Annotated in this window: 87 protein-coding genes and 19 pseudogenes (1 of these 106 cut by a window edge); 67 read left to right on the plus strand and 39 right to left on the minus strand. The window is 64.5% G+C overall.

All coding sequences use genetic code 11. The annotated features are described in order from the left end of the window. Both cmr1 and HQ394_RS06755 read left to right on the plus strand, forming a co-directional pair. On the plus strand, window positions 1-734 hold the 3' portion of the coding sequence (cmr1, locus tag HQ394_RS06750; protein ID WP_190262630.1) for a type III-B CRISPR module RAMP protein Cmr1. The gene continues 472 nt to the left of window position 1, outside the view; only the last 734 of its 1,206 coding nucleotides appear in the window; the start codon falls outside the window, past its left edge; it ends in the stop codon at window positions 732-734. Beyond that, complete coding sequence (locus HQ394_RS06755) at window positions 731-1,447, plus strand: type III-B CRISPR-associated protein Cas10/Cmr2 (protein WP_190262631.1); 717 nt, start codon at window positions 731-733, stop codon at window positions 1,445-1,447. Before cmr1 ends, HQ394_RS06755 begins: the two co-directional genes overlap by 4 nt. A gap of 85 nt (window positions 1,448-1,532) precedes the next feature. On the opposite strand, the gene istB (HQ394_RS06760) is transcribed toward HQ394_RS06755, so the two are convergent. The 7 genes and pseudogenes from istB (HQ394_RS06760) to HQ394_RS06790 all read right to left on the minus strand — a co-directional run bounded on the left by istB (HQ394_RS06760) (window position 1,533) and on the right by HQ394_RS06790 (window position 6,967). Further along, window positions 1,533-2,411, minus strand: coding sequence for an IS21-like element helper ATPase IstB (gene istB, locus HQ394_RS06760; protein ID WP_317628934.1), 879 nt, complete (start codon window positions 2,409-2,411; stop codon window positions 1,533-1,535). Then, window positions 2,408-3,903: pseudogene (gene istA / locus HQ394_RS06765) on the minus strand (IS21 family transposase). The gene istB (HQ394_RS06760) and the pseudogene istA (HQ394_RS06765) overlap by 4 nt, the downstream one beginning before the upstream one ends. Window positions 3,904-4,068: 165 nt before the next feature. Then, window positions 4,069-4,452 (minus strand): IS66-like element accessory protein TnpA, encoded by a 384-nt coding sequence (gene tnpA, locus HQ394_RS06770; RefSeq protein ID WP_190260387.1) that lies wholly within the window; start codon window positions 4,450-4,452, stop codon window positions 4,069-4,071. A gap of 126 nt (window positions 4,453-4,578) precedes the next feature. Beyond that, on the minus strand, window positions 4,579-5,007 hold the full coding sequence (locus HQ394_RS06775; RefSeq protein ID WP_190262632.1) for a hypothetical protein: 429 nt from the start codon (window positions 5,005-5,007) through the stop codon (window positions 4,579-4,581). Further along, window positions 5,004-6,323, minus strand: a complete 1,320-nt coding sequence (locus HQ394_RS06780; protein ID WP_223291914.1) for a recombinase family protein — start codon at window positions 6,321-6,323, stop codon at window positions 5,004-5,006. Before HQ394_RS06780 ends, HQ394_RS06775 begins: the two co-directional genes overlap by 4 nt. Then, the gene (locus HQ394_RS06785) at window positions 6,320-6,766 is read right to left on the minus strand and encodes a DUF2924 domain-containing protein (protein ID WP_190262633.1); all 447 of its coding nucleotides are present in this window, start codon (window positions 6,764-6,766) and stop codon (window positions 6,320-6,322) included. Before HQ394_RS06785 ends, HQ394_RS06780 begins: the two co-directional genes overlap by 4 nt. 24 nt (window positions 6,767-6,790) lie before the next feature. Continuing rightward, a complete protein-coding gene (locus HQ394_RS06790; protein ID WP_223291915.1) occupies window positions 6,791-6,967 on the minus strand; it encodes a hypothetical protein in 177 nt (58 codons plus the stop codon). 327 nt (window positions 6,968-7,294) lie between these two features. Here HQ394_RS06790 and HQ394_RS06795 point away from each other — a divergent pair, with 327 nt between their 5' ends. The 12 genes from HQ394_RS06795 (at window position 7,295) to HQ394_RS06855 (ending at window position 16,949) form a co-directional block, all read left to right on the plus strand. Then, complete coding sequence (locus HQ394_RS06795) at window positions 7,295-7,780, plus strand: hypothetical protein (protein ID WP_190262634.1); 486 nt, start codon at window positions 7,295-7,297, stop codon at window positions 7,778-7,780. A 1,419-nt stretch (window positions 7,781-9,199) separates the two neighbouring features. Beyond that, complete coding sequence (locus HQ394_RS06805) at window positions 9,200-10,126, plus strand: hypothetical protein (RefSeq protein WP_190262636.1); 927 nt, start codon at window positions 9,200-9,202, stop codon at window positions 10,124-10,126. Between the two features lie 115 nt (window positions 10,127-10,241). Continuing rightward, window positions 10,242-10,451 carry a hypothetical protein gene (locus HQ394_RS06810; protein WP_190262637.1) on the plus strand — a complete coding sequence of 70 codons (210 nt, stop codon included), beginning with the start codon at window positions 10,242-10,244 and terminating at the stop codon, window positions 10,449-10,451. Window positions 10,452-10,583: 132 nt separating this feature from the next. Continuing rightward, window positions 10,584-11,321 carry a sigma-70 family RNA polymerase sigma factor gene (locus HQ394_RS06815; RefSeq protein ID WP_190262638.1) on the plus strand — a complete coding sequence of 246 codons (738 nt, stop codon included), beginning with the start codon at window positions 10,584-10,586 and terminating at the stop codon, window positions 11,319-11,321. Between the two features lie 92 nt (window positions 11,322-11,413). Next, window positions 11,414-11,614: a hypothetical protein gene (locus tag HQ394_RS06820; RefSeq protein WP_190263166.1), complete on the plus strand. Its 201-nt coding sequence runs from the start codon at window positions 11,414-11,416 to the stop codon at window positions 11,612-11,614. Window positions 11,615-11,616: 2 nt separating this feature from the next. After that, a complete protein-coding gene (locus tag HQ394_RS06825) occupies window positions 11,617-11,760 on the plus strand; it encodes a hypothetical protein (RefSeq protein ID WP_190262639.1) in 144 nt (47 codons plus the stop codon). A gap of 1 nt (window position 11,761) precedes the next feature. Then, window positions 11,762-12,733, plus strand: coding sequence for a DUF7146 domain-containing protein (locus HQ394_RS06830; protein ID WP_223291916.1), 972 nt, complete (start codon window positions 11,762-11,764; stop codon window positions 12,731-12,733). Further along, the gene (locus HQ394_RS06835) at window positions 12,726-13,889 is read left to right on the plus strand and encodes an AAA family ATPase (protein WP_190262640.1); all 1,164 of its coding nucleotides are present in this window, start codon (window positions 12,726-12,728) and stop codon (window positions 13,887-13,889) included. The genes HQ394_RS06830 and HQ394_RS06835 overlap by 8 nt, the downstream gene beginning before the upstream one ends. Before the next feature lie 181 nt (window positions 13,890-14,070). Then, the gene (locus HQ394_RS06840; protein WP_190262641.1) at window positions 14,071-14,328 is read left to right on the plus strand and encodes a hypothetical protein; all 258 of its coding nucleotides are present in this window, start codon (window positions 14,071-14,073) and stop codon (window positions 14,326-14,328) included. A gap of 3 nt (window positions 14,329-14,331) precedes the next feature. Next, window positions 14,332-14,823, plus strand: a complete 492-nt coding sequence (locus HQ394_RS06845; protein ID WP_223291917.1) for a DUF6362 family protein — start codon at window positions 14,332-14,334, stop codon at window positions 14,821-14,823. A 448-nt stretch (window positions 14,824-15,271) separates the two neighbouring features. Further along, window positions 15,272-16,663 (plus strand): site-specific DNA-methyltransferase, encoded by a 1,392-nt coding sequence (locus HQ394_RS06850; RefSeq protein WP_223291918.1) that lies wholly within the window; start codon window positions 15,272-15,274, stop codon window positions 16,661-16,663. Continuing rightward, window positions 16,653-16,949 (plus strand): DUF7220 family protein, encoded by a 297-nt coding sequence (locus HQ394_RS06855; RefSeq protein WP_456151497.1) that lies wholly within the window; start codon window positions 16,653-16,655, stop codon window positions 16,947-16,949. Before HQ394_RS06850 ends, HQ394_RS06855 begins: the two co-directional genes overlap by 11 nt. Window positions 16,950-16,954: 5 nt before the next feature. Here HQ394_RS06855 and HQ394_RS06860 read toward each other — a convergent pair whose 3' ends face one another. From HQ394_RS06860 to HQ394_RS06870, 3 genes are all read right to left on the minus strand, one after another. Further along, the gene (locus HQ394_RS06860; RefSeq protein ID WP_190262643.1) at window positions 16,955-17,182 is read right to left on the minus strand and encodes a hypothetical protein; all 228 of its coding nucleotides are present in this window, start codon (window positions 17,180-17,182) and stop codon (window positions 16,955-16,957) included. A gap of 11 nt (window positions 17,183-17,193) precedes the next feature. Then, complete coding sequence (locus HQ394_RS06865; protein ID WP_223291919.1) at window positions 17,194-18,018, minus strand: DUF3489 domain-containing protein; 825 nt, start codon at window positions 18,016-18,018, stop codon at window positions 17,194-17,196. Window positions 18,019-18,119: 101 nt separating this feature from the next. Continuing rightward, window positions 18,120-18,485: a hypothetical protein gene (locus HQ394_RS06870; protein WP_190262644.1), complete on the minus strand. Its 366-nt coding sequence runs from the start codon at window positions 18,483-18,485 to the stop codon at window positions 18,120-18,122. Window positions 18,486-18,622: 137 nt separating this feature from the next. On the opposite strand from HQ394_RS06870, the gene HQ394_RS06875 reads away from it, so the two are divergent. Then, window positions 18,623-19,171: an elements of external origin gene (locus HQ394_RS06875; protein WP_223291920.1), complete on the plus strand. Its 549-nt coding sequence runs from the start codon at window positions 18,623-18,625 to the stop codon at window positions 19,169-19,171. 131 nt (window positions 19,172-19,302) lie between these two features. Here the strand turns inward: HQ394_RS06875 and HQ394_RS06880 are convergent, their stop codons facing one another. Then, entirely contained in the window at window positions 19,303-19,518 is a 216-nt protein-coding gene (locus HQ394_RS06880; protein ID WP_190262646.1) for a dodecin family protein, read from the minus strand. 229 nt (window positions 19,519-19,747) lie between these two features. Here HQ394_RS06880 and HQ394_RS06885 point away from each other — a divergent pair, with 229 nt between their 5' ends. From HQ394_RS06885 to HQ394_RS06945, 13 genes and pseudogenes are all read left to right on the plus strand, one after another. After that, on the plus strand, window positions 19,748-21,730 hold the full coding sequence (locus HQ394_RS06885; RefSeq protein ID WP_223291921.1) for a phage terminase large subunit family protein: 1,983 nt from the start codon (window positions 19,748-19,750) through the stop codon (window positions 21,728-21,730). A gap of 3 nt (window positions 21,731-21,733) precedes the next feature. Next, window positions 21,734-21,946 carry a phage head-tail joining protein gene (locus HQ394_RS06890; protein ID WP_190262647.1) on the plus strand — a complete coding sequence of 71 codons (213 nt, stop codon included), beginning with the start codon at window positions 21,734-21,736 and terminating at the stop codon, window positions 21,944-21,946. Further along, window positions 21,946-23,424: a phage portal protein gene (locus HQ394_RS06895; RefSeq protein WP_190262648.1), complete on the plus strand. Its 1,479-nt coding sequence runs from the start codon at window positions 21,946-21,948 to the stop codon at window positions 23,422-23,424. Before HQ394_RS06890 ends, HQ394_RS06895 begins: the two co-directional genes overlap by 1 nt. 328 nt (window positions 23,425-23,752) lie before the next feature. After that, the gene (locus HQ394_RS06900; protein WP_456151549.1) at window positions 23,753-24,775 is read left to right on the plus strand and encodes a S49 family peptidase; all 1,023 of its coding nucleotides are present in this window, start codon (window positions 23,753-23,755) and stop codon (window positions 24,773-24,775) included. Between the two features lie 13 nt (window positions 24,776-24,788). Then, window positions 24,789-25,178, plus strand: coding sequence for a head decoration protein (locus HQ394_RS06905; protein ID WP_190262650.1), 390 nt, complete (start codon window positions 24,789-24,791; stop codon window positions 25,176-25,178). A 26-nt stretch (window positions 25,179-25,204) separates the two neighbouring features. Then, the gene (locus HQ394_RS06910; RefSeq protein ID WP_190262651.1) at window positions 25,205-26,227 is read left to right on the plus strand and encodes a major capsid protein; all 1,023 of its coding nucleotides are present in this window, start codon (window positions 25,205-25,207) and stop codon (window positions 26,225-26,227) included. Between the two features lie 67 nt (window positions 26,228-26,294). Continuing rightward, window positions 26,295-26,618, plus strand: coding sequence for a head-tail joining protein (locus tag HQ394_RS06915; protein ID WP_190262652.1), 324 nt, complete (start codon window positions 26,295-26,297; stop codon window positions 26,616-26,618). Window positions 26,619-26,625: 7 nt separating this feature from the next. Further along, window positions 26,626-27,150, plus strand: coding sequence for a phage protein Gp37 (locus HQ394_RS06920; RefSeq protein WP_190262653.1), 525 nt, complete (start codon window positions 26,626-26,628; stop codon window positions 27,148-27,150). A gap of 88 nt (window positions 27,151-27,238) precedes the next feature. After that, complete coding sequence (locus tag HQ394_RS06925; protein ID WP_190262654.1) at window positions 27,239-27,406, plus strand: DUF2635 domain-containing protein; 168 nt, start codon at window positions 27,239-27,241, stop codon at window positions 27,404-27,406. Window positions 27,407-27,409: 3 nt separating this feature from the next. Further along, the gene (locus HQ394_RS06930) at window positions 27,410-27,775 is read left to right on the plus strand and encodes a hypothetical protein (protein WP_190262655.1); all 366 of its coding nucleotides are present in this window, start codon (window positions 27,410-27,412) and stop codon (window positions 27,773-27,775) included. 69 nt (window positions 27,776-27,844) lie between these two features. Further along, window positions 27,845-28,300: a phage tail sheath subtilisin-like domain-containing protein gene (locus HQ394_RS06935; RefSeq protein ID WP_190262656.1), complete on the plus strand. Its 456-nt coding sequence runs from the start codon at window positions 27,845-27,847 to the stop codon at window positions 28,298-28,300. Between the two features lie 75 nt (window positions 28,301-28,375). Then, window positions 28,376-29,170, plus strand: a pseudogene (gene istA, locus HQ394_RS06940) (IS21 family transposase); the annotation flags it as partial. Window positions 29,171-29,224: 54 nt separating this feature from the next. Further along, window positions 29,225-30,250: pseudogene (locus HQ394_RS06945) on the plus strand (IS256 family transposase); the annotation flags it as partial. A gap of 243 nt (window positions 30,251-30,493) precedes the next feature. Here the strand turns inward: HQ394_RS06945 and HQ394_RS06950 are convergent. Continuing rightward, window positions 30,494-30,709, minus strand: a complete 216-nt coding sequence (locus HQ394_RS06950; RefSeq protein WP_190262657.1) for a hypothetical protein — start codon at window positions 30,707-30,709, stop codon at window positions 30,494-30,496. A 712-nt stretch (window positions 30,710-31,421) separates the two neighbouring features. Here HQ394_RS06950 and HQ394_RS06955 point away from each other — a divergent pair. Beyond that, window positions 31,422-34,277: a S8 family serine peptidase gene (locus HQ394_RS06955; RefSeq protein ID WP_190262658.1), complete on the plus strand. Its 2,856-nt coding sequence runs from the start codon at window positions 31,422-31,424 to the stop codon at window positions 34,275-34,277. Window positions 34,278-34,463: 186 nt separating this feature from the next. Then, a complete protein-coding gene (locus HQ394_RS06960) occupies window positions 34,464-36,062 on the plus strand; it encodes a trypsin-like peptidase domain-containing protein (RefSeq protein ID WP_456151498.1) in 1,599 nt (532 codons plus the stop codon). Between the two features lie 81 nt (window positions 36,063-36,143). Here HQ394_RS06960 and HQ394_RS06965 read toward each other — a convergent pair whose 3' ends face one another. From HQ394_RS06965 to HQ394_RS06990, 6 genes are all read right to left on the minus strand, one after another. Then, on the minus strand, window positions 36,144-38,069 hold the full coding sequence (locus tag HQ394_RS06965) for a GMC family oxidoreductase (protein WP_190262660.1): 1,926 nt from the start codon (window positions 38,067-38,069) through the stop codon (window positions 36,144-36,146). Beyond that, window positions 38,047-40,836: a hypothetical protein gene (locus tag HQ394_RS06970; protein WP_190262661.1), complete on the minus strand. Its 2,790-nt coding sequence runs from the start codon at window positions 40,834-40,836 to the stop codon at window positions 38,047-38,049. Before HQ394_RS06970 ends, HQ394_RS06965 begins: the two co-directional genes overlap by 23 nt. 25 nt (window positions 40,837-40,861) lie before the next feature. Further along, complete coding sequence (locus HQ394_RS21085) at window positions 40,862-42,340, minus strand: c-type cytochrome (RefSeq protein WP_190262662.1); 1,479 nt, start codon at window positions 42,338-42,340, stop codon at window positions 40,862-40,864. After that, window positions 42,337-42,777, minus strand: a complete 441-nt coding sequence (locus HQ394_RS06980) for a hypothetical protein (RefSeq protein WP_190262663.1) — start codon at window positions 42,775-42,777, stop codon at window positions 42,337-42,339. Before HQ394_RS06980 ends, HQ394_RS21085 begins: the two co-directional genes overlap by 4 nt. Beyond that, the gene (locus tag HQ394_RS06985; RefSeq protein WP_190262664.1) at window positions 42,774-44,306 is read right to left on the minus strand and encodes a c-type cytochrome; all 1,533 of its coding nucleotides are present in this window, start codon (window positions 44,304-44,306) and stop codon (window positions 42,774-42,776) included. The genes HQ394_RS06980 and HQ394_RS06985 overlap by 4 nt, the downstream gene beginning before the upstream one ends. A gap of 33 nt (window positions 44,307-44,339) precedes the next feature. Beyond that, window positions 44,340-45,737 (minus strand): NADH:flavin oxidoreductase, encoded by a 1,398-nt coding sequence (locus tag HQ394_RS06990; protein WP_190262665.1) that lies wholly within the window; start codon window positions 45,735-45,737, stop codon window positions 44,340-44,342. 114 nt (window positions 45,738-45,851) lie between these two features. Here HQ394_RS06990 and HQ394_RS06995 point away from each other — a divergent pair, with 114 nt between their 5' ends. Then, a complete protein-coding gene (locus tag HQ394_RS06995; RefSeq protein ID WP_190262666.1) occupies window positions 45,852-46,028 on the plus strand; it encodes a hypothetical protein in 177 nt (58 codons plus the stop codon). Between the two features lie 392 nt (window positions 46,029-46,420). Here the strand turns inward: HQ394_RS06995 and HQ394_RS07000 are convergent. Further along, a pseudogene (locus HQ394_RS07000) lies at window positions 46,421-46,888 on the minus strand (transposase); the annotation flags it as partial. A gap of 62 nt (window positions 46,889-46,950) precedes the next feature. On the opposite strand from HQ394_RS07000, the pseudogene HQ394_RS07005 reads away from it, so the two are divergent. Beyond that, window positions 46,951-48,006: pseudogene (locus HQ394_RS07005) on the plus strand (transposase); the annotation flags it as partial. Between the two features lie 109 nt (window positions 48,007-48,115). Here HQ394_RS07005 and HQ394_RS07010 read toward each other — a convergent pair. Beyond that, a pseudogene (locus HQ394_RS07010) lies at window positions 48,116-48,901 on the minus strand (IS256 family transposase); the annotation flags it as partial. A 221-nt stretch (window positions 48,902-49,122) separates the two neighbouring features. Here HQ394_RS07010 and HQ394_RS07015 point away from each other — a divergent pair. Continuing rightward, complete coding sequence (locus HQ394_RS07015) at window positions 49,123-50,073, plus strand: IS630 family transposase (protein WP_190260194.1); 951 nt, start codon at window positions 49,123-49,125, stop codon at window positions 50,071-50,073. On the opposite strand, the gene HQ394_RS07020 is transcribed toward HQ394_RS07015, so the two are convergent. Further along, the gene (locus tag HQ394_RS07020; protein ID WP_317629006.1) at window positions 50,037-51,635 is read right to left on the minus strand and encodes a putative PEP-binding protein; all 1,599 of its coding nucleotides are present in this window, start codon (window positions 51,633-51,635) and stop codon (window positions 50,037-50,039) included. The two genes, HQ394_RS07015 and HQ394_RS07020, sit on opposite strands and share 37 nt — an antisense overlap. Between HQ394_RS07020 and HQ394_RS07025 the strand changes: the two are divergent. Continuing rightward, window positions 51,538-52,323, plus strand: a pseudogene (locus HQ394_RS07025) (IS256 family transposase); the annotation flags it as partial. The gene HQ394_RS07020 and the pseudogene HQ394_RS07025 overlap by 98 nt on opposite strands. A 114-nt stretch (window positions 52,324-52,437) precedes the next feature. On the opposite strand, the pseudogene HQ394_RS07030 reads toward HQ394_RS07025, so the two are convergent. From HQ394_RS07030 to HQ394_RS07050, 4 genes and pseudogenes are all read right to left on the minus strand, one after another. Beyond that, window positions 52,438-53,487: pseudogene (locus tag HQ394_RS07030) on the minus strand (transposase); the annotation flags it as partial. A 95-nt stretch (window positions 53,488-53,582) separates the two neighbouring features. Continuing rightward, complete coding sequence (locus tag HQ394_RS19685; protein ID WP_223291923.1) at window positions 53,583-55,490, minus strand: tyrosine-type recombinase/integrase; 1,908 nt, start codon at window positions 55,488-55,490, stop codon at window positions 53,583-53,585. Beyond that, the gene (locus tag HQ394_RS07045; protein ID WP_223291924.1) at window positions 55,487-56,536 is read right to left on the minus strand and encodes a tyrosine-type recombinase/integrase; all 1,050 of its coding nucleotides are present in this window, start codon (window positions 56,534-56,536) and stop codon (window positions 55,487-55,489) included. Before HQ394_RS07045 ends, HQ394_RS19685 begins: the two co-directional genes overlap by 4 nt. Window positions 56,537-56,624: 88 nt before the next feature. Then, a protein-coding gene (locus HQ394_RS07050) for an IS5 family transposase (protein ID WP_190260594.1) occupies window positions 56,625-57,376 on the minus strand; the annotation gives its coding sequence in 2 pieces (ribosomal slippage) (window positions 56,625-57,046 and window positions 57,046-57,376; 753 coding nt in all). Between the two features lie 150 nt (window positions 57,377-57,526). Here HQ394_RS07050 and istA (HQ394_RS07055) point away from each other — a divergent pair. The 3 genes and pseudogenes from istA (HQ394_RS07055) to HQ394_RS07065 all read left to right on the plus strand — a co-directional run. Further along, window positions 57,527-59,029: an IS21 family transposase gene (istA, locus tag HQ394_RS07055; RefSeq protein ID WP_190262668.1), complete on the plus strand. Its 1,503-nt coding sequence runs from the start codon at window positions 57,527-57,529 to the stop codon at window positions 59,027-59,029. A 23-nt stretch (window positions 59,030-59,052) separates the two neighbouring features. Next, window positions 59,053-59,904: an IS21-like element helper ATPase IstB gene (istB, locus tag HQ394_RS07060; RefSeq protein ID WP_190263175.1), complete on the plus strand. Its 852-nt coding sequence runs from the start codon at window positions 59,053-59,055 to the stop codon at window positions 59,902-59,904. Window positions 59,905-60,367: 463 nt separating this feature from the next. Further along, a pseudogene (locus HQ394_RS07065) lies at window positions 60,368-60,838 on the plus strand (transposase); the annotation flags it as partial. Window positions 60,839-60,855: 17 nt separating this feature from the next. Here the strand turns inward: HQ394_RS07065 and HQ394_RS20695 are convergent. Next, the gene (locus HQ394_RS20695; RefSeq protein WP_317629008.1) at window positions 60,856-61,398 is read right to left on the minus strand and encodes a phosphoenolpyruvate-utilizing N-terminal domain-containing protein; all 543 of its coding nucleotides are present in this window, start codon (window positions 61,396-61,398) and stop codon (window positions 60,856-60,858) included. A 131-nt stretch (window positions 61,399-61,529) separates the two neighbouring features. Here HQ394_RS20695 and HQ394_RS07075 point away from each other — a divergent pair, with 131 nt between their 5' ends. After that, window positions 61,530-62,651: an IS4 family transposase gene (locus tag HQ394_RS07075; RefSeq protein ID WP_190262670.1), complete on the plus strand. Its 1,122-nt coding sequence runs from the start codon at window positions 61,530-61,532 to the stop codon at window positions 62,649-62,651. A gap of 783 nt (window positions 62,652-63,434) precedes the next feature. Then, window positions 63,435-64,862, plus strand: a complete 1,428-nt coding sequence (locus HQ394_RS07080; RefSeq protein WP_407644716.1) for a 1-deoxy-D-xylulose-5-phosphate synthase N-terminal domain-containing protein — start codon at window positions 63,435-63,437, stop codon at window positions 64,860-64,862. A gap of 82 nt (window positions 64,863-64,944) precedes the next feature. Here HQ394_RS07080 and HQ394_RS07085 read toward each other — a convergent pair whose 3' ends face one another. Beyond that, entirely contained in the window at window positions 64,945-66,306 is a 1,362-nt protein-coding gene (locus tag HQ394_RS07085) for an IS1182 family transposase (protein ID WP_190260069.1), read from the minus strand. Window positions 66,307-66,445: 139 nt separating this feature from the next. On the opposite strand from HQ394_RS07085, the gene HQ394_RS07090 reads away from it, so the two are divergent. Next, window positions 66,446-67,450, plus strand: a complete 1,005-nt coding sequence (locus HQ394_RS07090) for a transketolase family protein (protein WP_407644717.1) — start codon at window positions 66,446-66,448, stop codon at window positions 67,448-67,450. Between the two features lie 169 nt (window positions 67,451-67,619). Here the strand turns inward: HQ394_RS07090 and istB (HQ394_RS07095) are convergent, their stop codons facing one another. Together istB (HQ394_RS07095) and istA (HQ394_RS07100) are read right to left on the minus strand one after the other, a co-directional pair. Next, window positions 67,620-68,498, minus strand: coding sequence for an IS21-like element helper ATPase IstB (istB, locus tag HQ394_RS07095; RefSeq protein ID WP_317628948.1), 879 nt, complete (start codon window positions 68,496-68,498; stop codon window positions 67,620-67,622). Beyond that, window positions 68,495-69,993: pseudogene (gene istA / locus HQ394_RS07100) on the minus strand (IS21 family transposase). The gene istB (HQ394_RS07095) and the pseudogene istA (HQ394_RS07100) overlap by 4 nt, the downstream one beginning before the upstream one ends. Before the next feature lie 109 nt (window positions 69,994-70,102). Here istA (HQ394_RS07100) and HQ394_RS07105 point away from each other — a divergent pair. Then, window positions 70,103-70,288: pseudogene (locus tag HQ394_RS07105) on the plus strand (IS21 family transposase); the annotation flags it as partial. Window positions 70,289-70,311: 23 nt separating this feature from the next. Next, window positions 70,312-72,387, plus strand: coding sequence for an IS21-like element helper ATPase IstB (gene istB, locus HQ394_RS20700; protein ID WP_456151550.1), 2,076 nt, complete (start codon window positions 70,312-70,314; stop codon window positions 72,385-72,387). 124 nt (window positions 72,388-72,511) lie between these two features. Here the strand turns inward: istB (HQ394_RS20700) and HQ394_RS07120 are convergent. Beyond that, window positions 72,512-73,460 (minus strand): annotated as a pseudogene (locus HQ394_RS07120) (IS630 family transposase). A gap of 493 nt (window positions 73,461-73,953) precedes the next feature. On the opposite strand from HQ394_RS07120, the gene HQ394_RS07125 reads away from it, so the two are divergent. The 5 genes from HQ394_RS07125 (at window position 73,954) to HQ394_RS21450 (ending at window position 84,037) form a co-directional block, all read left to right on the plus strand. After that, entirely contained in the window at window positions 73,954-74,346 is a 393-nt protein-coding gene (locus tag HQ394_RS07125; protein ID WP_190262671.1) for a PRC-barrel domain-containing protein, read from the plus strand. A gap of 35 nt (window positions 74,347-74,381) precedes the next feature. Beyond that, window positions 74,382-74,573, plus strand: coding sequence for a PLD nuclease N-terminal domain-containing protein (locus HQ394_RS07130; protein WP_263053775.1), 192 nt, complete (start codon window positions 74,382-74,384; stop codon window positions 74,571-74,573). 179 nt (window positions 74,574-74,752) lie between these two features. Further along, window positions 74,753-74,944: a Thivi_2564 family membrane protein gene (locus tag HQ394_RS20705; RefSeq protein ID WP_317629010.1), complete on the plus strand. Its 192-nt coding sequence runs from the start codon at window positions 74,753-74,755 to the stop codon at window positions 74,942-74,944. 26 nt (window positions 74,945-74,970) lie between these two features. Beyond that, window positions 74,971-75,162 carry a CsbD family protein gene (locus HQ394_RS07140; protein WP_317629011.1) on the plus strand — a complete coding sequence of 64 codons (192 nt, stop codon included), beginning with the start codon at window positions 74,971-74,973 and terminating at the stop codon, window positions 75,160-75,162. A 4,048-nt stretch (window positions 75,163-79,210) separates the two neighbouring features. Beyond that, the gene (locus tag HQ394_RS21450) at window positions 79,211-84,037 is read left to right on the plus strand and encodes a GH36-type glycosyl hydrolase domain-containing protein (RefSeq protein ID WP_456151552.1); all 4,827 of its coding nucleotides are present in this window, start codon (window positions 79,211-79,213) and stop codon (window positions 84,035-84,037) included. A gap of 70 nt (window positions 84,038-84,107) precedes the next feature. Here HQ394_RS21450 and HQ394_RS07150 read toward each other — a convergent pair. Further along, window positions 84,108-84,551, minus strand: a pseudogene (locus HQ394_RS07150) (transposase); the annotation flags it as partial. Window positions 84,552-85,097: 546 nt separating this feature from the next. Here HQ394_RS07150 and HQ394_RS07155 point away from each other — a divergent pair. The 7 genes and pseudogenes from HQ394_RS07155 to HQ394_RS07185 form a co-directional block, all read left to right on the plus strand. After that, window positions 85,098-85,778 (plus strand): annotated as a pseudogene (locus tag HQ394_RS07155) (WecB/TagA/CpsF family glycosyltransferase); the annotation flags it as partial. Between the two features lie 329 nt (window positions 85,779-86,107). Then, entirely contained in the window at window positions 86,108-88,318 is a 2,211-nt protein-coding gene (locus tag HQ394_RS07160; RefSeq protein WP_190262675.1) for a GumC family protein, read from the plus strand. A gap of 350 nt (window positions 88,319-88,668) precedes the next feature. After that, a complete protein-coding gene (locus HQ394_RS07165; RefSeq protein WP_456151553.1) occupies window positions 88,669-89,583 on the plus strand; it encodes a glycosyltransferase in 915 nt (304 codons plus the stop codon). A gap of 32 nt (window positions 89,584-89,615) precedes the next feature. Further along, window positions 89,616-90,935 carry an oligosaccharide flippase family protein gene (locus HQ394_RS07170; RefSeq protein WP_456151554.1) on the plus strand — a complete coding sequence of 440 codons (1,320 nt, stop codon included), beginning with the start codon at window positions 89,616-89,618 and terminating at the stop codon, window positions 90,933-90,935. Between the two features lie 50 nt (window positions 90,936-90,985). After that, window positions 90,986-92,032, plus strand: a complete 1,047-nt coding sequence (locus HQ394_RS07175) for a polysaccharide pyruvyl transferase family protein (RefSeq protein WP_190262678.1) — start codon at window positions 90,986-90,988, stop codon at window positions 92,030-92,032. A 548-nt stretch (window positions 92,033-92,580) separates the two neighbouring features. Continuing rightward, complete coding sequence (locus tag HQ394_RS21455) at window positions 92,581-93,198, plus strand: nitroreductase family protein (protein ID WP_190263182.1); 618 nt, start codon at window positions 92,581-92,583, stop codon at window positions 93,196-93,198. Between the two features lie 48 nt (window positions 93,199-93,246). After that, complete coding sequence (locus tag HQ394_RS07185) at window positions 93,247-94,335, plus strand: acyltransferase family protein (RefSeq protein ID WP_223291927.1); 1,089 nt, start codon at window positions 93,247-93,249, stop codon at window positions 94,333-94,335. A gap of 204 nt (window positions 94,336-94,539) precedes the next feature. Here the strand turns inward: HQ394_RS07185 and HQ394_RS07190 are convergent. Beyond that, window positions 94,540-94,836: pseudogene (locus HQ394_RS07190) on the minus strand (transposase domain-containing protein); the annotation flags it as partial. Between the two features lie 221 nt (window positions 94,837-95,057). Here HQ394_RS07190 and HQ394_RS07195 point away from each other — a divergent pair. The 3 genes and pseudogenes from HQ394_RS07195 (at window position 95,058) to tnpC (HQ394_RS07205) (ending at window position 97,359) form a co-directional block, all read left to right on the plus strand. Next, complete coding sequence (locus HQ394_RS07195; protein WP_190262680.1) at window positions 95,058-95,321, plus strand: transposase; 264 nt, start codon at window positions 95,058-95,060, stop codon at window positions 95,319-95,321. Continuing rightward, a pseudogene (gene tnpB, locus HQ394_RS07200) lies at window positions 95,318-95,623 on the plus strand (IS66 family insertion sequence element accessory protein TnpB); the annotation flags it as partial. The gene HQ394_RS07195 and the pseudogene tnpB (HQ394_RS07200), both read left to right, overlap by 4 nt. Before the next feature lie 123 nt (window positions 95,624-95,746). Next, window positions 95,747-97,359, plus strand: a pseudogene (tnpC, locus tag HQ394_RS07205) (IS66 family transposase). 76 nt (window positions 97,360-97,435) lie between these two features. Here the strand turns inward: tnpC (HQ394_RS07205) and tnpC (HQ394_RS07210) are convergent. The 3 genes and pseudogenes from tnpC (HQ394_RS07210) to tnpA (HQ394_RS07220) all read right to left on the minus strand — a co-directional run. Continuing rightward, window positions 97,436-98,761: pseudogene (tnpC, locus tag HQ394_RS07210) on the minus strand (IS66 family transposase); the annotation flags it as partial. A gap of 69 nt (window positions 98,762-98,830) precedes the next feature. After that, window positions 98,831-99,178 carry an IS66 family insertion sequence element accessory protein TnpB gene (gene tnpB, locus HQ394_RS07215; protein ID WP_190261212.1) on the minus strand — a complete coding sequence of 116 codons (348 nt, stop codon included), beginning with the start codon at window positions 99,176-99,178 and terminating at the stop codon, window positions 98,831-98,833. Then, window positions 99,175-99,669 carry an IS66-like element accessory protein TnpA gene (gene tnpA / locus HQ394_RS07220; RefSeq protein ID WP_223291677.1) on the minus strand — a complete coding sequence of 165 codons (495 nt, stop codon included), beginning with the start codon at window positions 99,667-99,669 and terminating at the stop codon, window positions 99,175-99,177. Before tnpA (HQ394_RS07220) ends, tnpB (HQ394_RS07215) begins: the two co-directional genes overlap by 4 nt. A 103-nt stretch (window positions 99,670-99,772) precedes the next feature. Between tnpA (HQ394_RS07220) and tnpB (HQ394_RS07225) the strand changes: the two genes are divergently transcribed. Next, window positions 99,773-100,126, plus strand: coding sequence for an IS66 family insertion sequence element accessory protein TnpB (tnpB, locus tag HQ394_RS07225; protein WP_190260124.1), 354 nt, complete (start codon window positions 99,773-99,775; stop codon window positions 100,124-100,126). A 71-nt stretch (window positions 100,127-100,197) separates the two neighbouring features. Beyond that, on the plus strand, window positions 100,198-101,808 hold the full coding sequence (tnpC, locus tag HQ394_RS07230) for an IS66 family transposase (protein WP_190262681.1): 1,611 nt from the start codon (window positions 100,198-100,200) through the stop codon (window positions 101,806-101,808). 78 nt (window positions 101,809-101,886) lie between these two features. On the opposite strand, the gene HQ394_RS07235 is transcribed toward tnpC (HQ394_RS07230), so the two are convergent. Continuing rightward, window positions 101,887-103,089 (minus strand): hypothetical protein, encoded by a 1,203-nt coding sequence (locus HQ394_RS07235; RefSeq protein WP_190262682.1) that lies wholly within the window; start codon window positions 103,087-103,089, stop codon window positions 101,887-101,889. 12 nt (window positions 103,090-103,101) lie between these two features. Next, entirely contained in the window at window positions 103,102-104,271 is a 1,170-nt protein-coding gene (locus tag HQ394_RS07240) for a glycosyltransferase family 4 protein (RefSeq protein ID WP_190262683.1), read from the minus strand. Window positions 104,272-104,799: 528 nt separating this feature from the next. On the opposite strand from HQ394_RS07240, the gene HQ394_RS07245 reads away from it, so the two are divergent. From HQ394_RS07245 to HQ394_RS07270, 7 genes and pseudogenes are all read left to right on the plus strand, one after another. Continuing rightward, window positions 104,800-105,915, plus strand: coding sequence for a glycoside hydrolase family 5 protein (locus HQ394_RS07245; protein WP_223291928.1), 1,116 nt, complete (start codon window positions 104,800-104,802; stop codon window positions 105,913-105,915). A 778-nt stretch (window positions 105,916-106,693) separates the two neighbouring features. Then, window positions 106,694-106,825: pseudogene (locus HQ394_RS21095) on the plus strand (calcium-binding protein); the annotation flags it as partial. Beyond that, a complete protein-coding gene (locus tag HQ394_RS07250; protein ID WP_223292054.1) occupies window positions 106,826-108,214 on the plus strand; it encodes a calcium-binding protein in 1,389 nt (462 codons plus the stop codon). It abuts the pseudogene before it with no gap. Window positions 108,215-108,413: 199 nt separating this feature from the next. Next, entirely contained in the window at window positions 108,414-110,321 is a 1,908-nt protein-coding gene (locus HQ394_RS07255) for a beta strand repeat-containing protein (protein ID WP_190262686.1), read from the plus strand. A gap of 248 nt (window positions 110,322-110,569) precedes the next feature. Beyond that, window positions 110,570-111,211 carry a tyrosine-type recombinase/integrase gene (locus HQ394_RS07260; RefSeq protein WP_190262687.1) on the plus strand — a complete coding sequence of 214 codons (642 nt, stop codon included), beginning with the start codon at window positions 110,570-110,572 and terminating at the stop codon, window positions 111,209-111,211. Between the two features lie 60 nt (window positions 111,212-111,271). After that, entirely contained in the window at window positions 111,272-111,523 is a 252-nt protein-coding gene (locus tag HQ394_RS07265; RefSeq protein WP_190262688.1) for a type II toxin-antitoxin system Phd/YefM family antitoxin, read from the plus strand. Then, entirely contained in the window at window positions 111,520-111,942 is a 423-nt protein-coding gene (locus HQ394_RS07270; RefSeq protein ID WP_190262689.1) for a type II toxin-antitoxin system VapC family toxin, read from the plus strand. Before HQ394_RS07265 ends, HQ394_RS07270 begins: the two co-directional genes overlap by 4 nt. 83 nt (window positions 111,943-112,025) lie before the next feature. On the opposite strand, the gene HQ394_RS07275 is transcribed toward HQ394_RS07270, so the two are convergent. Continuing rightward, window positions 112,026-112,376, minus strand: coding sequence for a hypothetical protein (locus HQ394_RS07275; RefSeq protein WP_190262690.1), 351 nt, complete (start codon window positions 112,374-112,376; stop codon window positions 112,026-112,028). 258 nt (window positions 112,377-112,634) lie between these two features. On the opposite strand from HQ394_RS07275, the gene ltrA reads away from it, so the two are divergent. Then, window positions 112,635-113,894, plus strand: a complete 1,260-nt coding sequence (gene ltrA, locus HQ394_RS07280) for a group II intron reverse transcriptase/maturase (protein ID WP_456151555.1) — start codon at window positions 112,635-112,637, stop codon at window positions 113,892-113,894. Between the two features lie 167 nt (window positions 113,895-114,061). On the opposite strand, the gene HQ394_RS07285 is transcribed toward ltrA, so the two are convergent. After that, window positions 114,062-114,772 carry an SOS response-associated peptidase gene (locus tag HQ394_RS07285; protein ID WP_190262692.1) on the minus strand — a complete coding sequence of 237 codons (711 nt, stop codon included), beginning with the start codon at window positions 114,770-114,772 and terminating at the stop codon, window positions 114,062-114,064. Window positions 114,773-115,343: the final 571 nt, after the last annotated feature.

The following is a 115,343-nucleotide window of genomic DNA, read 5'->3' on the forward strand; positions in this document are numbered from 1 at the left end:
ATGCGCTGAAGCTGATGGGCCTCTTGGGCGGGCTCGGCAGCCGGACGCGGCGCGGCTGGGGCAGCCTGACGCTGACGTCGCTGAAGCAAGACAAGCAGGAGATCTGGCAGCAGCCGGGAACCCCGATGACNTACCGGAACAAGATCCGCGCGATCCTCTCTGTCGAGACGTTGCGCGACGACGAACCACCCTATTCGGCGTTCTGCAAACACACCCGCATCGACATCGTCGGTAAGGACAGCGACCCGCTTCGCCTGCTCAACCGCGTCGGCGAAGAGATGCTGCGTTATCGAAGCTGGGGCAGACCCGACAAATATGGCATCAACAGAGTTGGCAATATCGAGGTCGAACGGAATTTCGAGGACGATCACGACTGGTTCAAGGCCAGCGAGCGAGCCTCCGGCCTAGCCGATGGTCGGCCCAGACGCGCAATTTTCGGCCTGCCGCACAACTACTCTCAGCAGTTCCAGGTGACCGCGAAGGGCTTCGACCGTCGCGCCAGTCCTTTACTGGTGCACGTGCATCGGTTGACCGAGCAGAGCTACATCGCCGTCCTGATCGTTATGCGGAGCGCGTTTTTGCCGAAGGACGTGACATTGAAAGTGACGAACCGACGCACAGAAAGCTATCCCGACGCTGCTCCCGACTGGACCGTGCTCGACACCTTCATCGACGGCCGGAGCACGTCGAAGAACGCGCCATACTTCCCAGATCGACTCAAGGTGCTGCCGTGACGGCAGACGGCAAGCGCATCCTGCACTTCACCCTCGGGCCGGTGCAGGGGTTCGTGGCACAGGCACGGCGGACGCGAGACTTGTGGGCGGGTTCGTTCCTGCTGTCGTGGCTGGCCGGCCAGGCGATGGCCGCAGTCACTGAGGCGGGTGGCAGCATCGTCCTGCCGGACGTCACCGATGATCCGCTGCTTGCCGCAATCCACACTCTTCGCGGTGGCTTCGGCCCGGCGGTCGGCTCACTGCCCAACCGGTTCAAGGCGCAAGTGCCGGTGGGCTTCGACCCGCAGGACTGCCGAGCCGCCATCGATGCCGCCTGGCGCAAGCTCGCCAACCGGGTCTGGGACCGCTTCGTCGCCCGGGTGGCGGATCAGGGCCTCGACACCCAGACGATCTGGGACCGGCAGGTCGGCGGGTTCTGGGATCCGGCGTGGGTGATCGGTGACGACGCCGGCGACCGCACCGACCTGGCCTGGCTCGACCGGCGGAAGAACTGGCGAACGTGGCGGCCACCGGTGGAAGGCGGCGACCACTGCACGCTGATGGGCGATTGGCAGGAGTTGTCCGGCCACGTGCGTTCGGAGAGCACGGCGCAACGGCAGAGCCAGGACGCGTTCTGGACGAAATTGCGAGAGAAACTGCCTAACCCTCTCGACCTCGACGAACAGGGGCGCGTGTCAACGGCGGAGCAATTCTGGGCCACTGTAGCGGAGTAAAAGCAGGCCATTTGGGCGAGAGCGGTGCAATCACGGCAAGGGGCCCGATCGGGCCCCTTGCCGTGCGTCGGCTTTGCCTCGGGGATCAGGGCTTGCTGGTTTCGCCGGTCTCGGGATCGACGGTCTCGGCGGTGGTCTGGTTTTGCTCCGCCCGATCGGCTGCGGTGGGGGGACGACGACGTCCGGCGGATTGCTTCAACCGGTAGCTGTCGCCGTTCATGGTGAGGATATGGACGTGGTGGGTCAGGCGGTCGAGCAGCGCGCCGGTGAGCCGTTCCGATCCCAGCACCGAGGTCCAGTCCTCGAACGGCAGATTGGAGGTGACGAGGGTCGAGCCGCGCTCGTAGCGCTGGGAGAACACCTCGAACAGAAGTTCCGCCCCGGTCGGCGACAGCGGCAGGTAACCGAGTTCGTCGACGATGAGCAACATCACCGACTGGAGATCGCGTTGCAGCTTCAGCAAGCGGCGCTCGTCACGCGCCTCCATCAACTGGTGCACGAGGGCGGCTGCGGTGGTGAAGGCGACGGTGAACCCCTTCTGGCAGGCGGCAAGAGCGAGGGCGAGCCCGACATGGGTCTTGCCGGTGCCACTGTTGCCGAGCGCGATGACGTTCTCCCGGCGCAGGATGAACTCGCAGCGGGCCAGCTCGAGCACCAGCATCTTGTTGAGGCTGGGAATCGCGGTGAAGTCGAAGGTGTCGAGGCTTTTGACCGCCGGGAAGCGTGCTGCCTTGATCCGCCGCTCGACCATTCGGCGTTCTCGGTCGATCAGTTCGAGTTCCACCAGGCGCAGCAGATAGCGGGGATGATCGACGCCGTCGCGTGCGCATTCGCGGGCGATCTTGTCGTATTCCCGCAGAACGGTCGGCAGCTTCAACTGCTTGAGGTGATGCGCCAGCAGAACCTGCGGTGTGCCGCTTGTCGTTCCCGCCGGCATCGCATCAGCGCCCGCCTTGCCGGTCATGCCGTTGTCCCGGGAACGAGAACGGCGTAGTCAGCCGCCGCCGTCATCCTGACGTCCATTTTCGGCAGATGTGGATAGGCCGTCAGGTCGAGCCGGGCCGGCCGCTCGACGCGCGCCAGAGCAATCTGCTTGACCGCATCAAAGCCGATGACGCCGAGCCGGATCGCTTCGCTGACCGCGCTCGCCACCATCTCCATCGGGATCGCCTCCATCAGCCGCAGCACCTGGATGAACTCCCGCCTGCCGCGGTTGCCCATGCGCGCCTCGAGGAGATGGCGCAGGTGCTGGAACGCCTCCGGCAGATCCCAGTCTTTCAGCGCCGCCGCCTGGTCGAGGGCATTCGGCTTCGTCTCGATCAGCGCCAGATAGTGCAGCGGCTCGAATACGAAGGTGCCCGTGCCATAGCAGCGACGATGCCGGGCGATCGCCTCGCCGGCACAAAGGATCACCACCTCGTCGACGAAGCCCTTCACCACAACATCCCGGAAGCCGTATGCCGTCGGTACCGAGTAGTCGTTGCCGCGGTAGCGGACCAGGGCGGTCGATGAGACACGGGCCGCCCGCTTCTCGCTCGGCTCCAATGGCACCGCCGGCAAATCCCCGAAGGCTTCGAGGTCGGCGACGAGACGCTCGCCGATGGTTTCGCCGTGGCGACCGGCGCGTTCGCCTCGTCGCTGCCGGCAGCGCTCTTCCAGCATGGCATTGAGATCGTCGAAGCTTGCCGCCTGGGGGATCGGCGTCAGGAAGTTCGATCGAGCATACTTCACCAGCCCCTCGACCTTGCCCTTGTCGTTGCCCTTGCCGGGACGGCCGAAGCGATCCTGGAACAGGTAATGGCTCTGCAGTTCCGTAAAGGCCCGGGTGCGCTCCCGCCTGCCGTCGCCGCAGATCTTCGCCACCGCGAGCGTCGTGTTGTCGTAAAGCACCGACAACGGCACGCCGCCAAAGAAGGCGAATGCCGACACATGCCCGTCGAGGAAGGCTTCCGTCGTCTCCGCCGGATAGGCCTTCACGAAAGGAGTATCCGATTGCGGCAGGTCCATGCAGAAGAAGTGGATCTTCTGCCGGACGCCGCCGATCACGCCGATCGCCTCGCCAAAGTCGACCTGCGCATGACCGGACGGATGAGCCAGCGGCACGAAGGTCTCCCGCAATCTCCCCGAGCAACCCGGACGTAGTCCCTCACCACCGTCAGACCGCCGGCATAACCGTGCTCGTCGCGCAGTCGCTCGAAGATCCGCTTGGCCGAATGCCGCTGCTTCGAAGGCGCCGTCCTGTCGGCCTCGAGGATGGCGTCGATCACCGGCAGCAGCACCCCGAGCTTCGGCTTCTTCACCGGCTTCGTTCGCGTGTAGCCGGGCGGCAACGAGAACCGGCACATCTTCGAAACCGTCTCACGGCTCAGCCCGAACACCCGGGCCGCCTCACGCCGGCTGTTGCCCTCGATGAAAACGAAATGCCGAACGGCGGCGTAGACTTCCACGGCAAACATCCCCGGCCGCCCCCACAAAAAAGAGACAGCCTAACCACTGGCCGGATTTTACTCCGGCGCGGCAGCACCAATCGCCGCCGCTACCTGGCCTAATTTGTCACCGCCATACACAGAAGTCGACCGGCCGCGTCGCCACCAGCACCCGGACGCCTGAAGGCGGGACGATCATCCGAGCGCCTTCAGCGTCCGGAGCACGTCCGCCAGGAGCACCGGATCGGCGCCCGGCGACACCCGCACCCGAGCACCGGCAAGCTCGATCTCGATCGCCGGACTGCCGGCTGGACAACGCCCCTCGCTCACCACTACCGGCACGAAGTCGAGCGGTACCGCGTCCGCCGTCGCCGCGTCCGCCGCTTGGCGCAACTCCTTCCGCCAGGCATACAGCTGGTTGCGGTGCAGCCCGTGCCGGCGGGCGACCGCGCTCGCCACGGCGTCGGGGGCGAAACTTTCGGCGACGATCCGCGCCTTCTCCTCCCAGCTCCACCGCCGCCGCCGCTCACCCCACGGCAGTACCTCGCCCTGACGGGCGCTTTGCCAATTAATTGGCACCTTACTTGGCAAACGATCCACGCGGCGCCTCCGTCCTGGGAGCCGCCATCATCCGCGAGCAATCACCGGCCGCAACGTGGGGTCAGAGCTCCGCTTACGAAACGTCGGTCATGACCCGATGCTCCTTCAGCCGGTGGTCGCCAGGAGCCTTCTCTGCGCCTCCCACCCAATCGGCATCGCTCGCGTCAACTCTTCCAACTGCATGCCCTTCGGTTGATGGCCGTCGAGGATTGCCTCCTGGATATCCGGTGCCAGCAGCGTCAACCGCAGCAACCGGTTCACGAAGCTGCGGGTGACGCGCTCGGCTTCGGCGATCTCTTGTGCCGAGCGATACGGGCCGTCCTCCAGCATCCGCTTCCACCGATGGGCCCGCGCCAGCGCGCGTATCAGCGTCTCATCGTGCCGCGGTTTCGCCAGCGCCCACGCGTCGCCGCCGTCGGGCGCGATGATCACCTTGCGGCCGCCGCGGCGCTTCCAGGTCATCGGGATAGTGACGATGATGGTCGTGCCGTCGAGCTCCCAGTTGGCGCGGGCGATTTTGCGGTTTGCTTTCATGCCGCTACCCTCAGCCTGAGTTCCTCGACAAGCGTCTGCAGCCCCTCGGCGCGCAGCCGCACCTGCAAACCGTCTGGCGACAAGTCGACCCGCTCCACCAGTAGCCGAACGATGCGCGCCTGCTCAGCCGGAAACAGCTCGTCCCACAGCGGCGCGAAGTCGGTGAGCGTCTGGATCACCTCGCGCTCAGGAGTCTCGCTCTTCGCCTCGGCCCACGTGCGCGCGATGACCTCGGGCGTCTGCAGAAGGTGCCGCACCTGCGCGACAACCGCCTCTTCGATCTCGGCCGCTGGCGCGCTGCGCACCGGGCATTCCGCGTAGCCCTGGCGGATCGCGTCGGTGGCGACGTAGTAGCGGTACAGCTTGCCTGCTTTCCGCGTGTGCGACGGCGTCATCGCGTGCCCGCCCGGTGCGAAAATCAGGCCGCGCAACAGGGCCGGCGTCTGGGCGCGGGTGCCATTGGCGCGAGCAACGGTGTTCTCGGCGAGGATGGCGTGGACCTTGTCCCAGGTCGCGCGGTCGATGATCGCCTGGTGCTCGCCGGGATGGCTCTTGCCTTTGTGTACAGCCTCGCCGAGGTAGACGCGGTTGTTGATGATTTTATAGAGAGCACACTTGTCGATCGGCTTTCCCTGCCGGTGATTGCCGTCCTGTGTTGTCCACGATTTCGTCGTATGCCCGGCGCGGCGCAGCTCCTGCGCCAACTTCGTCGCCGAGCCGACGCGCAGGAACCGCTTGAAGATCAGCCGGACGAGCTCAGCCTCGGTCTCGTTCACCACCAACTTGCGATCGACCACGTCATAGCCGAGCGGCGGCGTGCCGCCCATCCACATGCCGCGCGCCCGAGACGCCGCGAACTTGTCGCGGATGCGCTCGCCGATCACCTCTCGCTCAAACTGGGCGAACGACAAGAGGATGTTCAGCGTGAGGCGGCCCATCGAGGTGGTGGTGTTGAACGCCTGCGTCACCGACACGAACGACACGCTGTGCCGCTCGAAGACCTCGACGATGCGGGCGAAATCGGTGAGCGAGCGCGACAGCCGGTCGACCTTGTAGACGACGATGACATCGATCGTGCCGTTCTCGACGTCGCGCAGCAGCCGTTGCAGCGCCGGGCGTTCCAGGGTGCCACCGGAGAAGCCGCCGTCGTCATAACGATCACCAACGAGGATCCAGCCCTCGTGCTTCTGGCTGGCGATGTACGACAGCCCCGCCTCGCGCTGGGCGTCGAGGGAGTTGAACTCCATGTCGAGTCGTTCGTCGGTCGAGACGCGCGTATAGATGGCGCTTCGGACTTTGCGGACGGGTGCCTTCACTTGCCGCTCCGATGATTGCGAAGTCCAAACCAGAGCGGCCCATTCCAGCGTGTGCCAGTGATGGTGCGGGCGATGGCGGACAGCGACTTGAACCGCCGGCCCTGATACTCGAAACCGTCGTCGAGCACGGTCGCAGTGTGCTCCACGCCCTGCCACTCGCGTATCAGCCGGGTGCCGACGATCGGGCGATCGCCCTTGCGCACCGGCTGCTTGCCCTTGACCCGCCGGTCCTCTTCTTCGATCAGTTCCTTCAGCTTCGCTTCGGCGCGCGCCGAAAGACCGCCGTAGGCCAGTTCCTGGATGCGATAGGCGAGGCGCTTAACCAGGAACGGCTTGTTGTAGGGCGGCGGTTCGCGATCGTAGAGGTCGCGCCACAGCTGCTTCAAATCCGCCATTGATTTCTCCGGCAGGGCCGCGACCTGCGCTAACACGCTGTCACACATGGAGTTTTCGTCTCCGTCCAAGGTTTAGCCATGGACGCTCTGGTCGGCGGGGAAGTCCAGGGAACTTTCTCCGGATCGCCGGGCTTCGGCCTCACGCTGCCGCGCGCGCAGTCGGATCAGGCCGGCAGCGAGAATCTCGCCGATCTCGGTCAGGCGCTCGGCGGCGGACATGCGGTCGGGGGACAAGGCATTCGAGGACATTCCGTTCAGCTCCGCGCTGGGGATGGATTGCTGTCACCCTCTCGGCAACGGCTCGTTTCCCTAATGAAACGCGGGCTTGCTGAGCAGATTGGGACAGGATGCGTGTGCCACGGATCGATTCGGGCCGACGATCTAGCGTGAGCCGGGTGGGGTTCTGCACAAACCTCCTGCAGGGCCGGTTTATCTCAGCGGCTTCCTCCCCCTCCGAGCATGGCTCGGTTGCCCAGACAAATCTGTTATGTTAGATGCGCGAGAAATGACTCAAGCGCTTTCCTCACAGAAGCAACTCTGATACAACTACCGTCATCTGCAGGAGGATGGGCAATCATGAAGGATAACGTTAGCGATGCGGCGGTGCGGCGCGCCATACAGCGACGCCAGGAGCTCGAGGAGGAAATCCGGCAGATCGACCTGTTCCTGTCCCTGTATGAAAGGTTTGCTGGCCAGCCTGTGGCGGTTCGGAATCTCCCTGGCACTGAGCTTCAAGAATCTGGTGAGAATGAGCCGGGCTCGCCGGATGACATCGCGGTCGGCGGCGGGATGACGCAGAAGGACTTCATCGAGCTCGCACGCGAACTCCTCTTGGAGATCGGGCGGCCGGTGAATGGTCCTGGCCTGCTTCGGAAGTTCCACGAGAAGGGCCGCCGTATTGGCGGAGCCGATGAGATGAAAAACCTCACGACCAAGGTTTGGCGCGCAAGAGACGTGATCATCAAGATTCCTGGGGCGGGCTATTGGCCGGCGGATGTGCCGTGCCCGGCGGTGAGCTATGTGCCGCCGAAGAACGCCAAGAAGGAAGGCGCCGAAGAGTGATTGCCTAACGTGCTGAACCAAAGTCGGAAATGACGCATTTTCCCGATCTGGATTAACAACTGTCAACGAGGAGACCCTAGGTGTCGCAGCTTCGCTTCCGGAACTTCGGCAACCTGTCCTTCCTACAGTCGGTGGACAAGCCCCAATTCCTGAGCCGGCTGTTGGCGGAGCATTCAGCATACTTCGAGCGACACGGCATCGACGTCGGTGCCCTCACCAACGGCGACGCCTGCGCGCGCCGGCTGCTCGAAGTCTTCACGCAGCCGGACGATGCGATGCCGGGCACCTTGCTGCAGGCCATCCACCTGCTCGATGCGCTGGCCGATGAGGCCGGGCATGAACGGATTCTCGAAGAGGCGAGGAGGTGCAGCGTCGATCTCGGCGCTATGCCCGACGATCTGTGTCCCGGTGATTTCGCGTTGGCCGTCTGGTTGGAACACCCGTGGCTGGTCCGCGTCTGCCGAGAGAAGACGGTGTGCCAGAGTTTCAAACGTTACTACGAATTCCGCTCGCCCGACGGACGGCGCCTGGACCTCTCGACCGTGAAGGCGAAGATCGGGGAGTTACAGGAGATCCTCGGACCCTGGTTCGATTCCCGGCAGCGCACCCCCACCTGCGAGGTCTTCGTCTACGAAGAGGGGACCGAGATTCGGTGCCTCGTAACCCATGGCGCTCTGTATCGGACTGACGGAACTATCACTGCGAAGCTGCAACGGGAGCGNATCGGCTACAGGCCGCAGCGGCACGACTCGATCATCTACGATACCGATAGTGGCATTCTGAAAATCCATGCCCAGTTCGCGACGGAGCGGATGGCCTACCGCGAGGCGTTCGGACGGGTTCTGTTCGAAGATCCGGCCTATTTCCCTGAGGGGCCAACCTACACATTGGAATGCCTGCGGACCAACGGCGGCAGCTTGGCCGTGGTCGCGGGCATGCGAAGCGTCCGGCTGACCGAGGTGTGGATCGAGTCGCACACCGACAAATGCCGCCAGCAGATCCTGAAAGGAGTTGACCTGACGGAAATGGTGGCGGGCCGCGGCCCCATCGACCTCGCCGGAGGCGAAATCGTCCGAGCCGGCTTCAGCATAGGATACTCGAGTGGCGGGCGTGCCCGGAGGCTCGAAGTCTGCCTGCCCAATGTGGCCGATCACGATCGCGATCGGGACGGTACTGTGGTCGAGGCCTTTTTGCGCGCCAACCACTTCATCGCAACGGAACCAGATGGGGACGGGTCTGGAAGGCTTGTGGCAGCGGCTTGAGACCAGTTTTCCGCTCGCTGGTCCCCGGCGCCATCTTCAGTGTGAACTCGGCACTGATATCGTCGCGGTCCTTGAACGGATGGGCGTTCTCAAGCAGCGACGGTTGGCGGACACCTATCCCTGCTCCGGACCGCGGGGCGAGGGCTGCCCGCGGCAAGTGATCGAGATCGACGGCGAGTACCACGCCGTATGCGGCAACAGCCCGGCTGACTGCACCGACATCATCCTCGCCCCGGCGGACATCGCGTTCCTCGCGGTCGATCCGGTGAGCTTATGCCGTGGCATCGCATCGGCGCTTCAGATCTATGCGATCGCCGAGGCGGTCGCCATGATCGTTGATGCCTATCGGGTCGGCACGTTCATTCCCGAACCTGGCATCAAACATCCCGTCTTCTTCTTGGTGCGGACCAGCGCGCGGCGTTATGCCGAAGCGCTCGACGCGCTCCGTTCGCGCCAGGATGGTGATCCGTTCGCCGTGCTGGTGCCGACCGATCGCTTTCTCAGCGACGATGTCGGCCGATCGATGCGCCGCGCCGGAGTGACGGTACTCGCATTGGCCGAGGTGATCGGGCTGAGTAACGGCCACCTCTCGGCACTGGCCGATCCCCTTCGGCTGTTCGGCGGACTTGGGCAGAAGCCTGCTCCATTCGGACGCTCGCCGGAGATCGTCGCGCAGGCACTGGTGCGGGATGCCGGACAGCCGCCCCACTGGGCGGATCTCGATCAGCAGCGATATGAAGACCTACTGGCGAACGCCCATCAGTATGATGTCTTTGCCGACGAGCGCGACAGGAGCGTCCGCAAGAAATCCGGCAAACTCCGTCGAGACGTTCAGGTTTCCCACTTCCGCTCCATCCGTGCGGCGGTGACCAAGACGGGCTACTTCGACCCTAACATCGAGGGGCCGGACATGACATCCGGCAAACAGACCTTCCAGCGTGCCCGCCCCATCTTCGACATTAAATCGGGCAGATCCTCCTGGCAAATTTTCACCAGCATCAGGACCGAGGAGAAACACACGGTTTACAGCTTCTCTCCCGACGCCGACGTGTCCTTCGCCTTCATTTTTCTGCCGGAATCATGAAATCCGGCCGTGAACCGCGCCGATACAGCCTCCATACAGACCCCATACACTTCGCATACAGCCCCCTCGTCCATCCTGCCGTCTGTGACACGCACCCAATCATACGGAGGTGGAAATGGACGAGACGGAATGGCGCTGCCGCCACTGCGGCAAGCTCCTCGGAATGCTGCGTGATGGCCGGCTGCATCTCCGGTTCGCCCGCGGCCATGAATATCTGGTCGGCTTTCCGACCACCGGCGTCTGCCGCGGCTGCCGGACCCTGAACGAATTCTCCGACCCGACAGCAATCCCAGCGCCCGCGTCCGCACCGGTGGCGCGCCGCTGATCGCCGTGTTCGATCTTTACTCCTTCCCAGAGGCGCGTGACGCCCTGACCCGGCCAGAAGGAGGCGCTGGACGCCCGGCCGCAAGGCAGGCGTCCCGTGCGAGCCCTCTGGCGGTCGCTTCATGCGAATCTCGTGCAGTCTCTCGAACCCCTCACGGTCAAGATGCAGTTCGACGCCTTGCGCCAGGCGCGGCCCGAACTGCGCGGCTTCGTCGAGCCTAGCGCCCTTCTCGATCACCTCTACGACCTCTCGGTCGACCGCGACGAGAAGGATCGCGCCCTCGCCGGCCTGGTGACGGTTGCCCAGGGAGCCGACCCGGCTCGCGAACTGGCCGTGATCCTGCTGTGGCTGGCCCTCTGGCCGGGGCTGGATGCGCTGTACCGGCGCCTCTGGCGGCATTTCGCCGCCGCGCCGGACGAGCTCGTCTCGGAGATCTCCGAGCGGTTCATAGCCGGAATTCATCGCCTGGACCTCGGCCGGGTCCGCCGGATCGCGGCGACCCTGCTCATGAATGTGGAACGCGACATCCGGGCGGATCTTCGGAAGAGTTGGGCCGAGGCGGCCCGGCGAGACGAGTTGCCGGAAGACGGCACCGAGATCGACAGCGCGGCCGGCACGATGCCGCCGACCGTCCGGCCGGACTCCGTCTTCGGCCTGCCGCCCGGCGTCGACGCAGACATCGCCGCCGCCATGATCCGCGAGACCCTGGCCGCCATGATCGGGGATGACGCGGATCTGGTGGTCGCCGTTGTGATCGTCGGCGAGGGGCAACGCGAAGCCGGTGGCCGCCTCGGGATCAGTCATGACGCCGCACGCAAACGCTACCAACGCTCGATGGACCGCCTCCGTCTCATCATGGAGGGAAGGTGATGGCGGCCTGTCCCAATTCGATGCGGCAGGGCGCGTTTTCCAGATCGAGCGTGCCGATCAATCGGCGCGGCTCTGCTTCAGGAAACCGTCCGATGAACCAAGTCACTTCGTCACCGCCGTCCGATCTGCGCCGGCTGCCGGGCCTGTTCCGCCGTTGGGAGCTGGCCCAGATCATCGAGGCCGGCCGGGACTACCGCATCGAGGATGCCGGAGAAGCCGGTGATGGCACCGTGCTCTTTGCCATCTACCGAAGTGTGCCCACCACCGACGCGGTCGCCAATGTGGAAAGCTGACGTTGGGGGATCCGTCGATCTTCGACTTAGCAGCGGAGCTCAATCAGCGTATCGCCGATCTGGCGCGCGAGATCCTGAGCGAGCCCGCCGCCATTTTCCTCGGCGAAATCCAGAGCGCGGTGCCGAAGAGAGCGAGCATTGGCTGACATGAGCGCGGCGGAAATCGCTCGCGCACTCGCTGATCGGACAGAAGTGCTGCTGCGCGAACTGTTTCCTTCCGGGCGACGTCAAGGCCGCGAGTGGTGCATCGGCTCGATCGCCGGCGAACCGGGGCAATCTCTGCGCATAAGCTTGGCCGGCAAGCATCGAGGACGCTGGCATGAGTTCGCCGACGGAACCGGCGGTGACATGCTGGACCTGATCGCGGCAGTTAACTGCCGCGACGATCTGCGGCAAGCCATCGACTGGGCACGCTCCTGGCTCGGGCGGGAACGGGAAGATCCCTCGCCGAAGCCAGCGCACACCGACCTTTCAGCCGTTCGGCCGGGTCGGTACGAAACGCTGAGCCCATTCGGGCGCCAGATCTGGATGTCCTGCCGGCCCATCGATCCCAAAACCCCGGCCAGTCGCTATCTCAGCGCACGCGGCTGCGCACTGCCTCATCCGGACGGCGATCTCCGCTGGCATCCGGCACTGAAGCACCCGAGCGGTCATGTCGGACCGGCGTTGGTGGCGCTCGTCACCGATATCCGCGACCCCGAGCGATGGCTGACCCTGCATCGCACCTGGATAGGCACCGACGGCAGGAAGGCTGATGTCGAGACACCTCGCCTGCTGCTGGCAGGTCATCCCAAGGCCGGCGGCGTCATCCGCCTTTGCCCGGACGATTGGGTGACGGCGGGGCTGGGCATTGCCGAAGGCATCGAGACGGCGCTCACCCTTGCCCGCGGCTTCACCCCGGCATGGTCGGTCATCGACGCCGCCAACCTCGCGGCGTTTCCCGTTCTGGCGGGGATCGAAGCACTGACGGTCGCAGTCGACCACGACACCGCGGGATTGAAAGCGTTCAAGACGGTCGCCGAGCGCTGGCATGACGCCGGACGCGAGGTTCGCAAGGTGCTGGTGCCGAAGCCCGGCGACGACCTGAACGACTGGGCTCGGAGCGTCGATCATGCGTGACGATGCCGAGGTGCAGGCTTTCGTCGACGGTGCCGAAACGTATTCCCCGGACGAACCACAGAGCGACACCCAGTCAGCGCTGCGGTCCATCGATCTGCCGTGGTGGCAAGGCCGGCCCGTTCCGGAGCGGCGATGGATGGTCCGCGACTGGATGCCGTGGGGGTACGTCACGGCGCTTTACGGTGACGGCGGAACCGGCAAATCCCTCCTCGCCCAACAACTCATGACCGCTTGCGTGATCGAGAAGAACTGGCTGGGGCTCGAAACCACCCCTTGTCCGGCGATCGGGCTGTTCTGTGAGGACGATCAAGACGAGCTGCTCAGACGACAACACTGCATCAATCGGGCGCTTGGCGTCGATTTCGGCGACCTCGGACACCTGCACATCATCCCTCGGGTCGGCGACGACAACGTCTTGATGACGTTCAACCGCAACGGCAAAGGCGAGCTCACGCCTCTGTGGCAGGTGCTCGTTACGGAGGCGAAGCGNCCGGGGGCGCGGCTGGCGGTCATCGACACCGCCGCGGATACCTTTGGTGGCGACGAACTCCGGCGCGCGGAGGTTCGACAGTTCATCGCGTCGTGCCTCGGCCGGCTAGCTCGCGAGATTGACGGCGCGGTGCTGCTGCTGGCGCACCCGAGCCTGTCCGGCCTGAAATCCGGCGAGGGGACGGGGGCGTCGACGGCATGGAGCAACACCGTACGTTCGCGGCTGTATCTGAGTCGGCCCGAAGCCGAAGAAGGCGCGCAGATTGACGAGGATCTGCGAATCCTCACTCGCAAGAAAGCCAACTACGCGGCGATCGGCGACGAAATCCGCCTTCGTTGGCAGAACGGCGTGTTCGTCATCGAAGGCGCGCCTTCCGGTAATTTCGTCGAGGCGATCGATCGGCGGAACCACCACCAGGAAGCCGAAGAAGCGTTCCTGTCCTGTCTGGGGGCGGTGATTGAAACCGGGCGTTACGCATCGGCCACGCCCAACAGCACATGCTACGCGCCGAAGATTTTCCTGAAGCTGGACGCCCGGCGTGGCTTCAACAAACAACAACTAGAGCGCGCAATGGAAAGCCTTTTTGCAGCCGGTCGCATCCGCGTCGGACCGCTGAAGACCGGGCACCGGAACATCGTTCAGGCAATCGTGAAGGTAGTAGGATAATGAGACAATTCCCGCTATGCGGTTCGTGGCGTGCAGTCCGCGTGCGTTGCGTGCAGTCACCTCGTAAGCCATTGAAAATGCGTCATCAGCTCTGCGTGGCGTGCAGTCCCTATACTACGTATAGGCGGCGCCCTTCAGGGGGCGCGCTCGCCTATACAAGTGGCAGCGCAGCGAGGGTGGCATGAGCACCACGCCGTCGAGGCTGGAAGCCCTATCGCTGGTGACGACCACGTTCCGCGTCGGCAGACACTATCGCTGCACCATGACCATACCTCGTCCCGAACCGGGTTCGGCGCTGTCGATGGCGTGCGAGTGGGAGCCCTCGACACCGAAGCGGCTCAACGACCGGGAGATGCGCGACTACCGCCGCGGCCGCAATGCCGCGCTGTCAGAGGTCGCGCGTCTGATTGGGGGCGACGTTATGTGCATCGAGGTGTGACCAATGGCCAAGCCCTCATCTCGCGACAATCCGACCCTGGTAGGGAAGCCAAACATGCCTGAGCTGGCCTGGACGCCGAAAGCCGTTGCCGATGCGCTGGAGGAAGCGGCGCAAACCTTGCGTCGCCTTCCGTCTGTCCGCGTCCGCGGCTACATCAGCGCGTGGCCGCCGATCATTCGCGACTTCTGGGAAGCGTACGGCTGGCACGATGTGGAAGTGCGACTGGGTCCGCCGGCGCCCGATGCCATCGATCGGATGGATGAGGTGCTGCGGTGGCTGCACTCGCTTGAGCCGAACGAGGTTCGGCTGGTCTGGCTCCGCGCCGAGGGCGTGCGGTGGAAGAGCATTGCCCATCGGTTTGGGATGGACCGGTCGACCGCGTGGCGGCACTGGTCGTGCGCACTGATCAAGGTTGCCGCACACCTGAACGGGACTCGTGCAACAAAAACGTTGCAACAAAATAGACTGCGACAAGAGCACACGAATTTGGCATAATCAATTCTAGAATTGGCGGGTTGCCACTTCTGCTTTGCTTGTCAACCGTGCCGCGTGTAGAGACGATTTCCTGCCGGTTTAGCGTCTGCCGCTGAAAGTTGTGGCATGATGCCATTTGCGTGATGGAATCGGCAGGCGGAAGGAACAGCGGAAATTCTCCGCACCTCGTAAGCCATTGAGACTCTTGGTTCCTTCCGGGCACACAACCTATGCTGGTGGGCATGGCCCGTAAGATCGCCAGCGACAGCCAAGAATTTTGGGAAGCCACCCAAGCCAGAAGCCACCCTTCGGCGGTTTTTTCGGTTTGAATATCAGACGCTTACGCTGGACTCCGAGGTGGCTTCCGGGTGGATTTCGGAGTCCACGCGGAAGCCGTTGCGTAGTCGTTGATCCGGCAGATAACTTCGGAATCGCAACGAGTTAGCCTGGACTCCAGGTGGCTTCCTGAGTGGATGCGGGAGTCCACCCCGGTTTCCACTCCATAGGCGCGCTGAGGCTGCCGATCGCGCTCACCATCAGCCGTTGGAATCCCATGATGACGCTTCGTTTCCTGCCCGAGCAGATCGAGCAGTGGCCTGTCGCGCGGCTGAAGCCGTATACGAAGAACGCGCGCACCCACTCAGACGATCAGATCGCCAAGATTGCCGCGTCGTTGGTCGAGTACGGCTGGACGGCACCGGTGATGGTGGCGGACGATGGCGAGATCGTCGCCGGCCACGGCCGCCTGTTGGCGGCGCAGCATCTGGGCCTGAACGAGGTGCCGGTGATCCGCCTCGCGCACCTGACGCCGGAGCAGGTGCGCGCCTACCGCATCGCCGACAACCGGCTGTCCGAGCTTTCCGGCTGGGATGACGAGTTGCTTGCCGCCGAGCTGCACGAGCTGAACGCCGCCGGCTTCGATCTGGCACTGACCGGCTTCGAGGGCGAGGACCTGGACCGGTTGCTGGCACCGCTCGACGAGGGCGATGGCCTCGCCGGCGAAGACGTCATTCCCGAGCCACCGGTGAACCCGGTGTCACGCCCGGGTGATCTGTGGCTGTTTGGCGAGCATCGGCTTCTGTGCGGGGACTCGACCAAGGGCGCGGACGTGATCCGGGTGATGAACGGCGAGAAGGCAATCCTGTTCGCCACCGATCCGCCGTATCTCGTCGACTACGACGGCACCAACCATCCGTCGAAGCAGGGCGGGCCGGATAAGAACAAAGATTGGGGCGAGAGCTACGGCATCACCTGGGACGACTCCAGCCAGGGCCCCGAGCTGTACGAAGGCTTCATCAAGGCCGCCGTCGAGCATGCTATTCTGCCCAACGCCGCCTGGTACTGCTGGCACGCCAGCCGCCGCCAGGCCATGGTCGAAAGCGTGTGGGAGAAGTTCGGCGCCTTCGTCCACCAGCAGATTGTCTGGGCCAAGGACCGCGGCATCCTGACGCGCTCGTACTACCTCTGGCAGCACGAGCCGTGCTTCTTCGGCTGGCTGAAGGGCCACAAGCCGCCCCGGGTCTCCGACGACTACCCGAGCACCATCTGGAATATCCCGACCGTCAAGGTCGGCGAGAAGACCGATCACCCGACATCGAAGCCGGCCGAGGTGTTCGCGATCCCGATGCGCCAGCACGCCAAGCCTGGCGACGTCTGCTACGAGCCGTTCTCGGGGTCGGGCTCGCAGATCATCGCCGGTGAGACCACGGGCCGGCGCGTCTACGCGATCGAGATCAGCCCTCAGTATGTCGACGTCGCGGTGAAGCGCTGGCAGACGGCGACCGACAAGACAGCGAAGCTCGAGGGTGACGGCCGCAGCTTCGACGAGATCGCCGGCGAGCGGCTGCCGCGTGCGGCGTGAGCACTCAAGCGGACGCCGCAGGCGGCAATCGCGGCGGATGTCGCTGGTCGAGGCGATCGCCAATGTTGCGGTCGGTTATGCTATCGCGGTGCTGACGCAGATCATCGTCTTTCCGCTGTTCGGACTGCAGGTCAGCCTCGGCGACAATCTCGCAATCGGCGGACTGTTTACCATCGCATCGATCGCTCGTGCGTACACCCTGCGCCGGGCCTTCGAAGCGTTCCGGGCGCACGGCGCCGGAACAATCACCGCCGGGCAGGTCGCCCGGCGACGTCGATCGTTCTGAGCTTGCTATCGCTCGGTTTCTGCAAGCAACCGCCGCTTGAAGTCCTCCGGCGCGGCCACACTGTCGGTGACGGTCCTGCCGAACCTGAGCGCTCCGTTGCGGCCCACGTAGAAGAACGATCTGTCCGGCCGTTCCAGGGTGATGTACTTGCGGCTTCGGCTGGGGACGATCGTGCCGCGGCCGGTGGCGACGAGTGCATCGACGAGCCGCTGCTGCAGCGTGGTCTTCGGCATCGTCGCCTCCTTCACTCGGCCAGCCGGTAGGTGCGCTCGCCGCCCTGCGGCTTTTCCGAGGTGACGGCGAGCCCGTGCCGCTTCTTCAGCGCGGCGGCAAAGAACCCGCGGCAGGTGTGCCGCTGCCAGCCGGTGGCGGCCATGATCTGGGCGATGGTCGCCCCCTCCGGCCGGCGCAGCATCGCGATGACCCGCGCCTCCTTGGTGTTTTCGCGCCGGCCCTGACTGGATTGCCCCGGCTGGCGTGGCGCGCGTGGCTGCCGCTGGCCTTCGGCCCGCGCGATGGCGGCGCGCACGACGGGCAGGATGTCGTCGGGCTGGGTCCCGCCAGGGCTGTCGAGTTCGGCTTGCAGCCAGCGCTCGGCGGCGCGGCAGGCGGCGAGCAGCAGCTGCTTCACGCCGACCCGCGTTTCGGTGGTGTCCGGGTCGGCCGCCACGGCGGCCGTGGTGGCCACCGGCGCGCCTTCGGTCGCATCGGCGAAGTGTCCAGCCGCGGCGTCGTCGCCGGTGCCGCACGTGTCCACGTCCACGGTCTGGGTGCCTGCGTTCGGCATGGCATCCGCCTCGGCCGGCTCGGCCCGTACTTCGGCGACAAAATTCGCCGGCGCGCAGCCTTCGTCGCGCAAGGCGGCGCGGAAGGCGGCGGCGTTCAGCCGGCCGCTCAGCAGGCCGTCGGCGGCATCGAAGACGTCCTCGGCGGAAAGGCCGATCTGCGAGGCGTTGCGCTCGATCGCCTTGATCGCGGTGTGCTTGCTGTTGGGATTGCGGCGCTCGTTCTCCAGTGCGCTCAGGATCTGCGCCAGCTGGGCGAGGCTGAAGGGATACTCGATGCTCATCGGTGGCGTCCCATTATCGGCGCCACGGGATGCGGCGCTTTCTACCACCGCGAGCCCCGAGGCCTGCATAGGGCTCGGAGCGGAGAGAAGCGGCGGTCCGCTCAGCCGGTGATCTCGGCCTCGATGGCGGCATTCATCACCCAGCCCGTGAGGTAGGGCAGGTCGCGCGGGATGCCGTGCTCGCGCTCGGCGCGTTTACCGATGGTCCAGTTCATCCACCGCTCGACCGCGGCGTCGATCGCCGCCGCGATCGCGAGGCCGGCGAAGGCGCCGTTGGCAACGTCGTCGGCGAAGTGGCGGCCGTGCCGGCTATCCAAGAAGTCCCGGGCTGCTTCCGGCGTGCAGCCGGTCGCCTGGCCGACGGCTTTCATCGCCAGCGTCCAGGCTTCGCTCTGGTCAGCATGATTGCCGATGCTGCCCCAGAAGCCCCAGGCCTGATTGTTGGTCGGCAGGATTGTGATGGTCATCGTCTGTGGTCCCGGTGGCTTCGCTTTCGATGCGTCCATGAGGGCTTATGTGCGGCCCGGCATCAACTCTAATCGGTTGTTCTTTAGGTGCTCTTTCTGCCCCCTGTGATCATCCGATGACCTCGCAGCGGCACGGCATGAGTGAACGTGAGTACGCGCAGCACGCTGGCATCTCCCGGGGTGCAGTGCAGAAGGCGCGCGCGTCGGGCCGGCTGGTGCTGCACGCCGACGGCTCGATCGACGCCGCGGCGTCGGACGCCCGCCGGGCGCATGCGACCGATCCCGGCAAGCAGCCGGCCGGACGCGCGGCGGTTAAGCCGGTGCCGGCAGCCGCCGTCGGCGCCGTCGCCGAGACGCTGCGCGAGCAGGGCCTGCCGGCGCCACAGGCGGCCGGTGGCATGACGTACCTGCAGGCGCGCACCGCGAATGAGGTGTTGAAGGCGCAGGAGCGCAAGATGCGCCTGCAGACGCTGAAGGGTGAGCTGGTCGATCGGGCGCGAGCCGCCGCCCTGGTGTTCCGCCTGGCGCGTCAGGAGCGCGACGCCTGGGCGGGCTGGCCGGCACGGGTGGCGGCGATGATGGCGGCCGATCTCGGGATCGGCGCTCATGCCATGCAGTCGGCGCTGGAGAAGTATGCTCGGCAGCACCTGGCAGAGCTGGCCGACGTCCGGCCGGAGTTTCGCTAGCAGCGGAGAAGTTGAAGATTCTAATGGACGCAAGGTCGTTAGCAGGCATCGGATAAAAAGATGGCCCGCGGACGCCGCGCGGCCGCCAGGCCGGTAAGTGTTATGTCACCCATTCATGCCGACAGGACCGGTTAGTCGGCCTTGCCAGGATTGTAACGGAAGGATGCATGGACGCGGGCACGGTACTCGACCACTTTGTTCTCGTGCATACGGACGTCCAGCAGCTCGACCTCGGCAACCCGCAAGTCTTCCAGATGCTTGGCCGCTTCTTCGAGGGCGCTTTTTGTCGCTTCCTCCCAAGATGTCGGGCTGGAACCAATGAGACGAACGACGCGATACAAGCTCATAACGATCTCCTCCCATCTTCCCGATGACCGCCGACAGTGACGCGGGCGGGCTTGGATGAGGTCCGCGTGCTGCGGCAGAGAACCAAATAGTTTAATCGCTCTTGCCGAAATTTTCGATCTTGTTCGCTTCGATCGACCTCACGGCTTGAGGGTCGTCGAGGCGTAGATCGCCTGGATGACCCTGAATCGGTAACGCGGCATCGGCGAATGCCTCGACGCAGGTCCACACTTGCAGCTTGATTTCGACGGTGCGGATGATCTGCTGCGCGCCTGGACGGCAGGGCTCACCCCGGATCCTGATCTCACCGTCTCGGCGTGGGCCGATCGCCATCGCGTCCTGAGCCTGCGCGGCGCCAACGAAGCGGGACCTTGGCGCACGTCGCGGACGCCGTATTTGCAGGAGCTGATGGACGCGCTGAGCCCGCGCCATCCGGCGCAGCGCGTGGTGTTCATGAAGGGCAGCCAGCTCGGAGCTTCCGAGAGCGGCTGCAACTGGATCGGCTACGTCATCCACCACGCTCCCGGCCCGATGCTGGCGGTGCAGCCGTCCGTGGAACTGGCGAAGCGCTTTTCGCAGCAGCGCATCGATCCGCTGATCGAGGAGAGCCCCAGCTTGCGCGAGAAGGTCGCACCGGCCCGATCGCGCGACTCCGGCAACACCGTACTGTCGAAGGAGTTTCCCGGCGGCATCCTGGTGCTGACCGGCGCCAACTCGGCGGTCGGCCTGCGCTCGATGCCGGTGCGCTACCTGTTCCTCGACGAGGTCGACGCCTATCCGCCGTCGGCCGACGACGAGGGTGATCCGGTGGCGCTCGCCGAAGCGCGGACGCGGACGTTCTCGTGGCGGCGCAAGGTGTTCCTCGCCTCGACGCCGACGATCAAGGGCCTGTCGCGGATCGAGCGCGAATACGAGGCCTCCGATCAGCGGCGGTTCTTCGTGCCGTGCCCGCACTGCGGCGAGTCCCAGTCTATGACGTTCGAGCGGCTGCGCTGGCAGAAAGGCCAGCCGGAGACGGCCGCCTACGTCTGCGAGGCCTGCGAGCGGCCGATCGCCGAGCACCACAAGACGATGATGCTGGAGAAAGGCGAGTGGCGGCCGACGGCCGTTCCCGTCGATCCGCTCTCCATCGGCTTCCATCTGTCGAGTCTCTATTCTCCGGTCGGCTGGCTGTCGTGGGAGCGGATCGCCCGGGAGTGGGAGCTGTGCCAGTCTTCGGACGAAGCCAAGCGGAGCTTCATCAACACCGTGCTGGGCGAGACCTGGGCCGAGACCGGCGAAGCGCCCGACTGGCTGCGCCTCTACGAGCGGCGCGAGGACTGGCGCATCGGCACGGTGCCGCCGGGCGGCCTCTTTCTCACCGCCGGCGCCGACGTGCAGAAGGATCGGATCGAGGTCTCGGTCTGGGCCTGGGGCCGCGGCCTGGAGAGCTGGCTGATCGATCACTTGGTGATTGATGGCGGCCCGGGCGAGGCGGCGACCTGGACCCGGCTGTCGGTGCTGCTCGGCGAGACCTGGCCGCACGCCTTCGGTGTCCGGCTTGGCCTCGCCCGGCTCGGCATCGATAGCGGCTACGAGGCGCCGGCCGTCTACGCCTGGGCGCGGCGGCAGGGCTGGGGGCAGGTGCTGCCGATCAAAGGCGCCGAGGGCTTCAACCGGTCGGCGCCGGTGTCGGGGCCGACGCACGTCGATGCCACCGAGGGCGGGGTCAAGATCCGCCGCGGCGCCCGGCTGTGGACGGTCGCCGTCGCCACCTTCAAGAGCGAGACCTACCGCTTCCTGCGGTCGGCAGCGCCGACAGGCGACGACCCGATCGATCGGTATCCCGCCGGCTTCATCCATCTTCCCCGGCAGGTCGACGCGGAATGGGTCAAGCAGTTGGTCGCCGAGCAGCTGGTGACGGTGAAGACCAAACGCGGCTTCAGCCGCCTCGAATGGCAGAAGCTCCGCGAGCGCAACGAAGTGCTCGACTGCCGGGTCTACGCCCGCGCCGCCGCCTGGATCGCCGGCGCCGACCGCTGGCCCGAGCGCAAGTGGTGCGAGCTGGAGCTGCAGGTGAACGTTACCGACCCCGTCGCCGCTGGCGAGATCCAGGCTGGCCCGCATAGCCAGACAGAGTCCAGAGCACCGGCAGCGGCGATACCCTCCGCCGGGCGGATCTGTCCGGTGCCGCGCCGCGGCCGCCGCGTCTTCCGCTCCAGCTACATGAGCTGATCAATGACCCTCGAGGAGATGACCGCGCAGCGCGATGTGCTGCTGGCGGCGCGCTACCGCGGCGTCCGCACCGTCGAGGTCGACGGCCGGCGGGTCAGCTACGCGACAGACACCGAGATGGCGGCGGCGCTCGCCGACCTGGAGAGGCGCATCGCCGCCATGGAGACCGGCACATTGCGGCGGCGGATCCTGACCTCGGCGAGCAAGGGCCTCTGATGCCGGGGATGCTTTCGCACTGGCGACGGCGCATCGGCGCCTTCATCGGCGGTTTCGAGGCGGGACTCGGCAACCGCCGGCTGAAGGGCTTCCAGCCGAGCCGGGCGCATCTCAACACGTTGATCGCCGCCGCCGGCGCCGATATCACCGCGCGCGCCCGCTGGCTGATCCGCAACAACGGCTATGCGGCGAATGCGATCGACAGCTGGGCCGGCAATGTCGTCGGCACCGGCATCAAGCCGTCGTCGCTAATCGCCGATGCCGGCTTGAAGGCGGTGGTGCAGAAGCTGTGGCTGGAGTGGACCGACGACGCCGATGCCGACGGCTTCACCGACTTCTACGGCCTGCAGCGGCGTGCCGCGCGCGAGGTGTTCATCGCCGGCGAGGTGTTCTTCCGCTTCCGGCCGCGGCGGCCGGAGGATGGCCTGGTGGTGCCGCTGCAGCTGCAGATGCTGCCGGCGGAGATGCTGCCGCTGACCCGCAACGAGGTGCTGCCAAGCGGCAACGTCGTCCGCCAGGGGATCGAGTTCGACCGTATCGGCCGGCGGATTGCCTATCATTTTCTCCGCCGGCATCCCGGCGATGTCACCGATCCGGGAGCGGCCGGCGAGACGGTGCGCATCCCGGCCGCCGAGATTATCCACGTCATCGATCCGGTCGATGCCGGCCAGTTGCGCGGCGTCTCGAAGTTCGCGCCGGCCATCGTCAAGCTGTTCCTCCTCGATCAGTACGACGATGCCGAACTCGACCGGAAGAAGGTGGCGGCGATGCATGCGCTGTTCATCACCACGCCGGCACCGGCGGAGCCGTTCGATGTCGCCGAGAGCATCGGCGAGAATGGCGAGCGAACGATGGACCTGCAGCCAGGGCAGATCGTCATGCTGGAGCCGGGCGAGCAGGTGCAGACCTCCGATCCCGCCGACTCCGGCCAGACCTACGAGCCGTTCCAGTACCGGACGCTGCTGCAGGTCTCGGCGGCGCTCGGCATTCCCTACGCGTACCTGTCGAACGACATGATCAAGGCCAACTACTCGAACGCCCGCCTCGCGCTGTTGGAGTTCCGCCGGCGCACCGACGCCTACCAGCATGCGGTGATGGTCTGGCAGTTGTGCCGGCCGGTGTGGGCGCGCTGGATGGACACCGCGGTGCTGGCCGGCGCGCTCGGCATCTCCGGCTACGAGGCGAACCGGCGAGCCTACCTCGGGTGCTCGTGGCTGCCGCCGAAGTGGGACTGGGTCGACCCGCTGAAGGACGCCAAGGCGGAGATCGAGCAGATCGCGGCGGGACTGAAGAGCCGCACCCAGGCGCTGGCCGAGCGCGGCTACGACGCCGAACAGGTCGACGGCGAGATCGCCGCCGACCAGGCGCGCGAGCGGACGCTGGGCCTGAGCTTTAGCGCCCAGGCATCAGCACCGGATGCGGCAATGACCCCCGCAGACGAAGCGGCGGCGGCACAAGAGAACGCCACTACCAGCTGACACATCCATGAACCTGAAGTCTCTCGCCGCCAGCCTGCTCACCGGTCGGCCTTGGGCGATCGCGCCGTCGCGCCTGGAGGCGTTGCTTNNTGCCAGCGCCGCGGCGCTTTCGACCACAGCCGATCTGCCGCCTTGGCTGGACGCGGCGTCACGATCGCAGGCCTACACCGTCACCGAAAGTGGCATTGCCGTCGTGTCGGTGCTGGGGCCGTTGGTCGCCCGCGGCGACTGGCTGACCTCGCTGCTCGGCGCCAGCGACTACGGCGCCGTCGCCGAAGCACTGAGCAATGCCGCCGATGATCCAGCGGTGCGCGGCATTCTCCTTGAGATGGACTCGCCCGGCGGTGAGGTGGGTGGCCTGTTCGATCTGGCGGACAGTATCCGCGCCTTTCGCCAGCGCTCGGCGAAGCCATTGTGGGCGGTCGCGTCAGAAGCGGCGCTGTCCGCGGCCTACGCCATCGCGTCCGCTGCCGATCGCGTCTACGTCACCCGCACCGGCGAGGTGGGTTCGGTCGGCGTCGTCGCCGTGCACCTCGACGAGAGCGGCGCCGATGCGATCGCCGGGCTGAAGTGGACGCTGATCCATGCCGGTGCGCGGAAGACCGACGGCAATCCGCACCAGCCGCTGTCGCCGCAGGCCACCGCCGACATCCAGGCCGACGTCGATCACCTCTACGACCAGCTGGTCGCCCTCGTCGCCGGCAACCGCGGCCTCAGCATCGACGCCGTCCGCGCTACCGAAGCCGCAATCTACCGCGGCGAGAAGGCGGTCGAGGCCGGCCTTGCCGATCGGGTCGGCACCGTCGCGCAGGCGATCGCCGATCTGCAGGCGGCCCTTGATGCAAAGCGCATCCGCGCCGGTCCGCCTGCCAAGGCGACCGGCGCTCGCCAATCCCCACGACAGCCAAGGACCCTCGCCATGAACACTCCCGATCTCCTGACCGATGAACTCGGCGCTGAACCGCCGAACGACACCGCCGGCAAAACGGGCGTCACCTCCGTCATTCCCGACGATGTCACTGCAACGCCGTCTCGACCCGGAAACGCACCGGCTCAACCGCCGCCGGCGTCCGTTCCCGACGCGCATGCGATCGCCGACCGGCTGCGCGCCGAATACGCCGAGATCGCCACGGTCGCCGCCCAGGCGCTGCGGCTCGGCATCGACATCGACGCCGCCGACGCGATGCGCCGAGGGCTGAAGCCGGATGCGTTGCGCCGAACCATCCTCGACCAGCTGGCCGCCCGGTCGGAAGCGGCCGACGTCGTCGCTATCGCCCCGCAACCCGCCAGCACCGGCGACAGCGCGATCGTCAGGCGCGCCCGCGAGCGGGCTGCTGCCGCAAACCACTGAAGAGGCCTGATCCATGCCCGTTCTCACCATGAACCAGACGCTCGGCGACCTGCTGAAGTTCGAGCTGAATGGCAGCTACTGCCGCGAGACGGTGACGCTGAAGGCCGGGACCAGCTATCCGCTGGGCGCGGTGCTCGGCCGGATCACCGCGTCCGGCAAGTACCGGCTGTCGCCCAACGCCGCGGTCACCGGCGACGAAGGAGCGGAGACCGCCGTCGCCGTGCTGCTGGAGGCGGTCGATGCCAACGCCGCCGGCCAGACCGGCCTGATCGCCGCCCGGGGCCCCGCGATCGTCTCCAAGGCGGCGCTGGTCTTCGATGCCAGCGTCGACGACGCGACGAAAACGGCAACAAAGCACGGCCAGCTTGCCGCCGCCGGCCTCGTCGCCCGCGAGACCGCCTGATCCCTGACGCAAGGATTCCCCGCACCATGGTTACGATGATCAACCCGTTCGACGCCGGCGGCTACACGCTCGCCGAGATGACGGAAGCGATCAACATCCTGCCCAACGTCTACACCCGGCTGGGGCAGATGGGCCTGTTCCGTTTCGAGGGCGTGACGCAACGGAGCGTCGTCATCGAGCAGGCGGAGGGCGTGCTCAACCTGCTGCCCTCGGTGCCGCTCGGCGGTCCGGCCACCGTCGCCAACCGCGATCTGCGGTCGATGCGCTCGTTGACCATTCCCTGGATCCCGCACGACGACGCGATCACCCCGCAGGACATCCAGGGGGTGCGCGGCTTCGGGCTGAGCGATGCCGCCGATCCGCTGGCGACGGTGATGGAACGCAAGCTCACCCGCATGCGCGTCAAGCACGCACAGACCCGCGAGTACATGGAGGTCAACGCGCTGCGCGGCATCGTCAAGGACGGCGCCGGCGTGACGCTCTACGACTACTTCAGCGAGTTCGGCCTCACCCAGCAGTCGGTGGACTTCGTCCTCGGCACCGCGACCACCAGCGTGCAGGCGAAGGTGCGCGAGGTACTGAGGAAGATCGAGACCGAGCTGAAGGGCGAGACGATGACCGGCGTGCTCGCCCTGGTCAGCCCGGAGTTCTTCGACAAGCTGATCGGCCATGCCAAGGTCGAGGACGCGTACAAGTACTTCTCTTCGACCGGCGCCCAGCCGCTGCGCGAGGACACCCGCCGCCGGTTCCCGTTCGCCGGCATCATCTTCGAGGAGTACAACGCGACGGTAACGCTGTCGACCGGCTCGACCGAGACGCTGGTGCCGGCCGGCGAGGGCATCGCCTTCCCGCTCGGCACCCTCGATACCTTCGTTACCTACGGTGCCCCGGCCAACCTGATCGAGACGGTCAACACCATCGGCCTGCCGATGTACGCCCGCCAGCTGGCCCGCCCCGACGGCAGCGCCATCGAGGTCAAGACCGAGGCCTCGGTGCTGCCGGTCAACAAGCGGCCGCGGCTGGCGGTGAAGATCCACACCAGCAACTGAGTCTTCGTCGCGCTATCTGCCGAGAGCCAGACCCTGGTTCCTTCCATACCGAGAGGAGAGTCGCGCAATGGAGTCGGCCTTCGCCGCGGCGACGGACGCCTTGTTCGCCGATCCGAACCTCAGCCTGGCCGCGATCTACCGCGCTGGCGGCACCGGCGACGGCGTCGCCGTTCGGGCGATCCCGCTCGCCGAGCGGCCGGGGTTCGGTGGCGATGCGCTGGTGGCGATGACCAACGCGGGCCGCGCCTTCCTGGTCCACCGCGACGATCTCGCGGGTCAGACACTGAAGACCGGCGACACCCTGGCGATCGACGGCGCCACCTGGCGTGTGCGCAGCGCGCACGAGCGGCCACCCCTGGCGTGGGCGGTCGACTGCACCCGGATCGGATGACGGGCCGATGATTGCGCAGATCGAACGCGCGATCGCCGCGGTCGCGATCGCCGGCGGCGAGTTAAAGTATCCGGCGCTGTGGGTTGCCTACGACGGCGAGGAGGCGCCGGAGCGGCTCGACGCCGGGGTGTACAGGCGGCGGGCGACCTTCGTCGTCGCCGTCGCTGCCGAGCAATGGCTCAACATCGCCTTCACCCGCAGCAAGGCGGAGACCGGCCTGCCGGGGGCCTGGCAGCTCGCCGACGACGTGTGGGCTCTGCTGGTCGACCAGGACCTCGGCCTGCCGATCAGCCCGTTGCAGCCGGGGGCGATCCGACCGGAGATCGACGACGGCGGGCTGACCGCCTGCCACATCGAATTCACCACCTGGTTCATCGCCTCTACCGTGCCGACGGAAAGCCTCGGCGACTACCTGCACCATCACATCGACTGGGACGTCGAACCACACGGCAACGTGCAGCCGCCGCTGCCGGCGGACGAGGCCGACGTCCGCGACGACGTTTTGCTGCCCGGCCCATCTCAGCCGGCCTGACATCCACGTCGCGGCCACCACGCCGCCGCGTTGGCATCTCAACCGACACTTTACCCCGCACCGCACCTGAAAAGAAGGAACCCCGCACATGGCGGCGAGCATCTTCGTTCGGCCGATGTCCGGCCTGCGCGTCCTCGACCCGGACGGCAAGCCGCTGCCGGTCGATGTCGCATCGGTTCCCGACAACGCCTTTTGGCAGCGCCGACTGGCCAAGGGCGACGTGGTGCGCGCCGACGTCCCGCCGCTGGAGGAATAACCGATGGCCATCTCGTTCGACCAGGTGCCGAACTCGATCCTCGTCCCCGGCCAGTATATCGAGATCAGCAACACCGGCGCAGTGCGCGGCCTGTTCGGCATGCCGTCGCGCATCCTGGTGATCGGTCAGAAGTATTCCACGGCGTCGGCTGTGGCAGCGGTGCCGTGTATCGTCAGCGACGCGGCATCGGCCGAAGGGTATTTCGGCCGCGGCTCGATGCTGCACCGGATGTTTCTCGCCCTCAAAGCCGGCAACGCCTTTACCGAGACCTGGGCGATCCCGCTCGCCGATCTCGGCGGCGGTGCGGCGGCCACCGGCTCGTTGACCTTCTCCGGCACCGTTACCGGCGCTGGCACCCTCAACACCTAGATCGGCGGGCGGCGCGAACGCGTCGGCGTTACCACGACCAGCACGCCTTCGTCGGTTGCGTCGGCGCTGGTGGCGGCGATCAACGCCGATACCCTGCTGCCGGTTTCCGCCGTGGTCAACGGGGTGAACCCGGCGAAAGTCGACCTCACCGCCCGGCACAAGGGCGAGAGCGGCAACACCATCGACCTGCGGCTGAACTACTACGCCGGCGAGACGACGCCGCCCGGCCTCAGCTGCGTCATCGTCGCCATTTCCGGCGGCACCGGCAACCCCGACCTCAGCGCGGCGATCGCCGCCATGGGCGATACCTGGTGGACCGATGTTATTTGCCCTTACAGCGACGGCGCCAGCTTGACGGCGCTGGAGGCCGAGGCCACCAGCCGCAACGGACCGCTGGTGATGCAGGACATGGCCATCTATTGCGCCGTGCGTGGCACCTATGCCGGGCTGACCACCTGGGCTGGAACGCGCAATTCCGAGCATACTGTGAATCGGCGTGGAATAAGGACCCCGTATTCGGGGTGATCGGCGACCAATCGGGACCCCCGGGTCGGAGGGTTCACATTGGCTTCCATGAGGGACATGGGAGCCGGGATTGGGATGCTGGTTGTGGAGACGATTGCGAAGATCCGTCGGGCGTTTTTCGTCCAGGAGAAGCCGATCAAGGTGATCTGCCGCGAGCTTCGGGTGTTGCGGAAAGTGGTGCGCAAGGTGGTCCGCCCAGATGATGCGCGTTGGGGCNNGACGGAGTTTCGCTATGAGCGGGGGCTGCAGCCGTTGCCGAAGATCGGTCCCTGGCAGGATCGGCTCGACGCGCTGTTGCTGGCGAACGAGGTGAAGACGCCGCGGGAGCGTCTGACGCACATCCGGATGTTTGAGGAGTTGCGCCGGCTGGGTTANCGCGGGGGCTATGACGCGGTTCGGCGGTATGCCAGGAGCTGGCGCCGGGAGCGCGGTTCGGCGATGGCGGAAGCCTATGTGCCGCTGAGTTTTGCGCCGGGGGAAGCCTACCAGTTCGATTGGAGCCACGAGATCGTGGTGATGAACGGCACGACGGTGAAGGTGAAGGTGGCGCACCTCCGGCTCTGCCACAGCCGGATGTTGTTCGTGCGGGCGTATCCGCGGGAGACACAGGAGATGGTGTTCGACGCCCACGATCGGGCGTTCGCCTTTTTCAAAGGGACCTGCGTCCGCGGCATCTACGACAACATGAAGACGGCGGTGGAGACGGTGTTTGTCGGCAAGGACCGGCAGTTCAACCGCCGCTTCCTGCAGATGTGCAGCCATTATCTCATCGAGCCGACGGCATGCACGCCGGCATCGGGGTGGGAAAAGCGCCAGGTCGAGAACCAGGTCGGGCTGGTGCGCGAGCGGTTCTTCACGCCGCGGCTGAGGAGTATCGGGAATTTCGTGTTTGGGCCATGACGATGGAAACGAAGGAGGCATCGTATGGCACGACGCAAACAGCCTGTTATCCCGGACGCAGTGCTCGACCAACTGTTGGCCGGCGCCGACGCGAAGACCGCGTTCGACAAGGACGGCCTGCTGGACGAGCTGAAGAAGGCGCTGGCCGAGCGGGCATTGAACGCCGAGATGGATCATCATCTCGAGGCCGGCGAGGGCGAAGGCAACCGGCGCAACGGCTGCGGCAAGAAGACGGTGCTGACCGGAACGGGGAAGATCGCGCTCGAGGTGCCGCGGGATCGGTTGTCGACGTTCGATCCGCAGCTGATCGCCAAGTACCAGCGGCGTTTCCCCGGCTTCGACGAGAAGATCGTCTCGATGTACGCCCGCGGCATGAGCACGCGCGAGATCCAGGGACATCTGCGCGAGGTGTACGGGCTCGACGTCTCCCCCGACCTGATCAGCGCCGTCACCGATGCGGTTCTGGAGGAGGTCGCCGAATGGCAGAACCGCCCCCTGGAAGCCCTTTACCCTTTGATTTTCTTCGACGCGATCCGGATCAAGGAGTGCTGCGAGGGCACCGTCCGCAACAAGGCGGTCTACGTCGCCTTGGGCGTCCGGCCGGATGGGACGAAGGAGGTCCTCGGCCTGTGGATCGAGCAGAGCGAGGGCGCCAAGTTCTGGCTCAGGGTGATGAACGAGGTGAAGGGCCGCGGCGTCGACGACGTGTTGATCGCCATCGTCGACGGCCTGAAGGGCTTTCCGGAGGCGATCACCGCGGTCTTTCCGCAGGCCCAGGTGCAGACCTGCGTCGTTCATCTGATCCGCCATTCGCTGGCCTTCGTGTCGTACAAGGACCGCAGATCGGTGGCGGCGGCGTTGAAGCACATCTACAAGGCGAAGGACGCCGATGCCGGCAAGGCCGCTCTTGAAGACTTCGCTGAAGGCCCATGGGGAAAAAGACATCCGGCGATCGCTCAATCCTGGCGGCGGAACTGGCCGGAAGTCGTTCCGTTCTTCGCCTTTCCTGACGACGTCCGGCGGATCATCTACACCACGGATGAGATCGACAAGTCCTCATTCACTTGGCGTGATATTTCTTGTGGAGCACGGGCGACCGCGCGGCGAAGAGCAGGGTCGGAGGATGCAAGCCCTGCCGCGCAGCCTCGCCTCACCGGCGCTCCTCCTTTGCGGCGCCCGTGCTCCCGGATCGAGGTCGGCGCGGCTGCCAGTGGCTGACGAACCGTTCGTACGCGCTCTCCGCGGTTCGTGCGAGGTCGATTTCCCGGTCGCGCAGCTCCTTGATGGTGTCGATCATGTGATCGAGGTCGGCGGCTCGGCAACTCTGCCGCAGTCGTTGCGCGCCGTGCGCGCGGGGGGGGCACCCTTAGCCTGATCGGCGTCTTGTCCGGAGCCAAGATTGATGCCGGTCTCGGGCCGATCGCCACCCGACAGGTCCGCCTGCAAGGCATATCCTGCGGTATCCGGGACGGCTTCGAGGCGATGCTGCGGGCGATCGACCAGCACCAACTGAAATCGCCGATCGACCGCGTGTTTACCTTCGGAGAGCTGCCCCCGCTCTTTCCCACCTCGCCACGGGGACGCAGTTCGGCAAAGTGTGCCTGCGCTTCTGAGGAGTCGACATCCATTACCGAGAATGGCTTTGCGACCGTCGGTCTGAGCGGTCAATCACGTCGATCGGGCCGCGACTCCACTTTTCCGCACTCGACCCACGCCAAGTTGTCAAAGGCGTTGTCCTTAAGCAGTGCCCCCAGCTGCCGGCCTTCGTAGCCGGTAGCGGTCCGGCGGGCACCGTCGGTGCCGGCCCGGGCTTCGGCTTCGCCCGGCTGTACTTAATCGTCCACTGTGCCTCGGTGTGCTTCTGCCGCGCCTTCGCCTATGTCGGTGTACCACCGCCTTTGATGAGTGCCTTCTCGCCGACGGTGAGCCGCTGGATTTCTTCGAAGGTGCGGCGCTGGCAGCGGCGGTAGTCGACACTCTGCTCGCCCCCGTTTGTACGTCAAACAGAGCGCCCGGCGCGGAATAGCCCTGTCGCTTATGCGCGGCATCGGCTATAACCTTGCGGTGCTGTTAGCAATGGTGTGGGCATTCTGGCGGCGATTACTCCTCTACTTGGCAAACGGCGTCTCTCCCCGGGGCAGTAACGGCTTGTCGGTTGAAGCCGGGCAGACGTGCGGCCTGGCGTAAGAAGCATCGAACATCTTTTTGGGAGGGAAGACAGATGGCAGGCCTCGATACGCTCCGCGAACTCCTGGCGAGCGTGGATGCAGGTCCGGTAACGGAGACGAAGCGGTGCCTGCCGTCCTCCGAGCTGCGGTTCGCACTTGAGTACGGGGACAAGCCGGATATCGACACCGAACGGCGTGCGCTGGCTGTCTTGCTCGGCTCGGAGGCGTTCGCGCTTCAACCTTTGTTCGAAGGCGTCGACCCGGCACTCGATCGCATTCTCGTGCTTCGATTTCCGGGCATTGAGCGGACGCTGTCTCAGGATACGCTCTTTTCGATCGCTTACGCGCTCGCCGATGCGCGGAACCTAACGCGGGCGGAACCCGATCTCGGAGCACAGATTTACGCCGATCCGCTGCCGCCGAGCGCCGAGCCGCGTGTCGAGGCCGCCGATGCGCTCGGGTGGCTTTGCTGGTCCGATGCCGAGGCTCCGACAAACAAACGTTGGGCGCTTGACACCATGGGCGTGCTTCGTGCCTGGGGCCGCTTTCCGGCACGTGGCAAGGGTATTCTCGTTGGCCAGCCCGACACCGGCATCGCCGAGCATCGCGAGGTCGATGCCGATCTCGATCTCACCCGCGCCGCCAATATCCTCGATGGCGGCAATGATCCGACCGATCCGCTGACGCCAGGCACTGCCAACCCGGGGCACGGGACAGGAACGGCAAGCGTGGTGATCAGTCGCGGTGCGGGTGACATCATCGGCGCTGCTCCTGAGGCGACGCTCGTCCCGATCCGATGCACCACCGACGTGAAGATTTTCGATGGGACACCGCTCGCGGCCGCAATCGCGCACGCCGCCAACGTCGGCTGCGATGTCATCACCATGAGCCTGGGCGGAACACCCAGCATTGCCGTTCATGCGGCGGTGCGGGCGGCGATCGCGAAGGATGCGATCGTGCTGGCGGCAGCAGGCAACTGCGTGCGCGTCGTAGTTTATCCCGCGCGCTTCAACGACGTGATCGCGGTGGCCGGAATCAACATTGCCGACCAGCCATGGCGCGGCTCCAGCCGCGGCAGCAGCGTCGACATATCGGCGCCGGCCGAGTTCGTTTGGCGGGCGCAGCGGCGGCAGAACGAAGACCCGACCGATACCGTCGGCGCCGGACAGGGCACCTCCTTCGCCGTCGCGTTGACGGCGGGCGTGGCGGCACTCTGGCTGTCGCATCACGGTCGCGACCAGGTCCGGGCGGAGGCACATCAGCGCGGCATGACCGTGCAGGCACTCTTCAAGTCGGCCCTGCAAGCTACCGTTCGGCGGCCGGCGATCTGGGATGAGGACGATTTCGGCCCCGGCGTCATCGACGCCGAGCAGTTGTTGGGCTTGCCGTTGGACAAGATCCCGACGCTAGCGGTGGAAGCCGTTGAATCTGTCACCGCCGGCGCCGATCCAACGCTCCGCCGATTGCTCGACGAGATCGCCGGCGGCAAGACGGCAGACGCCAGCTTCGACTGGCAACGCTACGGCCTTGAAGTTTCAAGCATCCTGTTGAGTGATGCCCGGTTCGGGCGCGGCGCATCGGGTCTCGCGGCCGAAGCACGCGCGCCGGGCGTACGCCCCTCCGACACGCTCGCAGCGATCGCGCGGAACTCTCCCGACCCGCGATTGCAGGAAATCTCCAGCCGCCAAGCTGCCCGCGCCGCGCGAATCATGCAGCCGCGCTCATCATCCCATTCGGCGCCGCCGGGCCTCCTCCAGATTCTCGGACGGCCGGCGGGAACGGGGCGCGAAGCGGCGGGCCAGGTCAGCGTCGAGTCGGCGCGCCGCAACCTCCTGGAGGGAGGGATTCAGCGCACCCTCGACGAGGCAGAACAACGCCTCCAGGCCATCGCAGCGCGTGCCGGCGATGTCGATCCGGATGTAAGCCGAATGCGCCGCGAAATTCTCGGCCGGGGAGAGGAAGTCTTAACCCGGGCCGCGCACGCGGGCGCGCCGCAGGTCGCCGGGGCCGATCGCGTCACGCTCGAAGCTTTGGTCAGCCTGACGGATCGGCCGGCGATCCGCGTTCAGAATGGAACAATCGATGTAAATCATCCCGAATTGGGACGGTGGCAGGGCGCTTACCTGCTCGCTCAGCCGGAAATCGAGGCGGTGTTCCGCTCGGTCGGCCGGATCGACGTGAACGGCGAGCACATCGGCACCGGATTTGTCGTCGGTGACGGCATGATCATGACAAACCGGCATGTCATTGAAGCATTCGCCGCACCCGTCCCGAAAAGACGCGATCCGAAGCGCTGGGTGCTCGAAAGCGAGAGCGTGACCATCAATTTTTCCGATGGCGCGAACGCCGCCGCCGACACATTCCGCATCAAGTCGATTATCACGGCCGGAAAGGAGCCGATCACCGACCTGCCAATCGATTTCGCGAAACTCGACATGGCCCTGCTCGAGGTCGAGACGACCAACACGGCGCAGGGCAAGCTTCCGCGACCGATCATCTTGCTCGCAAGCCCCGACCGCGCCAGGCAAGAACGGCAGATTTTCACGGTTGGGTATCCGGCCAAGCCGCAGGTCCTGCCGACCGATCCCGGAGGAGCCGTTCGCATGGACGTGGTCGCCCGCCTTCGCGCCCTCTTCGGGCTCAGTTACGGCGTCAAATATTTCAGTCCAGGCATCGTCTCGACTGGGCTTGGCGCGGTCGGAGGCGATCCGCGGGGATGGGTCTTCAGTCACGACGCAACGACGCTTGCCGGCAATTCCGGCAGTGCGACGATTGATTTCACCGGGCCGATTGCGGTCGTTGGGCTGCATTTCGCCGGTGACTGGCTGCGCGCCAACCACGCGCATGCGGTCGCCGCGGTAAAAAGCTCCGGGGAATTGCCGCCGCTCGACGGCCTCGACTGGGTTTGAGAGCTTGGTCGTGGGCGCGCATGGCACGTTCGTTCGGCTGATTGAGCGTGGACTTTGCGACAGGGGCGGATCCCATGAAAGTTGCACTGAACGCGAGGACACGATTCGTCGGCATCCGTGTGTGAGCCGGCCAGTCGGCAGCATTCGGCCGTTGTTGCAGGTGGCGGGACGGAGAGGGGCGTCAGAATGACCAAGTATAAGCACATCCAGGAGGTGATCGACGGCCCGGCCAATGAACCCAATGCAGGGCTGATAGACGAGGCGATCAAAGAGCTTACGTCGCTGCGAGACGCGCGTGAGTTCGCTCTGGTCGACGCGTTGGCCGAGGCGCTGAAGAAAAAGTCCGACGATCCCAGCATATCGAGGTTGCAGGCGCAGAGCCTGATCGAGCTCAGCAAGGTCGGTGACGCGATCGACATTCTCGACGCGTTGATCGGCAAATTACCCGCTCCCCATCCGGAGATCCTCGAAGCGGTGGGCCTGAAAGGACGTGCGTATAAGCAGACTTTCTTTGACGCGCGCGACAAGACCTCTCCGCGTGCCTTGGAGGCGATCGAAAAATCACTGGCCGAATACAAACGGGCCTACGACCTGCCGCCCGGCCGAAATGCGTGGCCTGGCTTGAACGTTCTGGCGATTACCGCGTTCGCCGAGCGAAACGGGATCGCCGTGGCGGTGAGTATCGACAAGCGCGCCCTGGCAAGAGAAGTGCTCGACTCCCTCGATCAAACCCCTCCGGAAAAACGCGACAACTGGTACCACGCCTCGCGTGCCGAGGCTTACCTCGGTTTGGGCGATCTCGATGCGGTTGAAGCGCATATCGGACGCTATGTCCGCAGCGAAGCGACGAACGCCTTCGCCCTTGCCGGCACGTTGCGGCAGTTCCGCGATCTCTGGGGGCTGGACCAACAGATCCCGCAGGGGAGCGGGATCATGGACGCTCTGCGTGCGGCGCTGGCGAACAAGCCGGATGGCCGGATCGAGGTGGCGCCGGGCGATGGCCAAACAGCCGCAACTCGGACGCCACCGACCCCCGAGCAGTTGCAGAAAATTCTCGGCGTCGATGGCATGAAGGGCTACGAGTGGCTGGTCAGGGGCCTCATGGTTGCGCGTGCGGTCGGCGTCATCAGCATGCAGACGGGCACGCGCGTGGGGACCGGATTTCTCGTCCGCGGTGGCGACCTGATCCCCTCGCTCGGCGATGAACGAATCCTGATGACCAATGCGCATGTCATCAGCGAGCCGCCGATGGGTGAAGCGGTTGCGCCCGATGCCGCCAGGGTTGCCTTCGATGCCGTCGACCGGGCGCATTTCTACACGTTCCCGGAACTCATCTGGCAGTCGGGTCCTGACCACCTCGATTGCACGCTGCTTCGCCTGAACGAACAGCCGCAGGGTGTGGAGCCGCTGGTGCTGAACAAGTACCTGCCCATCCTGGTGCGTGACGAAAACAGGAAGAAGCCGCGGGTCTATGTGATCGGCTATCCACGCGGAGGCGATCTCGCCTTTTCACTTCAGGACAACACCCTGATCGATCATGAGGGGCCAACTGAGGGACGTCCACCGGACGCGGCGGTGCGGCGGCTGCACTACCGTGCGCCGACCGAGCCTGGAAGTTCGGGAAGCCCTGTGTTCGAAGAGTCCCTGTGGCGGGTCGTGGCGCTGCACCACGCCGGCGATAAGGCGATGCAGCGATTGAATGGCGTGGCAGGGACGTGGCCGGCAAACGAAGGCATCTGGATNCAATCGATCGTCGAGGCACTGCGCGGCCATAGCGGACCGTGAGCGTCTGCCCATCAAGTCGGACCAATCCAATCTCCCGCCTGCACCCGCGACCCTCCCAGCGCCACGCCAGCGCTCAGTGCGTCACCGTGCGTCGAGCGGGCGACCTGCGTCGGGGTGATGGAGGATCACGTCGGCGGCCTTCTCGGCGATCATGTAGACCGAGGTGACGATGAAATAGCCGGGGATGCGCGGGAAGATCGAGGCGTCGACGACGCGCAGGCGATCGATGCCGTGAACGCGGAACCGGCTGTCGACGACACCGCCCGCGGCTTCGGGCTTCATCGCGCAGGTTCCACAGGCGTGGTGGCCCCAGGCGGTGTCGCGGATGTACTGCCGGAGCTGTTCGTCGGTGAACAGGTGACGCCCGGGCGCCACTTCCTCCTCGACCAGTTCCCCCAGCGCATCGGCGACCTCGCGGACGAAGGTGATGCCGTTGACCAGTGCTGCGAGATCATGCTCGGTCGTCTCGCCGCCGTCCTCGAAATAGTTGAACTGGATCTCAGGGCGCTGCAGCGGGTCCGACGACCGCAGCCGCACCGTGCCGGAGTCGTTGTGGGTGTAGGCTTTGAGAATGAGCCAACTCAGGTAGTCGGTCTTCTTGATCTCCTCGGAGTAGCCCGGGTAGTAGCCCCGGAAATCGGCGAGCAGCGACGAACAAAAAACGTCCGCAAGCACCGGAATGCACTTGCCAGGAAACAAGACGGAAAACAGAAAACCGTTGCTGGTGTAGTTGCCGGACCGCCATCGCCGCCAGGAGCGATATTGGCCGTCGGCGGTCGTGTAGGTGGCGCCACGTAGCGCCGGCCACCGCGTCCTCATCCGGCTGACGACGCCGATCTCATAGCGATCCTGCAGGTTGCGGCCGACGCCTGCCAGCGCGTGGATTCGTTCGATCCTGTGTTCCTGCAGGTGCGTTGGTTCGCCAACTCCCGAAAGCATCAGCAGCTGCGGGGTGTTGAAGGCGCCGCCGGCGAGAATGACTTCGCAGCAGGCTTCGACGCGTCGTTCCGGCCCTGGCCTCCCGTGCGGCCTGGCGGACGCCTGGTAAAGCCGCACCCCCTCGCGATAGACGACGCCGGTCGCGGTCCTGGTCGACTGGTCGATGTCGATCCGGGTGACCAGGGCATTGCGGCGGATGGTGAGGTTGGCCGGAAAGCGGCGCTGCGCATCGAGCAGGAATTCGCGCGGTCCGGTGCGGCCGTGGCGGGCGGTCGACATCGGCGGAACCCGAAGACCCCAGGACTCGGGGTCGACCAGCCTCTCGTCGTTCGGATCGCCGCGCACCTTGTCGAACCAGCCCCAGCGCCCGACCGCGTCCGGCAACAGGCCGGCGGCGGCGAGGATGGAACTGCGCACCGCCCAACGCAGTCGCCAGTCGAAGACCGTGCGCAGGGGCAGCGACCGCTCGGTGGTGAGCCAGCCGCTCCAGCCGTGTCCGCTCGGATTCCAGCCGAACAACCGGTCGAGCCAGCGATAGAGGAAGAAGCGATAGCGGCAGCGCTCCAGTCGCCGGAAGTACTTCGCCATGTTCGAAGCCTTCCACGACGGATCGCCGGTCACCTGCCAGATGTGGTTCCAGTCGGCGTTGTTGGGCCGGACGATGATCATCGCGTTGTGCCCAGCGCATCCACCGAGGCCGCTGGCGCGCGGGTAGAGCACACCATCCACGTCCTCGCCCTCGTGCTCCCGACGATATTTCCAGTCGCGTTGCTGCTCTCCGTCGCTCGCGTAGTGACGAACCCAGAAATCCCACCGCAGCCCCGGATGCTCGGTGGCGAACGGATGAAACGCCGGCACCTGATAGTCGGCATCGAGCGAGCGCGGCGACGGGGGCGGGGCGTGTTGCGGGGCCAACGGGTCGTCGCCGGCCTCCAGCACCAGCACCCGCTTTCCCGCTTCTGCCAGCCGCGCGGCGATGACGGCGCCGCCGGCGCCGGCACCGACGACGATGTACTCGAAACTCTCCGCGTCGGACGCCGGCGGCTCAGAAGTATTTGAGGTAGGCAATCAGCGCTTCCTTGTCGGCGGCCGGCAGATCCGCGCCGAAGTAGTGGCCGCGATTGACCACGTAGTCAGGGCACTTGCTGAGGCTCACCAGGGTGTCGATCAGGCCGGTTTCCTTGACCACCTGCTCGGCGTGCACCTGGGTTTGCGGATCGGCCAGCTGCTGCGGTGTGCACGCCCCACCGAGCTGCGAGAACGCGTCGAGCAGGACGGGCGTGGCGGTCACCAGCTTCCACAGGTGGCCGAGCATGCCGGGCTCGTCGTTGTCGGGCAGCAGTTTGGTGTTGACGAGGGCGTTGATAGGGAAGTTCGCCGGCAGCGGGCCGAGCGCCATGTTGCCGTCCTGGTCGAACGCCCAGCCCGCCAGCCGGTGCAGTACACCCGTCAGACTCTGAATCGATTCCGGCAGGTAGGCGTGCGGGAAGACGAAACAGGCAGGAGCGGTGGTGCGATAGATCATCCCCGGCACCGGCACTTCGGTGAATCGGTCGGTGGGCCGGGTCTCAGGGTTCAACATCTGGCGGATCGACCGCTCGAAGAGCCGCATTCGGTTGGCGACGCACGGCAGATCGGGGTCGGCGTCGCTCGCCGCCGGGCATCGGTCGGCCTCGTAGCCCGCCGGCACTTCGGTTGCGGTCACGCCCTCCATCGCGGCATACGGGCGGCGTGTCCCGCTGAGGGCGTAGGCGTACTCGTCGAAGCCGACGGAGTTGTTGGAGAGGTAGGGCGCGGTCGACCAGACGCTGACTAGCGAGGCTGGACGCAGATAGCCGCGTCCGTTGCCCAGTGGCTGCAGCGGCATCGCCCCGCCAGAGACCGGATGGTAGACGGTCAGTTCCTTGACCGGCGGCAGCGACTTGTAGGACTGGGAGGTGAATTCATCCCAGATGTCGCCTTCCAGGCCGTTGGTGGCGAGCGGCGTGCAAGCGTTGGTCTGCAGCAGGTCAACCGGAACGCGCCGCTCGGTCGAGAGGTAGTTGTTGTCGAGAAAGGTTTCCCGGCCCGTCGCATTGTGGGAGAGAACCAGCCTGATCATCTCGTCTTTGAATGCGCGTGATTGCGTCCAATCCCAGTAGCGGTCCCAGCAGGCGCGATAGTTCGGCCCATTGCCACCGCCGGCACAGATGCCGTCGTCGATGCCGGAATTGGCCGGCGCCGGCGGGATCTTGCTGGAGTGGCAGGCGGCGCAGTTTTCCGCGAAGACCACCTTCCCGCGATTGACCACGGGAGAGTCGAACGGCGCTTGGTAGGACCTGCCGCCGGGCGCGTCGGCCAGATGGTCGGGCCGTGCGGCGACGAGAAAGAACACTGCCATGTCGGCGGTCTGGTCCTCGGTGGCCTGCCAGTAGACCGAGTTCTTCTCCGCATCGCTGATCTTGATCGGCGTGATCTTCCGGCCGCCGAGGAACGGGCGGAAATGCAGCAGCCACTCCTCGCTGAACAGGCCGATGTTGAGGAAGACACGATTGAGCGCCCCCAGCGTGCCGACCGAGTCCGCGCCATCCTTGAGCACCCGCATCGTGTGGACGGCTCCACTCTGCGGATTCCAGAACTGGGGCAACGCCGCCGTTTCGGCGTAATCCTGGAACTGCTTGTTATCCAGCTCGCCGCCGGCCAGCTGCTCTTCGCCCCAGCGCAGGCTCGGTCCCAGTCGGGCGAGCACACCGTAGACCGCGTTCATCGATCGCGGGTTGTTCATGTAGTCGGTCGAGACCAGCGAGGTATCGAGCGTTCCGGGCGGGTTGGTGTGGAACAGCTGGTAGAGGAAGCTTCCCTCGTTCGGGGACGGCTGGCCGGCGATCTTTCGCGGCTGGGTGTTCCAGAAAAAGATGCGGTTCACCCAGTAGAATTGCGCTCCCGGATTGGAGGTGAGGTTCTCCCAATGCGGGTTCTCCGGATCGTACGGCGGATTGAGCGGGTTCGGGCCGACGTGGCAGAAGGAGCACGCCATGCCGACGCGGTATGGCCGGACCAGTTTGGCGTCGTTGTAGTAGCTGGGATCGGTGTAGTAGCGCTCCGGATCCCAGCGCTTCTTCGCCGCTTCGTCGAAATCGGGATTGGGGAACAGCCGCAGCCCAACGATGCCGCTCGGCTCACCATAGATGGATCCGACCGGCACGGTGCTGCCGCGGGCCCCCACCTTTGCGCCCTTGAACGCGTCGGCATCGGCGAACGGATCGGCCGGGCAGTTCGGGTCGCGCTGATCGAGCCATAGACCGTAGCGGCTTTCGTCCGGCGCCTTCGCTTCGGTAAAGCACGGCTCGTTGACCAGTCCAAGCCAGCGCCAGCGGTTGTGCCGGCCATAGGCCATCGATGGATGCGATGACAGCGTCTTCAACAAGTCGAAGGCACCGGCGGTATTCGCGGCGGCATAGTCCCAGAACCGGTCATTGCCGCCGGTCCACACCAACCACATGTTCTGGCCGCGGATGGCGCTCTTGCGGATCTCTTCCGGCGACAGTTTGGCCGCCTCGGCGATCTGGCGAACCTCCGGCGGATAGGGCGCTGCCCCGTCCGGCTTCCGCAGCAGGCCCTTGTCCATGTCGACGAAGTAGTCGACGAAATGGCCGCGCTGCGCCTGGTGGATGCCCTCGCGCGTCAGCCCGGCCTTCTTCGCCTCGTCCTGCACGGTGCCAAACTCGTCCGAACGCGGTTCGATCAGCGCACGTGTGACGAAGAAGCCGACGACAAGCAGTACGGCGAATAATCCAACCAGGATGAGGGCCGCTCGCTGCAAAATCCGTCGTAGCCGTCCTGCCGTGGTGGCCATGGCATGTACTCGCCGCTGCTGGTGATCAGAAGGTCTTCAGGTAGGCCAGGAGCCGCGCCTTGTCGGCCTCGGGCAGGTCGGTTCCGTAGAGATGACCGGCATTGCCGTTGCCGCGCTGCCGTGTGTCGTAAAGGGCGCCGAACCGCTCGGGGTTACCGCCGCCATGGCTGACGAAGCCGCCGTTTTGCGCATCGACGAGGTCGTAACCGCGATAGAAGGTGACCGGACGCTCGGCCGGCGGTGCGAGCAGGGCGCGCAGGTTCGGCACCGAGCCGTTGTGCAGATAGGGGCCGCGCAGCCACAGCCCGGTCAGCTCGTTGGCAAGGTAGCCGTTGGTTTTGTTGAACGCCTTGAATCCCCAAGGATAATCCTCTTCGTAGGCGTTGTAGCGGTCCTTGGCCGCTTCCGTCCACATGTCGATCCGGTTGCGGTCGGTGCCGAGCTCGGTCGCCGAAATGATGGTGCGGAAGCGGGCCCCGCCTGCCTCATGGCACTCGGCGCAGTGGGTGCGATAGAGCGCATGGCCGGCTTCGACCTCGGCCAGGTCGACGTGGAAGGGATTGTCCGGCGGCAGCGCCGTGCTGAAGGNGGAGCGGGGCGGCTGCTGCAGGCGGATGAAGTCGGTGATCCCGGCGAGGGTGTGCAGGGTTCGCGGGTAGGACTGATAGTCCAGGCCATCGCCGATGGCGCCGGCGAGAACCGTCTCGTCGAGGCTGGTGCTGAGACCATCCCAGTGGAGCGAGTATTCCCGCGTCGGATCGCCGACCAGCCGGTTCAGGTCCCACAGCGGCATCATGTCGGAGTTGCCGACGGTGCCGTCGTCCGGGAGGCCGAGATTGTAGAACTTCACCGGATTGAACGGATCGATCCGCCCCGGTCCCCAGTCCGGCCGCGAATCCATCCAGGCGAAGCGGACCCGCTGATCCTGCAACGCCCGCCGCGTCGCCGGGATGAGCAGATACCGATACAGCACCTGCTCCCACATCGGCATGGCGTAGACGGCGGTAATCGAGTCCATGATGTTGTCGGAGTTAAACCGGGCGTCGCCCGCCGAACGCATCAGGAAGCGCAAGTATCCCTGCGGATTGACCCGGGTGCCGGCGCCGGCCGGGACCAGGGTTGCCGGTTCGTCGGCGCTGAGGCGATAGGTGCCCTGGTGGCAGAAGGCGCAGTTCGGCGCCACNNCTCGCGGAATGACGCCGAGCGTCATGTTCGAGAAGCCGACCGGCACCTCGTCGCCCGGGATCCAGTAAACGCCGATCGCCGCGTATCCGTCCTGGTTGCCCGGCAAGTATTCGGGGAACATCTGCGGCAGCACGCGCCAGATCCAGTAGGGCAGGCCCTGCGCCGTCTCGTTGCCGATCGACCCGTGGTTGAAGGTATAGACCGGATCGTTGGTCCAGGCTTGGGAGACCGGGCGGAGCAGGACGAACCAAGCGAAGCCAATCGTCAGGATTAGCAGGACGAAGAATCCCAGCAACAGCCGCGGCAGCCAGCGCGTCATTGGCCGTCTCCGATCAAAGTCTGCTCACGCTCGCGCGCGTTGATCTTGATCAGGCAGTAGAGGGTGATCGCGCCGATCACCGCATCGACCAGGGCGATGGAGAGGAAGCCTGGCGGCTGATTGAACAGCAGCACCGCAAGCGTGAAGAACGTCGCGCCAAACGTGCGCGAGGGGAAAATCGCCAGCCAGGCGCAGGCGCGATAGCGGCTGAAGTCGATCGTCGGTGGAATGTAGAACACCGAGATGATCATCAACAAACCGGCCGACGATCGTGCCCAGATCAGATGTTCGAGGGGTATTTCGAACAGATTCAGCATCCAGCGCGGATAAAAGAACAACGGGATAATAAACAAAAAGTTCAATACGATTCCAACCCAGACAAAGAAGGCGTGTCTGGTGATCCAATACCTCGCGGTGTCCTTATTCAAGTCGCTCATAGTGTTTTCATATACTCCACAATGGCGTCTTTGTCGGCAGCCGGGAGCGTCGTGCCGTAGGCCGGCCCTTCGTGACCGCCGTTGCCATTTCCGGGGACCGACGTGTCGTAAAGAAAGAGCGTTTCCGGGGCGGCGCCGTAGCCGTCGGAGCGATAGCCGACCGCCACCGGGTCGAAGAGATCGCTGCCGCGGTACCACTTTGCGGGGCGGGCGCTGGCCAGCTCCAGCAGGTCGCGCAGGTTCGGGACCGAGCCGTTGTGCAGGTAGGGAGACCGCGCCCAGATGCCATCGAGTGGCTGGTTGGCGTAGCCATCGGTCTTGCGGAAGTGGGAGAACCTCCAGGGATAACCGGCGTAAAGGGTGTTCTGGGCGGCGGCGAAGTCCTCGGTATAGGAGGCCCAACGGCCGCGGTCGGTGCCGATCCGGTCGAGCGGCTCCACTTGGCCCAATCCCGGGAAGCGGTGCGTGTCGTAGTCGTAGCGGTCGGCGCCGGCTTCCTTCATGCCGTGGCAGGCCGCACAGTATTCGGCAAAGAGGGCTCGGCCGCGATCGACCTTCGTCAGATCGATCGCCGAGGGCTCCGGAAACGTCGGCGCCGGCAGGTTCCGCATCCAGCCTTCGATGCGCTGGATGGCGGGCCGGTCGACGCTGACCGGCGTCACGCCTGCGCCCAGCGCCGCGCTCAGGTTGCGCTCGGCGACCGATGAGTTATCGCCGTCCCAATGCAGATTCATGCCTTCGCGTGGCCGCTGCTGCCAAATCGATGGATAGTCAGACGAGCCATTGAGCTCGATCTCGGTGATGTGAGCCGGATCCATCGGGAAGTTGAACTGGATCGCCTTGTACGGATTGAAAGTATCGACGCGACCAGGGCCCCAATCATGCTGGCGGTGAATGAAGGTCAACTGCGACGACAGCCGCTGCAACCCATCCTGAACCCGCGGGAACACCAGGTAGCGATAAAACAATCTTTCAAATGCGTTGAAATCGCCGCCGACGGCGGGGCTATCGATCGCGGCAATCAGATTATCGGCAGTAAATTGCGGGTCGTTGGCGACCATGAGAAAGAACTTAATCAATTCCTGCAAGCGCAGGTTATTGGCGGGCGCGCCGAAAATAAAATGCCGCTCGCCGTTTGGGGTGAGGCGATAGGTGCCGGTGTGGCACACTGAACAATTGAGCCAGACCAGTTCGACACCGTTGACGACCCGTCGCGACATGCCGATTGGCAAGTCGGCCTGCTCCGTNNCGTAGAGCAGACCGACCCGACGATAGCCCGTCGGCCCCAATTGGGCAGCGTACATCACCGGCAGTGCCTTGATCACCCAGTACGGCAGTCCGTTGAAGACTTCGCTGCCGATCGATCCGTGCTTGAAGTGCTCGGTGTCGTCCTTGAAGGCGACCACGTATTGGTTGACGAAGATCAGGTAATAGAGGCCGAGGAGGATAACGAGGACGAGGACGATGCAGCGGATCCATCTGTTGCGAGCGACGGCTCGCTCCACAGGGGTCGGCGGATCAAGGTCCATGGCATGTCGTTCCTTTCCGCTGGGAAGGGTTGGCTATTGGAATGCCGGAGGCTCGAAAACCGACATCACCTCCTTGATCAGGTTGTCCCACTTCTGCTCGAAGGTATCGCCGTCGTAGCGGGAGACCTCGTAGCAGCCGAGCGGGTTTTCGAGATCGTTGAGCAGGCACTTGTTGCAGTAGGTGCACTCCTTCTGTTTCGACGGCCCGTCGGCGGCGCGAAGGATCTGCGGCAGATCATTGTTGGCGATCAGCGGACGACCGATGCTGACGCCGTCGCAGGCGCCGGAGCGGATCGCCTCGGCGATCTTTGACGCATGCTGGAAACCGCCGGTGCAGAGAACCTTGATCGACGGGTCGAGCTTGAGGATCTCCTCGCGCACGACCTTGGCGTATGCGGCGTTGATCCCTTCGATGATCTTGCCGCGGCGGAACCGCCACAGCCAAACAAAGAGCCGGCCGGCGATCGGGTTGTTGAACACCGCATAGTTGAAGCGGGTGCGGGTGCCTTGCGAAATCATGCTGTCGTAACAGCGCACCAGTGCCTTGATCGACAGGTCACCCGNGGGATTGCGCGGATGAGGAAACGTCGAGCCGCTTGAAATATGAAACGCATCGACGCCCTTGCCGTCGTCGAGCAATATTTTGCAGATCTTCAGCGTGTCGTCGAGGGTGTTTCCCTTCTTCTCCCAGGGATAGAGCCAGTTGTTGTGGTCGGCGCCGTTGATCTTCATCTGCAGGTGAAAGTCGGCGCCGACCTCGCGACGAATCGCCCGCACGATCTCCAACACGAAACGAGCGCGGTTTTCCACCGGACCGCCGTAATCGTCGGTGCGGTCGTTGATGCCGGAACTCAGGAACTGGGTGATCAGGTAGCCGTTGGCGCCATGCAGCTCGACGCCGTCCAGCCCGGCCGCCTGCGCCCGCCGGGCGCCCTGAGCAAACTGCTCGACCACCTCTCGAATCTCCTGCACCGTCATCGCCTGGGCGAGCAGGCCGTGGAAGTAGTCCTTGTTGTTGGTTGAACTCAGCCCCTTGTGGAACTGATTCTCGACCCCGCCTTGATCCTGCTGCCGGCCGGAATGGCTGAGCTGCATCAGGAACCGGCAGTCATGCGCGTGGACCCGCTTTCCCACCTCCCGCCAGAACGGAATCTTGTCGTCGTTGTCGATCATCGCGTAGCGGATGAGGATGCGACCGCGCACCGAGACCGGTGTATAGGACGAAATGATGCAGCCGACACCACCCTTCGCGAACTTCTCTTCCCAGTTCAGCCGGGTGTAGCCGCCGTGGCCGTTGTATTCATCGAACATCCCGGACAGGTTCGAGCGGAAGAGCCGGTTCTTGACTTCGAGCCGGCGAAACTGCAGCGGCGAGAAGATCAGCTTTGCATTGTCCTCGTGTAGAAAGCTGGCGTCCGACATTGGCGTCATCGTTCACTCTCCAAGCCACTGCAACGGTCCGATCGACGTTCGCATCCTCGCACGACCACCCAGATCCGCGTTCGCCCGCAACGGCGGCAACCAGATCAATCCTGAAGAGGGTGTTTGAAAGCGCGACGGCTGCGGAGGCGAACCGACCTGATCCAGTTTACCGTCGATGTCTTCGCGGCACGCGTCGAGTTCCTTGGTGAGCAGACCGACGGAGCTGGTGCACGCATCACCGTTCTGGCCGTTATCACCGAGCTCGCTGTCGTCGCAAACAGCGACGAGCAGCGGGACTGAGATAGCTTAAGAAGATCGGCATGGTTGAGCGTGCGCATGTGAATCGGCACGGACTTCCCGCTCTTGCATGCCACCAGACGTGCGCATTTTCTAGTGGCCGCTGCGTTGCGAAGAGCTCCTCTGAGATTCGATCCCTTTGCTTTGCGCAAACATCCCCACCCCTAACTGTTTTGTTCCGCCGCGTTTGACATCCCCGGGCTCCTCAGGCGGTGTTCGCCAGACCGACCAAGGTAGCCCATCCTTCTAGCTGATGTAGCGGCCGACCCGTCCCGCCCCCAGGCGTCCGCCCACTACCCTTTTTGGAGCGTACCAAAATGCTGTCGCTGATGCGAGCGCCGGATCACGTCCGTCAAGCTGGTGGAAATTCGGGTGTGATTTGAAGTGGCCATGGGTCATGCGGCTTGTGGTGTAGCGTCAAGCAGGTGATCGTTGCCTGGGCCAGTGTTGAGCTCGGCCATGCCTTCGATCTGCATGTAACGGTGTTGGAGCTGCCAGTCATCGTTGGCCTCGAGGAGGACGGCGCCGATGAGCCGCACGATCGAGTCCTCGTTGGGGAAGATGCCAACGATATCGGCCCGTCGCTTGACCTCTTTGTTGAGGCGTTCCAATGGGTTGGTGGAATGCAGTTTGGTTCGGTGCTGGCTGGGGAAAGTCATGTAGGCGAGTACGTCGGCCTCGCTGTCGATGATGAAGTCGGCGAGTTTCGGCCCGCGGGCGCGCATCATCTCGGCGACGTGCAGCAACGCCGTCCGCGCCGTCGCATGATCGGGCTGCTGGAACGCTTGGCGCAGTGCGGCGGCGACCATGGTGTGCTGGCCTTTCGGCACGTAAGCGAGCGCATTGCGGGTCCAGTGCACCCGGGGGCTGTTGAAAAATCCGCCCGATCGTGATTCCTTGCTCAATATCGTGTGGCTTGGGTCGGCTGCGGGAAGCGCAGGTGAACATCGCCATCCGCTGGTTCGCCGGATACGGTCTGCACGAGGCCCTGCCGGATCATTCCTCGCTGACGCGAATCCGCCAGCGCTGGGGCGTCGAGCGGTTCCGGCGCATCTTCGGGCGCACCGTGAAGGCCTGCCTCGATGCCCGGATCGCCAAGGGCGAGATCGTTCATATCGACGCCTCGCTGATCCGCGCCGACGTGAGCTGGGAGAGTCTGGCCGTCCGCTATGTCGAGGCGACCAGCGAAGCGAACGCCGAAGCGGGCGACGAAACTGAGAAGAAGGGCCGGCAGACCGGCAAGTACAAAAAGGTCTGTGTCACCGATCCGGACGCGACGATGGCGACGAATGCCCGCAACCGACGGCTGGAGCCCGCCTACAAGCAGCATACGGCCGTCGACGATCTGCGTGGCGTGATCCTCGACGTCGCGGTGACGACGGGCGAGGTCAACGAGGGGCAGGTCCTCGAGCGTCAGGTCGACGCGACGATGGCCACCACCGGCATCGCGGTCACGACGGTAACGGCGGATGCCGGCTACGCCTATGCCAAGGTCTATGGCGCCCTCGAACGGCGCGGCATCGACGCCCTGATCCCGACCAAGGCCGAGCCGATCAAAAGCGCCGTGCCGCTGCGCCGCTTTCGCTACGATGCCCGGCACGACGTCGTCAAATGCCCCCGCGGCAAGGTCTTGCGTCCCGGCAGGCGGGTCAAGCACGGCCGCTTCTTTTACGCACGCGCCAGGGATTGTTCGCGATGTTCGCTGGCCAGCCTCTGCCTGTCCAGGGGTCGGGTCAACAAGGCGCTCGTGATCGGAGACGACTATCCCGCCCTCCTCAGAGCCCGCCGGCGCCGCGACCGCTGGTCCTCCGAAGATCGCCGTCTTTACCAGCGCCACCGCTGGCGCTCGGAAGGCTTTCACGGCGAGGCGAAGACTTGGCACGGTCTCGCCCGCGCCGTCCGCCGCGGTCTCGACAACATGTCTATCCAGTCCTACCTCACCGCCGCCGCGATCAACCTGAAGCGGCTCGCCGCCGTTCTTATTGCGTTGTTTAGGGCGCGTAAGCTGGGTGCGAAAGGCCAATGCCGGCCTTGCTGACACCCATCCAGCCTGACCCGGTCAAGCAAACCGCGCACGAAAGCAACGATCCCGCTCGCGGCGCCGCCCATGCGGGCTTGTTCAACAGCCCCACCCGGCAGCGTTGCCAGGTGGCGCCGAGGACGCGGACGATCGCCGCCTTCAACCCCTCGTGGGCGTCGGAGATCACCAATTTGATGCCGGTGAGGCCGCGAGCCTTGAGGCTCTTCAGGAAATCCGACCAGAACACCTCGGCCTCCGACGGGCCGATGTGCAAGCCAATGATCTCGCGCCGGCCGTCGGTGTTGACGGCAACGGCGATTATCGCCGCCACCGAGACAATCCGGCCGGCCGCCCGAACCTTCAGGTAGGTGGCATCGAGCCACAGGTACGGCCATTCGCCGGCGAGGGGGCGGGTCAGGAAGCTGTTCACCCGCTCGTCGATGTCCTTGCACAGCTTGCTGACGGAGGACTTGGAAATGCCGGTCATCCCCATCGCCTGTACCAGTTCGTCGACCCGGCGGGTGGAGACGCCGCCGATCTAGGCTTCCTGGATCACCGATACCAAAGCTTTCTCTACCGTCCGGCGCGGCTCCAGGAAGCCGGGGAAGTACGACCCTTGGCGCAGCTTCGGGATCCACAGGTTGAGAGACCCCAGCCGCGTCTCCAGCGTCCGGTCACGATAGCCGTTGCGATAGGTCAGTCGACCGTCCGCGCGTTCATGCCGGCCGGCGCCGATCAGCGCCTCAACGTCGGCGTCCATGATGATCTGCAGCACCGTCTCCGCCAGCGCACGCAGGAAATTGCCGTCGTCGGCCTTCTGGATCGCTTCGATCAGCGCCATTCTGTCTTCGGTCATCGGGGTCTCCTCGGTTGCCGGTGAAGCGTCGCAATTCCACCCTAGCCGACAGTCCCGATGGCCACCTCATCACCGCGGCGCGCCTGCGCCAGACTCGTCGCCGGTCGCTCCGGCGCGCCGCTCGCCGCTAGAGCGGAGGCCGATCTGAGTGAATCGTTGGGGATTCCCATTGGGGGCTGGTTCTGATTCAAGATGTCTGCCGGAGGAGGAGGCCGGTGGACATGTCGACAGCGCTTTCCCTCGATCTTCGCGTCCGGGTTCTCAAGGCGGTGGCGGAAGGCGCGAGCCATCGCGCGGCGGCGGCGCGGTTCGGCGTCAGCGCCGCCAGCGTGAGCCGATGGCGGGCGCTGGAGCGGACGCAGGGTGATCCGCGCCCTGGCCCGCTCGGCGGCGACCGCCGCTCCGCCCGCGTCGAGGCGCAAGGCGCGCTGATCCGGCAGCTGATCGAGGCGACGCCGGACGTCACCACCGAAGAGCTGCGCGCGACGCTGGCCGAGCGGGGCCACGGCTTCGGCTACGGCACGCTGCAGCGGTTCTTCCGCCGCCACGGGCTCACGCGCNNAAAAAAGACCGGCCATGCGACCGAACAGGACCGCCCCGACATCCTGAAGCAGCGCGAGGCGTGGTTCGACGGCCAGATCGACCTGGCCCCGGAGCGCCTCGTGTTCATCGACGAGACCTGGGCGAAGACCAACATGGGCCGTACCTACGGCCGCGCGCCCCGCGGCGAGCGGCTGCGCATGGGCTTCCCCCATGGCCACTGGAAGACCACGACCTTCGTCGGCGCCCTGACCATGCGCGGCATGATCGCCCCCTTCGTGCTCACCGGTGCGATCAACCGCGACGCCTTCGATGCCTATGTCGAGAAGGTGCTCGTCCCCGAGCTCCGCCCCGGCGACATCGTGATCATGGACAACCTGTCCAGCCACAAGGGGCCGCGCACCGACGCGCTGATCAAGGACGCGGGCGCCAGCCTCCTCTTCCTGCCGCCCTACAGCCCCGACTTCAACCCCATTGAGAAGGCGTTCGCGAAGCTCAAGGCCCTGCTCCGCAAGGCCGCCGAGCGCACCGTCGAAGCCCTCTGGGCCGCCATCGGCCGCTTCGCCGACGACTTCACCCCAGCCGAGTGCGCAAACTACTTCAGCGCCTGCGGATACGATCCAGACTGGTAGGATTCCGCTCTAAGGCTCACCTCCTTACTCCTGGCCGCCTGAACTACCTGATGCGTTGCACGCAATACCGACGGATGAAAGAAGGAGTGACCCCCAGAATGGCTTTGCGTCCAACGGTCCATGGCGAGGACGTAGTGCGCCAGATCGTTTGTACCGATGCTCACGAAATCCGAGATATCCAAAATCCGATCAATATCGAACGCCGCAGCGGGAGTTTCGATCATTGCACCAACGGAGATTGCCTGCCCAAGGCATTCTCTCTGCACGGCTTCATCAACTAAGGATCGTGCCTTCTTGAAGTCTTCAGCTCCCATGACCATGGGAAACATCATCCTCACATTCCCAGATCGCGCGGCGCGGACGATCGCATCAATCTGGGTCTGGAACATCGTGTTTTCGGCCAAGGAGTAGGCTAGTCCCCGGAGACCGGCGCGAAAGGCCGGGTCTAACGTCGTGTTGTCAAAGCGGGGAATCTTGTCGCCTCCAAGATCCATCGTCCGAATGACGATGGGGCGTGGGTCAAGCATGGCTGCGACCTCAGCGTACGCCGTCGCTTGAGTCTCAAGGTCCGGCGGCTCGTCACGTTGCAGGAACAGGTATTCCGAGCGGAACAGACCAATACCGTCGAGTCCATGCTCCAGGGCGATGATTGCCTCGTCGGCTCTCCCGATATTTCCGTGCAAGGCAATCTCTACACCATCGCTCGTCTCGCATGAGGACGCAGACCCCGCCGGATTGGTGTGGGTGAAGGGGGCAGCCTGGCTCCTGAGCAACGTGAACCGCCTTGCTTGTGCCGGTGTGGGAGCGATGGTGATCGTCCCCGCCTCTGCATCTACCAGCAGATAATCCCCCGACGTCAGCAAGGAAGTTGCACCGTCGATGTCACAGATTGCGGGGATTCCTCGTGAGCGGGCCAGTATTGCGACGTGTGACGCGGGGCCCGTCCTGCTCGTAACAATGGCAGTTACGTTTGAATGATTGATCTGTAGAGCGTCAGACAACAGTAACTCTTCAGCAACAATTACACTCCCAGGTGTCAGCGAGGCCAAAGGATGAGGGCTCCGGTCACCAGCCCCGCGAAGTTTGCTCAACACTCGACATCCAATGTCTCGCACATCAGCGGCACGAGCTTGCATGAACTGTTGCTCATGTTCTTGGAATCGTTTCTCGATAGGGTGAATCTCCGCCAACACAGCGCTTTTTGCCGTAAGCAATTCATTGGACAGGCGCCGTTTGCAATTGCTTACGAAGGAGGGATCTTCGAGCATCGTCGCGTGCACCTCCAAGAGCGCCGTTTCCTCGTCGGCGTTAGCGTCCGAGGAGATGGTGGAAATTAGCGGCGAGCGGCGCGCCGGAGCGACCGGCGACGAGTCTGGCGCAGGCGCGCCGCGGTGATGAGGTGGCCATCGGGACTGTCGGCTAGGGTGGAATTGCGACGCTTCACCGGCAACCGAGGAGACCCCGATGACCGAAGACAGAATGGCGCTGATCGAAGCGATCCAGAAGGCCGACGACGGCAATTTCCTGCGTGCGCTGGCGGAGACGGTGCTGCAGATCATCATGGACGCCGACGTTGAGGCGCTGATCGGCGCCGGCCGGCATGAACGCGCGGACGGTCGACTGACCTATCGCAACGGCTATCGTGACCGGACGCTGGAGACGCGGCTGGGGTCTCTCAACCTGTGGATCCCGAAGCTGCGCCAAGGGTCGTACTTCCCCGGCTTCCTGGAGCCGCGCCGGACGGTAGAGAAAGCTTTGGTATCGGTGATCCAGGAAGCCTAGATCGGCGGCGTCTCCACCCGCCGGGTCGACGAACTGGTACAGGCGATGGGGATGACCGGCATTTCCAAGTCCTCCGTCAGCAAGCTGTGCAAGGACATCGACGAGCGGGTGAACAGCTTCCTGACCCGCCCCCTCGCCGGCGAATGGCCGTACCTGTGGCTCGATGCCACCTACCTGAAGGTTCGGGCGGCCGGCCGGATTGTCTCGGTGGCGGCGATAATCGCCGTTGCCGTCAACACCGACGGCCGGCGCGAGATCATTGGCTTGCACATCGGCCCGTCGGAGGCCGAGGTGTTCTGGTCGGATTTCCTGAAGAGCCTCAAGGCTCGCGGCCTCACCGGCATCAAATTGGTGATCTCCGACGCCCACGAGGGGTTGAAGGCGGCGATCGTCCGCGTCCTCGGCGCCACCTGGCAACGCTGCCGGGTGGGGCTGTTGAACAAGCCCGCATGGGCGGCGCCGCGAGCGGGATCGTTGCTTTCGTGCGCGGTTTGCTTGACCGGGTCAGGCTGGATGGGTGTCAGCAAGGCCGGCATTGGCCTTTCGCACCCAGCTTACCGCCCTAAACAACGCAATAAGAACGGCGGCGAGCCGCTTCAGGTTGATCGCGGCGGCGGTGAGGTAGGACTGGATAGACATGTTGTCGAGACCGCGGCGGACGGCGCGGGCGAGACCGTGCCAAGTCTTCGCCTCGCCGTGAAAGCCTTCCGAGCGCCAGCGGTGGCGCTGGTAAAGACGGCGATCTTCGGAGGACCAGCGGTCGCGGCGCCGGCGGGCTCTGAGGAGGGCGGGATAGTCGTCTCCGATCACGAGCGCCTTGTTGACCCGACCCCTGGACAGGCAGAGGCTGGCCAGCGAACATCGCGAACAATCCCTGGCGCGTGCGTAAAAGAAGCGGCCGTGCTTGACCCGCCTGCCGGGACGCAAGACCTTGCCGCGGGGGCATTTGACGACGTCGTGCCGGGCATCGTAGCGAAAGCGGCGCAGCGGCACGGCGCTTTTGATCGGCTCGGCCTTGGTCGGGATCAGGGCGTCGATGCCGCGCCGTTCGAGGGCGCCATAGACCTTGGCATAGGCGTAGCCGGCATCCGCCGTTACCGTCGTGACCGCGATGCCGGTGGTGGCCATCGTCGCGTCGACCTGACGCTCGAGGACCTGCCCCTCGTTGACCTCGCCCGTCGTCACCGCGACGTCGAGGATCACGCCACGCAGATCGTCGACGGCCGTATGCTGCTTGTAGGCGGGCTCCAGCCGTCGGTTGCGGGCATTCGTCGCCATCGTCGCGTCCGGATCGGTGACACAGACCTTTTTGTACTTGCCGGTCTGCCGGCCCTTCTTCTCAGTTTCGTCGCCCGCTTCGGCGTTCGCTTCGCTGGTCGCCTCGACATAGCGGACGGCCAGACTCTCCCAGCTCACGTCGGCGCGGATCAGCGAGGCGTCGATATGAACGATCTCGCCCTTGGCGATCCGGGCATCGAGGCAGGCCTTCACGGTGCGCCCGAAGATGCGCCGGAACCGCTCGACGCCCCAGCGCTGGCGGATTCGCGTCAGCGAGGAATGATCCGGCAGGGCCTCGTGCAGACCGTATCCGGCGAACCAGCGGATGGCGATGTTCACCTGCGCTTCCCGCAGCCGACCCAAGCCATTATGCCGACCTCCGGATTATGCCGACGTAGGTCTGTAAGTTGTTGTTTCTGGCGGGGACCGCTGCGTCGGGGTCGGCATAATCAGAGGGCCTCGAGGAAGGCGAGGAGCTTGTCGGTCGGCCGGAAGCGGCCGGGTCTTGTCGTGATCGGGGCTGTCTTCTCGAGGGCGCGTTCCTTGATCTGCAGGTCCGCGTGCAGGTAGATCTGGGTCGTTTCGATCTGTTCGTGGCCGAGCCAGAGCGCGATCACCGAGGTGTCGATGCCGGCGCGCAGCAGACGCATGGCCGCGGAATGCCGCAGGACATGCATGGTCACCCGCTTGCGCGCCAGCGACGGACAAACCACGGTTGCGTTCGCAACATATGCGGCCAGCCGACGCTCGATCGCGTCGCGGCTGAGGGCATGCCCGGTTCGTGTCGGGAACAGAGGGTCCGCAGGCCGCCCGGCACGCTCGGTGAGCCAGGCCCGCAAGACCGCGACGGTGCCCGAGGTGAGCGGCGTGATCCGCTGCTTTCGCCCCTTGCCGGTGCAGCTGACATGCGCACCGGCTCCGAGATGGACGTCGGAGCAACTGAGCCCGATCAGTTCGGAGGCCCGCAGGCCCGTCTGGACGGCGATGCCGAAGAGCGCCGTGTCGCGCCGCCCGGTCCAGGTCGCCCGGTCCGGCGCGACCAGCAGGGCGTCGATCTCCGCCTCGGTCAGGTATGTGACCAGTCGCCGTTCGAAGCGTTTTGGCGGGATGGCCAGCACCCGTTGGATGGTGGCGGCATGTTCGGGATGGCGCAGGGCGGCATAGCGGAACAGGGACCGGATCGCGGCCAGCCGGGCGTTGCGGGTGCGTACGCCGTTCTGTCGTTCGTGCTCCAGATGGTCGAGGAAGGCGCCGATCAGCGGCGCATCGAGATCGTCGATGTCGAGCTTTCCCGGCGGCTTGCCGTGTCGTTCCGACGCGAAGACCAGAAGCAGCCGCAGCGTGTCGCGATAGGCCTGAACCGTGTTCGTGCTGACCTGGCGCTGGCGGACGAGGCGGTCGGTGAAGAATGCCTGCAGGGTCGAGGCGAGCCCACTCANTGCGTCGCCCGCCAGGTGGCGCTCGAGCCTTGCGCCCGCCAGGCCCAGAAGTTCCGGTGCGGCCGACAGGTACCAGTACGTGTCGCCGGGATCGGCATGACCGAGGTAGGTGGACAGGATCGCGAGGCGGGAGCCGGGGTCGCCCGACCGGTAGTCGTCCGCGATGGTGCTGACGGCGAAGCTGTGCCGCAGATCGTGGATCCGGGGTCGGCACGCCGCCGAACGCGGAACGATGCCGCAATGATGCAGCAGTTTCTGGAAGATCGGCTGCACGGTGGTGTAGCGCAACCGTTTGCCGCGCGAACTGATCAGCAGAACCGGCATGCTGGCAGGACGCGGGCGGTCATCCCGGAGCAGGTAGTCCTGCAAGGCAGCGACCGTCGTCGGGTGCAGCGGCAAGGCACGCGCCTTGTCGAACTTCCCGTGCCGAATGGTCACCATGCCGCCGCCCGCGTCGAAGTCGTCGCAGTCGAGGTCGATCGCCTCGCCGATCCGCATGCCGGTCGCCGCCAGCAGGCCGATCAGCACCCGATAGGTCGCCTGCACATGCGATCCGCGCAGGATCTCCGTGGCGCGCATCAGGTCGGCGACCTCTTGCGGCGTGTAGAGATAGGGCGTTGCGCGCCGCGTTCGCGCCGGGAGCAGATCGTCCGGCGGCACCTCGCTCACCCCGTCGAGCGCATGCAAGTGCCGCGCGAAGAGACGAACCTCGGCCAGACGTCTGGAGGTCCAGATCGCGGCGGCACCCACTGGCCGGTTCGCCCAGGCCAGCGCGGTCTCGGTGCGGATATGGGCCTCGCCGCGATCCTCGGCGAAGGCTGTGAACTGGCCCAGAAGCCGCTCGGCCTTGTCCATCTTGTAGCCGAGGGCGCGCCGCATGGTCAGATAATCGGCAAGGGCATTGCGGAGGTGGCTCATAGCGTACCCTCCGGCCAGGGCCGCGCGATCAGGCGCAGGGTGTCCCGGTCGACCTTGGCGTAGATCGCTGTGGTCTCGACCCTGCAATGACGCAAGAGCTGCCCGATCTCCGACAAGGATGCGCCGGCGCGCAGGAGTTCCGTTGCCGCAGTGTGGCGCAGGCGATGCGCATGCACGCGCCCGATCCCCGCGCGTCGGGCGGCATCCGCCACGATGCCGCTCACCCGGCTCGAGCCGAGTGCGTGATGGGGCGCGAAGTGCCGGACGAACACGGTCCGCCCCTGGGCGTCCACGGGCCGTGCACTTGCCAGGTATTCGGCCACCACGTTTCCGACATCGGCCGGAAGGGGCAGTTGCTCGTGACAATCGCCCTTGCCGCGCACACTGATCGTGCCCGCGCGCCAGTCGAAGTCGTCGAGCCCAAGCCCGGCGACTTCGCCGCGCCGAAGGCCGAGCCTGACCAGCAGGGTCAGGATTGCCAGATCGCGGCAACCGACGGCGGTATCGGCATCGCAGGCCGCGAGAAGGCGCTGCACCTGATCGGGATCGAGCCCCCTGGGCAGTCCGGCCAGCCTGCGGCGGGACACCTTCGGCACGGCGTGCACCAGCGAGCGTTCCGTGACGCCGTCGAGATGCAGAAAGCCGAGGAACGAGCGCAGCGCGGTGACCGTCAGCTTTGCCACGCCGTTGTTCAGTTGCGGACACCACGCCACCACGAAGGCGGTGACATCGGCAGGCGTCAGAGCCCCGAGTTCGAGACCATCCGCCGACATCCTGCGCTCCAGAAACGGGCGCAGGCAATCGACATACCGCGCGGCCGTCGCCGTGGCGAGACCGCGTTCCACGGTCAGGAACTGCCGGTACCGGTTCAGGATTTCCCCGGCGGGGCCGTCCTCGCCGGCGGGTTCGGCCGCAGGCGCCAGCCCGCGCCCACGCAGATAACCGAGGATTGGGCCCAGTGCTTTGCGCGTCTTGAGTTTGCGCACGCCGGCGGCACGGCGGTCAACCATGAACCGCTCAACCTGCGCCATGGACAAGTCGCCCATCGCGAGTTGCTGACCCTGCAACCAGCCACTCAGTTCGTTGAGCAGCTTGCGCTGTGTATGGCGGTGACAAATTAGGGCCTGTTGAGATTCACCGTGAGTTTATGACGGCGGCGACGAGATAGATATTGGCGCTGAAGCTTTGGTCTGTTTTGTCGGCACGCATGGCGATGCGCTTGAACTCTTTGAGCTTACAGAAGAAGTTTTCGATGAGATGGCGCCATTTGTACATCTCGGCATCGAATGGGAGAGGCTTGCTCCGGCGCGGATGCTGGGAGATGACGATCTTGGCGCCGCGCTCGTTGAGCTCAGCGACGATGTCGTTGCTGTCGAAGGCTTTGTCGGCGATGAAAGCGTCGAATTGGAGGCCGTCGATGAGCGGGGCAACGCCGACGGTATCGAAGCGGTGGCCCGGCAGGAGTGCGAAGCGCACGAGATTGCCCAGGGCATCGGTCAGGGCCAGGATCTTGGTCGTCATGCCGCCTTTGGAGCGCCCTATGGCCTGGCTCTGAGTCCCCCTTTTGCGCCCTGGCCATGGCGGTGAACCTTGACGATGGTGGCGTCGACCATGGCGTACTCCATATCGGGATCATCCGAGCAAGCCTCGAAAAGCCGAATGAAAACATCGGCTTTGACCCAGTCTCGGTAGCGCTTGAAGACGGTGTTCCAGTTGCCGAAAAAGGCCGGCAAATCACGCCAGGGACTGCCCGTGCGAACCACCCACAGAACCGCCTCGACAAAGAGCCGATTGTCTCTGCCGCTGCGACCCGCGTCCGTTGGCTTGCCCAGGCAGTGCGGTTCCATTCTCGCCCATTGGGCGTCTGTCAGTACAAAACGTTCCATCCATAGCTTGAATCACAATCAAGCCAAGGATGGAATCCTGAATCTCAACAGGCCCTAGGCCACGTAGCGGCGGTGATTGGTGCTGCCGCGCCGGAGTAAAATCTGGCCAGTGGTTAGGCGGTCTCTTTTTTTTGTGGGGGGCGGCCGGGGATGTTTGCCGTGGAAGTCTACGCCGCCGTTCGGCATTTCGTTTTCATCGAGGGCAACAGCCGGCGTGAGGCGGCCCGGGTGTTCGGGCTGAGCCGTGAGACGGTTTCGAAGATGTGCCGGTTCTCGTTGCCGCCCGGCTACACGCGAACGAAGCCGGTGAAGAAGCCGAAGCTCGGGGTGCTGCTGCCGGTGATCGACGCCATCCTCGAGGCCGACAGGACGGCGCCTTCGAAGCAGCGGCATTCGGCCAAGCGGATCTTCGAGCGACTGCGCGACGAGCACGGTTATGCCGGCGGTCTGACGGTGGTGAGGGACTACGTCCGGGTTGCTCGNGGGAGATTGCGGGAGACCTTCGTGCCGCTGGCTCATCCGTCCGGTCATGCGCAGGTCGACTTTGGCGAGGCGATCGGCGTGATCGGCGGCGTCCGGCAGAAGATCCACTTCTTCTGCATGGACCTGCCGCAATCGGATACTCCTTTCGTGAAGGCCTATCCGGCGGAGACGACGGAAGCCTTCCTCGACGGGCATGTGTCGGCATTCGCCTTCTTTGGCGGCGTGCCGTTGTCGGTGCTGTACGACAACACGACGCTCGCGGTGGCGAAGATCTGCGGCGACGGCAGGCGCGAGCGGACCCGGGCCTTCACCGAGCTTCAGAGCCACTACCTGTTCCGCGACCGCTTTGGCCGTCCCGGCAAGGGCAACGACAAGGGCAAGGTCGAGGGGCTGGTGAAGTATGCCCGATCGAACTTCATGACGCCGATCCCCCAGGCGGCAAGCTTCGACGATCTCAATGCGATGCTGGAAGAGCGCTGCCGACGCCGACAAGACGAACGCGCCGGTCGCCACGGCGAGACCATTGGTGAGCGTCTCGTCGCCGACCTCGAAGCCTTCCGGGATCTGCCCGCCGTGCCGCTGGAGGCGTGCGAGAAGCGGGTGGCGCGGGTCTCGTCGACCGCCCTGGTCCGCTACCGCAGCAACGACTACTCGGTGCCGACGGCATACGGCTTCCGGGATGTTGTGGTGAAGGGCTTCGTCGACGAGGTGGTGATCCTTTGTGCCGGCGAGGAAATCGCCCGGCATCGTCGCTGCTATGGCACGGGCACCTTCGTATTCGAGCCGCTGCACTACCTCGCGCTGATCGAGACGAAGCCGAATGCCCTCGACCAGGCGGCGGCGCTGAAAGACTGGGATCTGCCGGAGGCGTTCCAGCACCTGCGCCATCTCCTTGAGGCGCGCATGGGCAACCGCGGCAGGCGGGAGTTCATCCAGGTCCTGCGGCTGATGGAGGCGATTCCGATGGAGATGGTGGCGAGCGCGGTCACCGAAGCGATCCGGCTCGGCGCCATCGGCTTTGATGATGCGGTCAAGCAGATCGCGCTGGCGCGCGTCGAGCGGCGGCCGGCCCAGCTCGACCTGACGGCCTATCCACATCTGCCGAAAACGGACGTCAGGATGACCACAGCGGCCGACTACGCCGTTCTCGTTCCCGGGACAGCGGCATGACCGGCAAGGCGGGCGTCGATGCGATGCCGGCGGGAACGACGAGCGGCACCCCGCAGGTTCTGCTGGCGCATCACCTCAGGCAGTTGAAGCTGCCGACCATTCTGCGGGAATACGACAAGGTCGCCCGCGAATGCGCCGGCGACGGCGTCGATCATCCCCGCTACCTGCTGCGCTTGGTGGAGCTGGAGCTGATCGACCGGGAACGCCGAATGGTCGAGCGGCGGATCAGGGCGGCACGCTTCCCGGCGATCAAAAGCCTCGACACCTTCGACTTCACCGCGATTCCCAGCCTCAACAAGATGCTGCTGCTCGAACTGGTCCGCTGCGAGTTCATCCTGCGCCGGGAGAACGTCATCGCGCTCGGCAACAGTGGCACCGGCAAGACGCATGCAGCCCTGGCTCTCGGTCTTGCCGCCTGCCAGAAGGGGTTCAGCGTCGCGTTCACTACCGCGACCGCCCTCGTGCATCAGCTGATGGAAGCGCGCGACGAACGACGCCTTCTGAAGCTGCAGCGTGATCTGCAGGCGGTGAAGCTCCTGATCGTCGACGAACTCGGTTACGTGCCGCTGTCCCCGACCGGGGCGGAACTTCTGTTCGAGGTGTTCTCCCAGCGCTACGAGCGCGGCTCGACCCTTGTCACCTCCAATCTGCCGTTCGAGGACTGGACCTCGGTGCTGGGATCGGAACGGCTCACCGGCGCGCTGCTCGACCGGCTGACCCACCACGTCCATATCCTCACCATGAACGGCGACAGCTACCGCCTGAAGCAATCCGCCGCACGCCGTCGNTCCCCCACCGCAGCCGATCGGGCGGAGCAAAACCAGGTCATCACCGAGACCGTCGATCCCGAGACCGGCGAAATCGGCAAGCCCTGATCCCCGAGGCAAAGCCGACGACACGGCAAGGGGCCCGATCGGGCCCCTTGCCGTGATTGCACCGCTCTCGCCCAAATGGCCTGCTTTGACTCCGACACCGTGGCCCGGAATTGCTCCGCCGTTGACATTGCGATGCTTCCAGATCGTGCCGGACGCGTATCCTTGCCGCTGCAAATCCTCCTCGAGGCCCTTGGAAAGGGCCGTGACCGGGTTTTTCCCCCGTCGCTTCTTTGGGTTGATCAACATGAAGTCTCCTCGTTTCGATGTGAAAGAGGAGACGCTAACAGCCTTCGGTCCGGGAGATTATGCCGACTCAAGCACAACAGACATGAGGACAATCAGAACCTTACCAGCCTACGTCGGCATAATCCGGAGGTCGGCATAATGCGCCTTATGCCGACTTCGGCATAAGGCACACACGATATTGAGCAAGGAATCACGATCGGGCGGATTTTTCAACAGCCCCCGGGTGCACTGGACCCGCAATGCGCTCGCTTACGTGCCGAAAGGCCAGCACACCATGGTCGCCGCCGCACTGCGCCAAGCGTTCCAGCAGCCCGATCATGCGACGGCGCGGACGGCGTTGCTGCACGTCGCCGAGATGATGCGCGCCCGCTGGCCGAAACTCGCCGACTTCATCATCGACAGCGAGGCCGACGTACTCGCCTACATGACTTTCCCCAGCCAGCACCGAACCAAACTGCATTCCACCAACCCATTGGAACGCCTCAACAAAGAGGTCAAGCGACGGGCCGATATCGTTGGCATCTTCCCCAACGAGGACTCGATCGTGCGGCTCATCGGCGCCGTCCTCCTCGAGGCCAACGATGACTGGCAGCTCCAACACCGTTACATGCAGATCGAAGGCATGGCCGAGCTCAACACTGGCCCAGGCAACGATCACCTGCTTGACGCTACACCACAAGCCGCATGACCCATGGCCACTTCAAATCACACCCGAATTTCCACCAGCTTGACGGACGTGATCTCGTCGGCACACTCCTCGCGTTGTTTCACGAGATCATTCAGGTCCCTTATCGATGCCGACAGGGCACGCTCAAATCGGCATGTTTCTGCTTCGACCTCTTCTCTCCGAATGTGCTCTTTGGTCAGTACGACCGGCTTTGCAGGCAGGTGAATGACGGCCATTCCATCTGCTAACCCAGGTGAGATTGCCCTCCCCCGAAACGTACGTCCCCTCGTCTGGGCAAACGCTCGAAGATGTGTCATTTCTGCCCGTTGGGCCGTGATGGTACTTGCCATCCGTCGTGAATGTTCAGCAAGTCTGTTAATCAAATAGGCATAAAGACAAAAGCTAAGAACCTCTATGCATGCATTTATGATTTCCGTTGTCATTGTCTCCGGAGCATACCAAATATGTTCGAAGATTACTCTTGCTAGAGGTAGCGCAATGGATAAAACATAAGCCAGTATATTCTTCTCGAACCATGCCATCATGGCAATTGGTATCAGATACCTCAGGAATCCCCTCATTTTGAGTTTTGATACGGATCAATGGGTTGCTACGGATGAGCTTGGCGGCGGCGGTCGGTTATGCAGGGTGAGAGGAAGGTTTCGAGGGTTGGGGTGGGGAAGTGAACGGGGTAGCGCGTCCTGAGTTTCGTTTGACCGACGTTCGTCGGTTTCTTGATGGGGTTTTCGCGGGGCATGTTCACGCCAAACGGATCGCGTCGCTGGCCAACGGCACGCTGGGGGTGATGACCGGTGCGTCGCTGGCGGTTTCGATGATCGGCCATGCGTTGGCGCAGGCGCGGGGATTGCTGACCAAGCATGCGGTCAAACAGGTCGACAGGCTGCTGAGCAACGCCGGCGTCTCCGTCTGGGAGATGTTCGGGCAATGGGTTCCGGAGGCGGTTGGCGGCCGCAAGGAAATCGTCGTCGCCATGGACTGGACCGATTTCGACGCCGACGGGCAGGCGACGCTGGCGCTCAATCTGGTGACCGGGCACGGCCGGGCGACGCCGCTGTTGTGGCTGACGATGCTGAAGGCGGAACTGGCGGGCCAGCGCAACGCCATCGAGGATGCGTGTCTCGGCCGCCTTGCCGGGGTGCTGCCGGCGGCGACGATCCTCGCCGACCGCGGCTTCGGCGACCGCAAACTGTTCGATTATCTGACGAAATTGGGCTTCGCCTATGTCATCCGGTTCCGCGGCGACATCCGCGTCGACGCCGCCGACGGAGAAAGCCGGGCGGCGGCCGAGTGGGTCGGCAAGGGCGGCCGGGCGCGCCATCTGCGCGGCGCCTCGGTCACTGCCGCCGCGCAACCGGTCGGCGCCGTCGTCTGTGTCCACGCCAAGGCGATGAAGGAGCCCTGGTGTTTGGCGACGAGCAAGGCAGACGCATCGGCCCGCGAAATCGTCAACCTCTACGCCAGACGCTGGACCATCGAGCCCAGCTTCCGCGACACCAAGGATCTGCGCTTCGGCATGGGGCTCGGCGCCGTGCGCATCGGCGATCCGCAGCGCCGCGACCGCCTGCTCCTGCTCAACGCCTTCGCCGTGCTGTTCCTCACCCTGCTCGGCGAGGCCGGCGAAGCGCTCGGCATGGACCGCCACCTCAAGGTCAACACCGCCAAACGCCGAACCCATTCCCTGTTCCGCCAGGGCTGCATGCTCTACGACCTCATCCCGGCCATGCCCGAACCCCGCCTCCGGCCGTTGATCGAAAGGTTCCTCGAAATGCTAAAAAACAAACCAATCACCGCCCAACTGACGAACATAGCTTAAATGAGGGGATTGATGAGATCAGATACAATAAAGGAAATTGAATATCTCTCTCTACGACAAAGTTAATGTAAAGTATTATTGCAGCCAGAAACAAACATGCAGTCGCTGGGCGTTTTGATAGAATCAATCTCGGTAGATGACGCAGTCGCATATGGTAAGAACTCCGTAGAGCATAACCGCTATTTATTCAGTTATTTATGCAGGGGGCATGATCCTGTTCGACCTGGTGACGTTAGTCGATAGCATCACCCTCGGCCCGAGTGCGTACCCCGACCCACTACCATCAAAGACTTGGCTGTGAGTCGCAGTCAGCGCAACTTCGCTGGATCACGGCGCGTGGGGAAGTGGCCCATCTCGCCGCGCTAAACGCATGGGCGAGGGACGAAGCCTGGCCCCCGTTCATGCTCCGACCGCTTTGAGCATGTGAGCAGCACCGTGAACGGCATGCTATCAACCCATGAAATGCCCGTAATGTCGTCCAATGCGAACGTGCCGTTTCAGACCACGAGGGGATCTGATTGACGCGCCAAGGTACTGACGATCCCGCCTGACTCGGAGCAAGGAGCCGATAGCAGCGACGAATAGTATCCCCCTCGTGCGCATCGACTCCGGCGACAAATCGTCGTTCAAGCTCGCTGGAATACGCATGGAGCTTTGAAGCCCGAAAAAGTCCCCACCCGGAACATGCCGAACGCCGGCTTTAGGCGTGTTATGCTTGTTAAGATGTGATGGAGGAGGAACGGGCGCGCGGGCAGCCTGCGCCCGAGTCGGAGGGCCGGGAGCATGACGGACCCGGCGGTGAACATGAACGATCTTCGCGCCCCCTCGTCGGACGACGCCTTCCGCGCGCGAGCGCTCCGCGCGCTCGAGAAGAAGGTGCTGTGGCTGAGCACCTGGATGATTCATCAGGCCAACTTTGTACGGTCCAACCGCGATGGTATGAAGATCGGCGGACATCAAGCGTCGTCCGCTTCCGTTGCTACCCTGATGACCGCCCTGTATTTCGATGTCCTGCGCCCGGTCGACCGCGTCGCGGTTAAGCCGCACGCGAGCCCGGTGTTTCACGCGATCCAGTATCTTCTCGGCCGGCAGACACGCGATAAGCTGGAGCGCTTTCGTGCACTTGGCGGGGCGCAATCCTATCCGTCGCGCACCAAGGACACCGACGACGTCGATTTCTCCACCGGCTCGGTCAGCCTCGGCGTCGCGATGGCGCTGTTTGCCAGCCTCGCGCAGGATTACGTCCGCGCAAAGGGACTGGGCAAAGACGCTGCGCCTCCGGGACGGATGATCGCGCTCGTCGGCGACGCCGAACTCGATGAGGGCAACGTGCACGAGGCCCTGCTCGAGGCATGGAAGCACGATGTCCGCAACGTCTGGTGGGTGATCGACTACAACCGTCAGAGCCTCGACAGCGTGATCATTGATCGGCTGTTCGACAAGATCGAGGCGATGTTCCGCAATGTCGGCTGGCGGGTGGTGACGTTGAAGTATGGCCGCGAGTTGGAGGCGGCCTTCCGGCGGCCCGGTGGTCAGGCCTTGCGGGCATGGATCGATGGCTGCCCGAATGCCCTTTACTCCGCGCTCGTCTTCAAGGGCGGCGCCGCTTGGCGCGAGCGGCTGGCGCACGATCTCGCCGGCGTCGCCGGCATCGAGACGTGGCTCGCCGCACATGACGACGCCTCGCTGGCGCGGCTGATGACCAATCTCGCCGGCCACGATCTGCCGACCGTGCTCGATGCCTTTCACGCGCTGACCGACGACCGGCCGACCTGCCTGATCGCCTACACCATCAAGGGCTATGGCTTGCCGATCGCGGGACACAAGGATAATCACCCCGGGCTGATGACCGAGGAGCAGATGGACCGATTTCGCGCCGAGAACGGCATCGTGCCCGGCGCCGAGTGGGATCGCTTCGCGGGTCTAGACGTGCCAGCGGCGGATCTTGAGTGCTTCCTCGCCACCGTGCCGTTTGCCGCATCCCCATCCCGGCGACATCTGGCGGAACGCGTTCCGGTGCCGCCGGCGCTGCCGGTGCCGGAGGGTGAGCGCATGTCGACGCAAGAGGGGTTCGGCCGGCTGCTGATCGAATTATCCCGCGCGGCGGGACCGCTCGCCGATCGCATCGTCACCACCTCGCCCGACGTGACGCTCACCACCAATCTAGCAGCCTGTCGGACTTGCGTCTCGGGCGTCGCCGGACCTGCGTAGGGATCGGTGCGTCGGCGCCTCTGTCAGCGCCATTTTGGGCGGTGCGGTCGCGCTGGCGCGCCTGCGGAACTGGCCGCGCAGGCTAGACGGCGCGGCTGAGGGCGAACATCCGCTTCAGGTTCCATGCCATGGTCACAAGCCTCCACTCGCCACGGGCGGCATTGAGCCCGCGCAGCAGGAACTGCCGGAACCCCAGCACGGACTTGATGATGCCAAACACTGGCTCGGGCGTCTGCTTGCGCAGGGCGTAGAGCGCGCGGCCCTGCGGCGTGCGCAGCCGATACGCCATCGCCTGAACCGGGGTGGGGTCTTCGGGCGCCGGTGGCGCCGCAGCGAAGCGCTCTTGCAGGCTGAGATGATGCGCCTCGCGACCAAGTGCGATCAGCGGTTCGATCCCGCCGGCCACACAGGCCTGCACATTCGCCTCGCTGAAGTAGCCATTGTCCGCCAACAGCATGTCCGGCCTGCCGAGCACGTCCGGCAGAGTGCCGATCTTGTCCAGCATGGGTGTAAGCTGCTGCTTGTCGTTGGGCGCCTGCACCACGTCGGCGACCACCACCAGCAGACTGCCCGCCGCCACCGCCGCCTGCGCATTGTAGCACTGCTCAAAACCGCCGCCCGCCACCGCCATGATGCGGCTTTCCTCGTCGGTCAGATTGATCTGATCCGTGGGCAGCGGCGTCGCCACCGGCGGCTTCGGCTCACGGCCCGTGGGCTTCTTGCCGGTGGCCGCTGCCTTGGCGTCCCGTGCTGCGAGTTTCGCCTGATGGTCTGCCTGCTCCCGTTCGAAGCGTTCCTTCGCGCGGGCCTCGATCTTCGCCCGGGCCTCGGCGAGCCTGGACAACCGTTCCTCACGTCGCGCCAATTCGTCGGGGATCGACATGCCGTCAGCGATGTCCACCTGGTCCGCCGCTTCTGCCTTGGCCATGAGATCGGCCACTTCGGCCTGCAGTTGGGCCTCCAGCTTGCCCGCATGGTCATAGGACAGCGCGCTGTGCCGGCTGGCATTGGCGTGGACCTTGGTCCCGTCGAGCCCGACCGTTCCCAGCTTCAGCACGCCCATCTCGCGCGCGAGCACCAGCACCTGGACGAACAGCTTCTCGATCTGCGGCAGAAAGCGTCGGCGGAACGCGGCGATGGTGTCATGGTCCGGATGATCGTTCGCCGCGATGAAGCGGAACGCCACGCTGTCATAGGTCGCCCGCTCCAGCTTGCGGCTGGAGAACACCCCGGTGGCGTAGCCGTAGATCAGAATGCCCAGCAGAAGGCTGGGGTGGTAGGACGCTTCCCCAGAGCCACGGTAGCTGCCGGTCATCGGCCGCAGATCCAGCCCCGCGATCACCTCCACCACGAACCGCGCCAAGTGCCGCTGCGGAAGCCACTCGTCCACCGACGGCGGCATCAGAAATCCGCTGTCGCGGTCGATCGGGCGGAAGTTGCTCATGCCGAAGAGGTCCGGGCCGGGGGCGTGAATCCATGCCCGGATTCTATAACCCACAGCTCCGCCTCGCGTTAAGTCCGACAGGCTGCTAGGCGGCTGGGTCAACCAGCGCGACGTCTTCCACCGCGAGCGGCACGACGACGTGTTCAAGGCGGAGCACGTGATCTCGGCGCAGCGCTGGGCGATGTCACCGCAGGGACAGCACGTCGAGCTCGGCATTGCCGAGAACAACCTGTTCATCTTCCTCGCCGCGCTCGGTCTGGCGCACGACCTGTTCGGCGCCCGGCTGATTCCGATCGGTGTGCTGTACGATCCCTTCATTCAGCGTGGGCTCGATGCGTTGAACTACGCCTGCTACCAGGATGCGCGGTTCATCCTGGTAGCGACTCCATCCGGTATCACCCTGGCGCCGGAGGGTGGCGCGCATCAATCAATCGGCACGCCACTGATCGGCATGGCGCAGGACGGGCTCGCCGCGTTCGAGCCGGCATTCGTCGACGAACTGGCGGTCATCCTCGCCTGGGCTTTCGACTACCTGCAGCGGGACGGCGATCTGAAGGACTCGTCCTGGCTGCGCGAGGCCCATGGCGGTTCGGTTTATCTGCGTCTGTCGACGCGCGCGGTCGACCAGCCGTTGCGGGAGATGACCGACGACCTGCGCGATGCGATCATCAGCGGCGGCTACTGGCTGAGGCCGCCCGCTCCCGGGGCTGAGCTCGCCATCATCTATCAAGGCGTCGTCGCGCCACAGGCGCTCGCCGTCTACGACCAGATCCTCGAGGACATTCCTGACGCCGGCCTACTCGCGGTCACCTCCGCCGATCGTCTGAATGCCGGCTGGCAGGCGGCACAGCGCGCCCGGCTGACGGGATCGAGGACCCAGCCGGTCGCCGCCGTCGAGCGCCTGCTGGCGTCACTCGCTGCCGATGCAAGCCTGGTGACGGTGATCGACGGCCATCCCGCGACGCTGGCTTGGCTCGGCGGCGTCTACGGCCATCGGGTGCAGGCGCTCGGCGTCGAACATTTCGGCCAGTCGGGCGAACTGAGCGATCTGCATCGGGCCTATCGCATCGACGAAGAAGCGATCCTCGACGCGACCGCTTCGGCCTGTCTCGCCCGCTTCCGGCGGCAACTCGGCATCGATTAGACGCGCTATGCCCGGTGAAGACCGGCCGTCGGAAGCAGATGAATGTCAACGGCGGAGCAATTCTGGGCCACTGTAGCGGAGTCAAAGCAGGCCATTTGGGCGAGAGCGGTGCAATCACGGCAAGGGGCCCGATCGGGCCCCTTGCCGTGCGTCGGCTTTGCCTCGGGGATCAGGGCTTGCTGGTTTCGCCGGTCTCGGGATCGACGGTCTCGGCGGTGGTCTGGTTTTGCTCCGCCCGATCGGCTGCGGTGGGGGGACGACGACGTCCGGCGGATTGCTTCAACCGGTAGCTGTCGCCGTTCATGGTGAGGATATGGACGTGGTGGGTCAGGCGGTCGAGCAGCGCGCCGGTGAGCCGTTCCGATCCCAGCACCGAGGTCCAGTCCTCGAACGGCAGATTGGAGGTGACGAGGGTCGAGCCGCGCTCGTAGCGCTGGGAGAACACCTCGAACAGAAGTTCCGCCCCGGTCGGCGACAGCGGCAGGTAACCGAGTTCGTCGACGATGAGCAACATCACCGACTGGAGATCGCGTTGCAGCTTCAGCAAGCGGCGCTCGTCACGCGCCTCCATCAACTGGTGCACGAGGGCGGCTGCGGTGGTGAAGGCGACGGTGAACCCCTTCTGGCAGGCGGCAAGAGCGAGGGCGAGCCCGACATGGGTCTTGCCGGTGCCACTGTTGCCGAGCGCGATGACGTTCTCCCGGCGCAGGATGAACTCGCAGCGGGCCAGCTCGAGCACCAGCATCTTGTTGAGGCTGGGAATCGCGGTGAAGTCGAAGGTGTCGAGGCTTTTGACCGCCGGGAAGCGTGCTGCCTTGATCCGCCGCTCGACCATTCGGCGTTCTCGGTCGATCAGTGCGAGTTCCACCAGGCGCAGCAGATAGCGGGGATGATCGACGCCGTCGCGTGCGCATTCGCGGGCGATCTTGTCGTATTCCCGCAGAACGGTCGGCAGCTTCAACTGCTTGAGGTGATGCGCCAGCAGAACCTGCGGTGTGCCGCTTGTCGTTCCCGCCGGCATCGCATCAGCGCCCGCCTTGCCGGTCATGCCGTTGTCCCGGGAACGAGAACGGCGTAGTCAGCCGCCGCCGTCATCCTGACGTCCATTTTCGGCAGATGTGGATAGGCCGTCAGGTCGAGCCGGGCCGGCCGCCGCTCGACGCGCGCCAGAGCAATCTGCTTGACCGCATCAAAGCCGATGACGCCGAGCCGGATCGCTTCGCTGACCGCGCTCGCCACCATCTCCATCGGGATCGCCTCCATCAGCCGCAGCACCTGGATGAACTCCCGCCTGCCGCGGTTGCCCATGCGCGCCTCGAGGAGATGGCGCAGGTGCTGGAACGCCTCCGGCAGATCCCAGTCTTTCAGCGCCGCCGCCTGGTCGAGGGCATTCGGCTTCGTCTCGATCAGCGCCAGATAGTGCAGCGGCTCGAATACGAAGGTGCCCGTGCCATAGCAGCGACGATGCCGGGCGATCGCCTCGCCGGCACAAAGGATCACCACCTCGTCGACGAAGCCCTTCACCACAACATCCCGGAAGCCGTATGCCGTCGGTACCGAGTAGTCGTTGCCGCGGTAGCGGACCAGGGCGGTCGATGAGACACGGGCCGCCCGCTTCTCGCTCGGCTCCAATGGCACCGCCGGCAAATCCCGGAAGGCTTCGAGGTCGGCGACGAGACGCTCGCCGATGGTTTCGCCGTGGCGACCGGCGCGTTCGCCTCGTCGCTGCCGGCAGCGCTCTTCCAGCATGGCATTGAGATCGTCGAAGCTTGCCGCCTGGGGGATCGGCGTCAGGAAGTTCGATCGAGCATACTTCACCAGCCCCTCGACCTTGCCCTTGTCGTTGCCCTTGCCGGGACGGCCGAAGCGATCCTGGAACAGGTAATGGCTCTGCAGTTCCGTAAAGGCCCGGGTGCGCTCCCGCCTGCCGTCGCCGCAGATCTTCGCCACCGCGAGCGTCGTGTTGTCGTAAAGCACCGACAACGGCACGCCGCCGAAGAATGCGAATGCCGACACATGCCCGTCGAGGAAGGCTTCCGTCGTCTCCGCCGGATAGGCCTTCACGAAAGGAGTATCCGATTGCGGCAGGTCCATGCAGAAGAAGTGGATCTTCTGCCGGACGCCGCCGATCACGCCGATCGCCTCGCCAAAGTCGACCTGCGCATGACCGGACGGATGAGCCAACGGCACGAAGGTCTCCCGCAATCTCCCCGAGCAACCCGGACGTAGTCCCTCACCACCGTCAGACCGCCGGCATAACCGTGCTCGTCGCGCAGTCGCTCGAAGATCCGCTTGGCCGAATGCCGCTGCTTCGAAGGCGCCGTCCTGTCGGCCTCGAGGATGGCGTCGATCACCGGCAGCAGCACCCCGAGCTTCGGCTTCTTCACCGGCTTCGTTCGCGTGTAGCCGGGCGGCAACGAGAACCGGCACATCTTCGAAACCGTCTCACGGCTCAGCCCGAACACCCGGGCCGCCTCACGCCGGCTGTTGCCCTCGATGAAAACGAAATGCCGAACGGCGGCGTAGACTTCCACGGCAAACATCCCCGGCCGCCCCCACAAAAAAGAGACCGCCTAACCACTGGCCAGATTTTACTCCGGCGCGGCAGCACCAATCACCGCCGCTACGTGGCCTAATTTGTCACCGCCATACACAGTCAGCGAAGCGATCCGGCTCGGCGTCATCGGCTTTGATGCGGTCAAGCAGATTGCTCTGGCGCGCGTCGAGCGGCGGCCGGCCCGGCTCGACCTGACGGCCTATCCACATCTGCCGAAAATGGACGTCAGGATGACGGCGGCGGCTGACTACGCCGTTCTCGTTCCCGGGACAACGGCATGACCGGCAAGGCGGGCGCTGATGCGATGCCGGCGGGAACGACAAGCGGCACACCGCAGGTTCTGCTGGCGCATCACCTCAAGCAGTTGAAGCTGCCGACCGTTCTGCGGGAATACGACAAGATCGCCCGCGAATGCGCACGCGACGGCGTCGATCATCCCCGCTATCTGCTGCGCCTGGTGGAACTCGAACTGATCGACCGAGAACGCCGAATGGTCGAGCGGCGGATCAAGGCAGCACGCTTCCCGGCGGTCAAAAGCCTCGACACCTTCGACTTCACCGCGATTCCCAGCCTCAACAAGATGCTGGTGCTCGAGCTGGCCCGCTGCGAGTTCATCCTGCGCCGGGAGAACGTCATCGCGCTCGGCAACAGTGGCACCGGCAAGACCCATGTCGGGCTCGCCCTCGCTCTTGCCGCCTGCCAGAAGGGGTTCACCGTCGCCTTCACCACCGCAGCCGCCCTCGTGCACCAGTTGATGGAGGCGCGTGACGAGCGCCGCTTGCTGAAGCTGCAACGCGATCTCCAGTCGGTGATGTTGCTCATCGTCGACGAACTCGGTTACCTGCCGCTGTCGCCGACCGGGGCGGAACTTCTGTTCGAGGTGTTCTCCCAGCGCTACGAGCGCGGCTCGACCCTCGTCACCTCCAATCTGCCGTTCGAGGACTGGACCTCGGTGCTGGGATCGGAACGGCTCACCGGCGCGCTGCTCGACCGCCTGACCCACCACGTCCATATCCTCACCATGAACGGCGACAGCTACCGGTTGAAGCAATCCGCCNNGGACGTCGTCGTCCCCCACCGCAGCCGATCGGGCGGAGCAAAACCAGACCACCGCCGAGACCGTCGATCCCGAGACCGGCAAAACCAGCAAGCCCTGATCCCCGAGGCAAAGCCGACGCACGGCAAGGGGCCCGATCGGGCCCCTTGCCGTGATTGCACCGCTCTCGCCCAAATGGCCTGCTTTGACTCCGCTACAGTGGCCCAGAATTGCTCCGCCGTTGACAGGCATGGCGACTTGCGGGCGAAGATGTGGGTTTCAGAAATGTTTATGGAGACTGCGACGACGGCTTCCGGCCGCCGTCAACAAGAACGCCCGATTGATCGGCCACCGACCTGGGCCGCGATCCGCGCGATCACCTCGCGTTATCGGACGCCGCGCATGGTGATCAGCCTGTGGCAGATGGCCAACTCGTTTCTGCCGTGTCTCGGTCTCTATGCCCTCATGTACGCCAGCCTGGCGTTGAATTACTGGCTTACGCTGGCTTTGTCCGTCGTCACGGCAGGGTTCATCGTCCGGATCTTCATCATTCAACATGACTGCGGTCACGGCTCCTTCTTCCGGTCGCGACGGGCTAACGATGCGGTCGGCCTTCTTTGCAGCCTGTTCACGTTGACGCCCTACAGTATGTGGCGGCGTCAGCACGCCGGACACCACGCCCACTGGAACGACCTCGACAGTAGATTGAGCGGTATCGATATCTATTCGACCTGCTTGACGGTGAACGAGTACCGCGCCCTGCCCACGTGGCGCCGCGCGCTCTGGCGCACGATGCTGCATCCCGCAGTGTCTCTCCTGCTGCTGCCGCCACTGGTCTTTTTCATCATCTTCCGGTTGCCCTTTGACACGCCCCCGTCATGGACGCATGAGCGATGGGCAGTGCAGGGGACCAACTTGGCACTGCTATGCATGTTCGCTGCCCTGGGCGTCTGCCTCGGTTTCCGCGACGTATTGCTGGTACAGCTACCAACCTCGACCATCGCCTCGATTATCGGCGTGTGGCTATTTTCGCTGCAACACCGCTTTGAGCGGTCGCTGTGGGCGCGCCACGATGCGTGGACACCGCTGGCGGCGTCGATCCAGGGCAGCTCCTACCTGCACCTGCCACGAGTTTTGCAGTGGTTCACCGGTAATATCGGCTTTCATCACATTCACCATCTCGACCCGCGGGTCCCCAACTACCGCCTCGAGGCGTGTCATCACGCGCACCCGGTGTTTGCCCGCGCGACAATCCTGACGGTTCGGCGTGGTGCTCTACTGAGTTCACTATACTGCCTGTGGGACGAAGAATCGAAGATAATGGTGAAAATATCACAAATATAAAAAGTCAAATATATTCACATACAAATATAGATACGAATTTTATTGGCATATTTATCGATCAGCAGCATCGCGCCTACGACGCAGAGGCGGGCAGAGGAGGACTGGACATGGATAGAGCGGAATCCTACCAGTCTGGATCGTATCCGCAGGCGCTGAAGTAGTTTGCGCACTCGGCTGGGGTGAAGTCGTCGGCGAAGCGGCCGATGGCGGCCCAGAGGGCTTCGACGGTGCGCTCGGCGGCCTTGCGGAGCAGGGCCTTGAGCTTCGCGAACGCCTTCTCAATGGGGTTGAAGTCGGGGCTGTAGGGCGGCAGGAAGAGGAGGCTGGCGCCCGCGTCCTTGATCAGCGCATCGGTGCGCGGCCCCTTGTGGCTGGACAGGTTGTCCATGATCACGATGTCGCCGGGGCGGAGCTCGGGGACGAGCACCTTCTCGACATAGGCATCGAAGGCGTCGCGGTTGATCGCTCCGGTGAGCACGAAGGGGGCGATCATGCCGCGCATGGTCAGGGCGCCGACGAAGGTCGTGGTCTTCCAGTGGCCATGGGGAAGCCCATGCGCAGCCGCTCGCCGCGGGGCGCGCGGCCGTAGGTACGGCCCATGTTGGTCTTCGCCCAGGTCTCGTCGATGAACACGAGGCGCTCCGGGGCCAGGTCGATCTGGCCGTCGAACCACGCCTCGCGCTGCTTCAGGATGTCGGGGCGGTCCTGTTCGGTCGCATGGCCGGTCTTTTTTTGCGCGTGAGCCCGTGGCGGCGGAAGAACCGCTGCAGCGTGCCGTAGCCGAAACCGTGGCCCCGCTCGGCCAGCGTCGCGCGCAGCTCTTCGGTGGTGACGTCCGGCGTCGCCTCGATCAGCTGCCGGATCAGCGCGCCTTGCGCCTCGACGCGGGCGGAGCGGCGGTCGCCGCCGAGCGGGCCAGGGCGCGGATCACCCTGCGTCCGCTCCAGCGCCCGCCATCGGCTCACGCTGGCGGCGCTGACGCCGAACCGCGCCGCCGCCGCGCGATGGCTCGCGCCTTCCGCCACCGCCTTGAGAACCCGGACGCGAAGATCGAGGGAAAGCGCTGTCGACATGTCCACCGGCCTCCTCCTCCGGCAGACATCTTGAATCAGAACCAGCCCCCAATGGGAATCCCCAACGATTCACTCAGATCGGCCTCCGCTCTAGAGATCAAATTGAAAGGTCGTTCACGCAGTTTCCTGCTCGGCTCAAGAGAGTCGCTGGCACCCTTCCGGGCGATCAGAAGTCGAACGCGCCGGCAGAAGACGGGGAGATGGGCGCCGAAATTCCGAATGCCGCCGTCAACTCAAACGACATGGTTCGGGCGATCGAAAGGTGGGCAGACGAAGGCGGTGCCGGAGGCGAAGTGAACCGCTGAGGTCATTTCCACGTCCTCGCGGTCATGCCCCTGAGCACGGCAAATCGGAAATGCTGACCTGGGTTAGTGCGTACTCTGCGCAAATAAGTAGAATTACCAATGTAAATTCTCTAGCGAAAGTAGGCCTCGGGGCCGACGCTTCGACAAGCAAGCATTACCCCTCCAGGGCCGACAAACAGGAAGCAGTTATGCAAAAGCCATCCATCATCGCCGGCGCAGCGATACTCAGTGCAGTTGTCCTGGCGGGGCCGGTGTGGGCGCAAGGTGCGCCGCAGACGGTGAGTATCGAGCGGGTTGATGTTCGTAAACTGTCGGCTGGATATCGCTCGTCAAAGATTGTTGGCAGCCCCGTCGTCAACGATGCCAACGAGAAGATCGGCGACATCGAAGATCTGCTCGTGGAGCCGAGCGATAAGGTTCTGTTCGCCGTGCTGTCGGTGGGCGGCTTTCTCGGCATGGGCGAGCATCTGGTCGTCGTGCCATTCAGCAGCCTGCAGATCACCGAAAACAGAGTAATTCTGCCGGGCGGTACGAAAGATGAGCTCAAGGCGCTCCCTGAGTTCACATATGCGAAAAAGTAACAACTACAAAATATAGGCGGGGATAGGGGCTGAACATGATGATGGGATATAGCTTGTTTGGGCTGGTTGTCCTGGCCATCGACATCTGGGGCATCGTCAATGTTCTCAGGAGTGGCGCATCAACAGGTGCAAAGGCGTTGTGGGTTCTGTTGATCATCTTCCTGCCTCTTGTCGGTCTGATCCTGTGGTTCCTGACTGGCCCGCGCTCTGCGCGCGCTGTCGCCTGAGCGCCGGCATCCTCCGCGGCTTATCTTTGTGTTATTCGGAAAGTTGAGCAAGATGAGCGACAATGTCGCCAAATGTCTTCGAATGCAGCAGTCCTGGCAAGTGAACACTGCGGGCTATAATCTTAACATTCGTTAATAACGAAATGGCTAGCAGATCGTTGTTTGAATAAGGAAAGTAGATGTCTTTAGTTAGTCTTGTCATCGTATTGATAGTGGTTGGCGTGCTGCTTTGGGCTGCCAATACATACATACCTATGGACAGTAAGATAAAATCCATCATGAACATCGTGGTGGTTATCGCGGTCGTGCTTTGGTTGCTCAGCGCGTTTGGAGTGCTGGGATCGTTGGACACGATCCACATCGGCAAGTAACGGCATCTTCCTTAACGAGAGGAGACATGGATATGGATAAAGATCGGATCAAAGGGTCGTTCAAGCAGTTTTCGGGCAGCATTAAGGAAACAGCCGGTAAGCTCGTGGGCGACAAGAAGATGGAAGCCGATGGTAAGGCTGAGAAGACCGAAGGCGAGGTTCAGAATGCCGTCGGCGGAATAAAAGATACGGTTCGCGAGACCATTACCAAGAAGTAAACGGGAGACAGAGTGGCGGCTTCTCGCATGGTCGCGGTCTGGATCCGCAGAACTTTATGACCGCATCAATAAAACCGAAACACCGCATTCCGGCAGTCAAAACTGGGCTCTTCCGTACTCCCGACGTGGGTCAGAGTCGCCGCCCAGTGGGACACTGATCGGCCGAGCGCGAAGGAGATCGAGCTTGGTACGAGCAGACCTTAGGCTCCAGTTGAGAACACTCCTGCGCCGCGCGTTCGGAGGCACACGCGGTGCCTCGCTGTGGGACAGCCGTGACCCTATCCGCGAGGAGTTGTTCAGTGTCGAGCGCATCGAGCAGCACGCGCGAAGCCTGGCGACTGCCCAGCAGGTGACGCCAGAGCCGATCAGAGGTCACCCACTGGCGGGCCGGCTCGCCAACAACGCCGCCGTGCTGCTCGCATCACATCGCACCATCGCCACGGCGGCGAACGAGGGCGGTGCCATCACCCCGGCNGGGGAGTGGTTGCTCGACAACTACTATCTCGTCGCGAAACAGATCCACGACATCCGTACCAATCTGCCGTCCGGCTATTACCGGCAACTACCGAAGCTCGCCACTGGGCCATTCACCGGATATCCGCGGGTGTTGGGCTTGGCGTGGGCGTTCGTCGCTCACACCGACAGCCGCTTCGATCCCGGGATGCTGTGCCGCTACGTGCGCGCCTACCAGGAGATCCAGCCATTGACGATCGGTGAGCTCTGGGCATTGGCGATCACCTTGCGGATTGTGATGATTGAGAACCTTCGACGCCTTGCCGAAGCGATTGTGCGCAATCGCTTCGCGCGACAGGACGCCGACGCACTCGCCGACCGATTGTTGGGTGCTGGTGGGCAGGCTGTCGAACCGGCGCCGGCCGTGCTTGCAGATCACGAGCGCGCACCGCTGCTGGATGTCTTCGCGGTGCAACTCGTGTACCGGCTGCGCGATCAGGACCCGAAGGTGACGCCTGCATTGACGTGGCTAGACCAGCGCTTGGTATTGCAGGGAACAACGACCGACGCCGTCGTGCGCGCGGTCCATCAACAGCAGGGCGCCGCAAGCGTCACCGTGCGCAACATCATCACCAGCATGCGCTTGATCACCGACGCCGATTGGACAGAGTTGGTCGAGCGGATGTGCCTTGTCGACGACGTGCTTGCCGCCGGCAGNCCCTTCGCAGACATGGATTTCCCGACCCGCAACCTCTATCGCACCGCCATCGAGGCGCTGGCGCGGGGATCGAAGCTTTCAGAGATCGACATCGCCCACAGTACCGTTATCGCTTCGAAAGCCGGGGGCGCCGCGGAGTCAAACGCAGCCGACGGTCGCCGAGGCGATTCTGGCTACTATCTTCTTGGCGGCGGGCGGCGCGAATTGGAAGCGATGATCGGCTTCCGTCCGCCGTTGCGCACTTGGCTCGGACGGCTGAACCGAACTGTCGGCATTGGCGGCTATGCTACCGCCATCGCGCTTGTCACCGCTGTCCTCATGGCGTGCCCGCTGTTCGCTCTCGCCGCGAGAGGGCTCGGCGGTGCATGGATCTGCCTGCTTGGCGTTTTGGGAGCGATACCGGCCGTCGATGTGGCGATCGCCCTGGTGAACCGCGCGGCGACAACTGGCTTCGGCGCGACGCTCCTGCCGGCCATGGAACTTCGTGACGGCATCCCCGCACAATTCCGCACGCTCGTCGCAGTACCGACGCTCTTGACCACGCCGGAGGCGATCGAGGAGCAAATCGAGCGCCTGGAGGTGCATTACCTGGCGAGCCCGGAAGGCGACCTGCATTTCGCCCTGCTCTCCGACTGGCTCGATGCCGAAACCGAAGGGGTCGCGGGTGACGCAGCGCTTCTGGCCGTCGCAGCAAGGGGCATCGCCCGGCTCAACCAGCGCCACGGCCACGCCCCCGGCGGCGATCGCTTCCATTTGCTCCATCGCCGGCGGGTCTGGAACGAGGGCGAAGCGCGTTGGCTCGGGTGGGAGCGCAAACGTGGCAAGCTGCACGAATTGAACCGGCTGTTGCGTGGCGCGACCGACACCACCTTCCTCGGCCGCGACGGCCTGCCCCCTGCCGTGCCGGCAGATGTGCGCTTTGTCGTGACGCTCGATGCGGACACCAAGCTGCCGCGCGACGCGGTGCACCGGCTCATCGGCAAGATGGCGCATCCACTCAACCGACCACGCTTCGATGTGACGGCCGGCAGGGTCGTCGAAGGCCATGCGGTGATTCAGCCACGGGTAACGCCGTCGCTGCCGGTCGGGCGTGAGGGCTCGCTATTCCAACGTACCTTCTCCAGCATGAGCGGCATCGATCCCTATGCCGGCGCCGTTTCCGACGTCTACCAGGACCTGTTCGATGAGGGCTCCTACATCGGCAAGGGGATCTACGACGTCGACGCCTTCGAGGCCGCGCTCGCCGACCGCGTGCCGGACTCGACGCTTCTCAGCCACGATCTGTTCGAGGGCATGTTTGCCCGCGCCGGTCTCGCAACCGACATCGAGGTCGTCGAGGAGTTTCCCGCCCGCTACGATGTCGATGCGCTGCGTCACCATCGCTGGGCGCGCGGCGACTGGCAGCTCCTGCCCTGGATACTGGGACGCGGACCAGCGACGCCGGCGGGGCGGGTACGCACCGCGATCCCGGCGATTGGTCGCTGGAAAATGATCGACAACCTGCGGCGGACGCTCTCAGCACCGGCCGCCGTCCTCGCCCTGCTGGGCGGGTTGGCGTTGCCGTTCAATGATGCACTCCTCTGGACCGCCTTCGTGCTCGCGACGATCTTGCTGCCGACCCTGATCCCGGTGATCGGCGCGATCGTGCCGCACCGTGCCGGGACGACGCTAGAAAGTCACTTGCGTGCCCTGGGCGGCGATATCAGACTCGCTCTGACGCAATCGGGCTTGCAGGTCGTCTTTCTCGCCCATCAGGCATGGCTGATGGGCGATGCGATCGGGCGAATCCTGATTCGGCTGTTCGTCACCCGCCAGCACCTCCTCGAGTGGGTGACCGCGGCGCAGGCGTCGCTCGGTCCCCGGCTTGATCTCGCCGGGTTCTACCGACGGATGGCCAGCGCGTTGCTCATCGGCGGTCTGGCGCTCGTCGTCGCCGTGCTCGCCAAGCATGGGACGTGGCCCCTCGCGGCCGCATTCGCGGTCCTCTGGATCGCCTCTCCGGCTATTGCTCGCTGGGCCAGTCTGCCTCCCCGCGTCGCTGGCCGGCTGGTGATATCCGACGCCGATGCTGGCGCTTTGCGGCTGACGGCACGCCGGACCTGGCGATTCTTCGAGAGTTTCGTGACCTCGGCCGATCACATGCTGCCGCCGGACAATTTCCAGGAGGACCCGCGCCCGGTGCTCGCGCATCGGACCTCGCCGACCAATATCGGCCTCTATCTCCTGTCGGCAGTGACTGCCCGTGACTTCGGGTGGATCGGAACGACCGAAGCGGTCGAGCGGTTGGAGGCGACACTTGCGACGATGAAGCGTCTCGAACGCTTCCACGGCCATTTCTACAACTGGTACGGTACGCGCGACCTGCGGCCGCTCGACCCCCGATATATCTCCTCGGTCGACAGCGGCAACCTTGCCGGGCACCTGATCGCATTTGCCAATGCGTTGCAGGAGTGGCGCCGTCTCCCCCTCACGGATCCTCGACGGTTCGCCGGCATCGCCGACGCGCTCGCCCTCGCGCGTGAAGAGGCGGCTCGTCTGGACGACGGCCGCCGAACGCAGACGGTGACGTGGCAGCAACTCGACGACGCACTTACTGTTCTGGCGGCGGGCATTGCGCGGCTGCCCATGAACGGCGAGGAGATCGCCGAACGGCTCACGACGCTTTCTGCGCAGGCCGAGACGATGATCGACATCGCACGCGCGCTGGCAAGCGAGCGGGGTGATCATATCGGCGTCGACATGCTGTTCTGGGCGACCGCGACCCGGCGTACGATTGAAAGCCATTGCCGTGATTTCGCTCAGCCGGTAGGTGCTGCTGCCGCTGCAGCGACCCGTCTCCTGCTCCTGGAGCAGACCGCGCGGGCGACGGCGCTGGCGATGAAGTTTGATTTCCTGTTCAATCACGAACGCAAATTGCTCTCCATCGGCTACCGGGTGTCCGACGGTACGCTGGACGCGAACTGCTACGATCTCCTCGCCTCCGAGGCGCGGCTCGCAAGCTTCATTGCCATCGCCAAGGGCGACCTACCGGCTCGCCATTGGTTCCGTCTCGGCCGCACCGTCACGCCGGTCGCCTACGGCGCCGCGCTGATCTCCTGGTCGGGATCGATGTTCGAATATCTGATGCCGTCGCTGGTTATGCGCGCACCGGCTGGGAGCCTCATCGAGCGAACCAGCCGGTTGATCGTCCGACGCCAGATCGACTACGGGACGACGCTCAACGTCCCGTGGGGCATATCGGAATCCGCCTACAATGCACGGGACCTGGAATTCACCTACCAGTATATGAACTTCGGTGTCCCCGGCCTCGGGCTGAAGCGTGGCCTCGGCGAAAGCGCCGTGGTCGCGCCGTATGCAACGGCGCTCGCGACGATGGTCAATCCGTCGGCGTCGGTGCGTAACTTCGAGCGGCTCGCCGGCGTCGGCGCGCGCGGCCGCTACGGCTTCTACGAGGCCCTCGACTACACGCCGGTCCGCGTACCGGAGGGCAAGAGCGTGGCGATCGTGCGGGCGTTCATGGCGCACCACCAGGGCATGACGATCGTCGCCATTGCCAATGCGCTGCTCGACGGCCTGATGCGCAGGCGGTTCCATGCCGAGCCGATGGTCCAGGCGACCGAACTGCTTCTGCAGGAGCGCACGCCGCGTGACGTCGCAGTGGTACGGCCCCTAGACGTGGACGTGAGGTCGACCGCCAGGATCCTGGAGATCGAACCGCCGGGCGGCCGTCGTTTCGCCACCGCGCACGGCACGACGCCCGCCACTCACCTGCTCTCGAATGGTCAGTACGCGGTGATGCTGACCGCCGCCGGCTCGGGCTACAGCCGCTGGCGGGATCTGTCGGTGACCCGCTGGCGTGAGGATGCGACCTGTGACGACTGGGGCTCGTACGTCTTCCTCAGGGACGTCAGCGATGGAAAGGTGTGGTCGGCGGGATTCCAGCCGAGTGGTGTGCAACCCGACGCCTACGAGGTCACCTTCAAAGAGGATCGCGCCGAATTCGTCCGCCGCGACGGCGCCCTGACGACGACGATGGAGGTGCTTGTCTCGGCGGAAGACGCTGCGGAGGTTCGACGTGTTTCGGTCGCGAACTCCGGTCCCCGGATGCGGGTGATCGAAATCACCTCCTATGCCGAACTGGTGCTGGCGCCCCAGGCGAGCGATGTAGCGCATCCGGCCTTTTCCAAGCTGTTCGTCGAGACCGAGTTCCTTGCCGACGCGGGCGTCCTCCTGGCGACGCGGCGTCGGCGCGCGCCGAACGAGCCCGAGGTCTGGGCGGCACACCTCGCCGTCATCGATACCGACGCCGTGGGCAAGCCGCAGATCGAGACCGACCGGGCGCGTTTCATCGGCCGAGGCTGCAGCGTCCGCATGCCGATCGCCATGATCGACGGACGGCCGCTCTCGAACACGGTCGGCACGGTTCTCGACCCGGTCTTCGCCCTGCGCCACCGTATCCGTGTCGCTCCGGGAGCCATCGTCCGCGTCGCTTTCTGGACGATGGTGGCATCGAGTCGCGAAGCGGTTCTCGACCTCGTCGATAAGCATCACGACGTCACCGCCTTCGAGCGGGCGGCAACGTTCGCCTGGACCCAAGCGCAGGTGCAACTGCACCACCTCGATATCGATCCGGGCGAAGCGGCGTTGTTCCAGCGACTTGCCGGTCACCTGCTCTTTGCCGCACCGGCGCTTCGCCCCTCTTCCGACGCGATCCGGCGCGGCGCTGGCGGACAACCGAGGCTGTGGCTGCATGGCATTTCCGGCGATCTGCCGATCGTGCTCCTGCGCATCTCCGAAACCGAAGACCTCGATATCGTCCGGCAGCTGCTGCAGGCGCATGAATACTGGCGGATGAAGCAGCTTGCGGTCGACCTTGTCATCCTCAATGAGCGCGCATCGTCCTATGTCCAGGAGCTGCAAAACGCCATCGAGACCCTGGTCCGCACCAGCCAGTCGCGCCCACAGCTTCGCATCGAGACTCCGTCGGGCGGGGTCTTCATGCTTCGCGCCGACCTGATGGCGATGGAGACACCCGCTCTTCTCTCGTCGGTCGCGCGGGTTGTCCTCGTCGGTCAGCGCGGCCGCCTCTCCGATCAGCTCGATCGAGTGTCGGACGCGCAGGCGGTTGCCCGCCCGGCGCCGAAGCGGCCTTCCTCCGGCAGCTGGCCGCAGGCGACGCCGGCGTTGCCGGATCTCGAGCTGTTCAATGGTCTTGGTGGCTTCGCCGTTGACGGACGGGAATACGTGACGGTTCTCGACCCTGGTCAGTCCACGCCGGTGCCGTGGATTAACGTCATCGCCAACCCCGCCTTCGGGTTTCAGGTTTCGACGGAAGGGGCCGGCTACACCTGGTCGGCGAACAGTCGCGAGAACCAACTGAGCCCGTGGTCGAACGACCCGGTGACCGACCACCCCGGCGAGGCATTCTATCTGCGCGACGACGACACAGGCGACCTGTGGAGCGCGACAGCACTGCCGATCCGCAACGAGGGGGTGACCTATATCGCGCACCACGGCTGGGGATACAGCCGGTTCGAGCATGCCGCCCACGGCGTGTCCGTCGATCTCCTCCAGTACGTGCCGCTCGACGACCCGCTCAAGATCTCACGCCTCGTGCTGCGCAATTTGTCGAGCCGCCCACGGCATCTTTCGGTGACCGCCTACGTCGAATGGGTACTGGGTGCGTCGCGCACCGCGTCGGCACCATTCGTGATGACCGAAATCGATTCCGCCACCGGTGCGATGTTCGCGCGCAATCCTTGGAACCCGACCTTCGCGACCCGCGTCGCCTTCGTCGACATCGGCGATCGTCCGCGCGACTGGACCGGCGACCGCCGCGAGTTCATCGGCCGCAATGGCACGCTCGCGAGCCCGGCGGCGTTGGCGCATGCGTCGCCGTTCTCAGGAAGGGTCGGGGCCGGTTTCGATCCGTGCGCGGCGTTGCGGACCGCGGTCGAACTGCCCCCGAACGGCACCATCGAGCTCGTCGTCCTTCTCGGCCAGGCGGCGAGCAGCGAAGACGCGCAGAGGCTGATCGCACGCTATCGCGCCGCCGATCTCGACGCCGTGCGCAGCGGGGTTGGCCAGTACTGGGACAACATCCTGGGCGCAGTCCGCGTTGAGACGCCCGACCGGCCGATAGATCTCATGCTCAACGGCTGGCTTCTCTACCAGACGATCGCCTGTCGGCTGTGGGCCCGCTCCGCCTTCTACCAGGCGAGCGGCGCCTACGGATTCCGTGACCAGTTGCAGGACGGGATGGCCGTCGCCACCGCGTGTCCGGTGCTGACGCGTCAGCATCTGCTGCGGGCGGCGGCGCGACAGTTCGTCGATGGCGACGTTCAGCACTGGTGGCTGCCGCACTCCGGCCAGGGCGTGCGCACGCGGATTTCCGACGATCGGGTCTGGCTCGCCTACGCGGTGGCCCACTATGTCGACACGGTTGGCGACCGCGACGTTCTCGATGAGACGGTCGCCTTCCTGGAGGGCCAGCGGCTGGCGGCGGGGGAGCACGAAAACTTCTTCACACCAACGATCGCCGACGCAACCGCCACGCTGTTTGAGCACTGCGCCCGTGGTCTGGATCTCAGCCTCGCACTCGGCGGCCATAGGTTGCCGCTGATCGGCACCGGCGACTGGAATGACGGGATGAACCGGGTCGGTGAAGCCGGCCAGGGCGAAAGCGTCTGGCTCGGCTGGTTCCTGTACGCGACGCTGACGGCTTTCGCCCGCCTGGCCGATGCCCGGGCGGAGCCGGTCCGCAGCGCGACATGGCGCGCGCACGCCGCGCTGTTGCAGTCCGCCCTTGAGCGGGAGGCATGGGACGGCGACTGGTACCGGCGTGCCTGGTTCGATGACGGAACGCCACTGGGATCGGCGACGAACACCGAATGCCGGATCGACGCGATTGCCCAGTCCTGGGCGGTGATTTCCGGCGCGGCGACCCCTGAGCGAGCCGCTCGCGCCATGGCTGCGGTCGAGCGCGAACTGATCCGCCCGGGCAACCGACTGGCGTTGCTCTTCGCGCCGCCGTTCGACAAGGCGCCGCTCGACCCTGGCTACATCAAGGGCTATCCACCCGGCGTCCGCGAGAACGGCGGTCAATACACGCATGCCGCCGTCTGGTCCGTGATGGCGTTCGCGGCGCTCGGCGACGGTGGCAAGGCCGTCCGGCTGTTCTCGTTTCTCAACCCTATCAATCGGGCCCCGACCCGTGCTTCCGTGCATTGCTACAAGGTCGAACCCTACGTCGTCGCTGCCGACGTCTATGCGATACCGCCACATGCTGGTCGCGGAGGCTGGACCTGGTACACCGGTTCGGCCGCTTGGCTGCAACGCGCCGGCATCGAGAGCATTCTCGGGCTGCGCCGGCAAGGAGATGTCCTGCTGCTTGATCCGTGCATCCCCGCGACATGGCCGGGCTTTGCGATCCGGCTTCGCCATGGCACGGCACGATACGAAATCCGGGTCGAGAATCCTGATGGTGCTGGACGCGGGATCGCCTTTGCTGCCCTTGATGACCTCGTCGTTACCGACCGACCGCTGCGTCTGCGACTTGCCGACGACGGCGCCAGACACAGTTTGCGCGTGCGTCTCGGAAGACCGCCGGGCGATCGTGACGGTCCTGCCGGATTGACTGAGATCGCCGCTGTTTCTGCGACGATCGCGCCTTTGCGAACGAGCGGCGACGTTGCCGGCCGATGACGGGTGGTTCGGATGATCCGGGAGCGGTGCGGCGGGTTCTGCGGTCGCGGTCATGATGTATCGATTCGGCGGGCGGCGCCGGATAGCTGTCGAGCCACAGATTGAGCAGGACCCGGCCGAGCCGGATGACGCTGCGCAGGTCGGGGGCGTTCTCCCAGCGCGAGACGGTCGGCTGCGAGCACAGGTCCCGTCCGCTATCCGGCAACCTGCCGCAGGCGAGCTTGGACGCCGGATCGAAGCGCAGGCTGTCGAGATCGTCGGCGTCCTCCCAGCCGCAGGCGATGGCGAAGATGCGCGCCCGCAGAATGTCGGCGAGAGCGTGCACGGTCCGGCCCGGATCGCGGTGATCGGGGATCACCGCCGCCAGCTTGCCGGCGATGTCGAGCCGCCGCTCGACTTCGGCCAGCAGCATAACTCCGCCGTCCGAGCTGATCCGGCCGCCGTCGAAGGCGGCGGTGAGCTTCTTGCGTCCGACGGCTGGAAACGAGAACGGCAGCGTCGTATCGTCGGTCATGGCGGATGTGGCCGGCCAGGATGTCGTCGAAGGGTTGGCTTCAGCAACCGAATCCTACGCCACATCAACCGCTTACGCTACATCCGCCAGTTCACTACGCCCGCCGCCGTGAATAAGACGGGCTATCAGCGGCGGGCTACCACGTTGTCCAACCAAGCAGTTCTGTTGAGTGGTCGCATTGGAGATGCCGACACAAGCCGACCTGTAGGCGAGGCCTTCTCGATCTTTTTGCGATGCAGCAAAAAACTTCTTGCAACGCCGCGTGCGATGGGGCTATCTCAGAACTGGGTGGGATCAAGTACAAGCGCGGGGGGATGCATGGTTAAACTTCTGTAAAATCAGGCACTTCAGAGAACCGTTGGCCACGGTACTGCGCCAGCGCAGTTGTGTGCTGCACCCGTGACACTCTGTACCTGAACAAATTAGTCAGGCTTATTGTAAGCAACGTCGGCTGTTAGCTGAACGCTCGCAGACGCTGGCATTGCGCGCTCTTCACGCCGCATAGGCGTATGGTAAAGCTCGAAAGTTCTGCTTTATTTGTGTCGGATGGGGGTAGGTAATGCAGACCGTTCGCATGATCGGGGGCTAGGAGTTCACGTAACGTCACGTTTTGACGTCGTTTCCAAAGTTTCGGATAGCGTTCTGAGTCGAAAGAAACTTTATTTAGCTTTTGCCAATACAAATTTAGTCAACTATGCAAACAGGTCCTCCGCCGTCAAGGAGGCGTTGCGGCGGTTTTTTGTTGTAAATGATGGCGTTGGCATGCAGATCGCCAGCCTCCTGCTTTATGCACGTAAGTTTCCGGAAAACCTGAACGGAACAGACCTTGTCCCATTCGTACTGGAGAAGTGTGGGGTTAAAGTTAAGGTCTTCTTGTTTGGTGCGAGGCCCGACTCCGTCAGACAAGCAGCCGCCAGACTGAATTCGATAGAGCACGTTTACATATGCGGATACAGGGATGGGTATTCGTGCTGGAGCGATGTCTCTGAGGTGATAAATGAGATAAATGCGGCAGAACCTGACATTGTTCTCGTTGCGCTTGGCAATCCCGTCCAGGAGTTGTGGATTGCAAGATACGGCTCAGAACTTGTCGCCCCGGTGATCGTTGGTGTAGGCGCGTTATTTGATTTTCTATCTGGTAATCAGAAGCGTGCACCGCTGTATATGCGCCGGCTACGATCTGAATGGCTGCACCGTTTGATCTGCGAGCCGAGAAGGCTGTGGCGAAGGTACACCGTCGATATTCTCCAGTTTGGCCTAACGGTGCTACTCAAGGACAACGAGCGGATGCGCGACCTCGAACTCATGCTTGGTCGCATGACCTTGGAAGTGGAAATCCTGCGCGAGGCCCTAGAACTCGCCCGAGCCAATGATACGATCGCGCTTTCCAGATCTTTTCCAGGGGAAATGCCTCGGTGAAGACATGTTGGTAGGGGCGCTTTGCTTGTGTTCGCGAAGTGTAAGGCACGAAGGCTGGTTCATCTCCTTGGCTATGCACAGGTGGTTGGTGTGATACTTGATCAACACCTCGGCTAACAGGACTTTTGGATAAATTGATGTACCTGTCGAAAAGCAGCGGCGAACCCGATTCGCTCGACTTGGTCCAGCTCCTGCGGACGCTTGGCAGACGGAGGTTTATTATTGCGTCCGTCGCTATCCTGTGCACGGTGTTAATGCTTATTTATGTGACGGCTGCAAAGCCGCGCTACAGATCAGACATTGAAATTGTCGTTGAGGGTAAATCCGGCCCGTTCGTCGTTTTGGATCAACAAGGTCCGGCGCAGATCGAAAAAGATACGAGTATTGAGGATGCGGTAGAGATCTTGAAGTCGCGCAAGCTGGCTCGTCGCGTTGTCGAGCAGCTCGGTCTCATGAGCGACCCAGAGTTTCACCCTCAACAGAATTTCGTTCAGCGATGGCTCTCCGAAGTTCGCAGCGCTGTCTTCCCGCCGCCTCCAGCGACCCCGATTGACGCGGAGCTGCAGAAGCAGATCGACCTTGACCGCATAACACAGGTTTTTCTTGACAGGCTGACGGTTGAGCGCGTCGATCGCTCCAGCGTACTTGCGGTCTCCTTTACCTCGGAAGTTCCGGAAACGGCCTGGAAGGTGGTGAATGCCGTCGGCGAGATTTATCTCGCTTGGCGCACGGAGCAGAAGTTCGAGACCGCCCGCAAGGCAAACGCCTGGCTCGACGACCGGACACGAGATCTCGCGCAGAGGGTGCAGCGTGCCGATAAGGCCGCCGAGGAGTATCGGGGCACGCATGGTCTGCTGGAAGGCGAGCGCGTCGCGCTGATTAGCGAGCAGATTTCGCGGCTCAATACCAATCTGATCGACGCTTCGAGCGAGCGAAAGAAGGCGGAAGCCGATCTGTCGCAGGTCAAACGGCTGATCGCCACCGCCGGCGACGTGACAGGCGCCCAGCAAATTCTCGACTCCCAGCTCTATGTCCGCCTGCGCGAGCAGCAGCTGGAGATCGAGCGCGACTATGCGGAGCGGTCGCGAGAGCTGGGCCCGCAGCATCCGCTCATCCTGCAGCTGCAGGCGAAGCTGGACAGGGCGCAGCAGGACATCAAGTCGGAGGTCGGCAAGGTCGTCCTCAGCCTGGAGAACAAGGCGGCGGCGGCGAAACAGCGGGAAGGGCTGCTCACCGACGATCTGAACAAGCTGAAGCAGGATCTCGCCCAGGCCAACGTGCGCTCGGTCGAACTTCGGGCGCTCGAGCAGGAGGCCGAAGCCAACCGCGAGATGCTGCACAAGATCGTCTCCGGGGCGATGGAGAAACAGGCGGAGCAGGCGCCCGGCGCCCAATCGCCGCAGGCGAGCGTCATTTCTGCGGCGATCTTTCCGGATACGCCCGTCGCACCGAAGAAGGCGCTGTTGCTGATCCTGGCGGCAGGGGGCGGAACACTGCTCGGCGTTCTGCTCGCGTTCCTCACCGAATTGCTGGATACGACCTATCGGTCGAGCGCCCAGATNCGCGCGGATCTGCAGATACCCGTCCTGTCCTATGTGCCGGAGCTTCGCCGCCGCCACCGCGGCGAAGGCCTGCCGCTCAGCATTGCGAAGGCACCGTTCTCTGCCGCCGCCGAGGCGATCCGGGCGATCCGCTCCCGCCTCGCCGCCGAGGAACCCGCCGTGAAGGCGGTGGCCATCGTTTCTTCCGAGCCGGAGGAAGGCAAGAGCACGCTGGCGATCGCCGTCGCGACCATGGAGTCGCGGGCCGGTCGCCGGGTTCTGCTGCTCGATGCCGACATTCGGATGTCGGGCGTGGCGAGAAAGCTGGGGCTGAACGCGGACCGTGGTCTCGTCGACATTCTCCTCGATGCGGTACCGATCGGCCAGGTGGTGCTGCATGACGCCCTCCCCGGCGTCGATGTGTTGCCCGCCCGCGGGCTCCTTTCGTGCGAGCGGGATGCGGAAGCAGTGACCTCGCGGTCTTCCCTGTTCGCCCAGGGACTCAACGGCCTGCGCTTCCATTACGACATCATCGTCATCGACTGCCCGCCGGTGTCGGTGCTGATCGACGCCCAGGTGATCGCCGCTACCGCCGATGTGGCGATCATGGTCGTCGCCTGGGGAGAGACGTCGCGGAAGAGCGTGCAGACCGCGACGAATACGTTACGCGCCGCGGGCGCCAGCGTCGCCGGCGTCGTCTTCAACAAGGTCGATGATGCCACCCTCGCCCATTACACGGAGGGCGAGGCCGGCTATTGCAACAAGCGCTACCGGCGCTACTACGCGCTGACGGAGGAGCAGTCGTGATCAGCGAGACGAAGGCCCCCGCGATTTCATCTGGACTGGCAGTGGCGTACCGGATGTGGCGGAAGCTGCCGGTCGGCTATCGGCGCCGCGCGTTCGATCTCTGCATCGACCTGACGTTCCCGACGCGCCATCCTCCGGCGTCGCCGCCGCAGACGCTGGTGCTGTGTGGACTGTTCCGAAGCAGCAGCAGCATGGGGTCGACGGTGCGGTATCTGGCTTATCTCCTCGAACAGAACCATATTCCGTTCTACGGCCACGACATCTCGAACCTGTTCTTTGCCGAGGACGTACCGGTTGAGGTGCCACAATCGCCGCCGCCGGCCGGGCGGGTCACCCTGCTGCTGGCGCTGATGCCCAACCGGTACCGCTACGCCCTCTCGTCGCTGCCCCGCCGTCTCGTGCGCGACGCCTATGTCATCGGCTACTCCGTGTACGAACTGGAGCGTCTGCCGCAGGACTATCGCCGCGGGCTGCGCGATGTGGACGAGATCTGGACTCCGTCGTCGTTTTCGGCCGCCGCGTTCGCCGAGGCGGCGCCGGCGAAGCCGGTGCGGGTGATCCCGCACATCATTCCCGCACCCGCCGCGGTCGCTGCCGATCGACAGGCTTTCGGCCTGCCGCCGAATCCATTCATCGTCATGGCGTTCGGCAGTATCAAGTCGGGGACGGCCCGCAAGAACCTGGACGGTGCGGTGCAGGCGTTCCAGCAGGCGNNTTTCCCCGAGCGGAACGACGTCTGCCTGGTCCTGAAGGTCTCGGACCAGGGCTGGGCACCGGAACGGGCGTCGCAGTTGGGGGCCCGCATCGGCCAGGATCCGCGCATCCTTCTCTACGGCGAAACGCTCAGCGACGACGCTATCTGGTCGTTGATGGCATGCGCCGACGCGATCATCTCCCTGCACCGGGCCGAGGGCTTCGGGCTGGTGCTGGCGCAGGCGCTGATGCTCGGCAAGCCGCTGGTTACGCCGCTGTGGTCCGGCCCTGGCGATTTCCTCTCCGAAGACACGGTCTTCTGCGTCGACCACCGGCTGGTGCCAGTGGAAGACCCGGAAGGGTTCTACGCCGATCCGGAAGCGCGCTGGATGGAGCCTGACATCGCCCATGCCGCGGCGTTGCTGCGGCGGATCGAGGAGCACCCGGCCGCCGCCCGGGAGGTTGGAGAACGCGGGCGCCGCGCCCTCGACCGGTTCATGGACCCAGGGGCGTGGGGAGCAACCCTCAACACAAGCGCTGCACCCGGACGTTCGGGGTCTACCCAGTGCTGACAGCCTTGCTGAATGATCTTCGTCTCAGACACGTGCTCAGCGGCGCTGCGCTGACGATGGGGGTGAAAATAGTCGGGGCAGCGGCCGCCTTTGGCTTCCATGTGCTGCTGGCGCGGCAGATCGGTGCGGAAGGCTATGGCCAGTTCAGCTATGTTCTGTCGATCGCTGCAATGCTTTCAGTCATCTCCATATTCGGCACGAATGTTGTTAATCTGAAGTACGCGGCCACCTATGCCGCGCAGCGCGAGTGGGGACTGCTCACCGGTATCGTGTGTTGGAGCATTGTCCGCGTCTCCATAGCAAGTGTGGCCGTTTCAACCACTTTAGCATTAATAGTCCTTGTCCCCGTCCTTAACGTCTCCAGCGCCGAGCGTACGTCATTTTTCCTTGCCGCCCTTATCGTCGTTTTTGGCAGCGTTGCCGTCGCCGAGGCAGGCATTCTTCGTGGGTTGAGGCATCCTTTGTCTCTGCGGAACTCGCCGATTCCGGCGCGNGCGCTCAGGAGTTTGCTCTCTCTCGCAACGATGCTCGCGTTGATGGGCACCGGGGTCACTCTCGAACAGTCTTATCAAGCTCTAGCAATCAATGCGGTGTCGGCGTTCGCTGTCCTCGCCGTAACGACTTCATTGGTGCTTCGCGCTCTTCCTGCGAACGCAAGCTTACGCCAGCGCGAGTACCGCTCCAGACAATGGATGAGTACCGCCTTGCCCATCTGTCTGATGGCTATCGCCCAGTCTCTTCAAGGGCAGGTCGACATTCTCATCTTGAAGCATTTTTCAACTATCGATGACGTCGGAGTGTTCTCCGCCGCATCGCGGATCTCACTCATTGTCGGCTTTGGGATCGCCTCGATCAGCTCCGTCATGTCGCCGACCATGGCCGAACTGATCACGCTTAACATGAGAGCCGAACTTCAAAGACTTCTTTATCAAACTTCAGCAGTCACTTTTCTTTGGGCTATTTCCGCTCTCTTGTTCTCGTTTCTATGGGGACGCGAGATACTATCGCTTTTCGGTCCCGACTTCGTCCGCGGATATGCGACGCTTCTGCTGCTCCTATCGGCGCAATGCGTGATCGCGCTTGCCGGAAATCTGGGAATGTTGATGGTTTTAACAGGGCACCAAGTGACCGCGGGCTGGATTTATTCAATTGTTGTAGTCGGAAACATTGGCCTTGATATTATCCTCGTTCCTGTATTTGGGATGGAGGGTGCCGCGATGGCCTCTCTCTTTGTAGCCCTGATCTCTCGCATAGGAATTGGATACTTTCTTGGTCGCCGCGAAGGCATCACAGCTAGTTTGATAAGCGGCCTGTGGGCAAAGCTTTGTTCAAAAACAGCATATGATAGCTGAGGGAATATTTCGTTTTCTCGGCTTCAGCATAGGACTTTCTGGAGGGTGGCATGAAAGTACTGGTTGTAACCCTGCACGACATCATGAACTTTGGCGCCTACATGCAAGCTTACGCAATGCAGAGTGTCCTGAACGGTATGGGCCACGACGCGGCGTTCCTGCGGTTTACCAGTTGGGATAATGCCAAGTATCGATACAAAAGCTACGTGAGCCGAAGGCCTCAGCAGCTATGGTTTAATTTGCGCAGAGGCTTTGCATATCGGCCCTATTTTCGGACTCTTCTAAGCATAGACGATAACTCTGTTACAACGCCATTTCATGTCGCCGTTGTCGGCAGTGACGAAATTCTCAACGTACAGAGCAGATACTTCCATCACGCGCCGGAGTTCTTTGGAAACAACCTTAAGGCACAAAAGGTTGTTGGCTACGCGCTGTGCTGCGGTGACTCAAGATACGAAGACATAATTCGTACTGACAACGCTGTCGCCGGCCTGGCCAAGATGCAGGCGCTTTCCGCGCGGGATGAGCATACCAGGACTATACTTGAAAGAATTGTCCAACGACCCGTTCCTAGAGTCCTGGACCCGACGTTGTTGTTTGACGGGTCCTACGTTGTCGAACCAGCGCGCGAGGACAAGTATGTATTGGTCTATGGATTCCGCTTTACAAACGACCAGATCGCTTCGATCCGGGAGTTCGCACGAGGTCAACGGCGTGCTCTGATTTCTCTCGATGTAAGAAACGACTGGTGCGAGTACGCGATACCGTCGTCGCCGCTGCGGGCGCTAGGGCTGATTGAGAATGCAGACTACGTAGTCACCGACGCCTTTCACGGGACTATTTTCTCCGTTCTGTTCCAGAAGCGGTTCATCAGCTTCGCGACCCGCAAGAAAGTGAGCGATCTTCTTGTCAGTTTAGGTCTGGAAGAAAGGGACGGGCGCCACGCGGACTCGCTGGAGAGCGTGTTGCACCGGGACATCAAGTGGCAACCGGTTCAAGCGAGGATTTCCACCTTGAGAAACCAGTCCAAGGAGTTCCTCAGCGCGTCATTGGCATCCAATGAACGTACCGGTGAAGGTGTTTCCGCTGCCGCGTGATCGATTTCGTTCAGGGCGACCAAGCGGCTCGCCGCAGTTGCGGCGAGTTGCAACGATAAGGAGTGGACCTCATGGAGTTATGCGAAACGAAGGTCACGTCGTTGGAGGCGCCCGCGCGCTTGCCGTACGGTTGGGGTCGGCGGCTGATCCTGAGGATTTTGTCACAGCGCGGAGCGGATAGCACGATCTTCTTCGGCGGAAGAGCAAAGTTCATAGCATCGCAGAATCCGGTGAACCTGATCCGCGAGTTTGCCTACGACGCGATCAGATATCTGCGGTGGTCGCAGGTCGGCAGTCTCGTCCTATCACGGGAAAAGCTACGATCAGAAATCACCGCTTTGTACCATACCATAGAGAAGGGGCTCTCGTATTCGAGCCCGCGGCCAGGTTTTGGCATGCAGAACGTCAATCGTCTCCTGCTTTACTTAAGAGTTTATAGAAGGCGCTATGGAGAAGACGACATAACTCTAGTCGCTGATAACGTTCTTAAGGGCTACGTCCAATTCTGCCGGGCNAGCGGCGTGATACCCGGATGGATGCCGCAAGAGATGTGTGACCGGGACGGGCAAGATGCCGTGTCGTCAGTGCAAGAAGGCGGAGCGAAACTCGTTTCGAGGTCCGACATAGAGGCGGCGGCGTTAGTCGACTTTGAGCGGTTTTGTCAGGAACGATACAGTGTTCGTCATTTTTCGAGTGTGCCTGTCGAGAAGTCCGTCATAAAGGCGGCCGTTCGGATTGCCCAGAAAACACCTAGCGTATGCAATCGTCAGTGTTGGCGCGTGCATATTTTCTCTTCGGAGGAAGCCAAGCGTCAGGTGCTCGAATGCCAGAGCGGTAACAGAGGCTTTGGCCACGAGGCATCGCATGTCCTGGTCGTAACCTCCGACCTTCAGCCGTTTACCGGGATACACGAGAGGTATCAGGGTTGGATTGATGGTGGGATGTTCTCAATGTCTCTCGTCTATGCACTGCACAGCTTTGGACTTGGATCGTGCTGCTTGAATTGGAGTGTCAGAGCCGGAACCGACAAAAGGTTGAGACGCATTGCAGCAATCCCCGGCCATGAGAATGTAATAATGATGATTGCGGTCGGCAACCTGGTCGAAGAGTTCAAGGTAGCCTGCTCCGTGCGCCGCGAGACGGACGACATACTAACGTGGCATTGACCTGAGACGACTTCAATTTGGTTATTCCTGCGGGTGGCAAACTTTGTGATGACGACCCCACGTATATCAACAAAGCATATTCCTGCGCTCGACGGAATAAGAGGCGGCGCAGCGCTGTCAGTTTTTATCGGACATGCGATTCAGTTTGGGTACTTGGGCGATTTTCCGCACCAGAGCTTTTTNGGAGCGCTGGGAGTATCGGTGTTTTTTGGGTTGAGCGGATTTCTCATGGCCTTTCTCTATGGGAAACTACCATTTAGTTCTCGTACCGTCGCAGATTATGCGATAAGCAGGTTTTCTAGAATTGCACCTGCCTACTTGGCTGTGATCTGCGTCTGTTGGCTGATCACGCTGTTCATCGATCCGAATTTTACTTTTGCGATAACCAATGAAAATATCGTGCGGCACTTACTATTTAGTGGATCTGTGGGCGTGTTCTGGAGTATCCCACCTGAAGTGCAGTTTTATGCGTTTTTTCTACTTATATGGTATAGTTTGTCGAAAGTTGGTGCAGGTCATTTTCAACCGATAGCGCTGACTACGGCCGCGTGTATTGCAATGATTGCCTTTTCATCAGGCCTTCCGGGTACCTTGTTGCCGACGAAAGCGAGCNNTTTTTTTCTGTCAGGTACAGCGGCAGGAGTCGCCAGCACCTACCTTCGAAGCCGAATTGGGTGGTCGAGGACTACGACGGTAGTTCAGATATTGTTGTTCTGTAGCGTCATTGTCTACGCACGGTATTTATGTCAGGAAAGCGCGACACAATTGTATAGCAGCCTATCCTACAGCGTTCTTTGCGGTGCCTTAGTGTTTTCGTTTTCGCTGCCAAGCCGATTCGCGGACGCAGCCCTTGGCTACTGGCCCATAACCCTTCTGGGCAAATTAAGTTTCGCAATCTACCTCATTCATGTGCCCTGCCTTTACGCAATTCGAAAAATTCAGGACAGCGTCGGCCTCGATAACTGGTCTGCCTTAGCGATCGCTGCAACCGCGACTCTATCCCTCTCAGGCTTAATGCATAAAAACTTAGAGAGGCCAGCGCAGCGAGCACTTAAGCGCCTCGCCAGAAGAAGCGGTTTTCGGCAAGACCATGGCCCGTGTCCACCTCCTGATCCTCACATCACGGTGCAAAACTAAACTCTAATCGTAAGCGGAGCTCTGACCCCACGTTGCGGCCGGTGATTGCTCGCGGATGATGGCGGCTCCCAGGACGGAGGCGCCGCGTGGATCGTTTGCCAAGTAAGGTGCCAATTAATTGGCAAAGCGCCCGTCAGGGCGAGGTACTGCCGTGGGGTGAGCGGCGGCGTAACCATCCGACGAAGGCCGCGGGTGGTCCTCGTTTCAGGCTGCGGCGGCGGCGTCGAGGGCCTGGGGTCGCCAGTTCCAGGGGAGGAGTTCGGCGAGGCGGCTGGCGGGGTGGTCGGCGATGCGGCGGAGCACATCCTCGAGCCAGGCCTGCGGATCGACGTCATTCAGCTTGGCCGTCCCGATCAGCGTGTAGATCGCGGCGGCCCGCTCGCCGCCGCGGTCGGATCCCGCGAACAACCAGCTGCGTCTGCCGAGGGCAATGCCACGCAACGCTCGCTCGGCGGCGTTGTTGGTCAGGCAGATCCGCCCATCTTCGAGGAAGCGGGTGAAGGGTAAGCGGAGCTCTGACCCCACGTTGCGGCCGGTGATTGCTCGCGGATGATGGCGGCTCCCAGGACGGAGGCGCCGCGTGGATCGTTTGCCAAGTAAGGTGCCAATTAATTGGCAAAGCGCCCGTCAGGGCGAGGTACTGCCGTGGGGTGAGCGGCGGCGGCGGTGGAGCTGGGAGGAGAAGGCGCGGATCGTCGCCGAAAGTTTCGCCCCGACGCGCCGTGGCGAGCGCGGTCGCCCGCCGGCACGGGCTGCACCGCAACCAGCTGTATGCCTGGCGGAAGGAGTTGCGCCAAGCGGCGGACGCGGCGACGGCGGACGCGGTACCGCTCGACTTCGTGCCGGTAGTGGTGAGCGAGGGGCGTTGTCCAGCCGGCAGTCCGGCGATCGAGATCGAGCTTGCCGGTGCTCGGGTGCGGGTGTCGCCGGGCGCCGATCCGGTGCTCCTGGCGGACGTGCTCCGGACGCTGAAGGCGCTCGGATGATCGTCCCGCCTTCAGGCGTCCGGGTGCTGGTGGCGACGCGGCCGGTCGACTTCCGCTGCGGCGCCGACCGACTCGCTTCGATCGTGCAGACGGCGCTGGGGCACGACCCCTTCTCCGGGACAATTTACGTCTTCCGTTGCAAACGATCGGACAGGCTGAAACTGCTCGTCTGGGACGGCAGCGGCTTGGTGATGGTGTGGAAACGGCTGGAGGCAGGCGTCTTTCGCTGGCCGCCGGTGACCGGGGGCGTGATGCGGCTGTCGGCGGCGCAGCTGGCGGCGCTGTTGGATGGCCTCGACTGGTCGCGGATGCACGCGCCGCGTCTCGGTCGACCGAAGAAGGCANNCAATAGGCTGTGCCGGCCTGCCGGGAAGCCACAAGAACTCNNTGGTAAGCGTCTGGCATCGTGCTTAGAATCGCCGCTCATGACCGACCTCGACGCGATCCCCGACGATCCTTCCGCGCTGCGCGCCGCGCTGCTGGCGATGCGGGCCGAGCTCGCCGCCGAGCGGGCCCTGCGCCGCGGGCTGGAGGACCGGAACGAGCGGCTGCAGCACTTCATCCGCCAGCTGCAGCGGATGCAGTTCGGAAGGCGGTCGGAGGCGCTCGACCCCGACCAGCTGAACCTGGCGCTTGAAGACCTCGAGCAGGCGGTGGCGGAAGCCGACGCCGAGGCGGAGAAGGCCGATCCGCCGCGACGCGAGGCCCGCGCCCGCGAGCGGCGGCAGAACCGCGGCACCCTGCCCGGACATCTGCCGCGGATCGAGGTGGTGATCGAGCCGCCGACGACCATCTGCCCGTGCTGCTCCGGTGCGATGCACATCATCGGCGAGGACCGCTCCGAACGCCTCGACGTGATCCCGATGCGCTGGCAGGTGATCGTCACCCGCCGGCCGAAGTACGGCTGCCGCGCCTGCGGGAGTGCTGTGGTGCAGGCGCCGGCGCCGCCGCGGCTGATCGAGGGCGGCCTGCCCACCGAACGGCTGGTGGCGCACGTGCTGGTGGCGAAATATGCCGACCATGCGCCGCTCNNTACCGCCAGGCACAGATGCTCGCCCGGCAGGGTATCGCCCTCGACCGCTCGACGCTGGCCTCCTGGGTCGGCACCGCGGCGGCCGAGTTGAAGCCGCTGTGGCGGCTGCTGCGCGACGATCTGCTCGGCTCGGCGAAGCTGTTCGTCGACGAGACGCCGGCACCGGTGCTCGATCCCGGCCGCGGCCGGACGAAGACCGGCTGGTTCTGGGCGATCGCCCGCGACGACCGGCCGTGGGGCGGCGCCGATCCGCCGGCGGTGGTGTTCACCTACGCACCCGGCCGCGGCCACGCGCACGCGGCCACGCTGCTGAAGGACTTCCGCGGCATCCTGCAGACCGACGCCTATGCCGCCTACAAGGCGGTGGCCGGGGCTGCGGGCGACGAAGCGGCTGCCGGGTCCGCCGACGGCGGCGTCCTCCTCGCCCACTGCTGGGCACACTGCCGCCGGCGATTCTACGAGGTCGCACAGAAGCGGCCGGCGCCGATCGCCCATGAGGCGCTGCGGCGGATCGCCGCGCTGTACGAGATCGAGGCGGAGATTCGTGGCAGGCCCGCCTGCGAACGGCGAGCCGTCCGGCAGGCGCGGACGAAGCCGCTGCTGGACGCGATGCGGCCATGGCTCGAGCAATGCCGGGCGCAGCTGTCGAAGAAGTCGCCGCTGGGCGAGGCGATCGGCTACCCGCTGAACCAGTGGGAGGGGCTGACCCTCTTCCTCGACGACGGCCGGATCGAGATCGACTCGAACGTCATCGAGCGCTCAATGAGGCCGATTGCTCTCAATCGCAAGAACGCACTCTTCGCCGGCCATGACCTGGGAGCGGAAAACTGGGCGGTGCTGGCGTCATTGATCGAGACCTGCAAGTGGCACGCGGTCAACCCGGAAGCCTGGCTCGCCGACGTGCTCGCCCGCCTCGTCTCCGGCTGGCCGAACCGCCGCCTCGCCGAGCTCACCCCCTGGGCATGGAAGGCCGAGCAGGACGCCCTCCACCGCGCCGCCGCGTGACCCATTCCGCTGCGGCCGAGGTCAAGACCGAGCACTCTGGCAAGCGAAAAGCAGGTGCGGCCGGAGCTTCGCTTACGGTGAAGGCGGGCCAGCGCTTCAACATGTAGTCCATCGCCTTCGCCAGCTCGTTGTGGCGGGAGAGCCGGCCGCGCTCGCGTCGCATCCAGGCTTCCAGTTCGCCGACGAGCGGTGCCACGCGGCATTGGCGCAGCGCCAGCCGCTGCTCGACGGGCAACCCATTGGGGGCGCTCGGCATCGAAGACGGCGTCGATCCGCCGCACCGCCTCGATTGCCAGCGGAGCCTTGGCAACATCTGCCAGCGCGAAGAACTTGCGCCGGCCGTGGCTCCAACACGCCGCCTCGGTGATCGGCCCCGGCTTGCGCGACGGCTCGTAGAGCGCGTTGAAGCCGCCGAACGCGTCGGCCTGCAGAATGCCGGCGTAATCGGTCAAGTGCCGGCGCGGGTGTTCGCCCTCGCGATTGCGGGAGTAGAAGTAGACCGCCGCCGGCGGCCCGGTTCCGTCCAGGTGTGGGCCGCCGAAGGGGCGATCGTCGCGGACGTAGGTCCACAGCCGGCCGGTGATGGTCTTACCTTTGGCGAGCACCGGTACCGTGGTGTCATCACCGTGGAGGCGCCCGGCCGCCAGCACATGGCGGCGGAGCAACTCGACCAGCGGCGACAGGGCCACGGCACAGGCGCCGACCCAATCGGCGAGCGTCGAGACGTCGAGATCGATGCCTTCACGGGCGAAGCCCTCACTCTGCCGGTTGAGCGGCAAATGAAGTCCGTACTTGCCGTAGAGGACCATCGCCAGGAGCCCGGCGCCGGCCCGGCCGCGGGCGATCGGGTGGAACGGTGCCGGCGGCTGGGTGATCCGCTCGCACGCCCGGCAGGTGAACTTTTCACGGACGGTCTGGATCACCTTCCACTGCCGGGGATCACCTCCAGCGTCTCGGTGACGTCCTCGCCGAGCTTGACCAGCTTGCCCTGGCAGCACGGACAGACCGACGGCGCCGGGATGACGACGCGCTCACGCGGCAGATGCGCCGGCAACGGTGCCCGCACCGGCCGGCGGCGGCCGGTCCCTGGAACAACGCTCTCGTCACGGCGGGGCTTTGCCACGGCGGCCGCAGCCGCTTCGGCGGCACAGGCATCCTCGGCGGCGGTCGCCTCCAGCTCCTCCAACTGCAGTTCCAGCTGGTCGAGCAGACGGCGACGGTGCTCCGACGACGGCCCGAAGCGCTCGCGCTTCAGCTTGGCGATCATCAGCTTCAGATGCGCCACCATCGCCTCGGCGCCCGACGCCCGCGCCTCCGCCTCGAGCCGGGCCGACCGCTCGGCCAGCAACGCCGCCTTCAGCGCTTCGAGATCGTCGGGCAGGATGTCGGGCGACGGGGTCATGCCGCCGATGGAATCACAAAACCGGCCGCTCGACTCGCGAAAAACCTATCCCGCGACGCGCCGCCGCGGTCAGCCCGCCCGGTCCGGCCGGAAGCTGTGGCGCGGGTTCCTCCAGTCAATGCCTTCAAGCAGATAGCCGAGTTGTGCCGGGGTGATCGAGACGACACCATCGGCGGGAGACGGCCAGATGAACCGGCCACGCTCCAAGCGCTTCGCGTACAGCGACATCCCGAGCCCGTCGTGCCAGAGAATCTTGATCAGGTCACCGCGTTTCCCGCGAAAAATGTACAGATCGCCGCCATGCGGATCGCGCTTCAGCGTCTCCTGCACCTGCAGCGCCAGGCCGTTCATGCCGCGCCGCATGTCGGTCCGGCCGACCGCCAGCCACACCCGCACCCCGCCCGGAACCGGGATCATCGGCGGCGCAGCGCCGCGATCACCGCCGCCGCCAGCTCCGCCGGCACCGATGCGGGGATGCGGACCCGCGACGCACCGGAGAACTCGATCTCGATCGCCGGCAGCGACGAACCTTCGCCGGCGCCGGAATGAGCCGCTGCAGCCGTCGCGACCGCCGGCACGCCACCCGCGTCATCGCCGCCGTCATCGCGGCAATGATCGATCCGGGCGTCGACGAGCGGCCTCACCAGCACCTCGGCGAACCCTTCGGCATGCCCGATCTCCCGTCGCCAGCGATAAACCAGACTGGTGCAAACGTCCGCCTGCCGCGCCACGTCCGCAACGATCGCTCCCGGCGCGAACGCCGCCGCGACAATCGCCCGCTTCTGCCCGATGCTGAACCGCCGCCGCCGCTCGGGGTGAGTGAGAACGTGAACCTGCGCCATACCACGCACCGCCTCTCGCATCGGTGCAAACACCAGTGTCAGCACCGGTGCAAAGACAAGCCACACTCATGCCCCGGTCGGAAGGCGGCCCTCGCCGGACGGTTACGGTGTCGCCGGGCGCCGATCCGGTGCTCCTGGCGGACGTGCTCCGGACGCTGAAGGCGCTCGGATGATCGTCCCGCCTTCAGGCGTCCGGGTGCTGGTGGCGACGCGGCCGGTCGACTTCCGCTGCGGCGCCGACCGACTCGCTTCGATCGTGCAGACGGCGCTGGGGCACGACCCCTTCTCCGGGACAATTTACGTCTTCCGTTGCAAACGATCGGACAGGCTGAAACTGCTCGTCTGGGACGGCAGCGGCTTGGTGATGGTGTGGAAACGGCTGGAGGCAGGCGTCTTTCGCTGGCCGCCGGTGACCGGGGGCGTGATGCGGCTGTCGGCGGCGCAGCTGGCGGCGCTGTTGGATGGCCTCGACTGGTCGCGGATGCACGCGCCGCGTCTCGGTCGACCGAAGAAGGCACAATAGGCTGTGCCGGCCTGCCGGGAAGCCACAAGAACTCTGGTAAGCGTCTGGCATCGTGCTTAGAATCGCCGCTCATGACCGACCTCGACGCGATCCCCGACGATCCTTCCGCGCTGCGCGCCGCGCTGCTGGCGATGCGGGCCGAGCTCGCCGCCGAGCGGGCCCTGCGCCGCGGGCTGGAGGACCGGAACGAGCGGCTGCAGCACTTCATCCGCCAGCTGCAGCGGATGCAGTTCGGAAGGCGGTCGGAGGCGCTCGACCCCGACCAGCTGAACCTGGCGCTTGAAGACCTCGAGCAGGCGGTGGCGGAAGCCGACGCCGAGGCGGAGAAGGCCGATCCGCCGCGACGCGAGGCCCGCGCCCGCGAGCGGCGGCAGAACCGCGGCGCCCTGCCCGGACATCTGCCGCGGATCGAGGTGGTGATCGAGCCGCCGACGACCATCTGCCCGTGCTGCTCCGGTGCGATGCACATCATCGGCGAGGACCGCTCCGAACGCCTCGACGTGATCCCGATGCAGTGGCAGGTGATCGTCACCCGCCGGCCGAAGTACGGCTGCCGCGCCTGCGGGAGTGCTGTGGTGCAGGCGCCGGCGCCGCCGCGGCTGATCGAGGGCGGCCTGCCCACCGAACGGCTGGTGGCGCACGTGCTGGTGGCGAAATATGCCGACCATGCGCCGCTCTACCGCCAGGCACAGATGCTCGCCCGGCAGGGTATCGCCCTCGACCGCTCGACGCTGGCCTCCTGGGTCGGCACCGCGGCGGCCGAGTTGAAGCCGCTGTGGCGGCTGCTGCGCGACGATCTGCTCGGCTCGGCGAAGCTGTTCGTCGACGAGACGCCGGCACCGGTGCTCGATCCCGGCCGCGGCCGGACGAAGACCGGCTGGTTCTGGGCGATCGCCCGCGACGACCGGCCGTGGGGCGGCGCCGATCCGCCGGCGGTGGTGTTCACCTACGCACCCGGCCGCGGCCACGCGCACGCGGCCACGCTGCTGAAGGACTTCCGCGGCATCCTGCAGACCGACGCCTATGCCGCCTACAAGGCGGTGGCCGGGGCTGCGGGCGACGAAGCGGCTGCCGGGTCCGCCGACGGCGGCGTCCTCCTCGCCCACTGCTGGGCACACTGCCGCCGGCGATTCTACGAGGTCGCACAGAAGCGGCCGGCGCCGATCGCCCATGAGGCGCTGCGGCGGATCGCCGCGCTGTACGAGATCGAGGCGGAGATTCGCGGCAGGCCCGCCTGCGAACGGCGAGCCGTCCGGCAGGCGCGGACGAAGCCGCTGCTGGACGCGATGCGGCCATGGCTCGAGCAATGCCGGGCGCAGCTGTCGAAGAAGTCGCCGCTGGGCGAGGCGATCGGCTACCCGCTGAACCAGTGGGAGGGGCTGACCCTCTTCCTCGACGACGGCCGGATCGAGATCGACTCGAACGTCATCGAGCGCTCAATGAGGCCGATTGCTCTCAATCGCAAGAACGCACTCTTCGCCGGCCATGACCTGGGAGCGGAAAACTGGGCGGTGCTGGCGTCATTGATCGAGACCTGCAAGTGGCACGCGGTCAACCCGGAAGCCTGGCTCGCCGACGTGCTCGCCCGCCTCGTCTCCGGCTGGCCGAACCGCCGCCTCGCCGAGCTCACCCCCTGGGCATGGAAGGCCGAGCAGGACGCCCTCCACCGCGCCGCCGCGTGACCCATTCCGCTGCGGCCGAGGTCAAGACCGAGCACTCTGGCAAGCGAAAAGCAGGTGCGGCCGGAGCTTCGCTTACCTCTAATCTGAAGTCCTGTTGGATCCAAGCCTTTGAGCTTGAACCGTGCCAAGCAGAAACCACAACAGCGCCGCGGTCTTGATCGTGAACGTGGCGTAGCTGACCAGCCAGGACAGGCTGAGGTAGAGGCAGATCATGTGAGCAAGGCGGCGCTGGCAGCGATCGTCGTAGCGCATCAGGGTGCAAAGGCCGCACCAGAAAACCGCCGTCCCCACCAGGCCGATGCCCTCGATAAGATAGGCGACGCCGCTGTCGACCGTAGAGCGGGGAAAGAGCGACAGCCCCAGCATCACTTGCATATCCATACTGCCAACGATCTGGGCCGTCTTGCTCAGCCGGCCGGGCAGGTCGTCGCTGGTTGATTGAGCCTGTCGCAGCGCATCGACAACAAAGGCGAAGCCGACCGCGGCCGGAAGGTAGAGATATAGCGACAGCTTCGGCAGTTGGTACAACACGACGAAGGCAACGACGGCGGCGAGGGTCAGTCCCATCGCCAGCCGGCCGTCCGACAGCACGAGGAAAATGGCGGCCATCGTCAGCAGCGCCACCGCGCTCGATCTGTCGATCTCGTCGAACACCGACAGGGTGTAGAAGGCGACGATCGCCGCGAACATCGCCGACGACACCGGCTCGAGAAAAATCGACGACACCCGCTGCTCGCCGAGGAAGCCACCCAGCACCCGGCCGCCGGAGCGGATCCCGCTGACGAATAGCGACGTCGAATTGAAACTCGCCTGTTCCTCCGGGGTCGAGCCCTTGGAAATGAAGTAGCGGATGATGTTGAAGTACTTCTGGTAGGTATCGAGCAGCGCCGCCTCGACGATCCCCACCGCCAGGACGACGACACAGAGCGCGATCAGCGCCTTCGACAGATCGCGCCGGCCGTACTGAATCCCCAGCAGCACGAAGGTGGGGATGATGATCAGGTCGCGGACGGTCTTCGGCTGAATTTGCTCGCGCAGGATCATCACCAGGACCGCGAACACGACGATCGCCAGGGCAAAGCAGACCCATCGCGTGTCCAGCGGCCGGCCGGACAGCAGCAGCACGCCCCACGTCGCCGCCATGATCAGCGCCTCGGCGAGGATGACGTGGGCTTCGCCGACGGCCGCGACGTTCGTATTGACGAAGCATAAGCCGAAGTTGAAGAACAGGGTTGCCGCGACGAGGCCGAGGATGATGTGGCTGCGGGATATCGTCTCCACCGTCCCGCGCCCTCACCGCGTCGGCAGGTCTTGCGCAAGGGCAAGGTGTGTGCCCAGGACCCCGGGGCGGTTGCTGGACACCTGCCGGTAGATGGCGAGAACCTTGTTCGCCAGTTCGGGCCAGGAGAACCGGGCGGCGAAGTCGATGGCCTGCCGGCGGTCGGCCTCGGTGACCGTGGCTTCGAGCGCGACGAACTGCGCCGCGGCGCGCGCAGGGTTGGCAAAGTCGGTGAGCGACTGCGGGTTCGTCTTGCCAATCAGTTCGGAGAACGACTCGTTGGCCTGAACGAAGGGGATCAATCCGGCCGACATCGCCTCTACCATCGACATGCCGAAGCCTTCGTAGCGTGAGGCCGAAACGAAGACGCCGCAGTGCCGGATCAACTGCTGAAGCCCGTCGCGCGAGAGATATCCATGAAGATGCGCATAATCGCCGATGCCGAGGCTGGCGATGCGTTGTTGCAGACCGGGCGACAGCTGGTCGAAATCGTCACCGACGATGTGAAGGTGCCTCGGCCGCCCCGACTGCTTCAGGGCGGCAACGAAATCGAGCAGCCGGTCGACCTGTTTGTTGACCGCAAGGCGGCCGATATACAGCAGGTCGGGACCCGCGCCGGCCTCCGCCCAGGATTCGATGGCGTTGGGAATCAACGTCGCCTCGATGCCGATCCTCTGCATCATCTCCTGGTCATTGCTGCTGCAGGCAATGAACGCGTCGGCACGGTGCAGGGTCAGTCGCGAAACGGTATTGAAATAGACGCGTTTCAATGCCGCGAAGTCACGCGTGTGAAAGAACCNCCCGTGCGTGGTGACGACAATCGGTCTGTCGTACAGAAACCCCGCGGAACAGACCATGTCACAAAGCTGGTCGATCGCATGCACGTGAATGATGTCGTAAGCGCGCAATTGCCTCGGATTGAACAAAGGCAAGAATAATCGCCTGGAACCGCGGAAGGGAATGCGTCTGATGACGGTGTCGTCAATGACTTCGCAGGCGGGAAGAGTGGTTTCCGGCCGGTGGAAAATCCGGTTGAGAGTCAGCACGGACGGCTCGAGGCCTTGACGCCACTGATGCCAGCAGAGCGCCTTTACGTAGTTTTCGAACCCGCCTTGCATCGGAGCATACTGGCGGACGACGTGAAGAATGCGGACGTCGCGCCCGGCTCTCGGTTCGGCTGCCATAGCTTTTCCCCCATAAGAGTCGTGGCGGGACGGTCGGCAGACAAGCGAGCCGGCCGCACCGCGTCTGCCGCGACGGGCGTCGATCGCAGCGCCTCAGTGTGAATCATCAAGGAGAAGCTTGTCCGACGCTGGGCTGCCACGGCGCCACGGACGCACGACGCGCGGCAATTGACCCTTGTCCCCATCATCCCCCATTGGCCGTTCTCTGCGCACCTTATAATATCTCTCGGGCCATTTGGCAATCTCGCCGGGAGCAGCGTCGCAAGCAACCAACGGGCCTTAGCAACGGGTCGTGCAGCAGACATGTTATGGGCTGAGTGTTATTCGCGCGACGGTAGGGAAGCGGGTGACGCGCAAGGATGCGTGGGCCGGGTGCAAATATATTCACTTTGTGAACGTGCGGGATTTTTATGATCATTTGCAGTGCAGCCTGTAAGATACCGCATAGGCCGTGTCGAGTCTTTGATGCTTGCCGATGGTAGCGCAAGACCTTCGCTACCTCGTCGCACGCTGGGGGAAGATATGACTATGATCCTTAAGGGGTTCCGTGATTTTTTGGCGTACAAGTTGGCCCGGTGTCTTGCGAAACGAAGTTCGGGCGAGGCCAAGCGCGGGAATGGTGCAGGACACACTGGCGCGTACCTTCTGGCGGCGTTATGCGTGTACCTCGCTGCTAACTTTCAGGCTGTCGCCGCAGCGCAGGGCTTTGCGAAGGAAGACTTGCCCTTCCTGCACGGAGTGAACTTGGCGAGTGGCTCCTTTGGAGCCCGTCGCGTGCCCCGGAGGTATGGATACGACTATATCTATGCCGGACCTGCGAGCGTCGATTACTACCAGTCAAAAGGTTTCAATCTGTTTCGCGTTGCTTTTCTATGGGAAAGTATACAGCCCGTATTGAACGGCCCGCTTTCGGAAAGCGAACTAAAGCAACTTGACAACTTGGTGAATTACGCCACGGGCAACGGTCTGTTCATCGCCCTTGATGTTCACAACTATGCCAAGTATGCCGGAGGCAAGCTCGGCACAGAGGTTCCGATCGAGGCGCTCGGCGATCTTTGGGGTCGTCTTGCTGAGCATTACAATAGCAACCCTCGCGTCCTATTCGATATTATGAACGAGCCAAACAATATGCCGACCCAGATTGTCAAGGAGATGACTCAGGGGGCGGTGAACGCAATCCGGGCGGCCGGCGCCCAAAATGTCATTGTCGTCGAAGGCAATCAATGGTCTGGCGCTTGGCATTGGCTCAGCAGCGGTAGCGACATCCTTGTTGAGCTGCAGGACCCGGAAAATAATATTGTCTTCTCACCACACCAGTATCTCGACAAGGATGGCTCTGGCGTCCAACCCTATTGTGCCAGTGACAATATTGGCCTTGAGCGGATACAGTCGGTTACGCAGTGGGCGCGCGCGAGCCGCGTGCGTTTGCTGCTGGGTGAGTTCGGAGCCGGGGCAAACTCGCCGTGCAGCGAAGCAGTTACATCGATGCTCGACTTCATGCACAAGAACGCAGATGTCTGGGCGGGCTGGGCTTGGTGGGCTGGTGGCCCGTGGTGGGGGAGCTATTTTTCTTCCATCGAACCACAAGGGGGTGCAGACCGTCCGCAATTGCAGTGGCTGACACCCTTTCTCTTCACTAGGTGAAAACGGCAAAGTGAGGGCCAGAGTACCGATGCGGAGCACAAGAGCGGAGCGATCCGTAATAGGGGGCGAAGGTTCTGTAATGGGACTGGACTGAAGCGGCCGCGCTGTTCAGCCGCAAACCAGGGCCAACCGGTAGCGGAGGAGCTCTTTGTACAAGGCAAAGCCCTTGATATCCGTAGCGGGCACATTGGCGTTTCGTGGATATCGGAGGCGGATCATCGGGAGCCGTGTGAATCGGGGTTCACGAAAGGTTCTGGGAGCACCCGGAGGTGAAACTCCTCCCGTGATTCCTCGAGGGTTGATCGACCTGTCCAATGCTCGGGGTCATCTGCGTCGATCGGCGGTAGCCCTTCGATTTTCCGCATTGCGGACGTCGACGACGAGCAACGGAGTTCCACGAAGCGGACCCCGCGATCGAGTCTATCCCGGGGGCCACTATGAAAAAGGCGGTAGGTTCACTCAGGTGACGCGACACGCGGCCTCGATGGCCGAGGCGACGGAAGTGCAGCCTACCTCGCCGCACGGTCGCATTCAAAGACGATGGCCCTCTCGGCCGGCGCCCCGCAGGAAAGCCCGTTGTTTTCTTGTACATCCATCGTAGAGTGACCTCGGCAATCGTTGGGGGGCGGTGGCGCGGGCGAGATCTCTCCCCAGCAGGACGAGGGAGGGAGGCAATGGCCACGTTGATCGGCACATCCGCCAATGAAAGCATCACCCCGCTTACGGTTTCTGCGACCGTCCTGCGCACTCCCCCGGCAGCTTCCCCGGATCCGGTGCCGACAGCCTCGACGGGGGCGCCGGCAACGACAGTCTCGACGCAGGTGCCAATAACGATACGCTCCTCGGCAGTACCGGAAACGACACGTTGGACGGCGGTGCCGGCAACGACTCGATCGATGGCGGTGCCGGGATGGACACCGTCAGCTATGCGTCGGCTTCGACTGGCGTGCGCGTTTCCCTCGCCGTCGCCGGCAGCCAGTCGACCGGTAACGGCCTGGACACGCTGATAAACGTCGAGAATCTCGTCGGCTCTGCGTTTGCCGACACGCTCGTCGGCAATGCCGGCAACAACAGCATCGAGGGCGGTATCGGCAGCGACTCGCTCGATGGTGGCGCCGGTAACGACAGCCTTTTCGGCGGCAACGTCGGAGACAGCATCAGCGGCGGCGCCGGCAACGACAGCCTGAGCGCGCAAGGGCAGGCGACCTCGGCCAGCGCCGACACCATCGTCTTATCCGGCGACGACGGGAACGATACGATCAGCGCCCGCGGCGAAGCCCATCTGGACAACAGCGTTTTCGTCGACGTTTCGGGAGGGAAGGGCGACGACAGTGTGTACGGATTTGCCGATGGCTTTATCGCAGCGGGAGACATCTTCCCCGCTTTTGCGATTGTGTCGGCGTCCGGCGGAGACGGCAACGATACCGTCGTCGGCGGGTACGGCACCTTCGGGTTTTCCGTTCTCACTGGGGATGCCGGCAACGACAGCCTCGTCGGCGAAGGCATCGACGGCGTGGCCGACCTCGGCCTCAATCACACCCTCGACGGAGGCACCGGCAATGACACCTTAGTCGCTGGCGCGAGCGACGACGTGCTGGTCGGTGGTACTGGCAACGATTCCCTCGACGGCAGCGACGGGATCGACTGGGCCGACTACAGCACCGCCGCCGCCGCGGTCTCGGTTTCGCTGGCACTGACCGGGGCGCAGAATACGCTTTCCGCCGGGACCGACACGTTGGTCCGTATCGAAGGAGTTATTGGGACCGCCTTCAACGATACGCTCACGGGCAATGCGGCGGACAACGGCCTGAGCGGCGATGCCGGCGATGACAAACTCATCGGCGGCGCCGGGGACGACGCGCTCGAAGGAGGGGCCGGCAACGATACGCTCGACGGCGGCGTCGGCAACGATCTCGCATGCTTTTGCTCGGCGACAGGCGGCGTTTCGGTCTCGCTCGCCGTCGCCGGCCCGCAGGTGACCGGCGAGGGCACGGACACGCTGATCAGCATCGAGTATGTGATCGGTTCGGATTACGACGACAAGCTGGTCGGCAATGGCGCTGCGAACCTGCTGATCGGTGGCGACGGCAACGACTCGCTCGACGGCGCCGGTGGCGACGATACCATTGATGGGGGCGACGGGGTGGCACCCTCATCGGCGGTGCCGGGAACGACACCCTGCACGCCGAGGGCACTGTCTGGGACGTCGGTTCGGTATCCATTTCCGGCGGCGACGGCAGCGATACGATATCCGCATCCCTCAACGCCAGCTATGGCTTCGACGCGATCCTCTGGATAGGCGGCGATGGCGGCAACGACAACATCAGCGGTATCGCCGCGGGCAGCACTTACGATAGCGGCGACTACGGCGTCACGAACGCGGGTCGGATCACTGTCTTTGGCGGCGCCGGTGACGACACGATCGCCGCCGGCTACCGGCTCTACGGCAGCGCGATCATCAACGGCGACGACGGCAACGACAGCCTGATCGGCCAGGGGTGGGACAGTGCGACCGGACAGGGGGCATCGAGACCCTCGCCGGCGGCCTCGGCAACGACACCATTTTCGGAGCGGAGGGCGCAGACCTTCTGCGCGGCGACGCCGGCAACGATTCACTCGACGGCGGCGCCGGGATCGACACGCTGGTCGGCGGGGCCGGGAATGACACCTACGTCGTCGACAGTAGCAGCGACGTGATCAGCGAACTCGCCGGTGGCGGGATCGACACGGTGCAGAGCAGCGTCACCTTCTCGCTCGCCCCTGTGGCGCTCGCCAACGTCGAGAACCTGACGCTCAGCGGAACAGCGGCAATCAACGCCAGCGGATCGGCGGCCAACAACGTGCTGACAGGCAACGCCGGCAACAACGTGCTCAACGGCGGCGCGGGGATCGATACACTGATCGGCGGCGCTGGCGACGACACCTACGTTGTCGATACCACGACAGACATGATCACCGAAGTCGCCGGCGGCGGCATCGATACGGTGCAGAGCAGCGTGACGTTCTCGCTCGCCGCATTCGGCAACATCGAGAATCTGACGCTCACCGCCACCGCGGCGGTCAACGGCACCGGCAACGCCCTCGCCAACACGCTCATCGGCAACGCGGCAAACAACCTCCTGACCGGCCTCGACGGCAACGATACCCTCAACGGCGGCGCCGGGATCGATACGCTGGTCGGCGGCGCCGGCAACGACACCTACGTCGTCGATACAACGACCGACACGATCACCGAGGTGGCCGGCGGTGGCATCGATACGGTGCAGAGCAGCGTCACTTTCTCGCTCGCCGGCATCGCCGAAGTGGAAAACCTGACGCTCACCGGCACTGCGGCGATCAACGCCACCGGCAACGCGCTCGCCAACTCGCTTACCGGCAACGCCGCCAGCAACCTGCTCTCGGGCCTCGGCGGCAACGATACCCTCAACGGCGGCGCCGGGATCGATACCCTCGTCGGCGGTGCCGGCGGCGACGTCTACGTCGTCGATAGCACCAGCGACACGATTACCGAGGCCGCCGGCGGCGGCATCGATACCGTGCAGAGTAGCGTCACGTTCTCGCTCGCCGGCATCGCCGAAGTGGAAAACCTGACGCTCACCGGCACCGGGGCGATCAACGGCACCGGCAACGCGCTCGCCAATACGCTTACTGGCAACGCCGCCAGCAACCGCCTGACCGGCCTCGACGGCAACGATACCCTCAACGGCGGCGCCGGGGTCGACACCCTGGTCGGCGGTGCCGGCAACGACGTCTACGTCGCCGAGAGCACCACCGACACGATTATCGAGGCCGCCGGCGGCGGCATCGATACCGTGCAGAGTAGCGTCACGTTCTCGCTCGCCGGCATCGCCGAAGTGGAAAACCTGACGCTCACCGGTACCGCCGCGGTCAACGGCACCGGCAGCGCGCTCGCCAACACGCTCACCGGCAACGCCGCGGCCAATCTCCTGAGCGGGCTCGACGGCAATGACAGCCTGGTCGGCGGCGCCGGCAGTGATACGCTCGACGGCGGGATCGGCAACGACACCCTCTTCGGCGGCAGCGATGCCGATCTGTTGACCGGCGGCGCGGGCGCCGACAGCTTCGTGTTCAGGGCGCTCACGGATTTCCCGGCCAGCCCTGCTCGGGACACCATCACCGCTTTCGACGGCATAGGCGCGACGGCCGGGGACGTGATCGACCTCTCGGCGATCGACGCGAACAGCAGCGTCGCCGGTGACCAGGCCTTTGCCTTCATCGGGACGTCGGCGTTCGTCGTCGGGCAGGCCGGCGGTCTGCACGCGATCGTCAGCGGCACGGACACACTGATCCAGGGCGAGATAACCGGCGACGGGATCGCCGATTTCGAATTCCTGGTGAAAGGCGCCGATGCGACGAAGTGGGCAGCCACCGACTTCGTTCTGTGACGCACCGGTTTCAGTTTCAGCTGGGAGAGGCTGCTCGATGGTGCTGCCGATCTGACGGGTCATCTGCGTCGATCGGCGGTCGCCCTCCAATTTCCCGCATTGCTGACGTCGCCGGCGTCCATCACCCTCCTCCAATCCGGACCCCGACAGCGGACATCGGTTCGCTTTCGTTCTCTCCTCACAGGGCGCACGTTTCTCCTCCGCCGGCTCGATCCCGGGCCGGATCAGAGAGTGGAGGAACGTGTTCCATGTCTACGATCGACGTTGAAACCAGGCGACCGGACAACCGCGGCCGCGTCCCCTGGAACAAGGGCAAGCTCGTCGGCCAGAAGCCACCGTTGAAGATGAAGGAAGTCTGGCGGATTCGCTTCTGGCTGCAGCAGACGGCAGAGACGCGCGACCTGGCACTGTTCGATCTCGCCATCGACAGCAAGCTACGCGGCTGCGACCTCGTTCACCTCAAGGTCGACGATGTCGCCGTCGGCGGCCCGGTCAAGCCGCGGGCGGTCGTCCGGCAGCGGAAGACCGGCCATCCGGTGCAGTTCGAACTGACCGAACAGACCCGGGAAGCGGTTGCGGCCTGGATGCAGGCTGGCGAGCGCCGCTCCGGCGACTACCTCTTCCCCAACCGGCGTCACTCGTCGAAGCCGCTGACCACCCGGCAGTACGCCCGGCTGGTCCGCGTCTGGCTGGACGCCGTGGGGATGGACGGAACCGCCTACGGCACCCACTCGCTCCGCAGGACAAAGCCGACGCTGATTTACCGCCGCACCGGCAACCTCCGGGCGGTCCAACTGCTGCTCGGCCACACCAAGCTGGAGAGCACCGTTCGTTACCTCGGCGTCGAGGTGGACGACGCGCTCGCCATCTCCGAGCAGACCGACCTGTGACGCTCGCACACGCATGGGCCGCCCTGGACAAAATGGCTACTGGATGGCCATAATTGACCCATGAGCACATACAGCGTCGCGGACGCCAAGAACCAGTTGTCCGAACTGATCGACCGCGCTCTCAGGGGTGAGGGCGTCGTGATCACACGGCATGGGCGCCCCATGGTGGAACTCAAGCCGGTCGACGAACCGGTGAAACCGCTGTCCGCGGCCGACCTCGACTGGCTCGTAGTGCACCGGGTCGGTCGGACGCCGGCCAGTGAGGATGCCGGCCACCTTGTCGAGCGGATGCGCGACGAGAGCGAACGGTGAACGTCTACCTCGACGCCAGCGTTCTCGTCGCTCTCTTTGCCAACGACCCTTTCACCAAGCGGGCGGAAGACTTCCTGCGCCGCGAGCAGCCGGCGACGACGGTGAGCGACTTCGCCAAGGCGGAATTCGCGTCGGCGATCGCCCGGCGCGTCCGAACGGGCGAGCTGACCGACGACGACGCCCGCGACGCGTTCGCCGCACTCGATGTCTGGACCGCGCGGGCCGTCCGATCGATCACCGCCTCCCCGGCCGACATCGCGGCGGCGAGCGCTTACCTGCGCCGCCTCGACCTACCGCTGCGAACGCCGGATGCGATCAACATCGCGATCGCCGAGCGCGCCGGATGCACCTTGCTCACCTTCGACCGGAAAATGGCTGACAATGCGATGACGCTCGGCATTCCTGTCGCCGCAGCATGAGCAGTGGGTCATGACCGAAGATTTGCGTCCCCTGCCGATTTTCCGCATTGCGGACGCGGCCGACGAGAATCAAGGAAGGTCTACTAAGCGGAGTGCGCCAGGAGACTGGCGAGGAGTAGATGGTGAGAGTCCATCACGATGAAGGAGTAGCGATCCACATCGGCCCCGAGCCGTGCGCAGACGTCCGCGAGGGCGTCGGCGAAGCGTCGGCAGGGGATCGTGCAGGCCAGGCTATTGAGCCGCGAAAGGTAGATAGCTCCGGGCGCCGACGTCGTTCTGCTGGCGGAAGGCAACACCGGCGGGCGCGTCATGCGCGAGTGCCCGTCCGGGCCGGCGTGGTCGAAGACCCTGGCATGTATGAGACGCTCCTTGCGCAGGAACTGGGAGACCTCACGGCCGGCCCGGACGGCGGCGATGCCGTCGCGGGTCCGCATCGGGAAGGCGAGGAGCCGTAGCCGGTGGTGCACGGTGGTGAGGAGTCAGACCCTGTCATAGTAGCCGGGAAGCCTGCGAACAAAGCGGCGACTGCCGCGGCGGAGCAGGTGGAGCCAAGGACGGGGGCCGAGGGGAACGTGGGCTGGCAAAGCACGGACCGGACACAGGGCCGGGCCGCCGTGTCNCAGGCGCTGGCGCGCGTACGACAAGCCGCAAGGCAACGGAAGAAGGAACGGTTCACCGCGCTCCTCCATCACGTGACCATCGATCTGCTCCACGTCGCTTTCCTCGCCCTGAAGCGGGATGCGGCGCCCGGCGTGGACGGGGTGACGTGGCAGGACTACGAGGCCGATCTCGAGCGAAGGCTCGCCGATCTGCACGACCGGGTCCAGCGGGGAGCGTATAGGGCGCAGCCCGCACGGCGGCGGTTCATCCCGAAGCCGGACGGGCGGCAGCGGCCGCTGGCGGTCGCCGCGCTGGAGGACAAGATCGTCCAGAAGGCGACACTCGCGGTGCTGAACGCGATCTACGAGGAGGACTTCCTCGGGTTCAGCTACGGGTTCCGGCCGAAGCGCGGCCAGCACGATGCGCTGGACGCTCTCGTGGTCGGGATCACCCGCACCAAGGTGAACTGGATCCTGGATGCCGATATCCGGTCGTTCTTCGATTCTGTCAGCCAGGACTGGCTGGTCCGATTCCTCGAACACCGGATCGGCGATGCGCGCATCCTCCGCCTGATCCGCAAGTGGCTGAAGGCGGGGGTCCTGGAAGACGGAGTGCTCACGGTCAGCGAGACGGGGACCGGGCAGGGGTCGGTGATTTCGCCGCTGCTCGCCAACGTCTACCTGCACTACGTGTTCGACCTCTGGGCCGAGCGCTGGCGACGGCGGGAAGCCCGCGGCAGCATGATCATCGTCCGCTATGCCGATGACATCGTCGTGGGCTTCGAGCACGAGACCGACGCGCGGCGGTTCCAGGACGCGATGCGCGCGCGTCTGGAAGCGTTCGCTCTGTCGCTGCACCCGGAGAAGACCCGCCTGATCGAGTTCGGCCGCTTCGCGGCGGTCGGACGCGCGAAGAAAGGGCTCGGCAAACCGGAGACCTTCGACTTTCTCGGGTTCACCTTCATCTGCGGCCGGGACCTCCGGGGCGGGTTTCAGCTCCAGCGGCGGACGCGGCGCGACCGGATGCGGGCGAAACTCCGGGAGATCAAGGACGAGCTGCGATATCGGCGACACCGGCCGATCCCCGAGCAGGGGCAATGGCTGGCACAGGTGGTCCGCGGTTTCTTTGCCTACCATGCCGTGCCGACCAACTGGGCGGCGCTGACGGCCTTCCGCTACCACGTCGGCCGCCTCTGGCTTCGTGCGCTTCGGCGTCGCAGCCAGCGGGGGTTCTTCGCCTGGGAACGGCTGACCCGTCTCGCCGACGCCTGGCTTCCCAGACCCAGGATGTTCCATCCGTCGCCCCACGTGCGCTTCGCCGTCAAACACCCGAGGTGGGAGCCGAGTGCGTGAATTGCGCCCGCTCGGATCTGTGCNGGGGGCGCTCAGAAATGAGCGTCCCTACCGCGATCCCGGATAGCGTTGATTGCTCGCGCGACCGCAAAGCGTCGTTCACTATCCGCTCCTCCTCGTCATTCGCCACCGTTTCAGGGTTCGAAGAGCGGACCAAGCTAGTGTCATTATCGCATGTGATGCAGGCATCGTACGTCGCTGGTGGCGATGGGCTGGAGGCAGTCAGGATCGTCGTTGCGGACGTTGTTGACGCGGGAGCTTACGGGAACGGCCATGAGCGGTCCGTCACAGGGTTTTAGCAGGGCCTTGATCGGGGTGAGTTCGGCTTCGGTGTCGAGCCAGAGCTCGAATGTATTAGGTTCAAGGATCACCGGCATGCGCTCATGGATCGGCCGGACCGAGGGATTGGCCTCGCAGACGATGATCGTGCAACTCTCGATAGGATCTCCTCCCTCTGGGTTCCGCCATCGCTCCCAGAGGCCGGCAAAGGCAAACGGTCGGTTTGCCGGTAGGGTCAGGTAGTAGGGCTGCTTCTGAGATCCTTCTAACCGCCATTCGTAGAAGCCGTCGGCGACGACTAGACACCGACGTCTGCGAAACGCCAGACGGAAGGCGGGCTTCTGGTCAACCGTCTCGGCGCGGGCGTTGATCATTTTGTAGCTGATCGAGGTATCTTTCGCCCAGGCCGGCAGCAATCCCCAGCGGACAAGGGCAAGTTCGCGCTCGTCGTGATCGTCTTTCCGCCGGACGATTGGCACACTCTGCGTCGGCGCAATGTTGTAACGGGGCGGCAGGTTCGGTGGCGGCGTTCGAGCGGTGATCCTGTAGAGCGCGACAAGCTCGGACCAGGGTCGAATTCGTGTGTAACGTCCGCACATCGCTCCAGGGCCTCGCCGTCATTGAGCCTTGTCGTCATGTAGTGACGGTCGATGCGATTTCGCATGCGCTCGATTCGGCACAGGTCCGCCCGGCGAGAATTCTAGGCGTGAATCGGACGGGCGATGGCGACTCCAGAGACACCTTGACTCCAACCGCCGCGGATAGGAACATAGAAAGAACATTAGCTGTGGATGCCGTCGTGCGATCATGCCTCGCATTGCTAGCGATTTGGACAAACTTCGTTGCCAGCTTGCTCGGCTGGAGGCCCCGCGCAGCGGGCGCGCTGCCGCAACGCTGAGCGATCCGATGCTCGATCGGGCACTGCCGTGGGGCGGTCTGCCTCGCAATGGCTTGCACGAGATCGTCGGCGACGAAGGCGATGTGGCGGCGGGTGGATTTGCCCTGGCCGTGGCCGGTCGCATCGCCGGAAGCGGTGGCCGCATTTTGCATCTCGGGATGCATCATCGCGATCAAGCCGCCGGGCGGCTCTACGGTCCCGGCCTTGTCCGGTTCGGCATCGATGCCGACCGACTGATCCTCGCTGTCGTCTGCCGGCCGGCCGACCTCTTG

Source organism: Defluviicoccus vanus (assembly GCF_014672695.1).
GTDB lineage: Bacteria > Pseudomonadota > Alphaproteobacteria > Rhodospirillales > Defluviicoccaceae > Defluviicoccus > Defluviicoccus vanus.

Excerpts from the sequence above, each read along its gene's own strand:
- HQ394_RS06880 (WP_190262646.1), bottom strand. The coding sequence starts at position 19,518 with ATGAGCTTGTATCGCGTCGTTCGTCTCATTGGTTCCAGCCCGACATCT.
- HQ394_RS07080 (WP_407644716.1), top strand. The coding sequence starts at position 63,435 with ATGACGGACCCGGCGGTGAACATGAACGATCTTCGCGCCCCCTCGTCG.
- HQ394_RS06900 (WP_456151549.1), top strand. The coding sequence starts at position 23,753 with ATGGACTCGCCCGGCGGTGAGGTGGGTGGCCTGTTCGATCTGGCGGAC.
- HQ394_RS07250 (WP_223292054.1), top strand. The coding sequence starts at position 106,826 with ATGGACACCGTCAGCTATGCGTCGGCTTCGACTGGCGTGCGCGTTTCC.
- HQ394_RS07175 (WP_190262678.1), top strand. The coding sequence starts at position 90,986 with ATGAAAGTACTGGTTGTAACCCTGCACGACATCATGAACTTTGGCGCC.
- HQ394_RS06930 (WP_190262655.1), top strand. The coding sequence starts at position 27,410 with ATGGCCATCTCGTTCGACCAGGTGCCGAACTCGATCCTCGTCCCCGGC.
- HQ394_RS06925 (WP_190262654.1), top strand. The coding sequence starts at position 27,239 with ATGGCGGCGAGCATCTTCGTTCGGCCGATGTCCGGCCTGCGCGTCCTC.
- HQ394_RS07265 (WP_190262688.1), top strand. The coding sequence starts at position 111,272 with ATGAGCACATACAGCGTCGCGGACGCCAAGAACCAGTTGTCCGAACTG.
- HQ394_RS06905 (WP_190262650.1), top strand. The coding sequence starts at position 24,789 with ATGCCCGTTCTCACCATGAACCAGACGCTCGGCGACCTGCTGAAGTTC.
- HQ394_RS07130 (WP_263053775.1), top strand. The coding sequence starts at position 74,382 with ATGATGATGGGATATAGCTTGTTTGGGCTGGTTGTCCTGGCCATCGAC.
- HQ394_RS07125 (WP_190262671.1), top strand. The coding sequence starts at position 73,954 with ATGCAAAAGCCATCCATCATCGCCGGCGCAGCGATACTCAGTGCAGTT.
- HQ394_RS06870 (WP_190262644.1), bottom strand. The coding sequence starts at position 18,485 with ATGACCATCACAATCCTGCCGACCAACAATCAGGCCTGGGGCTTCTGG.
- HQ394_RS21455 (WP_190263182.1), top strand. The coding sequence starts at position 92,581 with ATGTGTGACCGGGACGGGCAAGATGCCGTGTCGTCAGTGCAAGAAGGC.
- HQ394_RS06840 (WP_190262641.1), top strand. The coding sequence starts at position 14,071 with ATGAGCACCACGCCGTCGAGGCTGGAAGCCCTATCGCTGGTGACGACC.
- HQ394_RS20705 (WP_317629010.1), top strand. The coding sequence starts at position 74,753 with ATGTCTTTAGTTAGTCTTGTCATCGTATTGATAGTGGTTGGCGTGCTG.
- HQ394_RS06860 (WP_190262643.1), bottom strand. The coding sequence starts at position 17,182 with ATGCCGAAGACCACGCTGCAGCAGCGGCTCGTCGATGCACTCGTCGCC.
- HQ394_RS06980 (WP_190262663.1), bottom strand. The coding sequence starts at position 42,777 with ATGAGCGACTTGAATAAGGACACCGCGAGGTATTGGATCACCAGACAC.
- HQ394_RS06920 (WP_190262653.1), top strand. The coding sequence starts at position 26,626 with ATGATTGCGCAGATCGAACGCGCGATCGCCGCGGTCGCGATCGCCGGC.
- HQ394_RS21450 (WP_456151552.1), top strand. The coding sequence starts at position 79,211 with ATGAAGTTTGATTTCCTGTTCAATCACGAACGCAAATTGCTCTCCATC.
- istB (WP_317628948.1), bottom strand. The coding sequence starts at position 68,498 with ATGACCGGCAAGGCGGGCGCTGATGCGATGCCGGCGGGAACGACAAGC.
- HQ394_RS06865 (WP_223291919.1), bottom strand. The coding sequence starts at position 18,018 with ATGAGCATCGAGTATCCCTTCAGCCTCGCCCAGCTGGCGCAGATCCTG.
- HQ394_RS07260 (WP_190262687.1), top strand. The coding sequence starts at position 110,570 with ATGTCTACGATCGACGTTGAAACCAGGCGACCGGACAACCGCGGCCGC.
- HQ394_RS06895 (WP_190262648.1), top strand. The coding sequence starts at position 21,946 with ATGCCGGGGATGCTTTCGCACTGGCGACGGCGCATCGGCGCCTTCATC.
- HQ394_RS07275 (WP_190262690.1), bottom strand. The coding sequence starts at position 112,376 with ATGCGGACCCGCGACGGCATCGCCGCCGTCCGGGCCGGCCGTGAGGTC.
- HQ394_RS06875 (WP_223291920.1), top strand. The coding sequence starts at position 18,623 with ATGAGTGAACGTGAGTACGCGCAGCACGCTGGCATCTCCCGGGGTGCA.
- HQ394_RS06810 (WP_190262637.1), top strand. The coding sequence starts at position 10,242 with ATGGACGAGACGGAATGGCGCTGCCGCCACTGCGGCAAGCTCCTCGGA.
- HQ394_RS07085 (WP_190260069.1), bottom strand. The coding sequence starts at position 66,306 with ATGAGCAACTTCCGCCCGATCGACCGCGACAGCGGATTTCTGATGCCG.
- HQ394_RS06795 (WP_190262634.1), top strand. The coding sequence starts at position 7,295 with ATGAAGGATAACGTTAGCGATGCGGCGGTGCGGCGCGCCATACAGCGA.
- tnpC (WP_190262681.1), top strand. The coding sequence starts at position 100,198 with ATGACCGACCTCGACGCGATCCCCGACGATCCTTCCGCGCTGCGCGCC.
- tnpB (WP_190261212.1), bottom strand. The coding sequence starts at position 99,178 with ATGATCCCGGTTCCGGGCGGGGTGCGGGTGTGGCTGGCGGTCGGCCGG.
- HQ394_RS07020 (WP_317629006.1), bottom strand. The coding sequence starts at position 51,635 with ATGATGATCTGCAGCACCGTCTCCGCCAGCGCACGCAGGAAATTGCCG.
- tnpB (WP_190260124.1), top strand. The coding sequence starts at position 99,773 with ATGATCGTCCCGCCTTCAGGCGTCCGGGTGCTGGTGGCGACGCGGCCG.
- HQ394_RS06775 (WP_190262632.1), bottom strand. The coding sequence starts at position 5,007 with ATGAAAGCAAACCGCAAAATCGCCCGCGCCAACTGGGAGCTCGACGGC.
- HQ394_RS06970 (WP_190262661.1), bottom strand. The coding sequence starts at position 40,836 with ATGGCCACCACGGCAGGACGGCTACGACGGATTTTGCAGCGAGCGGCC.
- HQ394_RS06890 (WP_190262647.1), top strand. The coding sequence starts at position 21,734 with ATGACCCTCGAGGAGATGACCGCGCAGCGCGATGTGCTGCTGGCGGCG.
- HQ394_RS20695 (WP_317629008.1), bottom strand. The coding sequence starts at position 61,398 with ATGAGGGGATTCCTGAGGTATCTGATACCAATTGCCATGATGGCATGG.
- HQ394_RS06845 (WP_223291917.1), top strand. The coding sequence starts at position 14,332 with ATGGCCAAGCCCTCATCTCGCGACAATCCGACCCTGGTAGGGAAGCCA.
- HQ394_RS07285 (WP_190262692.1), bottom strand. The coding sequence starts at position 114,772 with ATGTGCGGACGTTACACACGAATTCGACCCTGGTCCGAGCTTGTCGCG.
- HQ394_RS07245 (WP_223291928.1), top strand. The coding sequence starts at position 104,800 with ATGATCCTTAAGGGGTTCCGTGATTTTTTGGCGTACAAGTTGGCCCGG.
- HQ394_RS06915 (WP_190262652.1), top strand. The coding sequence starts at position 26,295 with ATGGAGTCGGCCTTCGCCGCGGCGACGGACGCCTTGTTCGCCGATCCG.
- HQ394_RS06790 (WP_223291915.1), bottom strand. The coding sequence starts at position 6,967 with ATGTCCTCGAATGCCTTGTCCCCCGACCGCATGTCCGCCGCCGAGCGC.
- HQ394_RS07140 (WP_317629011.1), top strand. The coding sequence starts at position 74,971 with ATGGATATGGATAAAGATCGGATCAAAGGGTCGTTCAAGCAGTTTTCG.
- HQ394_RS06785 (WP_190262633.1), bottom strand. The coding sequence starts at position 6,766 with ATGTGTGACAGCGTGTTAGCGCAGGTCGCGGCCCTGCCGGAGAAATCA.
- HQ394_RS07045 (WP_223291924.1), bottom strand. The coding sequence starts at position 56,536 with ATGGGCGACTTGTCCATGGCGCAGGTTGAGCGGTTCATGGTTGACCGC.
- HQ394_RS06830 (WP_223291916.1), top strand. The coding sequence starts at position 11,762 with ATGAGCGCGGCGGAAATCGCTCGCGCACTCGCTGATCGGACAGAAGTG.
- HQ394_RS06820 (WP_190263166.1), top strand. The coding sequence starts at position 11,414 with ATGAACCAAGTCACTTCGTCACCGCCGTCCGATCTGCGCCGGCTGCCG.
- istB (WP_317628934.1), bottom strand. The coding sequence starts at position 2,411 with ATGACCGGCAAGGCGGGCGCTGATGCGATGCCGGCGGGAACGACAAGC.
- HQ394_RS06910 (WP_190262651.1), top strand. The coding sequence starts at position 25,205 with ATGGTTACGATGATCAACCCGTTCGACGCCGGCGGCTACACGCTCGCC.
- HQ394_RS06955 (WP_190262658.1), top strand. The coding sequence starts at position 31,422 with ATGGCAGGCCTCGATACGCTCCGCGAACTCCTGGCGAGCGTGGATGCA.